This is a genomic window from Novosphingobium sp. 63-713 (assembly GCF_001898925.1).
Taxonomy (GTDB): Bacteria; Pseudomonadota; Alphaproteobacteria; order Sphingomonadales; family Sphingomonadaceae; genus Novosphingobium.
Genome location: NZ_MKVS01000052.1, coordinates 57,672 through 173,014, shown reverse-complemented (window position 1 = coordinate 173,014; position 115,343 = coordinate 57,672). Strand labels below are relative to the sequence as shown.

The 115,343-nt window shown below is 63.8% G+C and carries 95 protein-coding genes (2 of these 95 cut by a window edge); 50 read left to right on the top strand and 45 right to left on the bottom strand.

Annotated elements, in window-relative coordinates; genetic code table 11:
• Positions 1 to 924: the beginning of an indolepyruvate ferredoxin oxidoreductase subunit alpha gene (locus BGP00_RS24315; RefSeq protein WP_292692167.1), read on the bottom strand. The gene continues 1,209 nt to the left of window position 1, outside the view; only the first 924 of its 2,133 coding nucleotides appear in the window; it begins with the start codon at positions 922 to 924; its stop codon lies beyond the left edge, outside the window.
• A gap of 6 nt (positions 925 to 930) precedes the next feature.
• Positions 931 to 1,686 carry a cyclase family protein gene (locus BGP00_RS24310; RefSeq protein ID WP_292925924.1) on the bottom strand — a complete coding sequence of 252 codons (756 nt, stop codon included), beginning with the start codon at positions 1,684 to 1,686 and terminating at the stop codon, positions 931 to 933.
• Positions 1,687 to 1,789: 103 nt separating this feature from the next.
• On the opposite strand from BGP00_RS24310, the gene BGP00_RS24305 reads away from it, so the two are divergent.
• From BGP00_RS24305 to BGP00_RS24290, 4 genes are all read left to right on the top strand, one after another.
• Positions 1,790 to 2,254, top strand: coding sequence for a MarR family transcriptional regulator (locus tag BGP00_RS24305; protein ID WP_292692165.1), 465 nt, complete (start codon positions 1,790 to 1,792; stop codon positions 2,252 to 2,254).
• A 71-nt stretch (positions 2,255 to 2,325) separates the two neighbouring features.
• Entirely contained in the window at positions 2,326 to 4,632 is a 2,307-nt protein-coding gene (locus tag BGP00_RS24300) for a bifunctional salicylyl-CoA 5-hydroxylase/oxidoreductase (protein ID WP_292692164.1), read from the top strand.
• A gap of 11 nt (positions 4,633 to 4,643) precedes the next feature.
• Positions 4,644 to 5,048 carry a thioesterase family protein gene (locus tag BGP00_RS24295; RefSeq protein WP_292692162.1) on the top strand — a complete coding sequence of 135 codons (405 nt, stop codon included), beginning with the start codon at positions 4,644 to 4,646 and terminating at the stop codon, positions 5,046 to 5,048.
• An 88-nt stretch (positions 5,049 to 5,136) separates the two neighbouring features.
• Positions 5,137 to 5,586, top strand: coding sequence for a MarR family transcriptional regulator (locus BGP00_RS24290; protein ID WP_292692160.1), 450 nt, complete (start codon positions 5,137 to 5,139; stop codon positions 5,584 to 5,586).
• A gap of 50 nt (positions 5,587 to 5,636) precedes the next feature.
• Here BGP00_RS24290 and BGP00_RS24285 read toward each other — a convergent pair whose 3' ends face one another.
• Both BGP00_RS24285 and BGP00_RS24280 read right to left on the bottom strand, forming a co-directional pair.
• Positions 5,637 to 6,548 carry a fumarylacetoacetate hydrolase family protein gene (locus BGP00_RS24285; protein WP_292692158.1) on the bottom strand — a complete coding sequence of 304 codons (912 nt, stop codon included), beginning with the start codon at positions 6,546 to 6,548 and terminating at the stop codon, positions 5,637 to 5,639.
• A gap of 31 nt (positions 6,549 to 6,579) precedes the next feature.
• Positions 6,580 to 7,704: a cupin domain-containing protein gene (locus BGP00_RS24280; RefSeq protein ID WP_292692156.1), complete on the bottom strand. Its 1,125-nt coding sequence runs from the start codon at positions 7,702 to 7,704 to the stop codon at positions 6,580 to 6,582.
• Positions 7,705 to 7,843: 139 nt separating this feature from the next.
• On the opposite strand from BGP00_RS24280, the gene BGP00_RS24275 reads away from it, so the two are divergent.
• Complete coding sequence (locus BGP00_RS24275; protein ID WP_292692155.1) at positions 7,844 to 8,785, top strand: carbon-nitrogen hydrolase family protein; 942 nt, start codon at positions 7,844 to 7,846, stop codon at positions 8,783 to 8,785.
• Complete coding sequence (locus BGP00_RS24270; RefSeq protein ID WP_292692154.1) at positions 8,785 to 9,399, top strand: flavin reductase family protein; 615 nt, start codon at positions 8,785 to 8,787, stop codon at positions 9,397 to 9,399. Before BGP00_RS24275 ends, BGP00_RS24270 begins: the two co-directional genes overlap by 1 nt.
• Positions 9,400 to 9,451: 52 nt before the next feature.
• Here BGP00_RS24270 and BGP00_RS24265 read toward each other — a convergent pair whose 3' ends face one another.
• On the bottom strand, positions 9,452 to 10,414 hold the full coding sequence (locus tag BGP00_RS24265; RefSeq protein WP_168605344.1) for an alpha/beta hydrolase: 963 nt from the start codon (positions 10,412 to 10,414) through the stop codon (positions 9,452 to 9,454).
• Between the two features lie 163 nt (positions 10,415 to 10,577).
• A complete protein-coding gene (locus BGP00_RS24260) occupies positions 10,578 to 11,276 on the bottom strand; it encodes a pirin family protein (RefSeq protein WP_292692152.1) in 699 nt (232 codons plus the stop codon).
• A gap of 130 nt (positions 11,277 to 11,406) precedes the next feature.
• Here BGP00_RS24260 and BGP00_RS24255 point away from each other — a divergent pair, with 130 nt between their 5' ends.
• The 13 genes from BGP00_RS24255 (at position 11,407) to BGP00_RS24195 (ending at position 24,085) form a co-directional block, all read left to right on the top strand.
• Entirely contained in the window at positions 11,407 to 12,330 is a 924-nt protein-coding gene (locus BGP00_RS24255) for a LysR family transcriptional regulator (RefSeq protein ID WP_292692150.1), read from the top strand.
• A 103-nt stretch (positions 12,331 to 12,433) separates the two neighbouring features.
• On the top strand, positions 12,434 to 12,976 hold the full coding sequence (locus tag BGP00_RS24250) for an AraC family transcriptional regulator (protein WP_292692148.1): 543 nt from the start codon (positions 12,434 to 12,436) through the stop codon (positions 12,974 to 12,976).
• A gap of 20 nt (positions 12,977 to 12,996) precedes the next feature.
• Positions 12,997 to 13,575, top strand: a complete 579-nt coding sequence (locus tag BGP00_RS24245; RefSeq protein ID WP_168605348.1) for a M17 family peptidase N-terminal domain-containing protein — start codon at positions 12,997 to 12,999, stop codon at positions 13,573 to 13,575.
• A 52-nt stretch (positions 13,576 to 13,627) separates the two neighbouring features.
• Positions 13,628 to 14,293: a response regulator transcription factor gene (locus tag BGP00_RS24240; RefSeq protein WP_292692146.1), complete on the top strand. Its 666-nt coding sequence runs from the start codon at positions 13,628 to 13,630 to the stop codon at positions 14,291 to 14,293.
• Positions 14,294 to 14,521: 228 nt separating this feature from the next.
• The gene (locus tag BGP00_RS24235; protein WP_292692144.1) at positions 14,522 to 15,181 is read left to right on the top strand and encodes a hydrolase; all 660 of its coding nucleotides are present in this window, start codon (positions 14,522 to 14,524) and stop codon (positions 15,179 to 15,181) included.
• A 93-nt stretch (positions 15,182 to 15,274) separates the two neighbouring features.
• Entirely contained in the window at positions 15,275 to 15,520 is a 246-nt protein-coding gene (locus BGP00_RS24230) for a XapX domain-containing protein (protein ID WP_168605351.1), read from the top strand.
• A gap of 29 nt (positions 15,521 to 15,549) precedes the next feature.
• Complete coding sequence (locus BGP00_RS24225) at positions 15,550 to 17,397, top strand: amidohydrolase (protein ID WP_292692141.1); 1,848 nt, start codon at positions 15,550 to 15,552, stop codon at positions 17,395 to 17,397.
• Positions 17,398 to 17,432: 35 nt separating this feature from the next.
• Positions 17,433 to 18,308 carry a glyoxalase gene (locus BGP00_RS24220; protein ID WP_292692139.1) on the top strand — a complete coding sequence of 292 codons (876 nt, stop codon included), beginning with the start codon at positions 17,433 to 17,435 and terminating at the stop codon, positions 18,306 to 18,308.
• 3 nt (positions 18,309 to 18,311) lie between these two features.
• The gene (locus BGP00_RS24215) at positions 18,312 to 18,785 is read left to right on the top strand and encodes a DoxX family protein (RefSeq protein WP_292692137.1); all 474 of its coding nucleotides are present in this window, start codon (positions 18,312 to 18,314) and stop codon (positions 18,783 to 18,785) included.
• Entirely contained in the window at positions 18,778 to 20,127 is a 1,350-nt protein-coding gene (locus BGP00_RS24210) for an alginate export family protein (RefSeq protein WP_292692219.1), read from the top strand. Before BGP00_RS24215 ends, BGP00_RS24210 begins: the two co-directional genes overlap by 8 nt.
• 15 nt (positions 20,128 to 20,142) lie before the next feature.
• Entirely contained in the window at positions 20,143 to 20,814 is a 672-nt protein-coding gene (locus BGP00_RS24205) for a YoaK family protein (protein WP_292692217.1), read from the top strand.
• Positions 20,815 to 20,842: 28 nt separating this feature from the next.
• Positions 20,843 to 21,151, top strand: a complete 309-nt coding sequence (locus tag BGP00_RS24200) for a GNAT family N-acetyltransferase (RefSeq protein ID WP_292692135.1) — start codon at positions 20,843 to 20,845, stop codon at positions 21,149 to 21,151.
• A gap of 6 nt (positions 21,152 to 21,157) precedes the next feature.
• Positions 21,158 to 24,085, top strand: a complete 2,928-nt coding sequence (locus BGP00_RS24195) for a triple tyrosine motif-containing protein (RefSeq protein WP_292692133.1) — start codon at positions 21,158 to 21,160, stop codon at positions 24,083 to 24,085.
• A gap of 6 nt (positions 24,086 to 24,091) precedes the next feature.
• Here BGP00_RS24195 and BGP00_RS24190 read toward each other — a convergent pair whose 3' ends face one another.
• From BGP00_RS24190 to BGP00_RS24135, 12 genes are all read right to left on the bottom strand, one after another.
• Positions 24,092 to 25,261 (bottom strand): dihydrolipoamide acetyltransferase family protein, encoded by a 1,170-nt coding sequence (locus tag BGP00_RS24190; protein WP_292692131.1) that lies wholly within the window; start codon positions 25,259 to 25,261, stop codon positions 24,092 to 24,094.
• Positions 25,262 to 25,264: 3 nt separating this feature from the next.
• Positions 25,265 to 26,269 carry an alpha-ketoacid dehydrogenase subunit beta gene (locus BGP00_RS24185; RefSeq protein ID WP_292692215.1) on the bottom strand — a complete coding sequence of 335 codons (1,005 nt, stop codon included), beginning with the start codon at positions 26,267 to 26,269 and terminating at the stop codon, positions 25,265 to 25,267.
• Positions 26,270 to 26,282: 13 nt separating this feature from the next.
• Complete coding sequence (locus BGP00_RS24180; RefSeq protein ID WP_292692129.1) at positions 26,283 to 27,512, bottom strand: thiamine pyrophosphate-dependent enzyme; 1,230 nt, start codon at positions 27,510 to 27,512, stop codon at positions 26,283 to 26,285.
• Positions 27,513 to 27,712: 200 nt separating this feature from the next.
• Positions 27,713 to 28,561 (bottom strand): CoA ester lyase, encoded by an 849-nt coding sequence (locus BGP00_RS24175; protein WP_292692127.1) that lies wholly within the window; start codon positions 28,559 to 28,561, stop codon positions 27,713 to 27,715.
• The gene (locus tag BGP00_RS24170) at positions 28,558 to 29,010 is read right to left on the bottom strand and encodes a MaoC family dehydratase (RefSeq protein WP_168605362.1); all 453 of its coding nucleotides are present in this window, start codon (positions 29,008 to 29,010) and stop codon (positions 28,558 to 28,560) included. The genes BGP00_RS24175 and BGP00_RS24170 overlap by 4 nt, the downstream gene beginning before the upstream one ends.
• Positions 29,007 to 30,857, bottom strand: a complete 1,851-nt coding sequence (locus BGP00_RS24165; protein WP_292692125.1) for a biotin carboxylase N-terminal domain-containing protein — start codon at positions 30,855 to 30,857, stop codon at positions 29,007 to 29,009. Before BGP00_RS24165 ends, BGP00_RS24170 begins: the two co-directional genes overlap by 4 nt.
• 4 nt (positions 30,858 to 30,861) lie before the next feature.
• The gene (locus BGP00_RS24160; RefSeq protein ID WP_292692123.1) at positions 30,862 to 32,454 is read right to left on the bottom strand and encodes a carboxyl transferase domain-containing protein; all 1,593 of its coding nucleotides are present in this window, start codon (positions 32,452 to 32,454) and stop codon (positions 30,862 to 30,864) included.
• Positions 32,451 to 33,596 (bottom strand): acyl-CoA dehydrogenase family protein, encoded by a 1,146-nt coding sequence (locus tag BGP00_RS24155; protein WP_292692121.1) that lies wholly within the window; start codon positions 33,594 to 33,596, stop codon positions 32,451 to 32,453. Before BGP00_RS24155 ends, BGP00_RS24160 begins: the two co-directional genes overlap by 4 nt.
• A gap of 102 nt (positions 33,597 to 33,698) precedes the next feature.
• A complete protein-coding gene (locus BGP00_RS24150) occupies positions 33,699 to 34,598 on the bottom strand; it encodes an MBL fold metallo-hydrolase (RefSeq protein WP_292692119.1) in 900 nt (299 codons plus the stop codon).
• Complete coding sequence (locus tag BGP00_RS24145) at positions 34,595 to 35,464, bottom strand: sterol desaturase family protein (RefSeq protein ID WP_292692117.1); 870 nt, start codon at positions 35,462 to 35,464, stop codon at positions 34,595 to 34,597. Before BGP00_RS24145 ends, BGP00_RS24150 begins: the two co-directional genes overlap by 4 nt.
• A 66-nt stretch (positions 35,465 to 35,530) precedes the next feature.
• Entirely contained in the window at positions 35,531 to 37,954 is a 2,424-nt protein-coding gene (locus tag BGP00_RS24140; RefSeq protein WP_310015414.1) for a TonB-dependent receptor, read from the bottom strand.
• A gap of 96 nt (positions 37,955 to 38,050) precedes the next feature.
• Complete coding sequence (locus tag BGP00_RS24135; RefSeq protein WP_168605368.1) at positions 38,051 to 38,353, bottom strand: hypothetical protein; 303 nt, start codon at positions 38,351 to 38,353, stop codon at positions 38,051 to 38,053.
• Between the two features lie 163 nt (positions 38,354 to 38,516).
• Between BGP00_RS24135 and BGP00_RS24130 the strand changes: the two genes are divergently transcribed.
• From BGP00_RS24130 to BGP00_RS24090, 9 genes are read left to right on the top strand one after another with little or no spacing between them, the layout of a single operon-like run.
• Positions 38,517 to 39,602 (top strand): putative urea ABC transporter substrate-binding protein, encoded by a 1,086-nt coding sequence (locus tag BGP00_RS24130; RefSeq protein ID WP_168605369.1) that lies wholly within the window; start codon positions 38,517 to 38,519, stop codon positions 39,600 to 39,602.
• A 20-nt stretch (positions 39,603 to 39,622) separates the two neighbouring features.
• Positions 39,623 to 40,438 (top strand): ABC transporter permease, encoded by an 816-nt coding sequence (locus BGP00_RS24125; protein WP_292692114.1) that lies wholly within the window; start codon positions 39,623 to 39,625, stop codon positions 40,436 to 40,438.
• Positions 40,435 to 41,196: an ATP-binding cassette domain-containing protein gene (locus tag BGP00_RS24120; RefSeq protein ID WP_292692112.1), complete on the top strand. Its 762-nt coding sequence runs from the start codon at positions 40,435 to 40,437 to the stop codon at positions 41,194 to 41,196. The genes BGP00_RS24125 and BGP00_RS24120 overlap by 4 nt, the downstream gene beginning before the upstream one ends.
• On the top strand, positions 41,193 to 41,675 hold the full coding sequence (locus BGP00_RS24115) for a CopG family ribbon-helix-helix protein (RefSeq protein WP_246870347.1): 483 nt from the start codon (positions 41,193 to 41,195) through the stop codon (positions 41,673 to 41,675). Before BGP00_RS24120 ends, BGP00_RS24115 begins: the two co-directional genes overlap by 4 nt.
• The gene (locus tag BGP00_RS24110; protein ID WP_292692108.1) at positions 41,672 to 42,508 is read left to right on the top strand and encodes an urea amidolyase associated protein UAAP1; all 837 of its coding nucleotides are present in this window, start codon (positions 41,672 to 41,674) and stop codon (positions 42,506 to 42,508) included. Before BGP00_RS24115 ends, BGP00_RS24110 begins: the two co-directional genes overlap by 4 nt.
• A gap of 16 nt (positions 42,509 to 42,524) precedes the next feature.
• On the top strand, positions 42,525 to 43,160 hold the full coding sequence (locus tag BGP00_RS24105) for an urea amidolyase associated protein UAAP2 (protein WP_168605374.1): 636 nt from the start codon (positions 42,525 to 42,527) through the stop codon (positions 43,158 to 43,160).
• Positions 43,157 to 46,753, top strand: a complete 3,597-nt coding sequence (gene uca / locus BGP00_RS24100; protein WP_292692106.1) for an urea carboxylase — start codon at positions 43,157 to 43,159, stop codon at positions 46,751 to 46,753. Before BGP00_RS24105 ends, uca begins: the two co-directional genes overlap by 4 nt.
• Entirely contained in the window at positions 46,750 to 48,510 is a 1,761-nt protein-coding gene (gene atzF, locus BGP00_RS24095; RefSeq protein WP_292692104.1) for an allophanate hydrolase, read from the top strand. Before uca ends, atzF begins: the two co-directional genes overlap by 4 nt.
• A gap of 12 nt (positions 48,511 to 48,522) precedes the next feature.
• Positions 48,523 to 49,434 carry a YncE family protein gene (locus tag BGP00_RS24090; protein ID WP_292692102.1) on the top strand — a complete coding sequence of 304 codons (912 nt, stop codon included), beginning with the start codon at positions 48,523 to 48,525 and terminating at the stop codon, positions 49,432 to 49,434.
• A gap of 30 nt (positions 49,435 to 49,464) precedes the next feature.
• Here the strand turns inward: BGP00_RS24090 and BGP00_RS24085 are convergent, their stop codons facing one another.
• The 3 genes from BGP00_RS24085 to BGP00_RS24075 form a co-directional block, all read right to left on the bottom strand.
• Positions 49,465 to 49,803, bottom strand: a complete 339-nt coding sequence (locus BGP00_RS24085) for a UrcA family protein (RefSeq protein WP_292692212.1) — start codon at positions 49,801 to 49,803, stop codon at positions 49,465 to 49,467.
• 89 nt (positions 49,804 to 49,892) lie between these two features.
• Positions 49,893 to 50,288: a hypothetical protein gene (locus tag BGP00_RS24080; protein WP_292692100.1), complete on the bottom strand. Its 396-nt coding sequence runs from the start codon at positions 50,286 to 50,288 to the stop codon at positions 49,893 to 49,895.
• A gap of 21 nt (positions 50,289 to 50,309) precedes the next feature.
• Positions 50,310 to 51,875 carry a sulfotransferase family protein gene (locus BGP00_RS24075; RefSeq protein ID WP_292692098.1) on the bottom strand — a complete coding sequence of 522 codons (1,566 nt, stop codon included), beginning with the start codon at positions 51,873 to 51,875 and terminating at the stop codon, positions 50,310 to 50,312.
• A 175-nt stretch (positions 51,876 to 52,050) separates the two neighbouring features.
• Here BGP00_RS24075 and BGP00_RS24070 point away from each other — a divergent pair, with 175 nt between their 5' ends.
• The 4 genes from BGP00_RS24070 to BGP00_RS24055 all read left to right on the top strand — a co-directional run bounded on the left by BGP00_RS24070 (position 52,051) and on the right by BGP00_RS24055 (position 56,288).
• Entirely contained in the window at positions 52,051 to 53,043 is a 993-nt protein-coding gene (locus BGP00_RS24070; protein WP_292692096.1) for a sterol desaturase family protein, read from the top strand.
• Positions 53,040 to 53,732, top strand: coding sequence for a hypothetical protein (locus BGP00_RS24065; protein WP_310015425.1), 693 nt, complete (start codon positions 53,040 to 53,042; stop codon positions 53,730 to 53,732). Before BGP00_RS24070 ends, BGP00_RS24065 begins: the two co-directional genes overlap by 4 nt.
• Before the next feature lie 89 nt (positions 53,733 to 53,821).
• A complete protein-coding gene (locus tag BGP00_RS24060) occupies positions 53,822 to 54,940 on the top strand; it encodes a LuxR family transcriptional regulator (protein WP_292692094.1) in 1,119 nt (372 codons plus the stop codon).
• A 79-nt stretch (positions 54,941 to 55,019) separates the two neighbouring features.
• On the top strand, positions 55,020 to 56,288 hold the full coding sequence (locus tag BGP00_RS24055) for a serine hydrolase (RefSeq protein WP_292692092.1): 1,269 nt from the start codon (positions 55,020 to 55,022) through the stop codon (positions 56,286 to 56,288).
• Positions 56,289 to 56,336: 48 nt separating this feature from the next.
• On the opposite strand, the gene BGP00_RS24050 is transcribed toward BGP00_RS24055, so the two are convergent.
• Positions 56,337 to 58,970 carry a TonB-dependent receptor gene (locus BGP00_RS24050; protein WP_292692090.1) on the bottom strand — a complete coding sequence of 878 codons (2,634 nt, stop codon included), beginning with the start codon at positions 58,968 to 58,970 and terminating at the stop codon, positions 56,337 to 56,339.
• A 195-nt stretch (positions 58,971 to 59,165) separates the two neighbouring features.
• Here BGP00_RS24050 and BGP00_RS24045 point away from each other — a divergent pair, with 195 nt between their 5' ends.
• Positions 59,166 to 60,761 carry a carboxylesterase/lipase family protein gene (locus tag BGP00_RS24045; RefSeq protein ID WP_292692088.1) on the top strand — a complete coding sequence of 532 codons (1,596 nt, stop codon included), beginning with the start codon at positions 59,166 to 59,168 and terminating at the stop codon, positions 60,759 to 60,761.
• Positions 60,762 to 60,835: 74 nt separating this feature from the next.
• Here the strand turns inward: BGP00_RS24045 and BGP00_RS24040 are convergent, their stop codons facing one another.
• From BGP00_RS24040 to BGP00_RS24025, 4 genes are all read right to left on the bottom strand, one after another.
• Complete coding sequence (locus tag BGP00_RS24040; RefSeq protein WP_292692086.1) at positions 60,836 to 62,452, bottom strand: DUF1593 domain-containing protein; 1,617 nt, start codon at positions 62,450 to 62,452, stop codon at positions 60,836 to 60,838.
• A gap of 311 nt (positions 62,453 to 62,763) precedes the next feature.
• The gene (locus tag BGP00_RS24035; protein WP_292692084.1) at positions 62,764 to 64,209 is read right to left on the bottom strand and encodes an FGGY family carbohydrate kinase; all 1,446 of its coding nucleotides are present in this window, start codon (positions 64,207 to 64,209) and stop codon (positions 62,764 to 62,766) included.
• 10 nt (positions 64,210 to 64,219) lie between these two features.
• Positions 64,220 to 65,173, bottom strand: a complete 954-nt coding sequence (locus BGP00_RS24030; RefSeq protein WP_292692082.1) for a transketolase C-terminal domain-containing protein — start codon at positions 65,171 to 65,173, stop codon at positions 64,220 to 64,222.
• On the bottom strand, positions 65,170 to 66,018 hold the full coding sequence (locus tag BGP00_RS24025; protein ID WP_292692080.1) for a transketolase: 849 nt from the start codon (positions 66,016 to 66,018) through the stop codon (positions 65,170 to 65,172). The genes BGP00_RS24030 and BGP00_RS24025 overlap by 4 nt, the downstream gene beginning before the upstream one ends.
• A gap of 176 nt (positions 66,019 to 66,194) precedes the next feature.
• Here BGP00_RS24025 and BGP00_RS24020 point away from each other — a divergent pair, with 176 nt between their 5' ends.
• The 7 genes from BGP00_RS24020 (at position 66,195) to BGP00_RS23990 (ending at position 73,405) form a co-directional block, all read left to right on the top strand.
• Complete coding sequence (locus BGP00_RS24020) at positions 66,195 to 66,794, top strand: DUF2291 family protein (protein ID WP_292692079.1); 600 nt, start codon at positions 66,195 to 66,197, stop codon at positions 66,792 to 66,794.
• Positions 66,755 to 68,296: a sugar ABC transporter ATP-binding protein gene (locus BGP00_RS24015; RefSeq protein WP_292692077.1), complete on the top strand. Its 1,542-nt coding sequence runs from the start codon at positions 66,755 to 66,757 to the stop codon at positions 68,294 to 68,296. The genes BGP00_RS24020 and BGP00_RS24015 overlap by 40 nt, the downstream gene beginning before the upstream one ends.
• Before the next feature lie 20 nt (positions 68,297 to 68,316).
• Entirely contained in the window at positions 68,317 to 69,333 is a 1,017-nt protein-coding gene (locus BGP00_RS24010) for an ABC transporter permease (protein WP_292921843.1), read from the top strand.
• A gap of 5 nt (positions 69,334 to 69,338) precedes the next feature.
• Entirely contained in the window at positions 69,339 to 70,190 is an 852-nt protein-coding gene (locus BGP00_RS24005; protein WP_292692073.1) for a DeoR/GlpR family DNA-binding transcription regulator, read from the top strand.
• Positions 70,187 to 71,137: a D-ribose ABC transporter substrate-binding protein gene (locus tag BGP00_RS24000; RefSeq protein ID WP_292692071.1), complete on the top strand. Its 951-nt coding sequence runs from the start codon at positions 70,187 to 70,189 to the stop codon at positions 71,135 to 71,137. Before BGP00_RS24005 ends, BGP00_RS24000 begins: the two co-directional genes overlap by 4 nt.
• Before the next feature lie 27 nt (positions 71,138 to 71,164).
• The gene (locus BGP00_RS23995; protein ID WP_292692069.1) at positions 71,165 to 72,139 is read left to right on the top strand and encodes a TIM barrel protein; all 975 of its coding nucleotides are present in this window, start codon (positions 71,165 to 71,167) and stop codon (positions 72,137 to 72,139) included.
• 72 nt (positions 72,140 to 72,211) lie between these two features.
• The gene (locus BGP00_RS23990; RefSeq protein WP_292692067.1) at positions 72,212 to 73,405 is read left to right on the top strand and encodes a multidrug effflux MFS transporter; all 1,194 of its coding nucleotides are present in this window, start codon (positions 72,212 to 72,214) and stop codon (positions 73,403 to 73,405) included.
• A 45-nt stretch (positions 73,406 to 73,450) separates the two neighbouring features.
• Here the strand turns inward: BGP00_RS23990 and BGP00_RS23985 are convergent, their stop codons facing one another.
• A complete protein-coding gene (locus BGP00_RS23985) occupies positions 73,451 to 76,369 on the bottom strand; it encodes a TonB-dependent receptor (protein ID WP_292692065.1) in 2,919 nt (972 codons plus the stop codon).
• 177 nt (positions 76,370 to 76,546) lie between these two features.
• Here BGP00_RS23985 and BGP00_RS23980 point away from each other — a divergent pair, with 177 nt between their 5' ends.
• Complete coding sequence (locus BGP00_RS23980; protein WP_292692063.1) at positions 76,547 to 77,680, top strand: hypothetical protein; 1,134 nt, start codon at positions 76,547 to 76,549, stop codon at positions 77,678 to 77,680.
• Positions 77,681 to 77,709: 29 nt separating this feature from the next.
• On the opposite strand, the gene BGP00_RS23975 is transcribed toward BGP00_RS23980, so the two are convergent.
• On the bottom strand, positions 77,710 to 78,420 hold the full coding sequence (locus tag BGP00_RS23975; RefSeq protein ID WP_292692061.1) for a Fe-Mn family superoxide dismutase: 711 nt from the start codon (positions 78,418 to 78,420) through the stop codon (positions 77,710 to 77,712).
• A gap of 13 nt (positions 78,421 to 78,433) precedes the next feature.
• Positions 78,434 to 79,738 carry a chromate efflux transporter gene (gene chrA / locus BGP00_RS23970; protein ID WP_168605397.1) on the bottom strand — a complete coding sequence of 435 codons (1,305 nt, stop codon included), beginning with the start codon at positions 79,736 to 79,738 and terminating at the stop codon, positions 78,434 to 78,436.
• A 161-nt stretch (positions 79,739 to 79,899) separates the two neighbouring features.
• On the opposite strand from chrA, the gene BGP00_RS23965 reads away from it, so the two are divergent.
• Together BGP00_RS23965 and mgtA are read left to right on the top strand one after the other, a co-directional pair.
• The gene (locus BGP00_RS23965) at positions 79,900 to 80,406 is read left to right on the top strand and encodes an SRPBCC family protein (protein WP_168605398.1); all 507 of its coding nucleotides are present in this window, start codon (positions 79,900 to 79,902) and stop codon (positions 80,404 to 80,406) included.
• Positions 80,407 to 80,483: 77 nt separating this feature from the next.
• Positions 80,484 to 83,042, top strand: a complete 2,559-nt coding sequence (gene mgtA / locus BGP00_RS23960; protein WP_292692057.1) for a magnesium-translocating P-type ATPase — start codon at positions 80,484 to 80,486, stop codon at positions 83,040 to 83,042.
• Positions 83,043 to 83,070: 28 nt separating this feature from the next.
• Here mgtA and BGP00_RS23955 read toward each other — a convergent pair whose 3' ends face one another.
• Complete coding sequence (locus BGP00_RS23955) at positions 83,071 to 83,529, bottom strand: Lrp/AsnC ligand binding domain-containing protein (protein ID WP_168605400.1); 459 nt, start codon at positions 83,527 to 83,529, stop codon at positions 83,071 to 83,073.
• Between the two features lie 135 nt (positions 83,530 to 83,664).
• Between BGP00_RS23955 and putA the strand changes: the two genes are divergently transcribed.
• Complete coding sequence (putA, locus tag BGP00_RS23950; RefSeq protein WP_292692055.1) at positions 83,665 to 87,168, top strand: bifunctional proline dehydrogenase/L-glutamate gamma-semialdehyde dehydrogenase PutA; 3,504 nt, start codon at positions 83,665 to 83,667, stop codon at positions 87,166 to 87,168.
• A 67-nt stretch (positions 87,169 to 87,235) separates the two neighbouring features.
• Positions 87,236 to 88,111, top strand: a complete 876-nt coding sequence (locus tag BGP00_RS23945; protein ID WP_168605402.1) for an ADP-polyphosphate phosphotransferase — start codon at positions 87,236 to 87,238, stop codon at positions 88,109 to 88,111.
• 20 nt (positions 88,112 to 88,131) lie between these two features.
• Here the strand turns inward: BGP00_RS23945 and BGP00_RS23940 are convergent, their stop codons facing one another.
• From BGP00_RS23940 to BGP00_RS23910, 7 genes are all read right to left on the bottom strand, one after another.
• The gene (locus tag BGP00_RS23940) at positions 88,132 to 88,536 is read right to left on the bottom strand and encodes a heme-binding protein (RefSeq protein WP_290009717.1); all 405 of its coding nucleotides are present in this window, start codon (positions 88,534 to 88,536) and stop codon (positions 88,132 to 88,134) included.
• Positions 88,537 to 88,645: 109 nt separating this feature from the next.
• On the bottom strand, positions 88,646 to 91,381 hold the full coding sequence (locus BGP00_RS23935) for a TonB-dependent receptor (protein WP_292692052.1): 2,736 nt from the start codon (positions 91,379 to 91,381) through the stop codon (positions 88,646 to 88,648).
• 294 nt (positions 91,382 to 91,675) lie between these two features.
• Positions 91,676 to 93,631, bottom strand: a complete 1,956-nt coding sequence (locus BGP00_RS23930; RefSeq protein ID WP_292692050.1) for an alpha/beta hydrolase domain-containing protein — start codon at positions 93,629 to 93,631, stop codon at positions 91,676 to 91,678.
• A gap of 4 nt (positions 93,632 to 93,635) precedes the next feature.
• Positions 93,636 to 93,950 carry a hypothetical protein gene (locus BGP00_RS23925; RefSeq protein WP_292692048.1) on the bottom strand — a complete coding sequence of 105 codons (315 nt, stop codon included), beginning with the start codon at positions 93,948 to 93,950 and terminating at the stop codon, positions 93,636 to 93,638.
• A gap of 1 nt (position 93,951) precedes the next feature.
• The gene (locus BGP00_RS23920; protein ID WP_292692047.1) at positions 93,952 to 95,289 is read right to left on the bottom strand and encodes an acyclic terpene utilization AtuA family protein; all 1,338 of its coding nucleotides are present in this window, start codon (positions 95,287 to 95,289) and stop codon (positions 93,952 to 93,954) included.
• Positions 95,286 to 96,557 carry a citrate:proton symporter gene (locus tag BGP00_RS23915; protein WP_292692045.1) on the bottom strand — a complete coding sequence of 424 codons (1,272 nt, stop codon included), beginning with the start codon at positions 96,555 to 96,557 and terminating at the stop codon, positions 95,286 to 95,288. The genes BGP00_RS23920 and BGP00_RS23915 overlap by 4 nt, the downstream gene beginning before the upstream one ends.
• A 73-nt stretch (positions 96,558 to 96,630) precedes the next feature.
• The gene (locus tag BGP00_RS23910; RefSeq protein WP_168605409.1) at positions 96,631 to 97,548 is read right to left on the bottom strand and encodes a LysR family transcriptional regulator; all 918 of its coding nucleotides are present in this window, start codon (positions 97,546 to 97,548) and stop codon (positions 96,631 to 96,633) included.
• 193 nt (positions 97,549 to 97,741) lie between these two features.
• Here BGP00_RS23910 and BGP00_RS23905 point away from each other — a divergent pair, with 193 nt between their 5' ends.
• On the top strand, positions 97,742 to 99,976 hold the full coding sequence (locus BGP00_RS23905) for a TonB-dependent receptor (protein ID WP_292692043.1): 2,235 nt from the start codon (positions 97,742 to 97,744) through the stop codon (positions 99,974 to 99,976).
• A 42-nt stretch (positions 99,977 to 100,018) separates the two neighbouring features.
• On the opposite strand, the gene BGP00_RS23900 is transcribed toward BGP00_RS23905, so the two are convergent.
• Positions 100,019 to 100,435 (bottom strand): hypothetical protein, encoded by a 417-nt coding sequence (locus BGP00_RS23900; RefSeq protein ID WP_292692041.1) that lies wholly within the window; start codon positions 100,433 to 100,435, stop codon positions 100,019 to 100,021.
• Between the two features lie 117 nt (positions 100,436 to 100,552).
• Here BGP00_RS23900 and BGP00_RS23895 point away from each other — a divergent pair, with 117 nt between their 5' ends.
• On the top strand, positions 100,553 to 102,298 hold the full coding sequence (locus tag BGP00_RS23895) for a tannase/feruloyl esterase family alpha/beta hydrolase (protein WP_292692039.1): 1,746 nt from the start codon (positions 100,553 to 100,555) through the stop codon (positions 102,296 to 102,298).
• On the opposite strand, the gene BGP00_RS23890 is transcribed toward BGP00_RS23895, so the two are convergent.
• From BGP00_RS23890 to BGP00_RS23860, 7 genes are all read right to left on the bottom strand, one after another.
• A complete protein-coding gene (locus BGP00_RS23890; RefSeq protein WP_292692037.1) occupies positions 102,285 to 103,370 on the bottom strand; it encodes a pectinesterase family protein in 1,086 nt (361 codons plus the stop codon). The two genes, BGP00_RS23895 and BGP00_RS23890, sit on opposite strands and share 14 nt — an antisense overlap.
• Positions 103,371 to 103,381: 11 nt before the next feature.
• Entirely contained in the window at positions 103,382 to 104,320 is a 939-nt protein-coding gene (locus BGP00_RS23885; protein ID WP_292692035.1) for an alpha/beta hydrolase, read from the bottom strand.
• A 115-nt stretch (positions 104,321 to 104,435) separates the two neighbouring features.
• Complete coding sequence (locus BGP00_RS23880) at positions 104,436 to 107,474, bottom strand: TonB-dependent receptor (RefSeq protein ID WP_292692033.1); 3,039 nt, start codon at positions 107,472 to 107,474, stop codon at positions 104,436 to 104,438.
• Positions 107,475 to 107,577: 103 nt separating this feature from the next.
• Positions 107,578 to 108,525 (bottom strand): FecR domain-containing protein, encoded by a 948-nt coding sequence (locus BGP00_RS23875; protein WP_292692032.1) that lies wholly within the window; start codon positions 108,523 to 108,525, stop codon positions 107,578 to 107,580.
• The gene (locus tag BGP00_RS23870) at positions 108,522 to 109,118 is read right to left on the bottom strand and encodes a sigma-70 family RNA polymerase sigma factor (protein ID WP_292692031.1); all 597 of its coding nucleotides are present in this window, start codon (positions 109,116 to 109,118) and stop codon (positions 108,522 to 108,524) included. Before BGP00_RS23870 ends, BGP00_RS23875 begins: the two co-directional genes overlap by 4 nt.
• Positions 109,119 to 109,235: 117 nt before the next feature.
• Entirely contained in the window at positions 109,236 to 110,294 is a 1,059-nt protein-coding gene (locus BGP00_RS23865) for an ATP-binding protein (RefSeq protein WP_292692029.1), read from the bottom strand.
• Positions 110,291 to 110,968 carry a response regulator gene (locus BGP00_RS23860; protein ID WP_274176644.1) on the bottom strand — a complete coding sequence of 226 codons (678 nt, stop codon included), beginning with the start codon at positions 110,966 to 110,968 and terminating at the stop codon, positions 110,291 to 110,293. The genes BGP00_RS23865 and BGP00_RS23860 overlap by 4 nt, the downstream gene beginning before the upstream one ends.
• Positions 110,969 to 111,070: 102 nt before the next feature.
• On the opposite strand from BGP00_RS23860, the gene BGP00_RS23855 reads away from it, so the two are divergent.
• The gene (locus BGP00_RS23855) at positions 111,071 to 112,195 is read left to right on the top strand and encodes an efflux RND transporter periplasmic adaptor subunit (RefSeq protein ID WP_168605419.1); all 1,125 of its coding nucleotides are present in this window, start codon (positions 111,071 to 111,073) and stop codon (positions 112,193 to 112,195) included.
• Positions 112,196 to 112,208: 13 nt separating this feature from the next.
• Positions 112,209 to 115,343, top strand: a complete 3,135-nt coding sequence (locus BGP00_RS23850; protein WP_292692027.1) for a multidrug efflux RND transporter permease subunit — start codon at positions 112,209 to 112,211, stop codon at positions 115,341 to 115,343.
• A protein-coding gene (locus BGP00_RS23845; protein WP_292692026.1) for an efflux transporter outer membrane subunit crosses the window boundary here: on the top strand, positions 115,336 to 115,343 show its start. 1,339 nt of this gene lie beyond the right edge of the window; the window shows 8 of its 1,347 coding nt (coding positions 1–8); it begins with the start codon at positions 115,336 to 115,338; its stop codon lies beyond the right edge, outside the window. The genes BGP00_RS23850 and BGP00_RS23845 overlap by 8 nt, the downstream gene beginning before the upstream one ends.

The window sequence follows — 115,343 nt, the reverse complement described above, 5'->3', positions numbered from 1 at the left end:
CTCGGGGATCAGCGGATAGGCAACGTTGAGGCAATAGACCGCGATCCTGCTGCTGCCATAGGCATCGGCCAGATCCAGCAATTCCATCGCGCGATTGAGGTTATTGTACAGGCCGCCCTGAACGATGATGCCGATTTCCGGCGTGTCGCTGTCCTGCCCAAACCATTCGTTCAGCTTGTTGTCGCGGACATAGGCAATGCCGGCGGGCCAGCGCTGCTCGATCTTTTCAACCTCATGCTGGAAATTGGCCGGGGGCAGCACGATGCGCTGGAGATCGCGAATCGGGGCTGATGCGGCCTCGCCCACGGTCATGGCCGGGCGGACATTATCCTTGGCGATAAAGCTGCCGGTCATATGGCACGAACGCACCCGCAATTGCAGCATGACCGGCGTGTTCGAGGCTTCGGACAGGCGGAAACCCTGCTCCACCGCATCCACCATGCTGGTCAGGTTCGGGCGCGGGTCGATCAGCCACATCTGGCTCTTCATGGCAAAGGCATGGGTGCGCTCCTGCATGATTGAGGAGCCTTCGCCATAATCCTCGCCCACGATGATGAGCGCGCCGCCCTTCACCCCGCCCGAGGCCACATTGGACAAAGCATCGGAGGCGACATTGGTGCCCACCACCGATTTCCAGGTGACGGCCCCGCGCAGGGGATAATTGACGCTGGCCGCCAGCATGGCCGCCGCCGTCGCTTCCGAAGCGCTGGCCTCGAAATGCACGCCAAGGCTGGCGAGCAGATCATTGGCATCGGCAAACACATCCATCAGATGGCTGATGGGCGAGCCCTGATAGCCGCCGACATAGGCGACGCCCGATTGCAGCAGGCCCTTGGTGACGGCCAGAATGCCCTCGCCGGTGAAGACTTCCCCTTCCCCGGCGGTCAGCTTCTTGACTTCGGATTTGAACGAACGCTCGGCCATGTCGGATCAGCCTTCGACCAGCGCCAGCACGCGCAGGGGGCTGCCCGAACCGTCACGGATTTTGAGCGGGGCGGCGATCACGATGGCGCCCGTCGCGGGCAGTTGATCGAGGTTTTCAAGGCATTGCAGCCCATATTTGCCCGCGCCGTGGAACAGAGTATGCGCCGGATAGGCCGGGGTCAGCGCGAAGGCCTGCCCGGCATCGGTGCCGATGGTTTCCACGCCAAAACCGATCACATCCCGCGCGATCAGCGCCTCAACCGCGGCCGTCGACGGCCCCGGCGTATGCGGCCCGTCCGCTGCGCGGTTGGTATAGGCATCGACGTCGCGCTTTGACCAATCGGTGCGCAGCAGCACCCAGGACCCGGCGGGAATCGGGCCATGTTGCGATTCCCAGCGCTCAATGTGCTCCACCGTCAGCAGGAAATCGGCATCGGCGGCGCATTCCGCCGAAAAATCCAGCACCACGGCGGGCGCGATCAGCGGCTGAACCGGCAGACGGTCGACCGTGTTGTCGGCCAGATCCTTGCCCGTCACCCAATGCACCGGCGCGTCGAAATGGGTGCCCGTATGCTCGCCCACGGTAAAATTGTTCCAGTGCCATGCCACGCCGCGATCATCATAGCGCGAAATCTCCTGACGCGAGAAAGCCGCCGTTTGCCCGAAGGGGTCGGGCAGAACCAGCAGCGGCGTATCTTCCGAAAGCGTCTGGGTGAGATCGACAACCCGCACCGCGCCCGAGGCAAGGGATTGAGCAAGCATGTTGAGTGTGGACATAAAGGCTCCCACAGAGGATGTAGCGCGAAGGCTATCGGATAAACTTGCAGATGCAAGTATTAATTGCAGGGTATGAAGGAAAACGCAGATGAGCGAGGATTTACGCAGGCTTGGCGATCCCGGATCCGAGGAATTCCGGGTCGAGGCCTATCCCTTCTATCTGCTGAACCGCGCGGCGAGCCGGTACAATGTGGTCATCGAATCGCAATTGCGGCCGATCGGCATCGACATTCCCACATGGCGCGTGCTGATGATCCTGGGCGAACATGAGCCTTTGCCCATCGCGCAGGTTGCCAAATCGGCGGTCATCAACATTTCAACGATGATGCGCATTGTCGAACGCATGACCAAGGCCGGATTGATCACCACCCAGCCCAGCGAAACCGACGGTCGCGTCACCGAATTGCTGTTGAGCGATCTGGGGCGCGAGAAACTGGTGGCCGCGCGCGAGGCGACCTCGCCGGTCTATCACAAGGTCATTCGGGGAATCAGCGCGAGCGAATTTGCCCAATTGCTCGATTTGCTGGGGCGTCTGCACGACAATCTGGAGTAAGCGCGGGGGCAACCGAATCAACTTGCACATGCAACCAATATGTTTTAAACCTAAAGCATATTTGGAGGTGTATGATGCGTGTTGCCTGTCTGGGCGGCGGTCCCGCCGGTCTTTATTTTGCCATTTCGATGAAATTGCGCGATCCCTCGCACCAGATTGACGTTTTCGAACGCAATCGCGCGGGCGACACATTCGGCTGGGGCGTGGTCTTTTCCGATCAGACGGTCGAGAACCTGACAGCCAATGATCCCGTCAGTGCGGCCATCATCGCGGATAATTTCGCCCATTGGGACGATATCACCGTGGCGATGGGCGATGCCGAGATCACCTCATCGGGGCATGGCTTTATCGGCATCGGGCGCAAACGCCTGCTGCAAATCCTGACGGCGCGGGCGCTGGAGCTGGGCGTCCGGGTGCATTTCGAAAGCGAATTTTCCGCTGATCTGTCGACCTATGGCGATTATGACCTGATCGTGGCGGCCGATGGCATCAACAGCGCGATCCGCACGCAAAACGAGGACAAATTCGGCGTCGATATTCAAACCCGCCGCAACAAGTTCTGCTGGCTGGGCACGACGCGCCTGTTCGACGCCTTCGCCTTCCTGTTCGAAAAGACCGAGCATGGCTGGGTCTGGGCCCATGCCTATAAGTTCGACGCCACCCATTCGACCTTCATCGTCGAATGCTCGCCCGAAACTTGGGAAGGGCTGGGCCTCGACAAGATGGAGCAGAACGAGAGCATCGCCTTTTGTGAAAAGCTGTTTGCCCGCCATCTCGACGGCCATGCGCTCATCACCAATGCGGGCCATTTGCGCGGCTCGGCGGCATGGATCAATTTCCGCCGCATCCTGTGCGAGAAATGGTCCTTCGACAATGTCGTGCTGCTGGGCGATGCGGCCCATACCGCGCATTTCTCGATCGGTTCGGGCACGAAACTGGCGCTGGAGGATGCCATCAAGCTGGCGCAGGTGCTCAGCCGTCCCGGCATGGCCGATCCGGCCAATCTGCGCGAGGCTCTGGCCGAATATGAGGCCGAGCGCCATGTCGAGGTGCTTAAAATCCAGAACAGCGCGCGCAATTCGACCGATTGGTTCGAGACGCTCGACCGCTATCTCGATTTCGACCTGCCGCAATTTGCCTATTCGCTGATGACCCGTTCGCAGCGCGTGGCCCATGAAAACCTGCGCCTGCGCGACAAGGCATGGCTGGAAAGCCTCGAACGCTGGTTCTGGGCGGGCAATGAGGGGCGCAACACCCCGGTCCAGCCGATGTTCACGCCCTTTGCCCTGCGCGATCTGACGCTGGCCAATCGCGTGGTGGTGCCCCCGATGCTGACCTACAGCGCGGAACCGGACGGCCATGCGACCATGTTCCACGAGGTGCATTACGGCGCCCGCGCGCTGGGCGGGGCTGGCCTTGTCATCACCGAAATGCTGGCCGTCTCGCCCGAGGGGCGCGCCACCTCGGCCTGCCCCGGCCTATGGGAGGATGGCCAGATCGACCGCTGGCGCGCGATCAACGCCTTTGCCCATCAGCACACCGCCACCAAGACCTGCGCCCAACTGGGCCATGCGGGCGCGCGGGCCTCGTGCCGTCCGGGGCATGAAGGCTATGACGTGCCGCTCGCCGATCCCTGGCCGATCCTTTCAGCCAGCGCGCAGCCATGGCGCGAGGGCGGCCTGACGCCCGCCGCCCTGAGCGAGGCCGACATGGAGCGCATCCTTGCCGACTTCACCGCCGCCGCGCGCCGCGCCGATGCCGCCGGTTTTGACATGATCGAGCTTCAGGCGGGGCATGGCTTCCTGCTCTCCAGCTTTATCACCCCGGTGATGAACAAGCGCGAAGACGCGTATGGCGGTTCGCTGGAAAACCGCCTGCGCTTCCCGCTGCGCGTGGCCGCCGCCGTCCGCGCAACATGGCCCGCGGGCAAGCCGATGGCGGTGCGCATCTCGGCCAACGACTGGGTGGGCGCGGCGGGCGTGACCCCTGCCGAGGCTGTGGCCATTGCCGAAGCCTTCAAGGCCGTGGGCGTGGACATCATCGACGTATCGGCGGGGGAAACCGCACCGCGCGCCCGCCCCACCTACGGCCGCATGTTCCAGACCCCCTTTGCCGACCAAATCCGCAACGAGGCCCATATGCCTACCATGGCCGTGGGCAACATCACCCAGCCCGATCAGATCAACTCGATCCTGATGGCGGGCCGCGCCGATCTGGTGGCGGTGGGGCGGCCCCATCTGGTCGATCCGTCATGGACCTTGCGCGCGGCGGCGCAGGCGGGCGAGGAAGGGCAATTCGTCCCCGCCCCCTATGCCCTTGGCCAGGCGCAGGCGCGGCAACTAGCCGGGCAGGCCCGCGATACCGCAGCCCGCGCGTAAGGAGACGACGAATGCCTTTCAACCTGACCCTGCCGGTGCGTTTTGCCGATGTCGATCCGGCCGGGATCGTCTTTTACCCGCGCTATTTCGAAATGCTCAACGCGCTGGTCGAGGACTGGTTCGCCTCCTTGGGTTTCCCCTTCAAGCTGATCCATATGGAAGGCAAAATGGGCGTGCCCACGGTCCGGCTGGAGGTGGATTTCATCGCGCCCAGCGAGTTGGGCGAGAGCCTCGACCTGTCGCTGGAGATCACGAAGCTGGGCAAGAGCAGTTGCCAGTTGGCGATCAGTTTTGCCTGCGAAGGACAGGTCCGTTTGAAGGCATTGGTGGTGCTGGTCTGCATGGATCTGGGCGCGCGGCAATCGATGCCCTGGCCCGAAACCTTGCGCGATGGGATGCAGGCCTATCTCGTCTGAACGGACTTGCCGCCCGGCTCCATGCCACCTAAACGCGACAGGACGGCTCGCCCCCACCGGGCGGGCCGTTTGCCATGATGAGGGTTTGATGGACGACGGAGCGGAAAGGCGGCTGGAGCTGCGGGTGTGGATCCGCCTGCTCGATTGCGCCAAGCTGGTGGAAAAACAGCTGCGTCGCAATTTTCAGGAACAGTTCGACACCACCCTGCCCCGGTTTGATGTGCTGGCGGCGCTGGATCGCGCGCCCGACGGGCTGACCATGGGCGAGATTTCGCGCGCGCTGCTGGTGTCCAACGGCAATGTGACCTCGATCGTGCGGCAATTGAGCGAACAGGGCCTGATCGATTCCCGCCCCGACCCCAATGACCGCCGCGCCGCGATTGTCAGCATGACCGGGGCGGGCCGCGCCTATTTCAAGACGCTGGCCGATGCGCACAGCCGCTGGGTGCATGAGGCGCTGTCCTGCTTTCCCGGCGACCATCAGGCGCAACTGCTCGCCCTGCTCGATCAGCTCAAGACATCGATCCGCGCGCAATAAAAAAGGGGGCCGTCTGCACGGCCCTCCAGTCGGGAGAGGAAATCTTTGCCTCAGCCCGCCACGACCGGATGGCGCAGCGTGCCTATGCCTTCGACCGTGGCCACGATGATGTCGCCCGGCCAGACCCATTCCTGCGGGTCCATGCCCGCGCCAACGCCGGCGGGCGTGCCCGTGGCGATGATGTCGCCCGGCTCCAGCGTGATGCCCTGCGAAATGTCGGCCACCAGTTCATCGACCTTGAAAAGCATATAGGCGGTATTGCTGCGCTGCTTTTCCACGCCATTGACGGTCAGCCACAGGTCGAGCGTCTGGGGATCGGGGATTTCATCGGCGGTGACAACGCAAGGGCCCATGGGCGCAAACGTGTCCTGGCCCTTGGAGTAAATCCACTGGCCCGCACGGCGGCAATCGCGCGCGCTCATGTCGATGCAGACGGTATAGCCGAACACATAGTTCAGCGCCTTGTCGCGCGAGACGCCCTTGGCCCGCGTGCCGATGATCGCGGCCAGTTCGACCTCCCAGTCAAGCTGCTGGGTGATGGCGGCATTATGGACGATGGCGTCATCCGGGCCGATCACGGACGTCGGCGGCTTGGAGAAGATCACCGGCTGACGCGGCAATTCGGGCGAGGTGTCGAGCGACTTGGCGCTTTCGGCCACGTGTTCGGTGTAATTCAGGCCAATACCGAAGATGTTCTTGCGCGGGCGCGGGATCGGGGCCAGCAATTTGACATTGGCGACGGGTTGGGCGGTGCCGATGGGAAAAACGCCCTCGGCCTCGTTAATCAGCTTGCTGGTGATCGCCACGGCCTGCGGGCCAAGGTCGATGAATTCCAGCATGGTCGAGGGCAGCGGCACGCCGCATTCCTCGCCGAACATTTCCAGATCGAGGACCAGATCCCCGACCAGAGCGCCAAGGCGCGCTTCGGCCTCGACGTGAGAACGATAGGTAACAAGACGCATCAGCTATTCCTTGAGGTGTCAGGAGAGGAATTCAGGCGAGAACGGGCTGGTGGCCGTGGTTTTCGCCAAAGGCTTCTTCGCGATAGATGCCCAAAGAGCGCATCACCGGCAGATCGTTGAAGGTGAACAGGCAGGCGTCATCCGTGTCGGACAGATTGACATGTTCATGCCAGCACCAGCTTGGCACGACGAAAATGTCGCGCTCCTGCCAATCGAAGCGCTGGCCATTGATGATCGAATAGCCGCGCCCCTTGGCGCATTGATAGACGAAGCTGCCGGTGTGGCGGTGGGCCTTGGTGTGCTGGCCTGCGCGCAGCATCTGCATCGAGGCGCCGATGGTCGGCATCACCGGCCCGCCCGTATGCGGGTTCACATATTCCATCAGCAGCCCGTCATAGGGCGAGCCTTCCGACACGGCGGCATAGCGCAGCAGCGCCTCATAGGTCGGCCCCCATTCATATTTGAGCAGCGGCGAATAGGGCCTGGCCCATTGCACCCCGGCGGCGCGCAGCGCCGAGCCCGCCCACATGCCCAGCGAGTCATTGACCGGGAAGGAAATCGCCTGCTGAAGCTCGGGGTGGACCTCGTAAAAATTGGCGTCCAGCGCGTTCATCAGCGGAATATCCAGCCCGTCCTGCCAAATGCAGACCGTGCCATCCTCCGACACGCCATGCTCATGCCAGGTGCCATTGGGGGTCAGCACAAAGTCATTGGCGCCCAGCGTCATCTTGTGCCCGTCGACATTGGTGAAGGCGCCGCTGCCCTCCATGATGAAGCGCAGCGCCGAGGCCGAATGGCGGTGGCTCGACGCGCATTCGCCCGGCCCCATCACTTGCAGGCCGGAATAGAGCCAGCCCACGGCCGCCACCACATCGGCCCGTCCCGGATTTTCCAGATAGACCACGCGCCGTCCCGCCTGCTCGGGCGTCACCAGTTCGAGCGAGCGCAGCACGTCCTCGCGCAGGTCCTTGTACCGCCACAGATAGGGCACCGAAGTCGAGGCCGGTTCCCACGGCTCGATCTTGTTGGCCACCGTCCACAGCGCTCCTGTACCAAGCGATTGCAATCGCTGATAATAGGCGACAAGCTCGGGCGTATCGGCAACATTGGCGCGACCGATGATCTCTTCGCGGTACTGGTCATATGTGCTGGCCATGGGCAGGCTCCTGAAGGACGTTGGGCTGCGTGATAGTATAGGTTTAAAATATCTTGGCGAAACTGTCAAATGCAAGTAAATTACCTTTCAGCCTCTCTCCGGCTTTCCCCTCTCACTCGTGCAAAAGCTGAGGAAAATCATGACGCAAGCCTTCACCGCCGCTGTCGTTCAGGCCGCATCCCTGCCCACCGACTCGATGGGCGCCGCCGCCAAGGCCGCAGGGCTGATCGCGCAGGCCAGCGCGAAAGGCGCGAAGATCATCGTGTTTCCCGAGGCATTCCTGGGCGGCTATCCCAAGGGCGCGTCCTTCGGCACGCCGGTGGGCATGCGCAAGCCCCAGGGACGCGAGGATTTCCGCGCCTATCATGAGGCCGCCATCGACCTGAACGGCCCCGAAGTGGCCACGATTGCCGAGGCCACCGCCGCCACCGGCGCCTTTGTCGTGATGGGCGTGATCGAGCGCGATGGGGCCACGGTCTATTGCACCGCGCTGTTCTTCGATGGTGAAAAGGGCCTGATTGCCAAGCACCGCAAGCTGATGCCGACCGGCGCGGAGCGGTTGATCTGGGGCTTTGGCGATGGTTCGACCATGCCGGTCATCGACACGCCACTGGGGCGGATCGGGGCTGTGATCTGCTGGGAAAACTATATGCCGATGCTGCGCATGGCGATGTATGACCAAGGCGTCACGCTCTATTGCGCCCCCACCGCCGATGACCGCGACGGCTGGGCCAGCACGATGCGCCATATCGCGCTGGAGGGCCGCTGCTTCGTGCTTTCGGCCTGTCAGCATATCACGCGCGGGGCCTATCCGGCGGACTATGACTGCGCGCTGGGCGACGATCCGGAAACGGTGCTGATGCGCGGCGGGTCGATGATCGTCGATCCGCTGGGCAATGTGCTGGCCGGGCCGGATTATGCGGGCGAAACGATCCTGTATGCGCAGATCGATCCGGCCGAAGTGATCCGTGGCAAATATGATTTCGACGTGGCCGGTCATTACGCCCGCCCGGATGTGTTTCAGTTGAAGGTCGATGTCGCCCCCAAGCGCCCCGTCGCCCGCATCGGAGACGAAGGCTGATGGAGTTCGACTTTTCGCAAGTGGCCGGGCCAGACCGTTATAAGCTGATGGCCGCCTCGATCACCCCGCGCCCCATCGCGTGGATCACATCGCAATCGGCACAGGGCGCGCGCAATGCCGCGCCCTACAGCTTCTTTGCGATGATGAGCGCCGAGCCGCCGCTCCTCGCCATCGGGCTGATGCGCCGCCCGGACGGCACCTATAAGGACAGCGCGGCCAATATATTGGAAACGGGCGAATTTGTCGTCAACCTTGTGGCCGAGCATGATGCGGAGGCCATGAACCTGACCTGCATCGACGCCCCGCCGTGCGAGGATGAAATCGCACTGGCGAGCATCGAAACCGCGCCCTCCACCGCCATCGCCCCGCCCCGCATCGCCACCGCTCCGGTCAGCATGGAATGCCGCCTGTATAACAGTATGGACGCAGGCCAATCGACCATCGTGCTGGGCGAAGTGTTGCGCTTTCACATTCAGGACCGGTTTGTCGATGCGCAGAAATTGCATGTCGATACGCTGGCGATGAATCTCATCGCGCGTATGCATGGCGCAGGCTGGTACACGCGCAGCACCGATCTGTTGCAGATGGCCCGCCCCAGTTGGGCGGATCGCTGAAACGCGAAAGGGCGGCGGCATGAACCCATGCCGCCGCCCGATCAACCCGCCATCAACCCTTGATAAAGGCCAGAATATCGCGGTTCAGCACATCGGCATGGGTGGTCAACATGCCGTGGGGATAGCCGGGATAGATCTTGAGCGTGTTGTTGCGGATCAGCTTGGCCTGCAAATGGGCCGATGCGGCCACCGGCACGATCTGGTCATCATCGCCATGCTGGATCAGCACCGGCACGCTGATCGCCTTCAGATCCTCGGTCTGGTCGGTTTCGGAAAAGGCCTTGATGCTGTCATACTGGGCCTTGGCGCCGCCCATCATGCCCTGGCGCCACCAATTCTGACGGATCGCCTCATTCACGCTCTGGCCCGGGCGGTTGAAGCCGTAAAAGGGCACCGGCACATTCCAGAAGAAATCCGCCCGGTTGTCCACCAGCGCCTTGCGGAAGCCGTCGAACACCGACATCGGCAAGCCACCCGGATAGGCCGCGGTCTTGAGCATGATCGGCGGCACCGCGCCCACCAGCACCGCCTTGGCCACGCGCCCTTCGCCATAGCGGGCCACATAGGCCGCCACCACGCCGCCGCCGGTCGAATGGCCGATATGCACCGCATCATGCAGGTCCAGATGGCGTACCAGAACGGCGGTGTCGCGGGCATAGGTGTCCATGTCATTGCCGTCCATCGTCTGGCTGGAGCGGCCATGGCCGCGCCGGTCAAAAGCGATCACGCGAAAGCCCTGTTCGAGGAAGAACATCATCTGCGCATCCCAATCGTCCGCCGTCAGCGGCCAGCCATGGTGAAAGACGATGGGCTGTCCGGTGCCCCAGTCCTTGTAATAGAGCCGCGCGCCATCGGGCGTGGTCACATAGCCATCGCCAACGCGCGCGCTGTTGGCCGCCTTGGTCGGGACAGCGGCCAGCGTGGGGGTCTGGCTGACCAGCGCGGCGGTGCCGGCCACGGCGCCGACGGTGGTGAGCAGATGACGGCGGGAAAGATCCTGAGCAGCTTGGGTCATGATACACCTCGGGGGAAGGAAGATGGAAAGGGAATGACGGGGAAAGTGACAGGTATGGCTCGCCCTCGCTTGGCGATCCGCATGCGATTTTGGATAATTCGGAGATATTCAGGCCGTGTTTCCGGCCAGTGGGGCGGGGCCGAAACCCCGCCCTGATCCGGCATCAGGCCGCGTCGACCAGAACGATCTCGCTGTCCTCGATGGCCGTGACGCGCAGCACTTCGACATCGCTGATCGCCACGCCGTCGCGGGCCTTGATCGTCTGGTCCTCAATCCGCACCGCGCCAATGGCGGGCACCAGATAGGCCTTGCGGTTTCCGCCCAGCGGATATTCCGCAGTTTCACCGGCCTTCAAAGTGGCGCCCACCACGCGGGCATTGGTGCGGATCGGCAGAGCGTCAGCGTCTTCGGCATAGCCGCTGGCCAGCGTTACGAAATGGCCCGAACGTTCGCCCTTGGGGAAAGGCTTGGCGCCCCATTGCGGCGCATCGCCCTGATGGGTGGGGATGATCCAGATCTGGAAGATCCTGGTCGTGATATCCTCAAGGTTATATTCCGAATGGCGGATGCCGGTGCCTGCGCTCATCACCTGGACGTCGCCGGCCTCGGTGCGGCCCTTGTTGCCCAGATTGTCCTGATGGGTGATCGCGCCTTCGCGGACATAGGTGATGATTTCCATGTCGCGGTGGGGGTGCGGCGGAAAACCGGTGCCGGGCGCAATCGTGTCATCGTTCCACACGCGCAGGTTGCCCCAGTGGACGCGGGCCGGATCGTGATATTCGGCAAAGGAAAAGTGGTGGTGCGCGTCCAGCCAGCCATGGTTGGCCGCGCCAAGGGTTTCAAAGGGACGATGTTCGATCATGGGTTATCTCCTGTGGGGCGTATCGGGGGAGCGCCCTTGCTGAAAACCGATTTAGCCCTTGCGACCTGTTCTGATCAGAGGGATAAAATGATCGGTAACGTTCGAGAAAATGGAAAAGCGAGATTCGCGCATGAACAATCCGGGCACGCCGACCTTTGACCAGTTGCGCATTTTCCTCACCATCGTGGACACCGGCAGCTTTGCCGCCGCCGCGCGCAAGCTCAACCGCGCGGTCTCGGTTATCTCCTATGGCATCGCCAATCTGGAGGCGCAGCTTGGCCTGACCCTGTTCGACCGCGAGGGCACGCGCAAACCGACACTGACCGTGGCCGGGCGGGCGCTGCTCTCCGAGGCGCGCGGGGTGGCGCAGGGCATCGACGCCCTGCGCGCCAAGGTCAAAGGGCTGCTCGACGGGCTGGAGGCCGAGGTCGATCTGGCGGTGGACGTGATGCTGCCCACGGACCGGCTGGGGCGCATCCTGCGGGCCTTTCGCGCGCAATTTCCCACCGTGCAATTGCGCCTGCATGTCGAGGCGCTGGGCGCGATCACGGCGCTGGTGCTGGACGGCAAGGCGGTGATCGGCCTGTCGGGCCCGCTGTTCGCCGGGGTCGAGGGGCTGGAAAGCGTCAATGCCGGATCGGTGCCCATGGTGCCGGTGGCCGCGCCCGATCATCCGCTGGCGCAGATGGACCCGATCCCCCCCGGCGCTGGGCGTGATTATATCCAGCTCGTGCTGACCGACCGTTCGCGCTTTACCGAGGGGCAGGATTTCTCGGTGCTGTCGCCGCGCACATGGCGTCTGGCCGATCTTGGCGCCAAACATGCGCTGCTGCGCGAAGGGATCGGGTGGGGCAACATGCCCCTGCCGATGATCGAGGACGATCTGACCACCGGCACGCTCAGCCGCCTAGTGATGCCCGATCATCCGGGCGGCACCTATCGCTTTGCCGGGATCTGGCGGCGCGACACACCCCCCGGTCCGGCGGCGGCCTGGCTGATCGAACAATTTGTAAATACGGCCGAAAACGGGGCGGACGATTTGCCCGATATCTGACGCAAGCCTCTTTTGGGGGGAATTTCCTCCCCCGGATCGGGCTTGGCGCGCGGGCGCCCTGTGCCATGTTGGGCATCGACAGCAAGCACAGGATCCGGCGAAAATGACCCCGACATTGGCCCGCACACCGCCTCTTGCCGAAATCGCCCGCATCCCCGAACTGATCGAGGGCGCGCGGCGGTTTCTGGACGAAGACGTGCATATGGCCCGCCATTATCTGGAGCGGATTTCGGCGCTTTTCGCGCCTGCCCCTTCCGGCCCGATCTATCTGGCCGAAAGGCCCGCCCCGCCCCCTGCCCCGGTCAAGGGCGGGCTGGCGGCATGGCAGATGCAAAAGGTGCTGGCCTATGTCGAAAGCCATCTGGACAAGACGCTTTCGACCGAGGAACTGGCCGGAGTGACGCGGCTGTCCACCGGCCATTTCTGCCGCGCGTTCAAGGCCAGCATGGGCGAAACGCCCCATGGCTTCATCATGCGCCAGCGGATCCGCCGCGCCCAGATCCTGATGGTGCAAAGCCGCGAAACGCTCTCGCAGATCGCCATTGCCTGCGGTCTGACCGATCAGGCCCATCTGACCCGCCTGTTCCGCCGCACCACCGGCACCACGCCGATGCAATGGCGCCGCCACTGGCAGGGCGAGATCTGAAACCGGAGCGGAGATCCTCGATGCCCCCGATACCGCCGCGCCCGCTGGGCCAATACCGGCATGTGCGCTTTGTCGCCGCCCAGATCGCGATTGAGGCCCCGGTCGATCTGCTGATCGTGGGAATGCAGGAAAAGGATGGAGGGCGCAGCGGGGCCGAACAGGTCGACCGCGCGCTGCACGGCACGCTGGGGCGGCTGCGCGCGGGCGGGATCTTTACCGGCATGGCGGGCGAGGAACTGACGCTCTGGGCGCCGCCCGCGCCGATCGGGGCGCGCTCGCTGATGCTGATCGGGCTGGGCGCTGGTCTGGCGGGCGATCCGTTGCGGATCGGGCGGCTGACCCGCCAGGCGATGCGCAGCACGCTTTGCACCCATGCGCGCAAGGTGGCCTGTCTGCTCGGCTGGAACGGGCTGGATATTGCCGAGGAGGGAATCGAGGAGATTGCGGCGGCGATGATGCGCGGCGCGCTTCTGGCGCTGGACGGGCTGGAAACCCCGCCCCGCCCCATCGAATGGATTTTCGACATTCGCAACGGTCAGGCCCAGCGCACCGCCGCCGCGCTGGAAAATGCTCTGGCAACATGGCATTCCCCGGAATGAGGCGCATCGCGCCATTGTTGCAAGCAGGATCACCAGGGTTAACGGCCAGACCATGCCATTCCATGCTCCAGACGGGCTTTACGCCCCGCGCGCCGCGCGTCCGCCGATCTCGGTGATGCTGGTGGATGATCACCTGCTGCTGCGCGAAGGCGTGCGCGCGGTGATCGGCACCCAGCCCGACATCACCATCGCGGGCGAGGCCGAGGATGGCGCGCAGGCCATCGCGCTCTATGAGCGGCTGCGGCCCGATGTGGTGCTGATGGACCTGCAGATGCCCGACATGTCTGGGGTGGAGGCCATCGAGGCGATTCGCCGCGGCGATCCGGGCGCGCGCATCATCGTGCTGACCACCTTTTCGGGCGACGGGCGCGCGATCAAGGCCCTGCGCGCGGGCGCCATGGGCTATCTGCTCAAGGCCAGCCTGCGCAAGGAACTGCTCGATGCGATTCGTTCGGTGTTCAACGGCGGCAAGCATCTGGACGCGCAGGTGGCGACCGCCATTGCGCTGCATGTGCTGGACGATGATCTGACCGAGCGCGAACTGGCGGTGCTGACACTGGCGGCGGCGGGCAATTCGAACAAGCAGATCGCCGCGCGCATCGGCCTGTCGGAGGAGACCGTCAAAGGCCATATGAAACAGGCCTTTGCCAAGCTGGGCGCGGCCGACCGCACCCATGCGGTGACCATTGCGGCCAAGCGGGGCCTGATCGAAATCTGAGGCCGCGCGGCGTCATCCAGCGCCCAATCACGTCAAGCCTGTGCAAGACGCAAACCGGCGGCTGCCCCTAGTCTGCGCCGCGTTCGACCTTGCATGCCTTTGTGGCGGCAGGGCCGTTCATTCGAAAAAATCGAACAAACCGTCCGATCTTATCTCACTTACCTGAATTCATCGACCGGCATAACTTGCCCTCACAGCAACGATGCTGGCCCAACAAAGGATCCCCCGATGACCATCACCGCCACCCCGACCCCCGGCAAGAGCCTGATTTCGCCCAAGGATCACACGCTGGTCCTGATCGACTTCCAATCGCAGATGGCCTTTGCCACCAAGTCCATCGCCACCGAAGTGCTGCGCAGCAATGCCGCGCTGGTCGCCAATGCCGCCGCCTCGTTTGGCGTCTCCACCATCCTGACCACGGTGGCCGAAAAGAGCTTTTCCGGCCCGATGTTCAACGAAATCACCGATGCCTTTCCCGGCCAGCCGCTGCTCGACCGCACCAGCATGAACACCTGGGAAGACGCCGCCGTGATTGAGGAAGTGAACCGCATCGGCAAGGAGCGCATCATCTTTGCAGGGCTTTGGACCAGCGTCTGCATCGTCGGTCCGGTGGCATCGGCCATCGATCAGGGTTTTGACGTCTATTTCATCGCCGACGCCTGCGGCGACATTTCGGCCGAGGCCCATGAACGCGCCGTCCAGCGCATGATCCAGCTTGGCGCCAAGCCGATGACCTCGCTGCAATATATGCTTGAGCTTCAGCGCGACTGGGCGCGGGCCGAAACCTATGACAGCACCACCGGCATCGCCCGCCAGTGGGGCGGCGCCTATGGCCTGGGCATCACCTATGCCAAGACGATGTTCGGCGCGTCCGAAGGCGGACACTAAGCCGACCGGGACCGGCCTGCGGCGCACTCCGCCCAATCCCCCCAAGACGCAGGCCGGTCCCGACTTTTCCTCCTTGGTTCAGGAGCTCCCCCGATGAAACTTTATCTCCTCTCGCTGGGCGCCGGATTGCTGGTGGGCGTGATCTACAGCCTGCTGGGCGTGCGTTCGCCAGCGCCGCCGATCATCGCGCTGGTGGGCCTGCTGGGCATTCTGGCCGGCGAACAACTGGTGCCGATTGCCCGCCGCGCGATTCAGGGACAGGATGTCGCCTGTTATATCCGCGGCAATTGCGCCGATCATGTGCTGGGCCAATTGCCCGGAAACCCTGACAAAAACTAATCCCTTTCCCCCAACCGGAGCCTTCCCCCATGGCCGACCTGATCATCACCAACGCCAAGGTTTCCACCCTTGACCGCGAAAACCCCGAGGCCGAAGCCATCGCCATCCGCGACGGCAAATTCCTGGCCGTGGGCAGCGAAAAGGATGTGCGCGCCGCCGTCCTGCCCGATGCGCAGGTGATCGATGCGGGCCGCCGCCGCGTGATCCCCGGCCTGATCGACAGCCATATGCACATCATCCGGGGCGGGCTGAATTTCAACATGGAGCTGCGCTGGGACGGCGTGCCCTCGCTCTCGGAAGCGATGGCGATGCTGAAAGCTCAGGTTGACCGCACCCCCGCCCCGCAATGGGTGCGCGTGGTGGGCGGTTTCACCGAGCACCAGTTTGCCGAAAAGCGCCTGCCCACGCTGGCCGAGCTGAACGCCGTGGCGCCCGATACGCCGGTGTTCATCCTGCACCTCTATGACCGCGCGCTGCTCAATGCCGCCGCGCTGCGGGTGGTGGGCTATACCAAGGACACGCCCAACCCTCCAGGCGGCGAGATTGTCCGCGACAGCATGGGCAACCCCACCGGGCTCTTGCTGGCCCAGCCCAATGCGACGATCCTCTATTCGACGCTGGCCAAGGGGCCGAAGCTGCCGCAGGAGTACCAGCTCAACTCCACCCGCCATTTCATGCGTGATGTCAATGCCTTGGGCGTAACGGGCGTGATCGACGCGGGCGGCGGGTCGCAGAATTATCCCGACGATTACGAAATCATCGAAAAGCTGCATCAGGACGACCAACTGACCGTCCGCATCAGCTATAACCTCTTCACGCAAAAGCCGAAAGAGGAACTGGCCGATTTCTCCGGCTGGGTGAAACAGGTGACGCCGGGCCAAGGCGATGACACCTATCGCCATAATGGTGCGGGCGAAATGCTGGTCTATTCCGCCGCCGATTTTGAAGATTTCCGCGCGCCCCGCCCCGACATGCCCCCCAGCATGGAGGGCGACCTTGAACCCGTCATTCGCCTCTTGGCCGAACACCGCTGGCCATGGCGCCTGCACGCCACCTATGACCAGACGATCAGCCGCGCGCTCGATGTCTATGAAAAGGTGAACCGCGATATTCCGCTGACCGGCATCAACTGGTTCTTTGACCATGCCGAAACCATCAGCGACCGCAACATTGACCGCATCGCGGCCCTTGGCGGCGGCATCGCGGTCCAGCACCGCATGGCGTTTCAGGGCGAATATTTCGTCGAGCAATATGGCGCAAAAGCCGCCGAACGCACGCCTCCGATCAACAAGATGATCGCGGCCGGCATCCCGGTGGGCGCCGGCACCGACGCCACCCGCGTCGCCAGCTATAATCCGTGGGTCTCGCTGTCATGGCTGGTCACGGGGCGCACGTTGGGCGGATTGCGGCTCTATCCTTCGGCCAACCGCGTTTCGCGCGACAAGGCTCTGGCCATGTGGACCCATGAAAACACGTGGTTTTCCAATGAAGTGGGCAAGAAGGGCCAGATCAAGGCGGGCCAACTGGCCGATCTTGCCATCCTGTCCGACGATTATTTCACCGTGCCCGAACATGAAATCGTCCATATCCGCTCTGTCCTGACCCTGCTGGGCGGCAAGGTGGTGCATGGCGAGGGTAAATATGAGCCGCTGGCCCCCGCCCTGCCCCGCGCGATGCCCGACTGGTCGCCGGTCGCCACCTTTGGCGGATACCACAAGACCCGCGAGGCCCGCGCGAAACTGGCATCGGCCTGCGCCTGTCATTCCTCCTGCGCGGTCCATGGCCATGACCATGCCGCCGCCCTTGGCGCCAGCGTTCCGGCCGGTGATCCCCAAAGCTTCTGGGGTGCACTGGGCTGCGGCTGCTGGGCCGTCTGATCCTCTTCCCCCTTTTTTCAATGGAGTCCCCCGCCATGAAATCTCTCGCTTTTACCATCGCTCTCGTTCTGGCCGCCCCCGCCGCCGCAAAACCTGTCACCACCCCGGACGTCGGCGTCGCCCCGCAATATGACACCACCCATGTCTATGTGCCCGAAGGCGATTTTGACCGCTTCGTCGCCAGTTTCTCGGCCACTTTCGGCGGCACTACCAGCAAGCAGGGCACCTTTCAGGTCACCCCCACCCCCAGCCTCACCAAATCGCAACTCGTGCTGACGCCTGCGGGCACGGTGTCGGTGTTCGGTTTTAAAACGCCGATCCCCTATCCCTTTGGCGATGAGCGCACCGGCTATCTGGTGACCGATATGGACAAGGCCGTGGTGGCCGCGCGGCGTCATGGCGCGATCCGCCGCCTCAATGATTTTCCCGATCCCATCGGCCGCGATGTCGTCATCCAATGGCCGGGCGGGGTGAACATGCAGCTTTATTGGCACACCGCCACGCCGCATTATGCGCCGCTGTCCACCATCCCGGAAAACCGCATCTATCTGACCGCCGATGCGGCCGATGCTTTCCTCAAAAGCTGGGGCGGCTATGCCCATGCAAGCATCACGGCAGACGACCGCAAGGCCCCCGGCGCCGAAGTGGGCCAGACCGGCAAGACCATCCGCCGCGTTTCCCTCACCAGCAACTATGGCAAGATGGTGGTCTTTGTCTCGGACGGCCAACTCCCCTGGCCCTATGGCCGCGACATGACCGGCTATCAAGTCGCGGATCTCGCCGCCACGCTGGACAAGGCCAAGGCCAATGGCGCCGAACTGCTGGTCGCCCCCTACACCGTCGGCGCGCGCCAGAGCGCGATTGTCCGCTTCCCCGGCGGCTATATCGCCGAAGTGCATCAGGGCGCCTGAGCCATGGATACGCGCCCAGACTTCACCCACCGCGACCCCGCCATGATCGACGCCATTCTGGAATGGCCGATGACATGGACCATCGCCCGCCTCGCGCTGGTGGGGCCTTATCTGCTGGGTGGGATCGTCAAATTGAGCGACCTTCCCGCCGCCGCCGCCGAACAGGCCCATTTCGGGCTGAACCCGCCCGCGCTCTGGGCCGCGATCACGATTGCGGTCGAACTGATCGGGCCGCTGCTGGTGCTTTCGGGGCGGCTGGTGTGGCTGGGGGCGGGGATGCTGGGCGTTTTCACGCTGCTGGCGGCCTGCGTGGCCAATGCCTTCTGGGCGATGCCCGCCGGGCAGGACCGCTTTATGGCCACCAATGCCTTTTTCGAACATATCGGCCTGATCGGCGGCTTCGTGCTGGTCGCGCTGGTTTCGGAAAGAGCGCAGCGCCGTGACGGAACAGGCCAGGATCGGACTGACCGTGCGTAAACTTGCCTGCCTCGCGCTGCCTTGCGCCTTGCTGGGCGCCTGCCCCGCCTCGGCCCAACAGGCGCGTGAGGCATGGCAGGCCCCCACCCTGTCCATCACCCGCTATGACGAGGACTGGTCCGATCTGGCCGATGCCGAAAAGCGCGCCCATCATTGGACCGGACCTTTCAAATACGTTCCGATCACCGATGACGTCTGGCTCTCGACCGGCGCCGAACTGCGCCTGCGCAGCGAAAGCCTGAGCGGCAATCAATGGGGCAGCGCGCCCGACCAGACCTATCTGTGGGCGCGCGCCCTGCCCTATGCCGACCTGCATGCGGGCAAGTTTCGCGCCTTCGTGCAACCCATGGCCACATTCGCCACCGGCGTCGAACCCGCGGCCAGCCCCACCGACCAAAGCCGCCTCGATCTGCTTCAGGCCTTTGCCGAGGCCGATCTTGGCCCCGTCACCCTGCGCGGCGGGCGGCAGATGGTCTCGCTGGGCACGGAACGGTTGATCGGCACGCGCTATGGCCCCAACACGCCGCTGGCCTTTGACGGGGCGCGGGCGGTGGTGCGCATCGGCGCGGCCTCGGTCAGCCTGCTGGCGCTGCATCCGGTGCAGGCGGGCCTGCGCGATTTCGACGACCATACCTCGGCCACCAAGGGCCTGTGGGGCGCCTATGCGGTGCTGCCGGGCTGGGATATCTATTATCTGGCCTATCGCAACCGCACCGCCCGTTTCGGCGGGATCACGGGCCATGAACTGCGCCATTCCATCGGTTTGCGCAGCCATGGCACGCGCGGCCAACTGCACTGGAATGTCGAGGGCGTCGCGCAATTCGGCCAATTCGCGGGCCAGAACATAGGTGCATGGACGCTGGGCACCGAGGTCGGCCTTGCCCTGCCCCATGCCATGGACGCCACCATGCGCGTCAACATCATCAGCGGCGACGGCAAGGCCGGAGACGGCCATCTGGGCACGTTCAACGCGCTGTTTCCCAAGGGCAAATATTTCGGCGAACTGTCCCCCGTCGGCCCGGCCAACATCGTCAACCTAAATCCGCGTTTCAGCGCGCAGATCGCCCCCAAGGTCTCGGCCAGCCTGGCCGCCATGGCCTTCTGGCGCTATTCGCGCGGCGATGGCGTCTATGACATTCCGGGCAATATGATCCGCAGCGCCGGTGCGGGCCACTCCCGCTTCATAGGCGGCGGCGGCGAGGCTGTCGTGGCTTGGCAGGCGACCGCCGAACTGGAATTGTCCTCCTCTTTCTCGGTGTTTGCACCCGGCGCCTTCCTGCGCGAAACGGGATCGACGCGCACCACCACCATGCTGGGCCTTCAGGCCAATTTCCGCTTCTAAGGAACCCCCGCCATGATGCGATCCTCTTCCTCTCCGCTGCCCGGCCTGCTCCTGATGCTTTCGGCCACGACGGGCCTTGTCGATGCCGTCTCGGTGCTGGGGCTGGGCAAGGTGTTTACGGCCAATATGACCGGCAATATCGTCTTTCTGGGCTTTGCCGCCGTGGGCACGCCCGGTTTTGCCATCAAGCCCTATCTGGTGGCGCTGCTCACCTTTCTGATCGGCGCGCTGGTGGCCGGGCGGATCGGCCAGTCTCTGGGCAGGCGCCCGCTGCGCCAATGGCTGCTGGCCGCCGCCGGGATCGAGGGCGCGCTGCTGGCGCTGGCGGCGATCTGCGCGCTGGCATCGGCGCCCTGGATCGACGCGATCATCGCGCTCACCGCGCTGGCCATGGGCTTTCGCAATGCTACGATCCGGATGCTCAAAGTGCCCGATCTGACCACCACGGTGCTCACCCTGACGCTGACCGGAATTGCCGCCGATTCCCCGCTGGCGGGCGGCACCGGCCCCAATCTGCCCCGCCGCATCGCCGCTGTGGCCAGCATCTTTGCAGGCGCTGCCGTCGGCGCGCTGATGGTCACGCACTGGGGGCTTGCCTTGCCTCTCGCGCTGGCTGCGGGCATGGTGGTGCTGGGCACGATGCTGTGCGTGGCCCATCCCGCCGCCGCCCTTGTTCACAATCCCTGACAATCCCCCATTCCCGAAAGGCGAAATCATGCCCGCCTCCACTTCTGCCCCCACTCCCGCTGACGTCCGCCACAATCCCGCGCAGAACCGCTTTGAATTGCCGATCGAGGGCGATGTGCTGGCCATCTGTGTCTATCGCCGCGACGAAGAAGGGCGCTATGTCCTGCTCCACACCGAGGTTCCCGATGAATATGCCGGACAGGGTCTGGCCTCGACGCTGGCCAAGGGCCTGTTCGCCATGGCTCGCGCGCAGGGTTTCTCGCTGGTCCTGCGCTGCCCCTATATGGCGGCATGGTATGCGCGCCACCCTGACTATGCCGATGTCGTCGCGGGCTAAACGCGGGTGAAGGCATGGGTGCTGTTTCTGGCCGCGCTGGCGGCCCCGTCGGCTCCGGCGCTCTCTGTCCCGGCGCAGGCTGAGGCCCGGATTGACCCGGCCCCGCCCGGCTATGCCCTGCGCGCATGGGGGCCGGAAAGCGGCGCCCCCACCGATATACGCACCATCGCGCAAACGCCCGACGGCTTCCTGTGGCTGGGCACGGGCAACGGCCTCTATCGCTTTGACGGGCTGAGCTTTGAAAGGATCGAGCCGGTCGCCTATGAGCGCCGCCGGTCCGCCACGATCCTGACCATGGCGGTGGCGTCCGATGGCGCGCTGTGGATGGGGCGCGATTATGGCGGCGTGTCGGTCTGGCGCAACGGGCGGCTGGAAGATCTGCCGCGCGACCAGCAGGTCAAAGGCGCGGTGCAGGCCATCACCGCCGGGCCGCAGGGCGATGTCTGGATCGCCACGATCGGCGGGCTGGGGCCGCAACTGCATCTCTTCCGCCATGGCCGCTGGTCGCTGATCTCGCCCGAAACCGGGCTGCAGGACGAAAGCATCGACCATCTGATGGTGGCGCGCGACGGCACGCTATGGATCGCGCAGGGCGCATCGGTCTCGCGCATCGCGCCGGGCGGATCGCGGCCCGCCCTGGTGCTGCGCCACCCGGCCTATCCCGCCACGCTGGCGCAGGATGACGAAGGCGCGGTCTGGATGACCAGCGCCAAGGGGATGGAGCGGCTGACCGGGCGGCCGATGATCCGAGCCCTGCCCTCGACCGTTCCGGCGCCCGGATTGTTTCAGCATGGCGGCCTGATCTTTGCCGATGGCGCGGCTTGGCTCTCGGCCTATCGCGACGGGCTGATGCTTGCGCCCCGGTCCCGCCCGGCGCGGCGGACGTCGATGGCCGTGACGGTACTTTTCCGCGATGCCGAGGGCTCGCTGTGGGGCGGCGGCGCGGATGGGCTGCTGCGCCTGCGCCGGTCGGATGTGATCCGCGTGGCGCTGGCGGGCGCGCCCACCACCGGCTTTGCCCAGGGCGGCCCGCCGGGCGCGCCGCTCTATCTGGGCACGGACACGGGCGTGGTGGGGATCGAAGCGGGCGCGCCGCGCCTGATCCATCAGGGCGGCGACATGACGGCCATCTGCGCCGGACAGCAGGGCCAATTGCTCGCCATGGCGCAAACCAAGGGTTTTGTCCGGCAGGGCGGGCGCTGGCGCTATCTGCCCCCGCCGCCCGACGCCGCGCCGACAGGCAGTTGCGCCATCACCAGCGACGGGCGGATCCTCAACATCATGGGCAATGTCAACATCGCCCAACTGGACGGGCAGCGCTGGAAAGGATGGCAACCGGCGCAGAACTGGCAATTCGGCGTTTCGGACGGGCAAAAGGGCCTGTTCACCCTGCGCCCGACCACCAGCCTGACGCACCTCACACCCGACGGGCAGAGCGAGATCTGGAACCGCGAGCAGATCGCCACCGGATTCATGCGGATGCTGCGCCCCTTTGGCCCGGAACTCTATATCGGGGGCGAACAGGGGCTGGCGCGGATGCGGGGCGGGCGGATCGTTACGCTCGATGCGCATCATCATCCCTGGCTGGCGGGGATTACCGGGCTGGCGATGGGGCGTGGGCGGGTCTGGATCATCAGCGGCGCGGGCATCGCCGATGTCGAGCGCGGACGCTGGGACTCAGCCTTTGCCCATCCCGAACAGCCCATCCCCCACCGCCTGCATGGCGATCACGAAGGCATCCATGCAAGGCGCGATGTCTATTGGGCCGCCAATGATGCCGAAATCGATGCAGAGGGGCGGCCGTGGTTCGTGACCAATCGCGGGCTGGTGCGGATCGAGCCCGAGGGCGGCGCGGCCCCCGCCCCCGCCCCGCCGGTGGTGATCCGCTCGCTGGAGGCCGATGGCCGGGTCTATCGCGGCGCTGATCCGGCTCTGCCCGCAGGCACCAGGCGCATTCAGGTCGATGCGGTGGCGCTCAGCCTGATCGATCCGGCGCGCAATCTCTATCGCTATCGGCTGAGCGGGGTGGACCGCGACTGGGTGCAGACCGACGCGCGGTCCATTACCTATACCGGACTGGCGCCGGGCCGTTATGCGCTCGACGTGATGGCCGCCAATGCCGATGGACTGTGGAGCAGGCAGGTGGCGCGGGTGACTTTCACCATCGCCCCCTATTTCTGGCAGACATGGTGGTTTGCCGCGCTGGCCGGGCTGGCCCTTGGGGTGGCGGTCTGGGCGGGGCTGCGTTGGCGCATCCGCGCGGCCACGCAGGCGGTCCGGCAAAGAATCGAGGACCGTCTGGCCGTGCACGAACAGATCGCCCGCGAATTGCATGACACTTTGCTGCAGGGTTTTCAGGGCCTGATGCTGCGTTTCCAATCGACGCTCGAACGGCTGCCCCATGGGCATCCGGCGCGGCTCGAACTGGAGGATACACTGGAGCGGGCCGATGATGTGCTGATCGAAGGGCGCGACAAGGTGCGCGAATTGCGCGCAGCGGGCGAGCCGGTTGATCTGGCGGCGCTGCTGCGCGCGCTGGCGACGGCGCGGCTGGAGGATGGGCCGGTCTGGGACTTGCGGATCACGGGTAAGCCGCGAAGGGTCTGCGCGCCGGTAGCCGACGAGATCGAGGCCATTGCGGGCGAGGCCCTGTTCAACGCGCGCCGCCATGCGCAGGCGGGCCGGATCATCATCGCCGTCAGTTTTGCCCGCGACAGCCTGCATCTGAGCGTGAGCGACGATGGCGTGGGGCTGGACCGCGCGGTGATGGCGCAAGGGCAAAGGCCGGGCCATTTCGGCCTGATCCACATGCGCGAACGCGCCGCCGCGCTGGGGGCGAAATTCGACATGGGCGATGCGCATCCGCATGGCACGGTCATGTCGCTGACCATCCCGGCGCGCATCGCCTTTCGCGAGGTCCGATGGGGCTTCTAGCGCAGGCTAGTCCATAAACAGCAGCGCGGGATGTTCGAGCAGGCGCCGGATATGCTGGATGAACCGCGCCGCATCATGGCCATCGACGATGCGGTGGTCAAACGAGCTCGACAGGTTCATCACCTTGCGCAGCGCCACGAAAGGCCCCTGCACCACAGGGCGTTCGATGATCCTGTTCGGGCCGATGATCGCCACTTCGGGATGGTTGATGATCGGCGTGGTGGCGATGCCGCCCAGCGGCCCGAGAGAGGTTATCGTGATCGTCGAGCCGCTCAATTCCTCGCGCCGGATCGTGCCGTCGCGCGCCGCCTCGCTCAGCCGCGCCAGCTCCCTGGCGCAGGCGTGGATATCAAGCGTTTCGGCATGGCGGATGACCGGCACCATCAGACCGCCGGGCGTCTGGACCGCGACGCCCACATGCACCCCGGCATATTGCCGCAGCACGCCCTTTTCATCGTCATAATGCGCGTTGATCCGGGGGAAATCAGGCAAGGCGCGGACCAGCGCGCGGATGAAGAAGGGCAGCAGGGTCAGCCTGTCTCGCCCCTCCTTGTTGATTTCGCCGCGCAGCGCCTCCAGCTCGGTCAGGTCGCATTCCTCAACATAGGTGATCTGGGGAATGCGCTGATGGGCCTGCTCCATCCTCTCGGCGATCTTGCGGCGCAGGCCGGTGATGGGGATGTCGGTTGCCCCCTCACGCGGGGCGGGGCGCGGCTGTTCAGCCCTGTGGGCATGAGGCTCCAGATCCTCAAGCGTGATACGCCCGCCCGGCCCGGTCCCCACGACCGATTCCAGCGCGATGCCCAATTCACGCGCGCGATGGCGCGTGGCGGGAGCGGCCAGAGGGGCGGCGATGTCAGGCTCGGAGGTCGGCGGGGGTGTCGGTTCGGGTTCGGGCGCCGGTTCAGGCTCTGCCGCCGCCGCTTCGGCCTCGCCCGCCACCTCAATCTCGACCAGAACGGCGCCCACCGGCCGCATCTCGCCCGCCGCACCGTGGATGGCCAGAACCTTGCCCTCGACCGGCGAGGTCATATCCACCGTCGCCTTGTCGGTCATCACATCGACCAGACATTGGTCCTCAGCCACATGATCGCCCGGTTTGACATGCCAGACCGCGATTTCGGCCTCGGCAATGCCCTCGCCAATATCGGGCAGGCGGAATTGATAAAGGCTCATGGATCAATACTCCATCGCGCGGCGCAGCGCGGCCACAAGGCGCGCGGGGCCGGGAAAATAATCCCATTCAAAAGCGTGCGGATAGGGCGTGTCCCAACCGGCCACGCGCTCGATGGGGGCTTTCAGATGGTCAAAGCAGCGCTCTTGGACCAGCGCCGACAATTCGCCGCCGAAACCGCCAAAGCGCGAAGCCTCATGCAGGATTACGCAGCGCCCGGTCTTGCGCACCGAGGCCACGATGGCCTCAATATCGAGCGGCACCAGCGAACGAAGATCGAGCAGTTCGGCATCCACCCCGGCCTCCTCAATGCCCGCCAGCGCGACATGGACCATCGTGCCATAGGCCAGCACGGTAATGTCGCGCCCCTCGCGCACCACCGCCGCCTTGCCCAGCGGCACGCGGTAGAGCCCCTCGGGAACCTCCGCCTTGGGATGTCCCGCCCATGTCTTGAGCGGCCGGTCGTGATGCCCGTCAAAGGGACCGTTATAGATCCGCTTGGGTTCGAGAATGATGACCGGATCATCATCCTCGATCGCCGCGATCAGCAGGCCCTTGGCGTCATAGGGATTGGAGGGCACCACCGTTTTTAGCCCCACCACATGGGTAAAGATCGCCTCCGGGCTCTGGCTATGCGTCTGGCCGCCGAAAATGCCGCCGCCATAGGGTGTGCGCACCGTCAGCGGCGCCCAGAACTCGCCATTCGAACGATAGCGCAGCCGCGCCGCCTCGCTGACCAACTGGTCAAAGGCGGGCAGGATGTAATCGGCAAACTGGATTTCCACCACCGGGCGCAAGCCATAGGCCCCCATGCCGATGGCCGTGGCGATAATGCCCCCTTCGGCAATCGGCGTGTCGAAACAGCGCGTCAGCCCATGTTTGGCCTGAAGCCCGTCGGTCACACGGAATACCCCGCCGAAATAGCCGACATCCTCGCCAAAGATCAGCACATCGCGATCATCGGCCAGTTTCTCGTCCAGCGCATTGTTGAGCGCCTGAACCATGTTCATCACCGGCATGGCGTCAGACCCCCATTTCGCGGCGCTGTTCGATCACGCGCCAGTCCGGCTGCTTGAACACATCCTCGAACATCGAGGCCAATTCGGGCTTGGATTTGCCCAGCGTGCCGATGGCTTCGCCCGCGCGAACGGCGGCGCGCACTTCATCCTCCAGCGCGGATTGCAGGGCCGCATGGCGCTCCTCGTCCCACTCGCCCAAGGCGATCAGATGGTCTTTCAGCCGCTCTATCGGATCGCCCAACGGCCATTGCAGCGCCTCATCGGCGGGGCGATATTTGGCCGGATCATCAGCGGTGGAATGGCCCGCCGCGCGATAGGTGAACAATTCGATCAGGGTCGCCCCGAGGTTAAGCCTCGCCCTTTCCGCCGCCCATTGCGTCGCCGCCCAGACGGCTAGAAAATCATTGCCATCCACCCGCAGCCCCGGAATGCCATAGGCCAGCGCCTTGGCCGCAAAGGTGGTTTCATTGGCCCCCGCAATGCCGGAAAAGCTGGAGATCGCCCATTGGTTGTTGGTCACGCACAGGATCACCGGCGCGCGATAGACGCTGGCAAAGGTGATCGCCTCGTGGAAACCGCCCTCCGCCGTGGTGCCTTCGCCCACATAGGCCAGTGCGATCCGGTCATCGCCCTTATAGGCCGAGGCCATCGCCCAGCCCACCGCATGGCCAAACCGGCTGCCCAGATTGCCCGAGATCGAATAGAAGCCGTAATCGCGGGCCGAATAAAGGATCGGCAATTGCCGCCCGCGCAAGGGATCGCCCGCATTGGAAAAGATCTGGTTGACCAGATCGAGCAGCGGATAGTTCCGCGCCATCAGCCAGCCGACCACGCGATAGGTGGGAAAGCACATGTCGCGCGCGCCCAGCATCAGCGACTGCGCCACGGCAATCGCCTCCTCACCGGTGGATTTCATGTAAAAGCTGGTCTTGCCCTGACGATGGGCGCGAAACAGGCGGTCGTCAAAGGCGCGTGTCAGCATCATCGCACGCAGGCCCCGATGCAGGATATCGACATCGAGATGCGGGTCCCACGGACCGACCGCATGATGGCCATCATCCAGCACGCGGATCATGCCAAAGGGCATGTCGCGCATGGTCGGCTCGGCGGCATCGACATCGGGCCGCGCGGTTTCGCCGGCCTTGGGCAGCTTCATTCCGCCAAAATCGGGGTGGTCGCCGGGGCGGGCCGGGGGCTCGGGAATATGCAGGGTGAGCCGGGGTTGATTATCCATGTCCTCTCCTTGGCCTTTTGTCCCGTGGCGCGCTTTTCCTGCGGCCTTTCGGGAATTTCAGCTTCTTTCCGGAAACGTTTCGCCGGTCTGTAGCGACGGCGAGATCGAGGCAAATTCCTCCTTTTTCAGGGCTTGGAGAAGGATCAGATGCCTATTCCAAACGCCTGTCAACGGGGTGTCCGAAACAGGCAAAACGGGCCTCAATCGCGCCCTCTCGGCAAAGCGGCCCCTTCCGCTCGCGCAATAATATTACGCGCCTGCGCCAGATGTGGTGCGTCGATCATTTTGCCGTCGAGAATCAGTACCCCCGCGCCGGGCGCCTGCGCAAAGGCGGCGACGATCGCGCGGGCCTGCTCGACCTGCTGCGCGCTGGGGGTAAAGGCGGCATTGATGATCGGCACCTGATCGGGGTGCAGCGCCATCATCCCGGTAAACCCATCAAAGGCCCCCCGCGCCGCATAGGCCGCCAGCCCATCAAGGTCACGGATCGCGGGATAGACCGTCTCGATGGCGGCCACCCCGGCGGCATGGGCGCCAAACAAAGCCATCGACCTCACCATTTCAAAGGGGGCCGTATAGGAGCTGTCGGGCCGCCTGCTGCCCATCGCGCCGATGGCGGCGGGCAGATCCTCCGCCCCCCATGTCAGGCCGCACAGATGCTCGGCCACCTCGCCATAGGTGCCGAGGCCAAAGACGGCCTGCGGGGTCTCGGTGGCGATGGGCAGGATCGGCACCCCCGGCGCGAGAGCCGCCAACGAGCGGACAGTCGCGGCCCCAACTGCCTTGGGCAGGACAAGCCCATCCGCCCCATGGGCCGCGGCCAGATCAGCCTCCAGATAAGGGCTGTCCATGGCGTTGATCCGCACAAAACGGGCAACATCGGCTGGAGCGTTCAAATACTCCGCCACCGCCTCGCGCGCCTTGGGTTTGGCGGCGGGTGCAACGGAATCCTCCAGATCAAGGATGATCGCATCGGCCCCGCTCTGCGCCGCTTTGGCGAAACGTTCGGGCCGGTCCCCCGGCACAAAGAGCAGCGAGCGCAGCCTCATGCCGGTCTTTTATGCAACAGCGCGGCGCGCAAACATTGGCAGACCATCTCGTCGCGCTGGTTCCACAATTCATGGCGGAATGTCACCAGCCCGGCATGGGGCCGCGACCGGCTCTCGCGCCATTCCACCACCTCGGTGCAGGCCCGCATCGTATCGCCCAGAAAGACCGGTTTGGGCATCACCACCCGGTCATAGCCCAGATTGGCCACCAGCGTGCCCAGCGTCGTCTCTCCCACCGTCAGGCCGATCATCAGCGCAAAGGTGAAAGTGCCGTTGACGAGGATTTGCCCAAATTCGCTGGCCCGCGCGGCCTCGGCGTCGATGTGCAATGGCTGGGGATTATGCGTCAGGGCCGAAAACAGCAGATTGTCGGTCTCGGTCACGGTGCGGCGGATCGGATGGTCGATGCGGTCGCCCACCTCCCATTCCTCGAAATAGCGGCCGCTCATGCTGCCTCTCCTGCGGTTATACGCACCAACAGCATTCCCTCACGCACCTGCGCACCTTGCGCAAAGGGCATCTCCTCGACCACCCCGTCAAAGGGCGCGGTCAGGCCATGCTCCATCTTCATCGCCTCCAGCGTCACCAGCTTCTGCCCCTTGCTCACCTTCTGGCCGGGGGTGACATGGATAGCGCTGATCGTGCCCGGCATGGGGGCCAAAACCGCCCCGTCACCCGCCGCCGCCGCCCCGGTCGCGGCGGCGCGATAGGGCCTGACCTCCCAGCTCTGCCCATGTTCGCTCAGCACAACGCGCCCGAGCGGGGCGCGAAAGATCGCTCCCTCGCGCGGGGCCACATCAACCTCGACCGCCTGCCCATCGACCATCACCCGCCCACGTCCCTGCCGCGCGCCATTCAGCCGGAAACCCGCCAAGGCCCCCGCCCCGCCCAGATCCGCCGCCGCCCTGTTCAAGGCCGCCGCACCGGGCAAAGGATCAGGCATCAGCGCATCGCCCGCCCGAGCGATCAGGCCGGTATCCATATGCCCTCCGGCGAAATCAGGATGGTTCAGCGCTTTGACCAGAAAGCCCGCATTGGTCCGCAAGGGCCAGACCACCGCGCGGTCCAATGCGCGTGCCAGCTTGCGCCGCGCCTCGTCCCGCGTGGCGCCATGGGCGATCAGCTTGGCGATCATGGGATCGTAATAGGGCGTGATCTGCCCCCCTTGCGCCACGCCCGTATCGACCCGGACCCCATCGCCCGGATCAAAGGCATCCAGCCGCCCGATCGAGGGCAAAAACCCCCGCGCCGGATCCTCGGCATAGAGCCGCGCTTCCATCGCCGATCCGTTGATCGACAGATCCTCCTGCCGCTTGGGCAGAGGTTCGCCCGAAGCCACGCGCAATTGCCATTCGACCAGATCGACCCCGGTGATCGCCTCGGTCACGGGATGTTCGACCTGAAGCCGCGTGTTCATTTCCATGAACCAGATACGGTCGGCGCGCAGGCCATCGCCGGCGTCGGCAATGAATTCGACTGTCCCTGCGCCGACATAATCGACCGCGCGGGCCGCATCGACGGCCGCGCGGCACACCGCCGTCCGCGTGGCTTCATCCATTCCCGGCGCCGGGGCTTCCTCAATCACCTTCTGATGGCGGCGTTGCAGCGAGCAGTCGCGCTGGAACAGGTGGACGATGTTGCCATGGCGGTCGCCAAACACCTGCACCTCGATATGGCGCGGGCGGGTGATGAATTTCTCGATCAGCACGCGGTCATTGCCGAAAGCAGCCATCGCCTCACGCCTGCATGAGGCCAGCGCATGGGCAAATTCGGCAGGACCGGCCACCAGCCGCATCCCCTTGCCGCCGCCGCCCGCCACGGCCTTGATAAGCACCGGATAGGTGATCTTCGCGGCCTCGCGCGCCAGATGACCGTCATCCTGATCCTGCCCCAGATAGCCCGGCGTGACCGGCACGCCAGCCGCCGCCATGCGCGCCTTGGCAGCGTCTTTCAGGCCCATGGCGGTGATGCTGGCCGGGTCCGGCCCGACCCAGATCAGGCCAGCATCCATGACAGCCTGCGCAAATTCGGCATTTTCCGACAGGAAGCCATAGCCGGGATGGATCGCCTCCGCCCCGGTTTCCAGCGCGGCGGCGATGATCCTTTCGCCGCGCAAATAGCTTTCGCGGGCAGGCGCCGGGCCGATGGCCACCGCCCGGTCGGCCATGGCGACATGCAGCGCGCCCGCATCGGCATCGGAATTGACGGCAATGGTGCGGATACCCATCCGCCGCGCGGTGCGGATGATGCGGCAGGCGATTTCGCCGCGATTGGCGATCAAGAGCGAGGCGATCATACCCTCACATCCGAAACAGGCCGAATTGCGCGCGATCCGGGATCGGCGCATTCAGCGCGGCGGCCAGAGCCAGCCCCAGCACATCGCGGGTCTGAGCCGGATCGATCATGCCATCGTCCCACAATCGCGCGGTGGCATACCATGGGCTGCCCTCCTCCTCGTATTTGGCGCGGATAGGAGCCTTGAAATCTTCCGCCTCTTCCGCCGTCCATGTCGCCGCGTCGCGGTGGACGGTGGCCAGCACGCTGGCGGCCTGTTCGCCACCCATCACCGAGATGCGCGCATTGGGCCAGGTGAACAGAAAACGCGGCCCATAGGCGCGCCCGCACATGCCGTAATTGCCCGCCCCGAAACTGCCCCCGATCAGCACGGTGATCTTGGGCACGCTGGCCGTGGCCACAGCCGTGACGAGTTTGGCGCCGTGGCGGGCGATGCCCTCGGCCTCATATTTGCCGCCGACCATAAAACCGCTGATATTTTGCAGGAAGAGCAAGGGGATGCGCCGCTGGCACGCCAGTTCGATGAAATGCGCGCCCTTGATCGCGCTCTCGCTGAAAAGCACGCCATTGTTGGCCAGAACCGCCACCGGCATACCGTGAATATGGGCAAAGCCGCAGACCAAGGTTGTGCCGTAAAGCGGTTTGAATTCGTGCAACGCGCTGTCATCGACTAGCCGTGCGATCACCTCACGCACATCATAGGGCGCGCGGACATCCTGCGGGATGATGCCATAGAGTTCGGCCGGATCGTAACGCGGCGGCATCGACGGCTGGAGATTGACCGGCGCCTGATGCTGAGGCGCGAGTGTGCCGACAATATCGCGCAGGATGGTGATCGCGTGATCGTCATTGTCCGCCACATGATCGACCACGCCCGACCTGCGCCCATGCAGATCGCCCCCGCCCAGTTCTTCCGCGCTGATGATCTCGCCCGTCGCGGCCTGCACCAGCGGCGGCCCGGCAAGGAAGATCGTCCCCTGCCCGCGCACGATCACGCTTTCATCCGACATGGCCGGAACATAGGCACCGCCCGCCGTGCAACTGCCCATCACACAGGCGATCTGGGGAATGCCGCGCGCCGACATCTGGGCCTGATTGTAGAAGATGCGGCCGAAATGATCGCGGTCGGGAAAGACCTCGGCCTGATGCGGCAAATTGGCCCCGCCGCTGTCGACCAGATAGATGCAGGGCAGGTGGTTTTCGGCGGCGATCTCCTGCGCCCGGAGATGCTTTTTCACCGTCATCGGAAAATAGGTGCCGCCCTTGACCGTGGCGTCATTGGCCGCGATCATCACCTGTCGCCCGGCCACGCGCCCGATCCCGGCCACGATCCCCGCCCCCGCCACATCGCCGCCATACAGACCATGCGCGGCCAGTTGCCCGATTTCCAGAAACGGACTGCCCGGATCAAGCAGGCGGTCGATCCTTTCGCGCGGGAGCAATTTGCCGCGTCCGACATGGCGTTGTCGCGCCGTCTCTCCCCCGCCCAAAGCCGCCGCAGCCACATCGGCGCGCAATTTTTCGGCCAGAGCGCGATTATGCGCCTCATTGGCACGGAAAGTCTCGCTCTCGCTTGTGATCCCGCTTTCCAGAATCATCGGCCGCGTCCGATCAACTCGCGCCCGATCAGCATCCGCCGGATCTCATTGGTCCCGGCGCCAATATCGAGCAATTTGGCATCGCGCAGAAACCGTTCGACCGGCCAATCCTTGGTATAGCCTGCCCCGCCCAGCGCCTGTACCGCATCCAAGGCCACACGCACCGCATTCTCGCTGGCCAGCAGGATCGCGCCCGCCGCATCATGCCGCGTGGTGCGCCCCGCATCACACGCCCGCGCCACGGCATAGACATAGGCCCGCGCGGAATTGAGCGCGACAAACATGTCCGCCACCTTGGCCTGCATCAGTTGAAAGGCGCCGATGGGCTGGCCGAATTGCTGGCGCGTCCGCACATAGGGCAGGACCACATCAAGGCAGGCCTGCATGATGCCAAGCTGGATCCCGGCCAGCACCGCGCGCTCATAATCCAGCCCGCTCATCAGCACCTTGACCCCGCCATGCAGCGGCCCCAGCACATTCTCGCGCGGGACTTCGCAGCCGTCGAAAACCAGCTCTGCGGTAGGCGATCCGCGCATCCCCATCTTGTCGATCTTTTGCCCGATGGAAAAACCCGGCATGGTCTTTTCGATCAGGAAGGCGGTGATCGCCTCTCCCGTCTTGGCATAAACCACCAGCGTGTCGGCATAAGCGGCATTGGTGATCCAGAATTTCGTGCCGTCCAGCACGAAACCGCGATCCGTTTCGCGCGCGCGCAGCTTCATCGAGACGACATCCGACCCCGCCCCGGCCTCCGACATGGCCAGAGCGCCGACATGCTCGCCCGAGATCAGGCGGGGCAGAAAGCGTGCCTTCTGATCCTCATTGCCCCATCGCGCGATCTGGTTGACGCACAGGTTCGAATGCGCGCCATAGCTCAGCCCGATCGAGGCCGAGGCGCGGCTGACCTCTTCGCAGGCCAGCACATGTTCGAGATAGCCCAGCCCCAGCCCGCCCCATTCCGGCGCCACCGTGATGCCATGCAGGCCCAGTTCGCCCATCGCGGGCCATAATTCCTCGCGCGGGAACCAGTCCTGTGCATCAATCCGCGTCGCCAGCGGGGCGATGCGGGCGGCGGCAAAACGCGCCGTCGTATCCCGGATCATCTGGGCATTCTCGCCCAGTGCGAAATCGAAATCGGCCATCACGGGCCTCTCCTGCGTTTATATCTTTACGCGGAGTCTATCACCGTTCCGGTTGTTTGCGATTTCTATTTCAGGGGCAAAAGCGATGGATTATTGCGGGAATCATTGATCTCTTGATGGAACCGGCACGATGATGAAATGGTCATGCACCGCGCGTGTGTCCGGCACATCCAGCTTGGCCTTGAAACCGGCCTGCAGTTCACGCAATTGCGACACCGGCATTTCCAGCACATGCTCCTCGGGATGGGTCGGGGCCTCATGGCCATAATCGCGGCCCGGCGTTTGCGTCATCTCGATATGCGCGCCCAGCAAGGCGCGGACCCGATGCGTGGCGGCAAATTTCACCACCCGGTCCACGCTGGCCCGCGCCTCGTCCATGAAATTGACGGGCACATAGAGCCGCCCCGGATAAAGCGAATCCCCCGAGAGCAGGATCGCAAGGCGCGGATCGTAATACATGGCCGCCGCCTTTTGATGGCCCGGCGTCGGGATCACGCTGATGATGCGCCCGCCCAGATCGAGGCGGCCGATGCCATCGGGCCATTTGGCAATCCCAAAGAAGGCGGCAACATCGGCAGGCGCCGTGCCCACCACCACGGTATCGGGCCGATCGCGAAAGGCGGCGTCACCGGCGATATGGTCGCCGTGGCTATGGCTGTGGGCCACAACAAGGGGAATCGCCCGGCGGTGATGCGCGGCCAGCCAGCCCTGGATCACACGGTCCACCACCGGGCGGATCACGCCCCCCTGCGCGCCGGTATCGACCAGCAGGGCGCGATCATGTCCAAAAATCAGATAGAGAAACGGCGCTTCGAAATTGGTCTTGACCGATTGCCGGATGACATAGGTGTCGCCATCCAGCGCCTGCACCTGCGCCACCGGTTCAGCGTCCAGCGTGCCGTCGATCCAGCGCTCCTTGAACAGATGCGGCGCGGGATGGGCCGCCAGCGCCGGTGTGACGATCAATCCGGCCAGCGCCAGCGCCCAGCCCAGCGCTCTCAAGACGCCTGCCCCTTGCGCGCTTTATAGGCCTGGATCAGCGGCACGAAGGGGAACACCGTCTGCTCCCAGATCGACAGGCGCTTGCGGTCATCCTGCCCGACCACGCTGGCCTCGCCCTCGCGGAAAGTGCCGAACACGCGATCCCAGATGATCAGCGAATTGCCGTAGTTGCAGCGCGTGTCCTCATAGGGCACCGAATGATGCAGGCTATGGTTGCGGATCGTGGTGAAGAAGAAGGCATAGAAGAAGGGCGGATTGGCGGCCACATTGGCATGAGCATAGATGGCAATCGCCGCATTGACCGAAATCGCGCAGAATTTGGCCGTGGGCGAGAAGTCGAAAAAGGCCAGCACGCTCAGGCTGATAAGGAACAGTTCGATGGGGTTGCCCACCGATCCCTTCATCGCGTTCAATTGGGTAATATGATGATGCGGCGCATGGGTCAGCCAGAAGGGCGTCGAATTATGCATCAGCCGATGCATCCAGTACTGGCCGAATTCGATGATAGCCATGACCGAGACGACCTGCACCAGAAAGGGCAGGCGCCCGGCCCAAGGCGTGGCGATGCCCAGCGCCTTCTTGGCCGCCATCAGCGGTTCTTCGGCCGCCACATTGGTCACCCATGTGATGACCGTTGCCCCCAGGATGACATAGAACAGATCGGTGGCAAATTCGCGCCAATCCATCCGCCAGCCCGGATGCCGCTCGAACAGGAATTCCAGCCCCAGCACGAAAGCGGTGGTGATCGAAGTCACCCAGACCAGCGTATATTCATTGGCCAGCCACGCGGCCGGACCAAACATCCAGAAGCAGACAATGGCAACCAGCGTGGCGGGCGGCAGAAGATTGACGAGATGCTGTTTCATGACAGGCAAACCCTGATCCAATGGTCCAGAGATGCCGGGCCAAGACGATGACCCGGCAAGGCAAATTCAGTAATGGAAGCGCAGGTCCACGCCCACCTTGCGCGGGGTCAGCACGCCTTGCGCGTAATAACGCTCCACCACCCCGGTGCGGGTCTGGTTGTACGAACTTACATCATTGCTGATCGAGGTGATCGCATATTTGTCGAAGATATTGTCGGCAAACAGCGCCACATCGAAGGCGGGCGCATGATAGGTGACCGCCGCGCGATGCGTGACATAGCTGGGGATCACCTCGCCATTGCCGCGCAGGCCGATGCGGGAATAGACATTGCCCTTGAACACGGCGGCCCAATTGGCCTCGATGCTGCGCCCCTCGCCCAGAGGATAGGTATAGGTAAGCTGCGCGCTGCCCGAATGTTTGGTCGATCCGGGCAGGCGGTCGCCCGCAAAGACCGGGTAGGCCACGCCTTGGCTGACCACCACATTGTCGGCGTCCTGCGTCAGATGGGCGTCGGTATAGGAATAGGTGCCGTTGAACACCAGACGCGGGGTGATGCGGAATTGGCCGGAAAGATCAAAGCCCTGCGAAACCGCATCCTTGGCATTGACCGTCACGCCCACCGCGCCGTTAACCGTCTGCGTATCGACCTGAATATTCTTCCAGTCGATATGATAGGCCGACAGCGTGAATTGCAGGCGCCGATCCAGCATCGAGGCGCGGATGCCGATTTCGGCATTGTTGGTCTTGTCGGGTTTATACAGCAATTCATTGGGATAGGCGCAGACATTCTGACCGGGCGGCACATTGCCCGGCGAGAAGGTGCAGGGCGCCACGCGGTTCACATTGCCCGTGCGATAGCCGGTGCTGTAGGTGGCATAGACCAGCAGGTCCTTGCTGAATTTATAGGATGTGTTGGCCTTCCACACCACGCCATCGGCGCTGGTGTTGCCCGAACGGATGCGGCTGGGGTCGAACTGGATCAGCGGATAGGGTGTGCGCGTCAGGCCCCCGCCGAACAGCGGCGTATCGGTGCCGCCGGTGGCAAAGGCGTCATATTTGAAATAGCGCAAGCCCCCCGTCACCTGCCATGCGTCCGTCAGATGCGCGGTGGCCTCGCCGTAAACCGCCTTTTCCTTGGTCCGCGTGTTGACGAAGGAGATATATTCCAGATCGTCCGGGCGATAGACCCCGGCGAAATTGGCGAAACCGGGCGTATGCTCCTGATAGTTCCGATAATTGCGCAAATTGTTGTAAAACCCGCCGATCACCCAGCTGATCGGCCCGCCATGGGATGAAACCAGCCGCAATTCGCCGTTGAACTGGCGATAATCCTCGTTGGTGTCATTATAGGAGGAAAAGGAAGGGAACGCCTCATACCCGTAATTCAGGTCGAGCAGCAGGTCGGTGTTGTCGGCATGGGTTTTCAGGTTCTGGTTGGTATAGGCGCCCGTCGCCACCACCTGGGCAAAGCCAAGGTTGAAATTGAATTCGGCGGCATAGAGATCGGCCTTGCGCGTGGTCGGCTCCAGATAGCGCCACGGGCCTTCATACTTGTCCGTGCCCAGAACGCCCGCGCCGGTCGCCTGCCGCCCCAGCGTCTTGGTGATCTGATGCGCATAGGTCAGATAGAGCTTGGCCGCCGGGCTGGCCTCCAGCAGCAACTGGTTGCGGGTGGTAAAGGTGCGCTCGTAATTCACCCCTTTGCGGAAGGTGAAATTGTTCACGTAATCGGTGGAATTGCCAAAGCCGCCCTGCGCCGCCGTGGTCCCGCGCACGGGCTGGGGGTCGGAAACGCCGGGGTTTTTCAGCAGATGGTTGTAGTTGATGAAGCCGGGATTGTCATAATAGCCCACCGTCGAGCGCAACGCGATATGATCGGCCAGAATGGGGATATTGACCGTGCCGTCGACATTGGCGCCGAAATCGGAACTGTGCGACTGGGCAAAGCCGCGCGCGTGGAGGTCCACGGTGAATTTGTCCGTCGTGGGCCGGTTGGGCATATAGCGCACCGCGCCCGCCAGCGTGCCAAGCCCATAGAGCGTGCCCTGCGGCCCCTGCAGCACTTCGACGCGGGAAATGTCGATCAGTTTGAAATCGAGATAGAGCGGGACCTCGCCCAGATAGACACCCACGGCCGTTTCGTAATTCGACCCCGTGGCGCTGGAATCAGAGGATGAAATGCCGCGCATCACGATGTTGCCGGTCGATTTGGGGCCGGTGTCATTGACCGTGATGCCCGGCGTGAAGGAGGCCAGCGCCTTCACATCGTCGATCCGCGCCTTGGCCAGCTGATCAGAGCCCAGCGCGCTGATGTTGATCGGCGCGTCCTGCAAGGTAGTCTGGCGACGCGTGGCCGTGACCACGATATCGCCGCCATTGCCCGGCGCATCAGCATCCTCGGCAAAGGCCGGAGAGGCCAAGACCGGAGCCATGGCGCCCATCAGAATGGTGGCGCCGAGCAATGTTCTGCGGGTCGATTTCCTGGTCACTTTGCCTCCTGTTGTGTCAAATGCCGATCAATCGGACGCATTTCTCCCTCGCCGCCCGACAAGGCGACGACAACGCGACCACCTTGTGGCCTGCCCTCAAGTATTCGATGCAAACTTGGCCTGTCGGTGATGCGCTTTTCCGCGTTGCAACATCATTGCCGACATTCTCATAACGCTATGGATATTACTTAAGCCGTCAAGCGTAATATTTCTGCGGTGTTTCAGTATGAAATCGCTTCTTGCCGCACTGCGGAAATCCGCGATTTCCCAACCCGACGCCGCTTTTTGAACCCCGGCGCCGCCTGCTGTTTTCCAGATGGTCCGCCGCGCCACTATGGCCGAATCGCAACACCTGTTATCCCTGTCCGCCGTCGGTCCGAATCGCGCCAAATCCAGCATTTCTGCCCGCTTTGGCCCTTTTCGCCCCGCCTTGAGACCCGCAGGGTTTACCCTCTTTTCGCCCTGCACCCTCTGCGCATTATTACGAACATGGGGTTTGGTAATAATGCGCTAGCCTCCCTCTCGACTGCGAAATTGCTGCAACGCAAAGGGGAAGCAAGCCATGTTCAGGAAGACCGGAAAAGCCGCCGCCATGGCAGGCGCCCTGCTTGCGGGCACCATGCTGCTCTCCTCCTGCTCACCTGCGGCCAAGGCGCCCGAGGCGCGCAAAGAATTCAACATCGGCTGGTCGATCTATGCCGGATGGATGCCATGGCCCTATGCCCAGCAGGCCGGGATCGTGAAGAAATGGGCAGACAAATACGGCATCAAGATCAATATCACGCAGGTCAATGACTATGTCGAATCGGTCAACCAGTACACGGCGGGCAAATTCGACGGCGTGACCGTGGCCAATATGGACGCGCTGACCATTCCGGCCGCGGGCGGCAAGGATACCAGCGCGATCATCGTGGGCGATTATTCGAACGGCAATGACGGCGTTCTTTTGAAAGGCGCGGACAATATTGCCGCGATCAAGGGCCGTTCGGTCTATCTGGTCGAACTGTCCGTCTCGCATTACCTGCTGGCGCGCGCGCTGGGCGAACATGGCATGGCGATGAGCGATGTTAAAACCATCAACACGTCCGATGCCGATATCGTGGGCACTTTCGGCAGCCCGCAGGCCACCGCCGCCGTGACATGGAACCCGCAATTGGCGGTGATGAAGGCCCAGCCCGGCGTGAAGGCGGTGTTCACCTCGGCCGATATTCCGGGCGAAATCCTTGACCTGCTGGTGGTGGACACGGCCACGCTGAAAGCCAACCCCAATCTGGGCAAGGCGCTGACCGGGATCTGGTATGAAACCGTCGCGCTGATGAAGCGTCAGGATGCGCAAGGGAAAGCGGCGCGCGCGGCCATGGCCAAGCTGGCCGGTTCGACGCCTGAGGTCTTCGACAACCAGCTCACCACGACCTATCTCTACGACCAGCCCAAGGCGGCGGTGGCAGCCACGACCGATCCCGCGCTGATCACCACCATGACCCGCGTGCGCGATTTCAGCTTCTCCAAGGGCCTGTTCAAGGGCGCGGCCAGCGCCGACGCTGTGGGCATGTCCTTCCCGGGCGGCAAGGTGCTGGGCGATCCGGCCCATGTCACGTTGCGCTTCGACCCCAGCTATATGGCGATGGCCGCCGACGGCAAACTCTAAGCCCTGCGGGAGATCGCGCGATGCGCTGGGTAAACCGTCAGATTTCGCGCAGCGACAGGCTGTTATGGGGCGCCGCTCCCATCCTGCTGCTGGTGCTGCTCTATATCTTCGCCGCCGCCGGGCGCCACGCGGAGAATCCTTCGGACAAGATCCTGCCGCTGCCCTCCGGGATGGCACAGGCAATGTCTTCGCTGATCTTTGAGCGCGACATGCTTTCGGGCCAGTATCTCTTCTGGGCCGATACGCTGGCCAGCCTGCAACGGTTGGGGCTGGGGCTGGGTATTGCCACGCTGGTGGCGCTGGTGCTGGGGCTGCTGCTGGGGGCTTTGCCGCCGGTGCGCGCGGTGCTGGGGCCTTTGGTCACGGCGATTGCGGTGATCCCGCCGATTGCCCTCTTGCCGATCCTGTTCATCGCGCTGGGCCTTGGCGAAACGGCCAAGGTGGCGCTGATCGCCATCGGCATCGCGCCGGTCATGCTGCGCGATATTGCCGGGCACGTTGCCGCCCTGCCGCGCGAACAGATCATCAAGGCCCAGACCTTGGGCGCGGGAAGCTGGCAGATCCTGATCCGCGTCGCCCTGCCCCAGGCCCTGCCGCGCCTGTTTCAGGCGGTGCGTCTGGCGCTGGGTCCGGCATGGGTGTTCCTGATCTCGTCGGAAGCCATCGCCTCGGATGTCGGCCTTGGCTACCGCATCTTCCTCGTGCGGCGCTATCTCTCGATGGACGTCATCATCCCCTATGTGGCGTGGATCGCGCTGCTGGCCATTGCGATGGATGTCGCGCTGGCATGGGCCTCGCGCCGCTGCTTTCCCTGGGCACAAGGAGCCAACCATTGAGCACGCTCCTCTCCTTGCGCGACCTGTGGGTCGAATATGGCGACAAGATCGTTCTGGAAAAGGTCGATCTGAATATTGCCGCAGGCTCCTTCGTTTCGATCATCGGCCCCTCGGGCGCGGGCAAGAGCAGCCTGCTGCGCGTGATCCTGGGGCAGGAAAGCCCGACGCGGGGTACGATCATGCTGGACGGCGCGCCGCTGGCGCCTGAATGCGGGCCGGATCGCGGCGTGGTGTTTCAGCGCTATTCGGTCTTTCCGCATCTCACGGTCCTGCAAAACACGATGTTCGGACTGGAATGCGCAGGCTCGCCGCTGCTGGCCCGCCTGTTCGGCGCGGCCCGCGCCAAGGCCCGCGCAGAGGCCACTGCTATGCTGGAGGCCGTGGGCCTTGGCGACAATCTGCACATTTACCCTGCGCAAATGTCGGGCGGGATGCAGCAGCGTCTGGCCATCGCGCAGGCTCTCATCAAGCGCCCGCGCATCCTGTTGCTCGATGAACCCTTCGGCGCGCTCGACCCCGGCATTCGGGCCGACATGCATAGCCTCATCACGCAATTGTGGCGCGAATTTGGCCTGACCATCATCATGGTCACGCATGACATCCGCGAGGCCTTTTCGCTCGGCACCCGCGTTCTGGCGTTGGATAAACGCCGACACGATCCCCACGCCCCCCACCGCTTTGGCGCCACGGCGGTCTATGACCTGCCGCTCCGCCCGCGCGAAGAAGGAACGGGCCACCGCGAGGAGATGGATGCATGAACCCTCCCTCAACCCTTGCCAGACTCAGCATGAGCCTGCCCGCCGAACTTTCGCGCAAGCTCGACATGATGGTCGAGGAGCGCGAATTGCCCTCACGCTCGCAACTGATCGCCGAACTGATCCGCCACGCTCTGGCCAAGCATGAGAGCCTGACTCGCCCCGACGAGATGCTGGCAGGGACCATCACGCTGGTCTATCGCGGCGACCGGGGCCGGGTGCGCCACCAACTGGCCCAGACTCAGGCCGATTACCTGACCGAGGTCATCTCCTCGCAACACGTCTTTCTCGAACAGGACCAGTCGCTCGAAGTCCTGCTGGTGCAAGGCCCTGCCGTGCGCCTCAAGGATCTGTGCGATGCGCTGCGCCGGGTGCGCGGCGTGCATCAGCTCGAACTGGTCACCACCACCGCCCTGCTGCCCCCGCTTCATGCCGATGGCGCAGCATCCGACCAAGCCCAACGCAAGGGAGCGGCAGCATGACAGACATTCCCGCAAACACTCTGGCCAATCCTCTGGCCGCCCGCGACCATGCCCGCGCCATGGCGGGCACCGTGGTCGAATCCATGCCGATCCTGCCCCCGCATGCCGATGACCTGCCCGGAGGCGTCGCGCCGCAGGATCACCTGTGGGAGGAAACCATCGCGCCGGGCGGCTATGCCACGCGCCATTTGCCGCGCGGCGCCCGCCTGCGCCTGATCGACACGCAGGGCGATGCCTGCGCCAGCCTGATGATCTTTAACGCGCAAATGCCCAGCGAACGGATGAACGTGGCCGATACGGTCAAGGTCCAGTGGAACGCCTATCTTGGCGAGGGCAAGTTGCTGCTCTCCGACATGGGCCGGGTACTGATGAGCATCGAGGGTGATGAGGCGGGCACGCATGACTGCTTTGCCGGGACATCGAACGCGGCCACCAATGCCGCCAAATACGGCAACGGGGCGAACAGCGGCCCCCACCCCAATGGGCGCGACCGCTTCCTGCTGGGGGCGGCCAAGCATGGTCTGTCGCGCCGCGATGTCCACCCCTGCGTCAACCTGTTCAAGGGCACGCATATCGAAGAGGACGGCACGATCACCCCTATCATCGGCCCCTTTGCGCCGGGCCGCAGTGTGGTGCTGCGCGCGGAAATGGAGGTGATTGTGGTCATCGCCAACTGCCCCCATGTCCTCGACCCGCGCCCGGAATATTCGGTCACGCCCCTGCGCGCCAGCGCATGGCGCGGGCCGATCACCCCGCCCGAGGACCCCATCCGCAATGCGACGCCCGAAGGCCTGCGCGCCTTTGAAAACGTCGAAGATTATTGCCGTCGCTGAGCGAGGAACAGGCACCATGACGCAAGATCCCCACACCGCTGGCCTTACCGGCGCCATCCTCCATGACGCCATCGTCCCGGCCCGCGCGCCTTGGCTCCACACAATCCGCGCGGGCCAGACCCTGCGCATTGTCGATCTGGAAGGCAATCAGGCGGTTGATTTCCTGCTCTACAGCGCCGAGGACGACGCCGAGCGCTACAGCATGCAGGATACCGTCAGTGCACAGGGCAATCTGTTCCTGCATCAGGGCACGGTGCTGCGTTCCAACGAAGGCCGCGCGATGATGACGATTGCTGCCACCTCGGTCGAATATCACGACACGATCGGCGGAGCATGCTCGTGCGAATCCAATACTTTGCGCTATGGCCACCACACCAAATCGCAACATGCCTGCGTCGAAAATTTCCTTGAGGCCAATCTGACCCAAGGGCGCGGCAAGCGCGATATCGTCTCGAACATCAATTTCTTCATGAACGTTCCGGTCGAAGCCGATGGCTCGCTGGGGATTGTCGACGGCATTTCCGCGCCCGGCCTGACGGTCGATCTGCGCGCGGAGATGGATGTGATCGTGGTCGTTTCAAACTGCCCCCAGATCAACAATCCCTGCAACGCCTTCAACCCCACCCCCGTTCGGATGATTGTATCGGCATGAGCTTTGACACCGTCCTGATCGCCAATCGCGGGGCGATCGCCACCCGTATCATCCGCACTTTGCGCAAAATGGGCCTGCGCTCGGTCGCGGTCTATTCGCAGGCTGACGAGGCCTCACTCCATGTGGCGCAGGCCGATGAGGCGATCTGCATCGGGGAAGGCCGAGCATCCGAAAGCTATCTCAACATTCCCGCGATCATCGCAGCGGCGCAGAAATCCGGCGCGGGGGCGATCCATCCCGGCTATGGGTTCCTGGCCGAAAGCACCGAATTTGCGCAGGCTTGCGCAGAGGCGGGCATCGTCTTTATCGGCCCCACGCCCGACAATATCCGCAGCTTCGGCCTCAAACATAGCGCCCGCGCGCTGGCCGCCGCGCATGACGTGCCGCTGGCCCCCGGCTCGGACCTGCTGACCGATGAAGCGCAGGCTCTGACAGCCGCAGCGCAGATCGGCTATCCGGTGATGCTGAAAGCCACGGCGGGCGGCGGCGGCATCGGCATGCGCATTTGCGAGAATGACGAGGACGTGCGCGAGGGCTTTGCCGCCGTGGCCCGCCTCGGCATGAGTAATTTCGGCGACGCCGGGGTGTTCCTCGAAAGCTATATTCGCCGCGCCCGCCATATCGAGGTCCAGATCTTCGGCGATGGGCAGGGGCGCATCATGGCGCTGGGTGAGCGCGACTGCTCCTTGCAACGCCGCAACCAAAAAGTGCTGGAGGAAGCCCCCGCGCCCCTGCTGCCCGCCCATGTCCGCGCCGACCTCATCGCCTCGGCCATCCGCCTTGGTCAGGCGGCGAATTACCGCTCGGCGGGCACGGTCGAATTCCTCTATGATGCCGACCGCCAAAGCTTCTTCTTCCTAGAAATGAACACCCGCCTTCAGGTCGAACATGGCGTCACCGAGGAGGTGATGGGCATCGATCTGGTCGAATGGATGATCCGGGGCGCAAGCGGCGATTACAGCTTCCTCGACGCGCCCACGCCCGAACCCAAGGGCCATTCCATTCAGGTCCGCCTCTATGCCGAAGACCCCGGCCTCGATTATCGCCCCACCTCGGGCACGCTGACCGCCGTCACCTTCCCCGACAATATCCGTGCCGAAACATGGGTCATGGCGGGCACCGAGGTCAGCGTCTGGTATGACCCGATGCTGGCGAAACTGATCGTCCATGCGCCCACGCGCGCGGAGGCCGTGGCCGCGATGCAGACCGCGCTGGCCGCCACCCGCGTCGATGGGATCGAAACGAACCTGCGCTGGCTGCGCGATGTGGTGCGCCTGCCCGCCTTCACCAGCGGCGAGGTATCCACCCGCGCGCTCGATCAGGTCGATTTCCGCCCCCGCGCGATCCGCGTGATCTCCGGCGGCACGGCTACTACCGTGCAGGACTGGCCGGGACGGCAAAAGCTGTGGGCGGTGGGCGTGCCCCCCTCCGGCCCGATGGATGATCAAAGCTTCCGTCTGGGCAATCGCCTGATCGGCAATGCCGAGGGCACGGCGGGGCTGGAAGTCACCAACACCGGCCCGACGCTCAGCTTTACCGCACCCGCCACGATCTGCCTGATGGGCGCGGATTTCGGCGCCGCGCTGGATGGCGCCCCCATCGAGCGCGGCCAACCCATCGCGGTCGCCGCAGGCCAGACCCTCGCCATGGGCCGGGCGCGCGGCGGCGGGATGCGCGGCTATATCCTGTTTGCGGGCGGCTTTGACCTCGCCCCCTATCTGGGCAGCCGCAGCACTTTTGAACTGGGCCAATTTGGCGGCCATGCCGCGCGCCGATTGATGGCGGGCGATACGATCCACCTTGGCGATGAACCCATGTCAGCACCCCTGCCCTCCGCCGCGCCGCCCGAATTGCCGGGCGAATGGGCGATCCGCGTCCTTTATGGCCCGCATGGCGCGCCCGATTTCTTCACGCCCTCCGACATTGACACCATCATCGCCGCCTCATGGCAGGTCCATTACAACAGCAACCGCACCGGCGTGCGCCTTGTCGGCCCCAAACCGCAATGGGCGCGCAAGGACGGCGGCGAGGCGGGGCTGCATCCCTCAAACATCCACGATAATCCCTATGCCATCGGCGCGGTGGATTTCACCGGCGACATGCCGATCATCCTTGGCCCGGACGGGCCTTCGCTGGGCGGTTTCGTCTGTCCCTTCGTGGTGATCGCGGCGGACAGGTGGAAGATCGGCCAACTGGCGGCGGGCGACACTTTGCGCTTCGTGCCGGTCAGCATTGAGGACGCCGCCAAGGCCGACGCCGCGCAGCAGGCCTTGCTTTCCACCGGCACGGCCATGGCCAATACCCCCGCCCGCGCCATCGAGGCGCTCTCACCTCTTCTGGCCGAGACACCGGCAGTATCAGGCCGCCCCCGGACCACCTATCGCCAGCAGGGCGACCGCAACATCCTCGTCGAATATGGCCCGATCACGCTGGACATCGAATTGCGCATCCGTGTCCATGCTCTGATGACCGAACTAGAGCGGATGAACGCCCCCGGCATCATCGACATTGTGCCCGGCATCCGCTCGCTGCAACTGCATTTCGACGGCGCGGTGATCGACCAGAAATCGGCTCTGGCCCTACTGATCGAGGCGGAGGAGAGGCTGGGCGATCTGGCCGATTTTACCATCCCCTCGCGCATCGTCCACCTGCCGCTCAGTTGGCGCGATCCGGCGACCATCGAGACCATCGAGAAATACATGGGCGCGGTGCGTGACGATGCGCCATGGTGTCCGGACAACATCGAATTCATCCGCCGCGTCAACGGCCTGCCCGATGCGGCTGCTGTCGAGAACCTGATCTTCGAGGCCAATTATCTGGTGATGGGCCTTGGCGATGTCTATCTTGGCGCGCCGGTGGCAACGCCGGTTGATCCGCGCCACCGCCTTGTCACCACAAAATATAACCCTGCGCGCACATGGACGCCGCCCAATGTCGTGGGCATCGGCGGGGCCTATATGTGCATCTATGGCATGGAGGGGCCGGGCGGATATCAGCTTTTTGGCCGCACCATTCAGGTGTGGAACACCTATCGCCAGACGCAGGATTTCATCGAGAACAAGCCCTGGCTGCTGCGCTTTTTCGACCAGATCCGCTTCTATCCGGTCAGCGCCGAAGAACTGGCCGAATGGCGGCGCGATTTTCCATCGGGGCGGCGCGCGATACGGGTCGAGCCTTCGCAATTCCGCCTCGCCGATTACCGCGCTTTCCTTGCCGACAATGCGCAAGGCATCGCCGAATTTGAGGCAAGGCGCGAGGCCGCCTTTGCCGAAGAGCGCGAGGACTGGCAGCGCAAGGGCGAGTTCGACCGCGTTTCCAGCCTGAACGAGGAGGACGCCCCCCAGACCGCCGACATCACCCTGCCCGAAGGCAGCGAATTGATCGAGGCGCCCTTTGGCGGCAGCGTATGGAAACTGCTGGTGGCAGCAGGCGATGAGGTCAGCGCGGGCGAAACCATCGCGGTCCTCGAAACCATGAAGATGGAATGCCCGATCGAAAGTCCGGGCAGCGGCACCATCGCCGCGCTTTACATGGCCGAAAAGCAATCCCTGCAACCGGGCGCGCCGATGCTGGCGCTGCGGAGGCACGCATGAACCGACAGGCCGCCACCAAGATCGCCGCCGCCATCCGCAGCGGGCAAACCAGCGCGGTGGAGGTGGCGCGCGAGGTGCTCGCCCGCCTCGCCGCCTATGACGCCATCCAGCCGCAGATCTGGATCAGCCGGGCATCGCCCGAAACGCTTTTGGCCGCCGCCGCCGCCATCGACGCGCGCGTAGCGGCGGGCGAGGATCTGCCCCTTGCCGGCGTCCCCTTTGCGGTAAAGGACAATATCGATGTGGCGGGGTTTGAAACCACCGCCGCCTGCCCGGCCTTTGCCTACCGACCCGCCGCTTCGGCCCCGGTGGTCGAACGCCTGCTGGCGGCGGGCGCGATCTGTGTCGGCAAGACCAACCTCGACCAATTCGCCACCGGCCTTGTCGGCACGCGCAGCCCCTATGGCATCCCGCGCAACGCCTATAATCTGGCCTATGTCAGCGGGGGATCGAGTTCCGGCTCCTCGGTAGCGGTGGCGGCCGGATTAGTGGGTTTTGCGCTGGGGACGGATACGGCAGGGTCGGGGCGCGTACCCGCCGCCTTCAACCATCTGATCGGCTTTAAGCCCACCAAGGGGCGGTGGAGCACTTCGGGCCTTGTCCCGGCCTGCCGCACCTTGGATTGCATCACGGTCTTTACCGATGATACGGCGGATGCCCGGCTGGTGGACGGGGTGGTCGCCGGTTTCGATGCCGCCGATCCCTATTCCAAACCCTTGGCCGACCGCCCCCGCGCGGCGCGGACCATCGGGGTTCCGCGCCGCGACCAACGACTGTTCTTTGGCGATGCGGAGAGCGAATATCTCTATGACCGCGCGCTCGAAACACTTTCCGCACAGGGCCGGATCGTCGAGATCGACATGGCCCCGCTGCAGGAGGCCGCGCAATTGCTCTATGGCGGCCCATGGGTGGCCGAGCGCAGCGCCGCCATCGCGGGCCTGCTGGCCGACAATCCTGATGCCATCGACCCCACCGTGCGCGCCGTGGTCGAACCGGGCCTCAACATCGGCGCGGTGGACCTGTGGCAGGGGATCTATCGCCTCGCCGCCCTGAAACGCCATGCCGATCAGATGTGGGACGAGATCGACATTCTCGCCTTTCCCACCACCGGCACCACCTATCGCGTGGTCGAATTGGCCGCCGCGCCCATCGCGCTCAACAGCAACCTTGGCGCCTATACCAATTTCGTAAACCTGCTGGATATGGCCGCCCTGGCGATTCCGGCGGGCGCGCGCCACAATGGCACAGGCTTTGGCATCACGCTGATCGGGCCTGCCGATTGCGATCGGGCGCTGCTGGATATGGCAGATGCCTATCTCGACGCCGCTGACCTTCCCCCTCTCCCACCGCTTGATCTGGAGGCGAAAATGCAGACCGTGAAACTGGCCGTTGTCGGCGCCCATCTCAAGGATATGCCGCTCCACTGGCAATTGACCAGCCGCGATGCCACCTTCGTCGGGGCCTTTGAAACCGCGCCCCATTACCGGCTCTATGCGATGGCCGACAGCGTGCCGCCCAAGCCTGCTCTGATCCATGCCGAGGATGGCGCGGCGGTCAAGGTTGAGGTCTATGAACTGGGCGTGGCCGAGTTTGGCAGTTTCGTGGTCGAGGTGCCCGCGCCGCTGGCCATCGGGACCGTCACGCTGGCCGACGGCAGCAGCGTCAAGGGTTTCGTGGCCGAACCGCGCGCGATTGTGGGCGCCGCCGACATCACCGATCTGGGTGGCTGGCGCGCCTATATCGCCTCGCGCGCCTGAGGGGAGACGCTCATGAAAGCTCTGCTGCTTGCCGCCCTGATCGCCACGCCCGCTCTGGCCGAGCCGGTGGAGAAGGTCATCCCCGTCCCCGGTTTTGCGGATTTCATTGCGGTCGATGGCGCGACCGTGTGGACCACCAACCGGGGCCGTGTCGAACATTGGTCCGCCGACAAGAAGCTGGCCGAAGTGCCCAGTCCGCGCCCCTGCGGCGGCATGAGCATCGCCCATGGCTCGCTGTGGTTTGCCGATTGCAAGGAAGGCGTGGTCAAGCGCGTCAGCCTGCACAAGGCCAAGGTGATTGCCAGCATCCCCACCGGGCTTGCCAATGGCAAGGAGGGCGAGTTGAACGTGGCGGCGGGCGCCGGCTCGATCTGGGTGGCCAGCGACGCCAGGGGCGAGATCAAGCGGATTGATGCGCGGACCAACAAGGTCATCGCCACCATCCCCACCGAGCCGGGCGCCTATTACCTTGCCTTCGGCTTCAACGCGCTTTGGGCGGTCAGCGCCAAGGGCAATCTGATCCAGCGCATTGATCCGGCCACCAACAGCGTGACGAAAACCACGCCGCTGGGCAAACAGCCCGGTTTCCTTGCCGCGGGCGAAGGCGGGGTCTGGGTGCAGGAACAGGGCGATGGCACGGTGGCGCGCATCGATCCCGCCACCGGCGAGGTTTCGGGCCGGGTCAAGGTGGGCGAAGTGCTGAAATATGGCGACATCGACACCGGCGGCGGCAAGGTCTGGCTGCGCAGTACCGAGGATCAGACCTTTGTGGTGATCGACCCCAAAACGCTGGCCATCCGCGCCCGCGTCGGGCCGCTGGCGGGCAGCGGGGGCCTGCGTTATGCGCCGATGGGCGTGTGGACCACCGCGCATGACAAGCACACACTGTCTTTCTGGGCCGATCCGGCCAAGATCGGCGAATGAGCGGGTGGAGCACAGGCTCCACCCCACCCCTTATCGGGCCGAGGCCAACTTGACCGAGCTGGCAGCGGCGGTCTGGCGGCGCTCGATCTGGGCGCGGACATCGGCCACAACCCCGGCGCGGCAGGCGCGCGACTGTTCCTCAAGCGCCAGATGCACACCGGCAAGCCGGTCGCCGCAAACGGCCGCTGCCGCCTGATCCAGCCGGATCGCTAGGCGTTGTTGCCCGGCCACAGTGGCAAGGTCCAGACCGTTGAGGTGCAGCACCGCGCTGTCTCTGGCCAAGGGGTTTTCGCCGGGGGTTCCAGCCTGCACCGCCGAAGCCCCGGCGGCAAGCGAGACGGCGGCCAGAGCCGCGAATACAATCTTCATCATCCACTCCTGCGCAATCTTTTGGGGCCGCTCTTTTGGCGACCGTCCTAAATTCATAGGCGCATTGGCAGGGTTTGACAACAAAGCGATTAACGGACGCGCACCTCCAGTGCGGCCAGATCGGTATGGCCCAACAGGCCGATGGGCAGGCTGATCTCGCGCTCGGCGCTCTCGCCCGTGGCGATGGCAAGACTGCGGGCATAGGGCGCAGACCATGCGCGCAAGGTCGCCATGGGCAAGCGCAGCCGCCAGTTCCGCCCGCCTTCGACCGCCACGCGATGCCCGTTGATCGCCACGGCATCCTCGCGCTGTTGGCGATATCCGTTGACCATCAGGCAGGTCTGATCCCCGCATGTCACCAGATGCGTGGTGGCGGCAGGCGCGGCCATGGCCCCCGAACCGAAACCGGCGGCCAGCACCATCACACCAAGGCGAAACGCAAGATCCATCGTGCCATAATGCGCCCCATCGCCTGCCCCAAACATGCGCGATATGGCGTAGGCCGATCAGTCCACCGCGATCCCCACGCTTTCAAAATAGGCGCGCACCGGGGCCAGCGCCTCTTCATGCCGCCGCCAGCGCGCCACCGAGTCGCGATACATGGGCCTGCGCACCTGCGCCGCGCTGGGCGTGGCAACCGGGGCGGCATTGTCCTGAAAAGACAGGCATCGCGCATCCCATTCCAGCCCGCAATGGGCCAGCAGGGCGCGCGTCTGCCCCTCCTGATCGCTCACCAGATCCTCATAGGCCAGTTCCATCACGCGCCCCGGCAGCACATGACGCCAGAAAGCCATCAGCCGATCAAAGCCCGCATAATAGGCGGCGATGTCCAGCAGGTCATAGCTGTAGTCATAGTAACGCGAGGAAATGGCGAACAAATTGCGGAAATTGGCCAGCACCGTATCCATCGGATGGCGCCGCAGACAGACGATGCGCGCCTTGGGCAAGGCCCGCGCGATGAAACCCGCGTAATGGAAATTGCCGGGAAATTTGTCGATGAAACGAGGCGCATCGCCGCGCAGATGATGCCCCGCCCGCCGCAGATAATCGCGCCCCAGCGCCGCCATATCCCCCCGCGCCGCCGCCAGCGCCGTTTCCGGGTCCAGCACATTGCGCCCGCCCGTGCCCGCCATGGCCTTCACCGCCAGCGGCATCGCCTGCAATTCGCCCGCGCTTTCCAGATCGGGATGCGAGGACAGGATGCGGTCCACCAGAGTCGTGCCCGTGCGCGGCATGCCGATGATGAAAACGGGCGCATCGGCCGGCGCATCCCTCGGCTCGGCCATGGCTGGCCATCCGTCCTGCATGGCCTGGAAATTGGCGGCGTCCTGCGCGGGATCATAGGGCAGATCGCGCCTGTGCGCGGCATTGACCGCGCAAAGCGTCGCAAAGCCGCGCGCCTCCTCGCCGATATCCTCCAGTTCCTTGGCCAGCGCATAGCCGGTCAGCAGCCGGTCACGCCCCGGTTTCGCCCCGGCATAGGCGGTTTCCAATCGCGGGATATGGTTGCGCCCCACGCTTTGCTTGCGCAGCGAGGCCAGCAGGTGATGTGCGCGGGCATCATCGGGAGCCAGCGCGATCAAAGCCTCCAGCGCCGCCTCCGCCTCATCCACCCGGCCCAGGAAATTGAGCGTCACGGCCTGATTATAGCGATATTCGCGATTGTCCGGCTCACGCGCAACGGCGGCCAGAAAATGGGGCAAGGCCGCCTCATGCCGCCCCAGTCGCGCATAGACGCAGCCCAGCGTATCGAGGCTGAGCGCATCCTGCGGCAGGTTCTGCTCGGCCTCCTGCAACACCTGCGCGGCCTCGCCATCGCGGCGCAACAGGCTGAGCATACGGGCGAGCTGGGCGCGATATTCGCCGCCCCGTGATGCCTCTGGGGGTTCGCCCATCACGGCCTGCTGGAAATAGGCCAGTGCCTCAACCGCCCGCCCTGTCGAGGCCGCCGCCACGCCCAGCACGAACTGACCCTCGGCGGGCGAGCGCACCATCAACCCCGCCGCCAGCCGCTGCGCCATTGCCCAGTCGCCCCGCCGCAAAGCCTGTCGCGCCGCCGCGCCCTGATCCATTCGCCCGTCCCTTGCCGCGATCCCTGTGACGACAAGCCTAGGCCCGGGCCGCAAGAAACTCCAGCGCGCGCGTGCGCGATTCTTTATCATGGCTTATACGCCCGATGACGTATGACACCCGTCCAGAATTTCAGGCACTTTACCCTCCTGCAGGCTGGACTCGGGTAGAGACAAGATGAACGGCGTTCTCGTAGGCAAGCGGATCATTGGGGCCGAAGCGCCCGTCACCATCGGCTGGGAAAACATTCCCCGCGTCGAGGGCGGTCCGATCAAACAATTCATCTTCACCTGGTTTCAGCCGACCATGCTCTTTGCGATGCTGGCCTTCTGGTTCTATGCGCCCAATTCCATCGCCAAGGCCTCTACCGCGATCTATATCGGCATTGGTTTCAAGGTGTTGCTGCTGGCGCTCGAATGGGTCAATCCGCGTTTCGCCAGTTGGCGTCTGACGTGGAAAGAGCTGGCCACCGACCTGTTCTATGTCGGGCTGGGCTATACGCTGATCCGCATCATGAACAGTTTCATCGGCAGCGGCGTGATGATCAAGGCGATCCAGCACGCGATGCATTGGGACAAGGCTACCTGGTTCACCGGCCTGCCGCTGCTGGTACAGGCCTTCCTGATCTCGTTCATCTTCGATTTCGGGCAATATTGGATGCACCGGGGGATGCACAATTGGTATCCGCTCTGGCTGCCCCATTCGGTGCATCATTACATCACCCAGCTCAATATCAACAAAGGCGCGGTCGGCAATCCGGTGGAACTGTTCCTGATCGGGCTGGGCGTGGGCGGCTTTTTCGATTTCCTGCCGCGCGCGGCGCTGATGGCGGGGGCCTTTGGACTGGCTATCGGCACGTATCAGCACATCAATGTCCGCTTCAATTCGCCCCGCTGGTGGCGCTTCCTGTTCAACACGACCGAGCATCACAGCCTGCACCATTCGCAGGATTTCGAGGCCACGCGCAGCAATTACGCCGGTTCCTATATTTTCATCGACCGCATGTTCGGCACCTGCGTCGATGGCGAGGCCGAATTGCTGGGGCTGGAAGGCGGGCGCCGCATGTCGATCCGCGAACAGATGACCTATCCCTTCACAGAGGGCTGGAAGACGATGAAGGAAAAATACGGCCGCAGCGTTCCGGCGCCCATGACGGAGCCTGCCGAATGAGTGGAACTGTCGCTGCGCCCCGTCATGATTACGCCGGATCGGCGCAGAAAAAAGCCTCCATGCTGCGTTACGTCGACTGGATCTGGCATATTCGCGGCGAAGTCGCCCTGCCCGCGGAGCAATCGGGCGAGGAGGCCTTTGACCTTCTGGCCCCGCTTTTCCGCCAGACCGGCACCAGCTATGACCGCTATCAGGACACGCTGACCTTCCGCAAAAAGGATGCGGCGGCGCAGGACAAGATGTCGGTGTTCGACAGCGGCGTGCTGAGGGTGGAAAATTCGGTGCTGCGCTATGATCTGATCAGCCGCGCTTTGCTCTACTGCTTCCTCGCGCCGCTGCTGTTTCTCGGCTTTGCGCAGACGATCATCACCATCAACGACTTTCAGAAACCCGCCGCTCACGGCCCCGCCCACACCGCCGGCCTGCCTGCAAAGGCCAAGCCCAAGCCCAAGCCCGCCGCAAAAGAGGCCGTCCCGCCGATGAACCCCATCGACAAGGCGCTGGGCGCGCCTGTCCCGGACAAGCCCGACGGCGATGACGGCGACGAGGAAGGCCCCAAGAGCAAGAAGCCCTCGCCCACCCCGGCCTATGTCTTTGCCGGGATCTTCGTGGCGCTCTATCTGATCGGGCGGGTGCTGGAGGATCGGCTGGTCCGATCCCTGTTCCGCAAGGCTGTGGCGGGGACTTAGACCGGCGACGCCGCAAAGGCCCCGCTTGCCGTTCGGGCGCGATAGGATATCCTGCGCTCCAGATGGGTTAAAGGCGGGGGAGCGCAATCATGGCGGCAATTAGCGATCAATGGATCGGCGCGCTCTATGGCGCGATCGAGGAACCGGGGCGCTGGGTCGCGCTGATGGATCTGTTGCGCCGCGATTTTCAGGTTGAATGCGTGGCCGCGCAATTGCTGGTCGCCGCGCGGGGCGGCCGGGCCTTGCCGGTCTGGGGCACGCGCGACAGCCATTCCGAGCGCCATGGCCGCCTGCATGATTCCTGGGCCAACACCCCCGCCAACCCGCGCTTCAGCCGTCCCATCGCCCCGATGCTCGAAACGGAGATCCTGAGCGACGCGCGCAGCCTTACCTATTCCTCGCAGGACCGCCGCCAATTGTCCGACGGGCTGGCGCGCTGCGGACTGGGGCCGGCCTTCTGGATGAGCCACAGGCTGGACAAGGACCATCGCTTCACGCTGATCTTTCACCGCAATGCCGATGACCGGCGCGATATGGACCCGCGCGAAGAGGCCATGCTGACGCGGATGGCGCCCCATATGCAGCAGGCCGCAAGGCTGTGGATGCGGATGAGCGCGGCCGAGGCCAAGGCCGAATGGCTGGCGCAGGCCCATGATGCGACCGGCACGGCGATGCTGGCCTGCGACCGCGATCTGCGTCTGCATTGGTGCAATGCGCCCGCGCGGACAATGCTGGCGCAGGGGGACAGGCTGCTTCTGCGCCATGGGCATCTGGCTGCGGTGGATCGCGCCGATCACGAAGGCCTGACCGCGCTGATCGAGGGGCGCGCGGACCGCGGCGTCATGGCGATGGGCGGCATAGACCAACCCGCGCTGCACCTGCGCGCCAGTCCCTTTGCGCCCATGCCGGGGCGCTCCGGCCCGCCGCGCGATCTGCTGCTGCTGACCATCGCCCGCCCCGAAGACGCGGTGCATTATGCACCCGAAGATCTCGCGCTGCTCTTTGGCATCACCCTCACCGAGGCTGCGCTGGCCTCCTGCCTTGCCGCCGGGGGCAGCGTCAGCGAATTTGCCTCCGCGCGCGGCATTACCGAAGGCACCGCGCGGCTGCATCTCAAACGCGTGCTGGCCAAGACGGGCGCGGGGCGCCAATCCGAATTGGTGCGCCGCATTGCCGGGTCCGTGGCAGGCGCAAGGGGCGCTTTATGATATAGGATATACCAAACGGGGGATGCACCGGTCGGGCGAATGCCCCATCCAGCAGCATCACTTTTGCAAAGGTCGACCCATGGTTTCTCCGATCCGCCTGTCTCTTGCGCTCATGCTGGCCATGGCCGCGCCATCGCTTTGGGCGCAAACCGCCCCGCCCCATGTGTTGCCCGATGGATCGGTGCCGCCTGCGTTGGCCGCCGCGCGGATGCATATGCTCGAAGCGCCTGAGAATATGCTGACCTTCCATAATATGGATCAGCTGTTCCAGACCCGCGTGGTGGCGCGATCCGGCCCGGTCGCCCCGCTCGCCCGCACCGATACCGCCCTGCCGCCCGCCACCATTCGCGGCAAGGCGATGAGCGAGGATGCGTGGGAGGATCTGACCTATACTTCGGCCCTGCTGGTGATGCGCGACGGCAAGGTGCTGCATGAAAGCTATCGCAACAACACCGATGCGGACACGCATTTCATCTCCTTTTCCATGGCCAAGACCTTCACCTCGATGCTGGTGGGCATTGCGGTGGGCCAAGGCGCGATCCGCTCGATCGACGATCCGGCGGTCGCCTATGTCCCTGAACTGAAAGGCTCGGGCTATGACGGCGTGACGATCCGGCAATTGCTCCAGATGCGTTCAGGCGTGGATTATGAGGAGCGCTATGATTTCGGCGCGACGCCCAGTGTCGCTGCGCAGATCTTTCTGAACGCCATCGTGGCCAACAAGGAGCGCTTTGCCGACATGGCCCCGCGCCTGAAGCGCAAATTCGCGCCCGGCAGCCGTTTCAACTATTCCACGCTCGACACGTCGGTGCTGGGCTGGGTGCTGGAGCGCGCGACCAAGCGGCCGCTGGCCGATTTCATGGCGCAATATCTGTGGCAACCGATGGGAGCGCAGGCGCATGGCTTCTGGATTGCCGATGGCGGACCGGGCGTGGGGCGCGAACTCAACGGCATGGGCTATAATGCCACGTTGCGCGATTTTGCCCGCTTTGGCGCGATGATGCTGGACAAGGGGCGGTTCAACGGGCGCCAGATCGTGCCCGCCGCATGGGTCGAACAGGCCACCACCATGACCAACAATGCCGATCCCGCCGCGCCGCCTCCACCGCCCTCGGTGACCAATCCGATGGCGCGGGCGGGCTATGGTTTTCAGATCTGGCGGCTGGATGACACCGGGGCCTATACCGCGCTGGGGCTGCAGGGCCAGTTCATCTATGCTCACCCGGCCACGCGCACGGTCATTGTGAAGCTCAGCTTCTTTCCCGAAATGGGGTCGGCCAAAGGGAATGACGCGCTGGAGGATACGCTGGCCTATTTCCGCACTTTGACGCAGTGGAACGGCCAATAAAGAGCGATGCCGCAACCGCGCGATGGCGGTTGCGGCATTCCCTTTTCATCAGAACTTGGTGCGGATCCCCAGCGTGATCGTGCGGCCCAGCGTCGAGCCATTGGCATAGCCGCTGCCCGAGGTGCGATAGGGCGGGTTCTGATCGAACAGATTGTCGACGTTGAGCGTCAGCATCGCCGATTGCTTCAGCCCTATCTTGTTCAGGTCCAGCCCCCAATACATGTTCACCGTGTCGAAAGACTTGACCATGGTCTGCGTGGCGTCGAACATGATCGGATAGCCGCCGCTATGCGTCAACTGGACCCGGCCCGTGACCGGCCCGACGGTGGCGCCCGCCGCCGCGGTAAAGTTGAAGCGGCCCACGCCATTGTCCAGCAATTCGGTATAGACGCCATTGCTCGACGGACTGGACCGGCGATGCAGCGTATAGGTGCCGCCAAAGCTGAGCGAGATCGAGCCGAAGCTGGTCGGGCGCTGATACTGGGCGTTAAAGTCGATGCCGTCCTGCTTCAGGCGCCCACGGTTATAGCGGCGCAGGTCTAGGATCGCATAGGGCGTGCCGTAATTGGCATAGAGGAAGCCCAGCGAGGGGAAGTTGTCCGGCTTGACCCCGCCCGAAAAGCTGGTGACCTGAGCCTGGGTGGGATTGGTGATGAAGAAGGGCGCGTTGAGCGGATCATTATACCAGGCCGCGCTGCCGAAACCGCCCGAGTTCACGCTGATGATGTCGGAGAAGTCAATGTTGTAATAGGTCCCGCTCAGGGTCAGGCCCGGCAGCACCGGCGGCTTGATATCCGCGCCCAGCGACCATGTGCGCGCCTTTTCCGGCTTCAGATTGGGATTGCCGCCCGAAATCCAGATGATCGGCCGCCCGCCCGCATAACCGATGGCCGTAGTGAACGAAATGCGCGAGTCCACCGAACCCACCGTATCGGCAAGGCTGGGCGCGTGGAACGAGGTGCCGTAATTACCGCGCACCGTGATCCAGCCGACCGGCTTGTAGTTGAAGCCGATCTTGGGGTTGGTCGTGCCGCCCACATCGTCATAGCTGTCATAACGCACCGAGCCCGTCAGATCGAGCGCGGCAATGCCCGGCACCGCATTGGCGCTGCCCACGATAGGAACGAAGACTTCGCCAAAGACCGAGGCAACCTGACGCGCGGCAGCCGAGGCATTGCGGAAAGGCGCCGCCGAAGAACCAAAGCGGATATTGGCCGCGATCTTTTCGTAATGAAATTCCCCGCCCACGGCCAAGCGCACATCGCCGCCCGGCAGGTTGAACAGGCTGCCATCGGCCACAAGGCGCGTTTCGGCCAGATCCTGTTTGGCCACCGAATTGTTGCTGTAATCGCGGATCGAGGCCAGCACGCCGGCATCGGTCGCGCTCAGATTATAGGGGTTGAGCGCGGTGGCCGTAGTCGTCCCGGCCAGAGCGGCGACGATATTGCCCGCATTGGCGGCGTTCTGGATCGTGTTGTTATAGCTGTGGCCGTAATTGGCCATTCCGCGCAAATGCCAGCCATGGCCAAGATCAGCCTCGAACGTGGGGGTGATGCCCCATGAATCAAAGCGCGAGGGGCTGGCCACGCCCTTGCCGAAAACAGGTTCGAAATTGAAGAAGACCGTCTGGCTGGTTTCGGTGCCGATCTGGCGGAAATAGGGATTGGCGTTGGTGATCGTGCCGCTGCCCGAGAGGGTGGCTTCCATGTTCACCGTATCGCGGCGCGAATAATAGGCGGTGATATTGGCCTTCAAGTGGTCGGTCAGTTGCTGGTCCAGCACGGCATAGACCGAGTGGCGCGTTTCGCGCGGATAGATGTCGGCGTAATCGGTGGTGCTGCACTTGTTGGGGGTGCCCGCCGTGGTGCCGGGCATCGGGTAATAGGTGCTGCCGATGCGGACATTGCCCGGCGTGCAGGCCATGCTGCGATTGTCCGCGCCGCCAAAGCCGGTGAAATTCTGGGTGACGTAGCTGCGCTCGTAACCCTGAATATTGTTGTGCCAGGCATAGGCATAGGACAGCATCAGCGATCCGCTGCCCCAGTCCTTGCCCGCCGTTACATTAGCGTCGGCCGTGTTATAGCCATCGGCAAAGCCGTAGCGTGCGGTCGCCTCAACCCCGTTCATACGCTTTCGCGTGATAAAGTTGATGACGCCGCCGATCGCATCGGAACCATAGATCGACGAGCCGCCGTCGGGGATGACTTCGACACGCTCAATGAGGCCGGGGGGGATGATCTGGGGATCGACATAGGTCTGCAGGATGCCCTGACCCACCACGCGGTGGCCGTTGATGAGCGTCAGCGTCGTCGTGCCGCCCGAGGCGCCAAGGCCGCGCAGGTTGGTCTGCACGATGGGCTGGCCGAAACCGGCGGTGCCGGTGGGGATGGCGTTGAAATTGCTGATCTGGGGAATATTGGCCAGCAGGTCGTTCGAGGTTTTGGCCCCGATCGCCACCACATCGGCCTGACCCACGCTGAGCACATTGGTGCCCACCGGCGCGATGCCGCGCAGCAGCGTGCCCGTCACGATGATTTCGGCGTTCTTGCTGGTTTCGCTATCGGCCTGCTGATCCGCCGCTTGCGCACCCGTTTGTGCCAGAGCCGCCTCCGAACCGGCCAGAATCAGGGTCAGCGCGCTAACCGAGCCCATGATTTTACGCTTGGCTTCGATTTTTTTCATCAGAAATCCCCTCTATTTTCAACCCATCCGCTCTGTTTTTATGCTCAATGGCGGCGGAACATTATGTGCGCTCTATCGGACGCATGCGCAGTCCCTAACAGACGACCCTGCGTTTGACAATTGACGACTTTCGATAATTTTCGTATTTACGGCGTAAAGCGAAATAATGATAATTTTGAACAGCGGAGAGCATGTATGAAAGTCAATTCCGGGATGACGCGGCGCGCCTTGCTTGGATCGGTGGCCGCCACCGGCGCTTTGGTGGCCACGCGCGCTTATGCGGGCAATGTGGGGGCCGCCACCGACATCGTGCAGACCAGCAACGGCCCCGTGCGCGGGCGTTTCGAATGGGGCGGGGTTCAGGCGTTCAAGGGCATGCGCTATGCCGCGCCGCCGGTCGGAGCGCTGCGCTTTCGCCCGCCCCAGCCGGTGCAGAAATGGACGCAAGTGGCCGATGCCGCGCAATTCGGCACCGCCGCGATCCAGAGCGATGGGCAAAATGACATGCCTTTTGACGAACAACACAGCGAGGACTGCCTGTTCCTCAATGTCTGGACCCCCGCGCTGACCGGCAGGAAGCCGGTGATGGTCTGGCTGCATGGCGGCGGATTTTCGAGCGGGGCGGCGGGGCGGCCGACCTATTGGGGCGACCATTTCGCGCGCGACGGCATCGTGCTGGTCTCGCTCAACCATCGCCTCAACGTCTTTGGCTATACGCAGCTTCCCGAAAGCTGGGGGCCGGATTACGCCTCCTCAGGGTTGGCCGGGATGCTCGATATTGTCGCGGCGCTGCAATGGGTGCGCGCCAATATCGCGCTGTTTGGCGGCGATCCGGATAATGTCACGATCTTTGGCGAAAGCGGCGGCGGAATGAAAGTCTCGCTTTTGCTGGGCATGCCATCAGCCAAGGGCCTTTATCACAAGGCGATTATCCAGAGCGGCGCCGGATTGGACGCAACGCCCCGCAAATATGCGCAAGGCTTGGGCGGGGCGCTGACCGATGTGCTGGGGGTCAAGGCGGGCGATGTGGCCGCGCTGGCGGCGGTCGATACGCAGAAGATCTTTCAGGCCCAGCAAGCCGCAATCGATGCTGTGGCCAAGAGCGACGCGGGTGGCTTCCTGATGGGCGGCTTCAACCCCAGCGTCGATGGCAAGGAATTGCCGCGCGGCCCCTTTGCGCCCGAAGCGACGGCGATGGCGGCCAATATCCCTTTGATTATCGGCACAAACAAGGATGAGGGCACGATGTTCGCGCTGGGCGACAAGACGCTGGCCACCGCAACCGATGCCGATTTCGAGGCCGCTGTGCGCAAGGACTATCCCAAGAATGCCGCCGGGCTTGCTTCAGCGCTGCGCGCGGCCCATCCGGGATATTCGCCGGGCGATCTGATCGTCGCGCTCAATGGCGCGCGGATGTTCTGGATCAACTCGGTCACGCTGGCCGAGCGCAAATCGCGTCAGGGCGCGCCGGTCTGGATGTATCGGATGGACCGCGAATTGCCGACGCTAGGCGGGCGGTTGAAGGCGGGCCATGCGACGGAATTGTCCTATGTTTTCGGCACCTATGACAATATCCGCGATTTCGTCGGCAATGGTCCGGAACCGGCGCGCATGTCGGCGCAGATGCATCCGGCATGGGTCGCCTTTGCCAAGACCGGCAATCCGCAGACCGCCGCGATCCCCGCATGGCCGCCCTATGATCCGGCCCGACGCCAGACGATGATCTTCAATCTGGAAAGCCGGGTCGAAAGCGATCCCCACGGCGACATTCGCAAATTCATGTCGGCGTAAAGTCTCCTCTCCTGACAAGGCGCCCCCATGATGAGATGCCAGGCCCTGATCGGCCTGGCATCTTCTTTTGCGGCTTATTTGGCGATGGAAATCAAAATCTTGTCATAATGAGAGAGCGGCTCGGGTCGGACATCGCTGGCCTCGACGATGATCTGGAACGTGTCGCCCGGCCTTACATCGGCAGGAATGATCAGGCGGGCGGGCCCGTCCGCCTCGGCGGTCACGGCCAGATCACCTTTATAGGTTCCCGCCTCTTTCCAGTTCCACCATTTGAAGGCGATTTTGTCGCCATCGGGATCGCTGGATTTTGTCGAGAATTTCAGCACTTGGCCCGGTTTCGCCACAATCTGATGCGCTCCCACCACGGTGACGCTGGGGTTATGATTGGCCCCGGCATAGGTCGGCGTCACCGCCCATTTGAAGCGTGCGGCCCAATCGCGCTGGGCCGCAGCAAGGAAGGGATGGGTCGGCGCCCGCTTGCGCTCTGCGCGTTGCGCGCTGGCCATCATCGCGGCAAAATCGGCCGAGCCAAAGCCGCCATGGGTGGGATCGGCCTTCGCATAACCACCCCAACCGCCGAAACTGTTGCCGCGATAGCCGCGCAGACCATTATTCACCAGATTGAGGAAAGTATCGGTGTCCCCCTCACCCAGAAATTCGCCCTTGCCGCGCAGCGGGGTCCAGACAATATAGCCTTCCTTGCGCAGCTCGTCGGCCGTCTTGCCGGAGAAGCCAAAGAAATCAAAAATATCACCCTTCACCATCTGCTTCCCATCGCCCCAGACGCGCTCGCGCGCGCCCAGCGGGCCACGGCTGGTGATGTTCTTTTCCATCCATTCGGCGGTGAAATAGGCCGCATCATCCAGGCTGACCGACGTCTGCGCATTATAGCCCAGCATCAGCCCGCCGCCCAGTTGGCGATAGCGTAAATCGGGCCAATTAGGCTTGATATATTTGACATAGGTGTCGTCCTGATCGCCCGAAAAATGCAGGATCGCCTTGCGGACCACCTTGGCGCGGATTGCCGCCCATTGTTTGGTGCCCTTATACTGATCCTCGATCGATTTGAGCGCGCGCGCAATCGTGCTGCCCCCGCCCCAAGCGTGCAAATAGATCGGTGCTTCTTCATCATCGATCAGCAATTTCTTGATGAGATCTGAGCCGGGCGTATCCTTGTCCATCTCGCCATCGAATTGAACATTGCCCCAGCGGATCTTTGACTTGAGCAATTCGGGCGCCGGATAGTCCTTGTTGTGAACCTTCAGATTGGGATAGGCCTTGGCATAGGCGGCCACCGCATCGTCGATAAACCTCTCATCGGGCGACCAGCGCCACGAGGTGCAGGGGCACGGATTATTGGGAATGCGCGTATATTCGCGCCCCGGCACCGACAGTTTCGTGCCCTTGCCATCGCCAGTCCAGTGGAACTGGCTGCTGGCATAGACCAGCCCTTCGGTGCGATAATCGGTGCTGTAGAGCAAATAGCGTATCAGCGAATTGTTGTCGTCCAGCTCGGGATCGGCGGTGATGACCACGCGCGGTTTTTGCCCCTCGGGCGTTTCCAGATAGAGCGGCGGCGCCTTTTTGCCCGCTGCCTGTGCCATATGGGGCGTCAGGATCACCGTCGCACCCATCAGCCATACGCTCGTGAATCGGGCGATGGTCGCCGCCCTGCCTTTACCGATGCTCACACTCCGCCTCTCTTTCGTTTTTTTCGTTTTTCGGATGCAAGCAGCTTACTTCAAGGCACAGAAAAGTCAATTTTTCTGAATAATTGGCGCATATTTTGGGTTTGTGCTTCATTCATCGATCTATGATATCGAAATTTATTGAAATGAAACATAGTGAGCTATCCTAACTCCGTCCAAACAGGCTGCAAAGCTGAAGCCAGGTCAAAAATTTCTGAAATGAAAGGAAGGGCAATTTGCAAATAACCGGACACTCATGACGGAGAATCCCTCGTGACATCTCTATGGCAGGAGATTTGGACCCGCCCTGACCGTCAGAGACAGGCCCGCGCCACTGCCTTACGCCAGCCCTCGCGCGACGCAACCCTCGCATCCCCGGCCATGGCGGGGGCAAAATGGTGCTCCTTGGCGATCAGCGTGTCGGACAAGGGCAGCCCCGCACCCGCCGCTGCCATCATCGCCGCGCCCAGCGCGCTCAGGTCGGTTTGCGAGGGCCGCTCGACCGCGCGCCCCGACAGGTCGGCCAGCATCTGCAACAGATGATCGTTGCGCGCAGCCGTGCCATCGACGCAGATCGCCTGCAAATCCTCGCCCAGATCGGCCTCGATGGCGGCCACCAGATCGCAGATCTGATGCGCGATGCCCTCCAGCACGGCATAGGCGACATGAGCCGGGCGCGAGCCGAGCGAGAGGCCGCAGATGATCCCGCGCGCGTCCTCCTGCCAATGCGGCGCGCCGAGGCCCGCCAGCGCGGGGACGACATAGACCCCATCGCTATCCCGAACCGTCGCGGCCAGATCGGCCAGTTCCTGCGCCCCGCCAAGGCCCAGCAATTGCGCGCCAAAGGCCGCCGAATGGCCCGAAACCGTGATATTGCCTTCCAGCGCATAGACCGTTTCGCCGCCGCGCCGCCAGGCAATCGTGCCCGACAGGCCATGGGCCGAACGCGCCCGCGCCCCGGTGGGACACGTCAGCGAGGAACCCGTGCCCAGCGTCACCTTGACCCGCCCGCGCGCGGCGATCGCATGGCCGAACAGAGCGGCATGGGAATCGCCCATCATCGCATGGATCGCCACGCCCTCGGGCAAGCCGCCAAACCCGCCCGCCGTATGGCCAAACAGCGCATCGGACGCCATCACGCGGGGAAGGATCGCACGCGGCACGCCAAACAGGCCCAGCAACTCCTCATCCCAATCGCCATCGTCCAGATCGAGCAATTGCGTGCGCGAGGCATTGCTGGCGTCGGTCGCATGGACGGCCCCGCCGGTCATATGCCACAAGAGCCAGCTATCGACCGTCCCGCCGCGCAGATCTGCGCCGCCATCGACATGGTCGATCAGCCATCGCCATTTGCTGGCCGAAAACAGCGGGTCGAGGCCAAGGCCGCTCAGTTGCTCAACTCTTTCGCCATGCCCCGCATCACGCAGGGCGGCGCAGAAGGGCGCGGTGCGGCGGCATTGCCACAGGATGCAGGGGCCAAGCGCCGCTCCCGTCTGCGCATCCCAGACCAGGGCGGATTCACGCTGGTTCGAAATGCCGATGGCGCGGATATCGACATCGGGCGCCCTCGCGATGGCATGACGAATGGCCGCATCGGCGCTGGCAAGGATGCCCTCGCCCGATTGCTCGGCCCAGCCCGGTTGCGGGTGGGAAACGGCATTGGCCACCGACCCGCTCGACAGGATTTCCCCGTCGAGCGCGATCAGCATGGCCTTGGTGTTGGTCGTCCCGGAATCGAGAGCGAGGATCGCCGGTCGCATCACGAGCCGCTTACCGCCCCAGCAAGCCGCGCAGGCTGGCCGCGATATTGGTGGCGGTCAGGCCGGAATGCTCCATCAGGAATTCGGCAGACCCTGTCGGCTGGAAACCCGCAAAACCAAGGATTTTCATCCGGCAGGGCGCGTTCTGCGACACGATCTCGGCCACCGCGCTGCCCAGACCGCCGCGTACACTATGCTCCTCGACGGTGACAATCGCGCCGGTCTGCGCGGCAGCCAGAATGGCGGTCTCGTCAATCGGCGACATCGAGCACATATTGACCACCCGCGCGGAAATGCCCTGCGCAGCCAGAGTTTCGGCCGCCTCCAGCGCGCGGCACACCATTGTGCCATTGGCCAGAATGGCGCCATCGCGGCCATCGCGCAAGGTCTCGGCCTTGCCGATGGTGAAGCTGGCGTCCGCGGCACGCGGCAGAGCGGGCACGCCCATGCGGCTGATGCGGATGAACACCGGGCCGTCCATTTCGGCGGCGGCGCGGATGCATTGCTCGGTTTCCCAAGGGTCGGCGGGGACGAGGACGGTAATGTCGCCCATCGTGCGCAGCCATGCCACATCCTCGATCGAGTGATGCGTCGGGCCAAGTTCACCATAGGCCACGCCGCTGGAAATGCCGCAAAGTTTCACATTGGCTTGCGAATAAGCCACATCCGCCTTCACCTGTTCAAGCGAACGCCCGGTCAGGAAGCACGAAGCCCCGCTGACAAAGGCCACTTTGCCGCCATTGGCGAGGCCTGCGCCCACGCCGACCATATTCTGTTCGGCGATGCCAACATTGATCAGACGCTCGGGGAATTTGTCGCGGAAACCGCCCAGCTTGCTCGACCCCACACTGTCATTGACCACGGCGACGATGCGCTCATCCGCCGCGCCCAGCGCTTCGAGCGTTTTGACATAGGCATCGCGGCAATCGAACAGCCCGGATTTCTGGGTTGCGGGGCTGCTCATGCGTCCAGTTCCTTCATCGCCTGTTCGTATTGTTCGGCATTGGGCACGCCATGGTGCCAGTTCGCCTTGTTTTCCATGAATGAAATGCCTTTGCCCTTCACCGTATTGGCGATGATGCAGAGCGGCCTGTCATGCGGCGTCGATCCGTCGAGCAGCGGCAAAAGCGCCTCGATATCATGCCCGTCCACCTCGACCACATCCCAGCCAAAGGCGCGGAATTTGTCGTCCAGCGGGTCGAGGCCCACCGTGTCCTCGGTCCCGGCGCCCTGTTGCAGACGGTTGCGGTCAACGATCAGCGTCAGGCTCGACAATTTGCGGTGGCCTACGGTCATCGCGGCTTCCCAATTGCTGCCTTCCTGCAATTCGCCATCGCCGGTGATGATGAAGGTGCGATAATCCGCCTTGTCGATCTGCGCCGCAATGGCGATGCCCACCGCCACCGGCATGCCGTGGCCCAACGGGCCGGTGTTGGTCTCAACACCCGGAATCTTGTTGCGATTGGGATGCCCGTTCAGCCGCGAGAGGGGCTGCATATAGGTGGTCAGTTCTTCCTGCGGAAAGAAGCCCGCCAGCGCCAGCGTGCTGTAAAGCGCGCCCGTGGCATGGCCCTTGGAGAGGATGAAACGGTCGCGTGCCGCCCAGCGCGGATCGACCGGATCATAGCGCATCGCATCGAAATAAAGCGCAGCCAGCACATCCGTGGCCGAAAGGTCGCCGCCGGGGTGCCCCTGACGCGCCTCAAACACCATGCGAAGCGCGCGTTTGCGTATCCAGCGGGCCTGTTCACGGACAAAAGCGGCACGTTCGGCAAGAGTTTGGCCGCGACGGGGGCGAGATTCGGGCATTCGCAAAATTCTCCTTGTCGCTGGTCCGACTATATCAAGCGAAGGCAAAGGGCAATCCCACAACTTTTGACTTCTTTCTTTTTCTTTCTTTTCTTCCGCAACCCTCTTGAAGGCGAAGCGCAATCCGGTTAGGCAAGGGGCAAGACATTTGCGATCAGCGCAAGGAGAGGATTTTCGTGGCCTTCAATAAGTTTGCGCCCCGGCGCGGCAGGCGGCTTGCGTTAGTCGCGCTGATTGCCCTGCCCGGCTGCCTTGCGCTTTCGGGCTGCAAAGTGCTGAGCCTTGAAGAGGCGCGCCAGATCCACATGCGCGAGAGCGGCGCCTTTGATGCCGACGCGGCGGTGAAGGAGGCATGGAATGCGCGCGTGATGCCGGGAATGGAAAAATCGGCCGTCCTTCTGGTGCAGGCGCCGCATGACAATGCCGCCCATGCCGTTCGCGGTGAAGGCATCATCGCCGCCATCAACCGCGCCTCGCGTCAGGGATCGGTGCTGGTCAATGTCGCGGGCGTGGGCGAGGTCCAGTTGATGCTGGGGCCGGTGATCGTTTCCACCGCTCTGCGCGACAGTCAGCCGTTTTTTGCCTTTAACGATATGCCCGATCAACTGGCCTATGCCGCCGTATCGCGGGGCCTGAATGCGCGGGCCATGGCGCAGGTCCACCCGGTGGCCGAGCAATTGAAGCCGGGGATGAAAGTGGAATTTCTCGGCGCGGGTCAGCGGTCCGAAGATGGCGTGTGGCAGGTGATGCCGGTGCGCATCGTGGCGGGCGCGTGATGGTCGAGCTGATGCGGGCCTCCGGCGTGAAAAAGCGCTACGGCGGGGTCACCGCGCTGCATGGCGTGGATTTTGCCGTTGAGGTTGGCCGCGTCAGCGTGCTGATCGGCGAGAATGGCGCGGGCAAATCGACGCTGATGCGCATTCTGGCAGGCATTGAAACGCCCAGCGAGGGCGAAGTCCATGTCGATGGCCATCCGGTGCGGCTGAACGGCGCGCGCGATGCGGCGGCGCGCGGCATCGGCATGGTGCATCAGGAATTGAACCTCTGCCCCAACCTCAGCGTGGCGGAAAACATCTTTCTGCTCGGCTCGCGAAAGGGCCTGCTCGACCGTTCCGGCGAAAGGGAAAAGGCGCGCGCCTTGCTGGCCCGTTTGCGCCAAAATATCGACCCTGACCGCCGCGTGGCCACGCTCAGCATCGGCGAGCAGCAGATCGTCGAGATCGCCAAGGCGCTGGCCGAGGAATGCCGGGTGCTGATCCTTGACGAACCCACCTCCGCGCTCAGCGAGGCCGAGGTCGAGGTGCTCTTCGAGGTCATCGGTGATTTGAAACGGTCGGGCGTGGGCATTGTCTATATCTCGCACCGGCTGGAGGAATTGCTGCGCGTGGGCGACAGTATCACGGTGATGCGCGATGGACGGATCGTGGCGCGCAGCGAGGCGGCCGATGCCTCGGTCGGCTGGATCATCGAGCAGATGCTGGGCGAGAAAGGGCGGCTGAAGCGCGCCAATGACCTCGCGCCGGAGGAAGGCGAGACGGTTCTGGCGATTTCGGGCGTTTCGCGCCCGCGCGACCGGACTTCGGCGGCGCTGCACGACATTTCGATGGAGGCGCGCGCGGGCGACATTGTCGCACTTTACGGGCTGCTGGGCTCGGGGCGCACTGAATTGATGGAGGTCGCCTTTGGCGCCCGCGCGGCAAGCGATGGCACGATCACGCTGAAAGGCGAGGACATCACCCGGCTTTCGATTGCGCAAAGGGTCGAGCGCGGCTTGCTTTTCGTTTCCGAGGATCGCAAGGCGCAGGGCCTGTTCGCCAATCTGGACGTGGGCCGCAATATGGCGGTCAGCGATCTGGCCAGCTTTGCGCAAAAGGGCGTGATCCGGGCCGCCAGCGAGCAGGGCGCGGTGGGGCGGATGATCGCCCGGCTGGGGGTAAAAACCGCCTCGGCCCGCACGGCGATCACCGCGCTGTCGGGCGGCAATCAGCAAAAGGCGCTGATCGGGCGGGCGCTGATGCCCGGCCCTGCGGCGCTGCTGCTGGACGAACCCACGCGCGGCATTGACGTGGGCGCACGCAGCGAGGTTTTCGCCACGATCCGCCAACTGGCCGCCGATGGGCTGGCCGTGGTCTTTTCCACCTCCGATGTGCTCGAAGCGCTGGCCGTGGCCGAAAGGATCATCGTCATCGCCAAGGGGCGCATCACCCTCGACATTCCGGTGGCGCAGGCGACCGAGGCGCGTCTGATCCGCGCCGCCAATGCGGCAGCAGCAGCATGACAGAAGGTAAGATATTGACAATGAACGGCGCAGGTCAGGCAGTTAGCTCGGATTATGCGATGACCCTGCTGCTGAAATTCCGCACGGTGCTGGCGCTGGTGCTAGTGGTGGCGATCTTCGCGGTGCTGGCGCCCAATTTCCTGACCGTGGCCAATGCGCTGATCATGCTCAAACATATTGCCATCGTGGCCATTCTGGCGATCGGCATGTCCTTCGTGATCCTGACCGGGGGCATCGACCTTTCGGTGGGGTCGATTGCGGGGCTGGCCGGGATGGTGGCGGGGGCGTTGATTATCAACGGCCTGCCGCTGACGGCGCTGGGCGTGGTGGTCTATCCCTCGGTCCCGGTGGTGGTGGGGCTGGTCCTGCTGGTGGGCATAGGGATCGGGCTGTTCAACGGGTTGCTCATCAACCGATTTCAGGTCGCGCCTTTTATCGCCACGCTGGGCACGCTCTATATGGCACGCGGCGCGGCCATGCTGATGTCGAATGGCGAGACCTTTCCCAATCTGATCGGCAATCCGGCGCTGGGCAATGAGGGCTTTTCGCGGATCGGCGCGGGGCTGTTGCTGGGTATTCCGGCGCCGGTTTGGCTGCTGGCGGTGATTGCGGCGGGGGCGGCCTTTGTGGCGGGCTCCACCACCTTTGGCCGCCGCGTCTATGCCGTGGGCGGCAGCGAGCGCGCCGCCCTGCTCTCGGGCGTGCGGGTCGATCGGGTAAAATATGCGGTCTATGCGATTTCGGGAGCCATGGCGGCGCTGGTGGGCGTGCTGATCGCCTCGGATCTGGTTGCCGCCCATCCGGCCTCGGGCGAGAGTTTCGAACTCAACGGCATTGCCGCCGTGGTGCTCGGCGGGGCCTCGCTGACAGGCGGGCGCGGCACGATTGTCGGCACGCTGATCGGCGCCTGTGTCATCGGCGTGCTGGGCGACGGAATGGTCATGGTGGGGATCAGCGAATTCTGGCAGATGGTTATCAAAGGCGGCGTCATTGTGACGGCGGTGGTTCTTGACCGTCTGCAGGAAAGGCTGGGTTGACGATTATGGCGAACGAAAAAGGCGCGGCGAAGAAGGCAGGCGGCCATCAGGACGAACCGCGCGGGGCGCTGCGCCGGTCCGAAGGCGGCACGGCCCGCTTTGCCGAAGGCCGCCGCGCCGAAATCATGGAATGGATCCGCGAAGAAGGCAGCGCCCGCGTGCGCGAATTGTCCAAAGCCTTTGGCGTGTCGGAAGTGACCATTCGGCAGGATCTCGAACGGCTTGAGGCCGACGGTCATGTCGAGCGCGTCCATGGCGGCGCTTTCCTGAAATCCGTGCAACAGCAGGTCCGATCCATGGCTTTGCAGCATCACGAGAATATGGACGCGAAAAGCCGCATCGGCGCGGCGGCGGCGGCGCTGGTCGAGGATGGCGAGACGATCACGCTCGATTCCGGCTCGACCACGACGCAGGTGGCCGCCCATCTGCTGGAGCGGCGCGATCTGACCGTCATCACCAATGGGTTGAACATCGCGCTGATGCTGGGCGCACAGCCCTCGATCACCGTGCATATGCCCGGCGGCCAGTTCAAGGCCCCCACCCTCTCGGTCAGCGGCGAGGGATCGGCGGAGTTCTTTGCCGGACTGTTCGTGCGCCGCCTGTTTCTGGCCGCCGCCGCCGTTTCGGTCGAGGAAGGCATCTCGATCCCCTCGCTGGGCGATCTGCCGATCAAGCGGGCGATGATCGCCAGCGCGGAAAAGGTCTATCTGCTGGTCGATTCCACGAAAATCGGGCGGCGTTCGTTTTCATCGGTCGGGCCGGTCACGATGATCCACGCCCTGATCACCGACAGCGGCATTTCGGACAACGACAAGGCCCGCTTTGAACGCATGGGTATAGAGGTCATTATTGCATGAAACGGTTGCGCGCGGGTGGGTTACGGATTGGGCTGATGGCGCTGGCGCTTGCCGCTCTGGGCGCATGTGGGCATGACGCCAAACAAGCCCGGCTGATGGTCATCATCACCCCCTCGCTCGACAATCCCTTCTTTGGCCAGGAGGCCGCAGGGGCCGAGGCCAAGGCGCGCGAACTGGGTTATCAGACGCTGAAATTTTCCCATGGCGATGACGCGTTCAAGCAGAGCGAATTGATCGACACCGCCATTGCCCGCAACGCCTCGGCCATCATTCTGGACAATGCGGGCGCGCAATCCAGTGTGGCAGCGGTGCAGAAGGCGCGCAATGTCGGCATCCCGGTGTTCCTGATCGACCGCGAGATTGCCGCGCGCGGCATCGCCACGGCGCAGATCGTTTCGAACAATTATCAGGGCGCGATGCTGGGCGCGCAGGCTTTTGCGCAGGCGATGGGCGAGAAAGGCCCCTATGTCGAACTGGTCGGCAAGGAATCGGACACCAATGCCGCGATCCGCTCCAAGGGCCTTCACGAGGTGCTGGACCAATATCCCGACCTGCGCATGACCGCGCGGCAAAGCGCCAACTGGAGCCAGTCCGAGGCCTTTACCAAGGTCCAGTCGATCCTTCAGGCGCACCCGGAAATCAAGGGCGTGATCGCGGGCAATGACACGATGGCCATGGGCGCGATCGCCGCCTTGCAGGGCGCGGGGCGCGGCGATGTCGCGGTGGTGGGCTTTGATGGCTCGAACGATGTGCGTGATGCGATTTCCGGCGGCAAGGCGGCAGCCACGGTGCTGCAACCGGCATGGCGTCAGGCGCAATTTGCGGTCGAACTGGCCGACAAATATCTGCGCGAGGGCAAGACCGGACAGGCTGAAAAGCTGATTATGGACTGCCTGCTGATCACGCGCGCCAATGCCGCGCGGCTCAGCAATTTCGCGCTGAAATAACCCATTCCATCCAAACGGGGAATCCTGATGAGCAAGCTGACCTTCGGTGCCGGTATCTGGCACTTTGCCACCTATGTCGACCGCTATGCCACCGATGGCTACGGCCCGGCCAAGTCGCTGATCGAGATGATCGATCTGGCAGGACAAGTGCGCGATCTCTCGGTGGTGGACATCAATGCGCCGTGGAGCGCGGATGTCTCGGTCGATGAAGTCGAAGTGGCGCTGAAGCGCAACAACCTTTCGGTGATCGGCATCACGCCGGAAATCTATAACCGCGAATTTTCCAAGGGCGCCTTTACGAACCCCGACGCAGGCATCCGCCGCCGCGCCAATGAAGTGTGCAATGATGCGGCCAATCTGGTGCGTCGCTTTGGCGCCTCCTATGTCAAGCTCTGGCCGGGTCAGGACGGCTGGGATTATCCGTTTCAGGTCGATCACAAGCAATTGTGGCGCCATTCCATCGAGGGCATCGGCGAACTGGCCAGCCAGAACCCGGATCTCAAATTCGTCATCGAATATAAGCCGCGCGAGCCGCGCGTGCATATGAGCTATGGCTCGATGGCGCGTACGCTGCTGGGCATCGAGGCGATGGGCGTGCCCAATGTGGGCGTGCTGCTCGATTTCGGCCATGCACTGTTTGGCGGGGAAAGCCCGGCGGATTCGGCGCAACTGGCCATCGACCATGGCCGCCTGTTCGGCATGGACGTGAATGACAATCTGCGCGCCTGGGACGACGATATGGTGGCGGGCACCGTCCACCCCATCGAATTGTTCGAATTCTTCTACACTTTGCGCAAGAACAACTGGGAAGGCGTATGGCAGCTCGACCAGTTCCCCTTCCGTGAGGATTGCGTCGAGGCGGCCGATATGGCGATTGATTTCCTCAAACATATCGACGCCTCGCTCGACCGCCTCGATTGGGACGCGCTTGCCGCCGCGCAAAGCCGGCAGAATGCGATGGGTGCGCAGAAGATTGCCCGACAGGCGCTGTTCGGCTTCTAAAGCCCTCGGCCCTGTGGCAAGGATGCAGGCGGGGTGATGGCCCCGCCTGCATTGCTTTTACGAAAGAACGCCATGACCGCGGCCAAACCTGTGCATATTCCCTTTGGCCTGCTGCTGGTGCTGGCCGGGCTCAGCGCCTTTGCCCCGCTTTCCATCGACATGTATCTGCCCGCGTTGCCGGTGATGGCGCGTGATCTGGGAGGCAATGCGGCGCAGGCCTCGCTGACGGTGGCCTCTTTCTTTGCGGGCCTGTGTTTCGGGCAATTGGTGCATGGCCCGCTGTCCGACCGGATCGGGCGGCGGATGCCCTTGCTGGGCGGGCTGGTGCTTTATGTCGGCGCGGGGGCCTGCGCGGCACTGGCGCCCACTATCCCGGTGCTGATCGCCGCGCGCTTTGTTCAGGCCTTTGGCGGCTGCGCCGGGCTGGTCGTTTCGCGCGCCTCGGTGCGTGATCGCTTCACCCCGCAGGAAAGCGCGCAGGTCTTCTCGCTTCTCCTGCTGGTGATGAGCATCGCCCCGATCATCGCCCCGCTGATCGGCAGTTGGCTGCTGCTGCTTGGCACATGGCGGTTGATCTTCTGGCTGCTGACGCTGTTTGGCGCGAGCGTGGCGGTGGCCACTTTCTTCGGCCTGCCCGAAACGCGCTCGGAACAGACCGCCGCGCAGGCGCGCAGCGAATCCCCGTTTGGCGCCTATCGCGCCATTCTGGGCGAGGCGCAGGTGATGGCCTATGCGCTGACCGCCGGTTTTTCGCACATGGGCCTGCTGACCTATCTGGCGATTTCGCCCGATGTGCTGGTCACCGGCTTTCACCTCTCGCCGCAGACCTATGGCTGGGTGATCGCCACCAACGGACTGGGGCTGGTGACCACCAACTGGATCAACCGCCGCCTGCTGGCGCGGATCAGCTATGACACGATCCTGCGCTGGGCCAATCTGGGCAGCATGATGGCCTCGGCCGTGCTGCTGGCCGATGCGGTTACCGGGTTTGGCGGGCTGCTGGGGATCACCATCCCGCTGTTTTTCATGGTGGCGATGATCGGTTTTACCCAGGCCAATGCGATTGCCGGCGCGCTGGCCCGCGATCCGCAAAGGGCCGGGTCGATCTCGGCGCTGGTGGGCTTCATGCAATTTGGCGGCGGCGCGCTGGGCGCGGCGATTGCCGGGGCGTTTCATGACGGCACGGCACGGCCGATGGCCATGGTGATCTTTGCCGCCTATATCTGCGCCGGGGTCGCGCTGCGCGCGCTGGCCCGGCGGCGATAGGATCAGATAACAGGGCCGGGGCGCATCACGCCCCGGCCCCCATCATCACATGGCCAGTTTCAGGCCGATGTAGAACGAACGCCCGATGGCATCATAAAGCGCCGTATCCGTGCCGTTCTGCGAGCTGGCGACATAGGGCAGGCTCTTGTCGAAAAGGTTGTTCACGCCCGCGCGCAGTTCAAAGTTCCTGTTGACCTTGACCGAGCCGAACAGGTCCCACAACTGGTAAACACCCACGCCCACCTGCGTGTTGGCAGGGGTCAGCACCGCGCTCGTGTCCTTCATCCCGCTCTGATAGCGCCAGCGCAGACCCGCGCCGAACACGTCATTCTTGATGCCAAAGGTGGTCAGGGCGCGCCATTCCGGCGTGGCGCGCGGCGGCACCGATCCGGGGTTCGACCCGCCGACGCTGACGCCGGTGTAATCGAGGAAAGCAGCGCCCGGCAGCAATTGCACCTTATAGGCATGGAGCCAGCCGATCGCGGTGTCGATATAGACCTTGCCGCCCGCGCCCAGCTTAGAGGCGCGCATGCCCCAGTGGATCTGGGCCTCGATGCCATCGGTCTTGACCGCGCCCAGATTGAGATAGGGCGTCGAAACAGTCAGCAATTGACCGGTCGAACTGTCACGCGAAATCAACTGGCAATAGGGGTTATTGGTCGCATAGCCGGGGTTCGAGCCGTCCAGATTGTAGCATTTCGACAGCACGGTCAGGCCCGGAACCGAGGAAATCACGTTCTTGATGTTGATGTTGTAATAATCGACCGACAGCGACAGTTCCGAGAGCGGCCCGCTCTGGAACGGCGAGTTGAGCACGATGCCGATATTATAGGTATCGGCGGTTTCGGGTGTCACACCCGAATTGCCCGCCACGGTCTGGCCGGTCGCGGTGGTGGGGAACTGATAGCTCGAGAGCAGCGCCGAAGGCACGCCCTGCGCGGCGCAGAGCGTGGCGACCTGCGCGCCATTGGCCCCGGTGCGCGCCGTCGAACGCACATCGCAAGGATCGCCGAGCGAAGAGGGCGGCGTGCCGATGACCAACTGCGAGCCCGAGGGCGGCGAGAACAGTTCGCCGATGTTGGGCGCACGCACCGCACGCTGATACGAACCGCGCACCAGCAGGTTGCGCAGCGGGCGCCAGCGCGCATCGGCCTCATAGGATTTGACCGAGCCGGTGACCGAATAATCGGAAATACGCCCGGCCGCGCCCACCGCCAGTTCCTGCGCCCAAGGCTTGTCGGCCAGCAGGGGGATGTCGATCTGGGCGGCAAATTCCTTCACCGAAATCGCCTTTTTCGGCACGCCGATGGTGGCGGTAAAGCCTTCGACATTGGCCCCCGGCGCCCATCCGCTCAGCGCCGTCATGTCGGTGTCGGGGGTGAAGGAATAGGTGTTGCGGCGATAATCGGCCACCAGCGCGATCTGCGCCGGGCCCGCACCCAGATCAAACAGCGAGCCGTTGACCTGGCCCTGAACCTGCGTCTGGCTCAGGCGTTCCTGGCTGAACGTATCCTTGGTGATATAGGTGCGGCAGGCCGCCGAGAGCGAGCGCGCATTGGCATCGCCAAATGGATTGAAACCGCCCGCGCAAATCGAATTGCCGCCATCGGCCGCGTTCAGCAAGGTCTGCACCCGGCTTTTCAGCACGGCATTGTGCATGATCTGATTGTGGATCGACTGATCATAGGATGCGTAAACATCAAAGCTCCAGCCGCCGCCGATCTGCCCCTTCAACCCGGCCAGATATTGCTGGACCTGATAGTTTTCGTCCCAGTTCTTCCATGGAACGCCCACATAACGCGCGTTCCAGTTGAAATTGGCCGTCGGATTGGCGCGCGAGGCAAGGATCGTGCGCAGATCGCCCGGGATGAAGGGGTTGGAAACCGGAATGGTGGTCAGCGTGGGGAACTGGGTCAGGCTGCCGCCGCTGTTGGTGTTGACCGACAGATCGACAAACATGAACTGTCCATAGGCGGTCAGGCTGGGAGTCAGCTCGAAATCGCCCTTGATAAAGGCAGTCTTGCGGTCCAGCGCGTTGAGCAGATTGCCCTGCTGGCCCACCGGCATACGCACATTGTTGCCCACCAGCGCATAGCCGTTGGTGCCGTTGGCGCCCTTGTAGTTCTGCGCTCCGTTCTGGACGAACAGCGTGCCGTCATTGTTGAAGCCAAGATTGGCCAGCTGATAATTCGCCGGCAGGCTGGTCACGCCATAGCCGGCAAAGATGCCCTGAACCACGGCCGGATTGGGTTGGTTGCTGGCGCTGGGCACATAGGTGCCGGTGCCGATATAGGACGAGGGCACCTTGTCCATGAAGAAGGAGCGCGAATTGTTCGCAACCGGGTCCTGCTTGGCATAGCTGAAGGCGGCGATCAGATGGCCGCGATCATCGGCGAACTTGGTGCCCAGCGCCAGCGAAGCATTGAACTTGAACGCGTCGCCCTGCTGGCTGATCGAGTTCATGATGTCGGCCTTGATGCCTTCGAAATTGCGGATAGTCTTGAAATTGACCACGCCCGACATGGCATCCGAACCATAGACCGCCGAGGCGCCCCCGGTGATCGCATCGACGCTGGAAATGATCGCATCGGGCAGGATGTTGACATCGACATTGCCGTTGATGTCCGACACCGGCAGGCGATGGCCGTCGAGCAACACGAGGTTGCGGTTGGTGCCAAGCCCGTGCAGGTTGATCGAGGCGCGGCCGCCTCCGCCCTGACCGCCGGTGGCCGCATTGCCGCCCACGGTAAAGCTGGGCACCTGATTGAGCGCGTCCTGCAGCGTGGCGGCGCCCGATTCCTTGATCGTTGCCTCGCCCACCGAAACGATGGGGCTGACGGCGGTGTTGTTGGGCCGCTTGATGAGCGATCCGGTAACGACGATTTCCTGCGCCTTGGCGGCATCGTCGGCCGCCATCGCGGGCGTGCAGAAGCCCGCCGAAAGGCCGATCAGGCTGGCGGACACAATGAGACTCTTTCTGGCGTATGACATCTGGCACCCCTCCCGTTCGCGCTCTTTGAAGCGTTGAGGGCCGGATAGAAAAGGCTCTGGCCAAGGTCAATGAAATATGAAACTAACCGTTTCGTTACCTAAAAGATGTGATCGCAAAGACACACGAGCGCCGCGCTGGAGAACGGTTAGATGCCCACAAAATTAAGACGCCCCAATGCCGCGCTCGCCATGGTCACCGCGCTGTTATGCGTCGTCTTTTTCACCGGCGCTCCCCTGCCCGCCCGCGCCGCGCAGGCCGCCCCGAACGCCTGCCCCCCGGATGAGGAACTGGCCTATGTCTGCGGCGCCGAAAGGCCTGAGGACATACTCGCCCTGCCCGGCACACGCTGGCTGATCGCCAGCGGCTTTGCCAAAGGGGCCGGGCTGAAACTGATCGATTCGGCGGCGCGCAGCATGGAATTCTGGTATAAGGGTTCGCCCGATCAGATCGCCCCCGATACCGCCGCCTATCCCCACTGCCCCGGCCCGCCCGATGCCGCGCTGCTCAATGATCGCGGGCTTAACCTGCGCGCCATCGGGCGCGATCGCTGGCGCCTGCTGGTGGTCAATCATGGCGGACGGGAATCGGTCGAGGTCTTTGAGATCAACGCCGCCGCAGACCGCCCTAGACTTCTATGGCGCGGCTGCATCCCCATGCCTACAGGACAGGTCGGCAACAGCGTCACCAGCTTTGCCGACGGGCAGATTTTGGCCACTGTACTGACCCGGCCGGGCACCACCATCGCCGATTTCGTGCTGGGCCGCGACACCGGCGCGGTATGGTCATGGCGCCCGGGCGAACCGGCCTTCCACGAGATGCCCGGCACCGCCCTGCCGGGCAACAATGGCATCGAAAGCGACCCCGACGAACGCCATTTCTACACCATCGCCTTTGGCCGACACGCCGTAGAGGTGTTTGACCGGAACGATCCGCACGGGCCGGTGCGGCGCATCGTCGCCCCTGATTTCATGCCCGACAATATCCATTGGATCGCCGGACGCCTGCTGCTGGCCGGGATGCGTTATGACGAACCGGCCTGCGGGGGCCTGCGCAAAGTGGTGGATGGCGTGGCCGACCCGATGCTCTGTCCGCGCGGCTGGATTGTGGGCGAGGTCGATCTGGCGCAGGGGCGGATCGCCACCATCGCCTATGGCACCCCGCGCAAGGATTTCAACGGCCTGTCCGCCGCCGCAATCATGGGGCGCGAATTGTGGCTCGGCTCGTTTCAGGCGGGGCGGATCGCCATCGCCACCCTGCCCGTGCCCAAACCTGTTTCTCCTTAGCCGCCTCGATAAATGTACTATTTAGTACATCAATTTCCGACCGCCTTGCGATAGCGCGCATCAACCACGCCCCAGTCGATATTATGCATGAAGGCATCGACATATTTAGCCGCCGCCGCGCCATAATCGATGGCAAAGGCGTGCTCATACATGTCCAGCACCAGAAGCGGCGTCCCCGTCACCGGCCCGTTGGTGTGGTCCCATGCCCAGTAATTATGAAGAGATTTCGTATATTGGTTCCAGGCCAGAATGCACCAGCCCGACCCTCCGGCAAGCGCCATGGCGGTGCGGCGGAATTCGGCTTCCCAAGCCTCGAAACTGCCGTGGCTTTTGGCCAGAGCCTCGCGGATCGCGCCCTTGGCCTGTCCATCGCCGCCCAATTGTTCGAAATAGAGTTCATGTAGGATGACCGAGCCGGTGCGGTGCAATTCCTCGCGTTTTAGATCGCCATAGATGACCGGGGGCAGATCCTTGTCGGCCATCGCGGCGGCAAGGCGGCCCTCAACCATGTTGAGCGCTTTAACCGAGCCCTGATAATTGTTTTCCCAATGCGAACGGATCAGCTTTTCCGACAGGCCGGTCAGTTTGGTCGCATCAAAGCCCAGCGGCTTGGGCTGATGTCCACCGGCAAAGGCGGGCGCGAGGGTCGCGCTCTGCGCGCTGGCCTCAATGGGCGCGGCGGCGGCGGCCATGCCCAGCGCAATGCTGCCCAGCGCGTTACGGCGGGAGATGTCAGTCATGGTCAAACTCCTTTCACGAGATATGCGAGAGCAACCAGCCGCCAGCGGCGGCAGCGGCCAGAACGGGGATAACATTCCATTTACGCCCAATCACCGCCCATGCCGATAGCGCAGCGATCAGACCCGCCCGCCAATCGAAACTGGCCGGAACGGGCAGGCTGAAACCGGGCCATACCGGGCGCAGGTCATGAAACAGCACCTGAAGCGCAAACCATGCCGAGAGATTGGCGATCACGCCCACAATTGCGGACGTCACCAGCGCCAGCGCGCCTTTTAGCAATTGGGCGCGCTCCAGCCGCTCGATCCACGGGGCCAGCGCAAAGACCCAGAGGAAGCAGGGCGCAAACGTCACCCATGTCGTCAACCCCGCCCCCAGCAATCCGGCCACCAGCGGCGTGAAGGGAGCAGGCGTGCGGAACGCAGCCAGATAGCCGACAAATTGCGTGACCATAATCAGCGGCCCCGGCGTCGTTTCGGCCAGCCCCAGCCCATCGGCCATTTCAGCGGCGGTCAGCCAGTGCTGCGCCGAAACCGCCTGCTGCGCCATATAGGCCAGCACCGCATAGGCCCCGCCAAAGGTGACGACCGCCAGCTTGGAGAAAAACACCCCCACCCGCCACAGCACATGATCGCGGCCTAACAGCGCGAAAACCGCCACCATCGGCGCGGCCCATGCCAGCGCGCCGATCAGCACCGCGCGAACACTGTAACCCCAGGGGCGCGGCGTATCGGGGGGCGATCCCGCCTCGCCCTTCAGCCCCAACAGCGCCGGGCGCCAGCGCGCCGCGATCCAGCCGATCGCCCCCGCCCCGATCACCACCAGCGGAAAGGGCGCATTGAACAGGAACAATGCAACGAAGGATAAGACCGCCGCAAGTTTACGAAACGGCGTCCCCAAAGCGCGGCCAGCAAGGCGCAGCACGGCCTGCACCACAATCGCCAGCACCGCCGCCTTGATCCCCAGAAACAGCGCGGCAAACCACGCCAGATGCGCCGCCGCGCCATAGAGCATCGAGAGCGCCAGAATGACCAGCGCGCCGGGAATGACAAACAGCAGCCCCGCCGCCAGCCCTCCGCGAATGCCGTGCAATTTCCATCCGATCCAGATCGCCAGTTGCTGCGCCTCCGGCCCCGGCAACAGGTGGCAGAAGTTGAGGGCGTGGAGATATTGGTCCTCGGTGATCCAGCCGCGTTCCTCGACCAGTTCGCGGTGCATCAGCGCAATTTGCCCCGCAGGCCCGCCGAAACTGAGGCAGCCGATGCGCGCCGATACGCGCAGCAATTCGGAGAAATCGGGATGTTGAGATGAGGCCGTCATCTTGCGTCCAATACCTTTCCGCCCGCAAAGGCAGGCCGGAGAAGGCAACACTTGGGCTGACGCCTGACCGGGAGGTTGCTTTATCCCGATAAGCCCAGCATTAATCCCGCCGTGCGCGCATCGCAACAGCTTTGACGCGGAAAAACAAACAGGAGAGATCGATGATGAAGGCATATGCTTTGGCGATGGCGGCTGGTCTGGCGGCGTGGGGCAGCCCGGCAATGGCGCAGGCTCCCGCCTATCAGACCATCCATCTCGAACAGGATGTCGCCCGTCCGGCCGCGCAGGTCTGGGCGCGTATCGGCAAGTTTTGCGATATTGGCGAATGGCTGCATACGCCCTGCCGCTTGGTTGCGGGCAAGGATGGCGAGGTGGGCGCGGTGCGCGATCTCAACAATGGCCGGATCATCGAGGTCATCGTCGGGCGGACCGACCTGTCCTATACTTATGCGATGCCCGACGGCATGGTCGAGGGGCAAGGCTTCTATCACGGCAATCTGGCGGTGGTGCCGGTGTCGAAAACGACCTCGCGCCTCGTCTATTCGATCCTTTATCTGGACAAGGGCGCAGGCGATGAGGCGGGCATCAAGGAGCGCCGTGAAAAGCGGGTGCAGCGCTTTGGCGAGGCGCTCAAGACCATGAAGACATTGAGCGAGGCCAGTCGCTAGTTCACCGCGATAAGTGATTGCGGCCAAACGGATGCTGGCGTAGCGCTGCACGCGCAACATGCGAAAAGGCCGAGCGTATGACCGATGGGCTGCTTGATCTGGCAAGAATGGACGAAGCGGCGCTCTATCGCCATTTCGACAGTTCGTCGGGCGGGCTGACAGAGCAGGCGGCGCAGGAGAAGCTGGACATCATCGGCCCCAACCGGATTGCCGATGATGTCCGCCTCTCGGTCCTGCGCGAGATCCTGCGCCGGTTGATGACCCCGCTCAACGGGTTGCTGCTGGGGCTGGCGGTGACGTCATGGGCGCTTTCGGATTATCGCTCGGCCATTGTCATTGCCATCATGGTGCTGCTCAGCGTGGGGCTGGGCTATGTTCAGGAGCATCGTTCGAGCATGGCCGCCGCGCGGCTGAAGCGCATGGTGCAGGTCCATGCCAGCGTGAAGCGCGCCACGCCCGATTTTGCCGAAATGCCGCTCGAAGTGCTGGTGCCGGGCGATATCGTGCGTCTGGCGGCGGGCGATCTGATCCCGGCGGATCTGCGTTTGCTCAGCGCGCATGACCTGCATGTCAACGAAAGCTCGCTGACCGGCGAGGCGATGCCGGTCGAAAAGCGCAGTTCGCCCGATGCCGATGCCGCCGCCCCCTTCGATGCGCCCAACCTGTGCTTCATGGGATCGAGCGTGGTCAGCGGTTTTGCCGAGGGGATCATCCTGAAAACCGGCCGCGCCACCTATTTCGGCGAAGTGGCCAAACAGATCACCGGCGCCGACACCACCAGCAGCTTTGATCGCGGGCTTAACCAGTTTGTCGCGCTGATGCTGCGCTTCATGGCGGTGTTGGTGCCTTTGGTGTTCATCATCAATGGCGTGACCAAGCATAACTGGCTGGAGGCCTTGTTCTTTGCCGTGGCGGTGGCGGTGGGGCTGGCGCCCGAAATGCTGCCGATGGTGGTGACCATGAATCTGGCGCGCGGGGCGATTGCCATGTCGCGCAAGCGGGCCATCGTCAAGCGGTTGAACGCGATCCAGAATTTCGGCGCGATGGATGTGCTGTGCACCGACAAGACCGGCACGCTGACGCAGGACCGGGTGGTGCTGAAGCTCCATCTGGATGTTGAAGGTCGCGATAATCGCGATGTGCTGGCCTATGCCTGGCTCAACAGCCGGTTTGAAAGCGGGCTGCGCAATCTGATGGACGAGGCGATCCTCGAACATGGGGGGCAGGAAGAGCATCCGATCTCGGCGGGCGATTATGCCAAGCTGGACGAATTGCCGTTCGATTTCGTGCGCCGCCGCGTTTCCGTGGTGGTGCGCCGCCCTGAGGGCGAGGCGCTGCTGGTCTGCAAGGGGGCGGTCGAGGAGGTGCTGGGCATCTGCACCCAATTCCGCAAGGGCGAGGAGGTGATGCCCTTTGCCGGGCCGCAGGCCGAAGCGATCCATGCCGTGGCCGAAGGGCTGAACCGCGACGGCTTCCGCGTGCTGGCCATTGCCTGCCGCACCATGCCAGCGCTGGCCGAGGGGCAGTATTCGGTGGAGGATGAGCGCGATCTGACACTGATCGGCTTTACCGCCTTCCTCGATCCGCCCAAGGAAACCGCAGGCCCGGCGATTGCCGATCTGCAAAAGGCGGGCATCACGGTCAAGGTGCTGACCGGCGACAATGATCTGGTCACGGCCAAGATCTGCCGGGACGTCGGGCTGGACGTCGACCAATTGCTGCTGGGCCGCCAGATCGAGGCGATGAGCGATGCGGAACTCGCCGCGCAAGCCGAGGTCACGCAGGTCTTTGCCAAGGTTTCGCCCACGCAAAAGGCCCGCATCATTGCCGCACTTCAAGCCAATGGCCATGTCGTGGGCTTTCTGGGCGACGGGATCAACGATGGGCCCGCGCTCAAGGTGGCCGATGTGGGCATCTCGGTCGATACGGCGGTCGATATTGCCAAGGAATCGGCCGACATCATCCTGCTGGAAAAGAGCCTTGCCGTACTGGGTGATGGCGTGACCGAGGGGCGGCGGGTCTTTGCCAATATCATCAAATATATCCGCATGGGCGCCAGCTCGAATTTCGGCAATATGTTCAGCGTGCTGGGCGCCTCGATCATCCTGCCCTTCCTGCCGATGGCGCCCCTGCAGGTGCTGACCAACAATCTGCTCTATGACTTTTCCCAGACCACCATTCCCACCGACAATGTCGATCCGGAATATCTGGCCACGCCGCGCCGCTGGGAAATCGGCAATATCGCGCGCTTCATGCTCTTCATCGGGCCGATGAGTTCGATCTTCGATTACGCCACCTATTTCACCATGCTTTTCATCTTTAACGCTTGGGCCGATCCGGCGCTGTTCCAGACCGGCTGGTTCGTGGAATCGCTGCTCACGCAAACGCTGATCATCCACATCATCCGCACCGCGCGCATCCCCTTCCTGCAAAGCCGGGCCAGCAATGCGCTGATCGCCACCACGCTGATCATCTGCGCGATCGGCGTGGCGCTGCCTTTCTCGCCGCTGGGGGCAACGCTGGGGTTCAAGCCGCTGCCTGCACTCTACTGGCCGATACTGGCGGGTTTCCTGCTGGCTTACGGCGTGCTCACCCATATGGTGAAGGTCTGGTTCTTCCGCCGCTGGGGCGGATGAACCCCTGACCGGCCCAAGAATCGCCTTGTCAGCCGATCTGATCGACGATGGTTTCCATCACGACAAAGGTCGATGTGCTGGCCACATGAGGCAGGCTGGAGATCTTTTCGCCCAGCACTGCCCGATAGGCGGTGATGTCGGAGGTGCGGACCTTAAGCAGATAGTCAAAATGGCTGGCCAACATATGGCATTCCTCGACCTCCTCCACCTGCAACACCGCGCGGCGGAAGGCTTCAAGCGCCTTTTCGCGCGTGTCCGACAATTTGACCTCGGCAAAGGCGATATGGCCCATGCCCAGCCGAACCGGGTCGATCACCGCACGAAAGCCGCGTATATAGCCGTCATCGACCAATCGCTTCAGCCGGATCTGGCAAGGCGTCTTGGACAGGCCCACCCGCCGCGACAATTCGGCCACCGTCATGCGCGCATCAATGCGCAGTTCCTCAATCATTTTGCGGTCGATCTGGTCGATCGGGCTATTGTCCATCGCGGATCTCCATTATCGGCCTAAATTACGGCCCATCTTTATCCGATTGGCATGGCATGATAGGCTCCTTTGGTCGAAACGCCGAGACGCGATGCGATAGGCTTGCCCCGTCCACCCCATGACGGAAATGCGCCGATGACCGATGCTCCTTTTGCCCATTTCGCCCCCGCACTGGCCGCGCCCTCCCCTCTGCGCCGCGCAATCACGGATGCCACGCGCCGGGCCGAAGCCGATTGCATCGCCAAGCTGATCGAGGCGGCGACCGCGCCCGAGGCGATGCAACCAGCGATTGCGCAGACCGCCTGCGCGCTGGTGTCCGCCCTGCGCGCCAAGGGGCAGCGTGGGGGCGTTGAAAGCCTAGTCAAGGAATATGCGCTTTCCAGCCAGGAGGGCGTGGCGCTGATGTGTCTGGCCGAGGCGCTGCTGCGCATTCCCGACAATGCCACGCGCGACGCGCTGATCCGCGACAAGATCGCGCGGGGGCAATGGCAGGCCCACCTGGGCGCGGGGCGCAAATTGTTCGTCAATGCGGCCACATGGGGCCTCATCGTCACCGGGCGGCTGGTGGGGGCCAACAGCGACGGTTCGCTGGGCGCGGCGCTGACGCGGCTGATCGCGCGGGCGGGCGAGCCGCTGATCCGGCGCGGGGTCGATCTGGCGATGGAACTGATGGGCGAGCAATTCGTCACCGGCGAAACCATCGAGGAGGCTTTGAAACGCGCCCGCAGGCTGGAGGCGCAGGGCTTTGCCTATAGCTATGACATGCTGGGCGAGGCGGCGACCACGGCGGCGGATGCGGAGCGCTATTGGCGCGATTATGAAAACGCCCTGCACGCCATCGGCAAGGCGGCGGCGGCGCGCGGCCCCTATGCCGGGCCGGGCATTTCCATCAAGCTCTCCGCGCTCCACCCCCGCTATGCCCGCGCGCAGCAGGACCGGGTGATGGGCGAACTCCTGCCCCGCGTGCGGGCGTTGGCCATTCTGGCGCGCGATTATGACATCGGCCTCAATATCGACGCCGAGGAGGCTGAGAGGCTGGAAATCAGCCTCGACATTCTCGAAGCCCTCGCGCTCGATCCCGATCTGGCGGGATGGAACGGGCTGGGCTTTGTGGTACAGGCCTATGGCAAGCGCTGCCCGCATGTCATCGACTGGATCATTGATCTGGCGCGCCGCACTCAACAAACGGCCAACAGGCGGATCATGGTGCGGTTGGTCAAGGGCGCCTATTGGGACAGCGAGATCAAGAAGGCGCAGGTCGATGGGCAGGCCGATTTCCCGGTCTTTACCCGCAAGGTTCATACCGATGTGTCCTATATCGCCTGCGCGCGGCGTTTGCTGGAGGCGTGCGATGCGGTGTTCCCCCAATTCGCCACCCATAATGCCCAGACTTTGGCGACCATCTACCATCTGGCCGGACCGGATTTCACGCCCGGCGATTGGGAATTCCAATGCCTGCACGGCATGGGCGAGCCGCTGTATGAAGAGGTCGTGGGCGCGGGCAAATTGAACCGCCCCTGCCGGATCTATGCGCCGGTGGGCACGCATGAAACCTTGCTGGCCTATCTGGTGCGGCGCCTGCTGGAAAATGGCGCCAATTCCTCCTTCGTCCACCGCATCTGGGAAGAGAGCCTGAGCCCGGAGGATCTGGCGCAGGCTCCGGCGCAGGAAGCGCTGGCCATCGAACCTTTTGGCTCCCCCCATCCGGTGGTCGCCCTGCCCGCGCATCTCTATGGGCAAAGGCGCAATTCCGCCGGGCTCGATCTGGCCAGCGAGAGCGCATTGGTAGCGCTTTCGCGCGATTTACAGGCCAGCGCGGGCCGGGAATGGCGGGCCGATCCGATGATCCCCGGCCTGTCCGTCATCCGGCCGCCGCAGGATCTGCGCAATCCGGCCGACCGGCGCGACCTGGTGGGACGGGTCAGCCTGACGCTGGAGCGCGATGTACCGCTGGCTTTTGCCAATGCGCGGCGGGCGGCGCAGGGCTGGCGCGAAATGCCCCCTGCGCAAAGAGCCGCGATGCTGGAGCGCGCCGCCGATCTGCTGGAGGAGCAGGCCGGGCTTTTGCTGGGCCTCATCATCCGCGAGGCAGGGAAATCGGCGGGTAATGCTGTGGCCGAAATCCGCGAGGCGGTCGATTTCCTGCGCTATTATGCCGATCAGGCGCGCGCGACGCTGAACGAAGCCCATACGCCCATCGGCCCGGTAGTCTGCATTTCGCCATGGAATTTCCCGCTGGCGATCTTTGTCGGGCAAATCGCCGCCGCACTGGCTGCGGGCAACCCGGTGCTGGCCAAACCGGCCGAGGAAACCCCGCTGATCGCCGCGCAGGTGGCGCAGATCCTGCATCAGGCGGGCGTGCCGATGGGGGTGCTGCAATTGCTGACCGGGGCGGGCGAAATCGGCGCGGCGCTGGTGGCCCACCCTGATGTGGCGGGCGTGCTGTTCACCGGATCGACGCAGGTGGCCAAGCTTATCCAGCGCGAATTGGCGCGCCATGACGGGCCGCCCATCCCCCTCGTCGCGGAAACGGGCGGGCTCAATGCGATGATCGTCGATTCCTCGGCGCTGGCCGAACAGGTGACCGGCGATGTTCTGTCCTCCGCCTTCGACAGCGCGGGGCAGCGCTGCTCGGCGCTGCGCATCCTGTGCCTTCAGGAGGATATTGCCGAGCGGCAGTTGACGATGCTGAAAGGCGCCTTGGGCGAATTGCGGATCGGCAATCCCGATCGCCTCTCCACCGACATCGGCCCGGTCATCACCGAGGAAGCGCGCGAGGCCATCGCCGCCCATATCGAGCGCCTGCGGGCATCGGGATGCCCCGTCTGGCAGGCCCCGCTGGGCGAGGAAACCGGCCATGGCAGCTTCATCGCACCCACCATCATCGAGATCGAAAGCATCGACCAGATCGGCGGCGAGGTCTTTGGCCCGGTGCTCCATGTCCTGCGCTATGCCCGCGAGGATCTGGGCGCGGTGGTCGAGGCGATCAATGCCACCGGCTATGGCCTGACCTTCGGGCTGCATACACGGCTGGACGAGACCATCGCCGAGGTGACGGGCCGGATCGCGGCGGGCAACATTTATGTCAACCGCAACACGATCGGCGCGGTGGTGGGGGTGCAGCCCTTTGGCGGGCGCGGCCTTTCAGGCACCGGACCCAAGGCGGGCGGGCCGCTCTATCTGGGGCGGCTGGTACGGGAAAGGCCCGCGCTGGATCTGCCCCCTGATGGGACCGCAGAACTGCCAGGCCCGGTGGGCGAACGCAACCTTTACCGCCTGCATCCGCGCGGGCGCGTGCTGGCGGCGGCGCATAGCCAGGAGGGCATGGCGGCGCAGATGGCGGCGGCGCACGCGGCGGGCAATCAGGTTGACCTGCTCTGGCTGGGCGAAGGCCCGGCTCCGGTTGGTGCGATAGCGGCGCTGCCCCGGATCAATCCCTATGGCGCGGTGCTGATCAAGCCGGGGCCAAACACCAATGCCCTGATGCAGCAGATCGCGGCGATGGAGGGGCCGATCCCGCTGATCCAGCAGGGCGATGATCAAGGGCATTATCGCCCCGACTGGCTGGTCGAGGAGCAGACTGTCTCGATCAACACCACGGCAGCCGGGGGCAATGCGGCCCTGATGGCGCAGGTGTGACGATCACCCTTTCGCCGCGCCTTTTGCAGGCGCATAAAGGCCGCCTGTAGCCCGGAGAGCCAAGCCCATGGAAATCGCCCTGAAAACCTATCGCATTCCCGAGGGTAAAAGCGTCGACCTCAAAAAGCGCAAGACCCATGTCAGCCCGGTTTATGAATCCAAGGCCGATTACGAGGCGATTCTTGCCGACCATGTCGCCCGTCTGGCTGACCTGCAACAGCGCCATTATGCCGCCAATGCCCATGGGCTGCTGATCATCTTTCAGGCGATGGATGCGGCGGGCAAGGATGGCGTGATCCGCCATGTCATGTCGGGCGTAGGGCCGCAGGGCTGCGGGGTATTCGCCTTCAAACGGCCCAGCGATACCGAACTGGAGCATGATTTCCTGTGGCGCGCAGTCGGCAAATTGCCCGCGCGCGGCGAAATCGCGATCTTCAACCGGTCCTATTACGAAAGCGTTCTGGTGGTGAAGGTCCACCGCAACAGCCTGAGGGACGAAATCGGCCCCGATGGCGCGCCGGGCGCCCAGCTCTGGCAGGACCGCTATCGCTCGATCCGCGATTTCGAACGCCATCTGCATGTCAACGGCACGCGGATCGTCAAGATCTTCCTGCATGTTTCAAAGGAGGAGCAGCGCCAGCGCTTTCTGGCCCGCATCGATGAGGCGCACAAGAACTGGAAAATGACCCCGGCCGATATTGAGGAGCGCCAGTTCTGGAAGGACTATCGCCGCGCCTATGAGGCCTGCATCGAGGCGACCAGCACCAAGGAGGCGCCGTGGTATGTCGTGCCCGCCGATGACAAGGAAAATGCCCGGCTGATCGTCTCGCAGATCGTGCTGGATGCGCTGGAAGGGCTACGGCCGGAATACCCTGAAATCTCGCTGGAACAGCGCGGACAATTGCAGGCAATCCGCGCACAATTGCTGGCCGAGGGGGAATAGCCCCCCGGCCGGAGCCATCATCACAGGATCGCGGCAATCCCGGCGCGCGCGATCTGAACATCCTGTTCCGATTTCACGCCCGACACGCCCACCGCGCCGACGAAATCACCATCGACCACAATCGGCACGCCGCCTTCGAGCATCGCCTGCAGGGCTGGCGCCGTCAGCATCGAAACGCGGCCGTTGAGGATCAGATCCTCGTAAACCTTGCTCTCGCGGCGGCCCAAAATCGAGGTGACGGCCTTGGCAGGCGCCATATGCGCGGTGCTGGCCGAGGCGCCGTCGAGGCGCAGTTGGCCCAGCAGATGCCCGCCATCGTCCACCACCGCAATCGACACCGCCCAGCCGTTGGCAAGAGCTTCGGCCTCGGCGGCGGCCAGGATCGCCTTCACATCGGCGGTTTCAAGAGTGTGCTTGGTTTTCATGGGGGGAGGTATCCGTTTCTGGTGTTGCGGCGGCGCGCTTAGCACAGCGCGCCCGATGCGCCAGAAATGAAAACGGGCGCGGGATATTCTCCCCGCGCCCGCCATCCGATTAGAACTTTGCACCGACCCTTGCATAGATCTGGCGCCCGAAGGGGTCCGAGATCGAGGGCAGATAGCCGTTGAACTTGGCAAAACCGGGGGCCGTGTCAAAGGCGTTGATCATGCCCGCGGTAAAGCTGAAGCGGTCATCGGCGCCAAAGCTCTTGGTATATTGCACGTCGAACACCGAGAAGGCCTTGATCCGGTCGGTGGGCGCCGCGCCAAGGTTCAGCCCGTAATCGTCGAGCACGCCCGACGTATAGCGCCATGTGATCGAGAGATCATGCGTGCCATAGGCGAAATCCGCGCCCGCCACGCTGCGCCAGCGGGGCGCGGCCGAGGCCGAACCGGGCGACTGGTTGAAGGCGTTGCGATAGCCGATGCCGTCATAGACCACGCTGCCCGTGTCGATGTCATATTTGAGCAGATAGGTCACCGCATCGCGCAGCGTCACCTGCACTTTGCCTACATTGAACCCATATTGCGCGGCAACGTCGATGCCCGACGTCTTGGTGCCGCTGGTGGCGTTAAAGCTGGTGACGTTGATGGTCTGGGCCGAACCGGTCGTCGTGTCGCGGATCACCGCGCTCGAGTTCGGATTGGCGCTGATGACGGCCTGCGCGCCCTGCGTCTGGATCTGGTTGTTATATTTGAATTGCCAGAAATCGACCGACAGGCGCATTTTGGGCACGGGCAGGAAGGTCGCACCAAAGTTGAACACATCCGCCGTCTGGGGCTTCAGGTTCGGGTTGCCATAGGTGGCGATGGTGCGGAACGTGGTGGTGCCGTCCTTGGGGTCGGTGATATTGCCCACGCCCGTGCTGATCAAAGCGTTCGAGCTGTTGGCAATCGCGGGGGCCTGAAACGCCCGGCTGAGCGAACCGCGCAGCGAGATCTGGGGCAGCACGCGCCAGTTGACCGCCAGTTTCGGCGCGGTGGAGTTGAAGCCGCCGTAATCTTCATAACGCGCCGCCGCATTGACGTTCAGCCCGTCGATCACCTCGTAATTGGCCTCGACAAAGGCGCTTTTGACATTGCGCGTATAGGAATAGTTGCGGGCCGGGCCGATAAAGCCGCCAAAGCCCGACAGCAGCAGATCCGAATAGATCCCGCGCGACTTTTCCTTACGGGCCTGAACGCCCACGGCCACGTCAAGGCTATGCCCGTTGATCGTCACCAGCGAGCCATTGGCCACCGCCTCGCCCACGAAATATTCGTTCTTGTAATCGGAAAACTCGTCGGTCTGCAGATTATAGAGCAGCGAGGGATCCTGCTTGGCATTGTCCGACTGGAACGGGCTGTAATAGAGGCAATTGCCCGCACCGGCCACCGCGCCAGAGCCTGCACCGTTAAAGCGGATGTTGCAATTCGGCCCGCCATAACCGTTCAGCGCGGCCTGAAACAGGTTCATGTCGGTGTCTTTGTCGCGGGCGATCGTGTGGCTGCCCGAATAGGTGGCCGAGACCGCATATTTCCAGTCGTTGAACAGCTTGCCCCGCGCGCCCAGCACGTAATGCTGCTGGTCCACGGTGTCGCGCATCACGCGATATTGATAGGTGCCGGCAAAGCCCTGTGCGCCGATGGCGCGGCCAAGAAAGCCGATGGTCACGCCAAAGGGATTGTACGGATTGCTCGCGGGCATCAGCGGCGGGGTCGCGCCATTATGCGTCTGGGCATAGGAGGGCACGCCGTAACGGCTGGAATCCTGATGGTAATAGCTCAGCTCGGCATAGATAGTATGGCCGGGTGCGACCTCGAAGGTCGTGTCATTGTGAATGTTCAGGCTCTTCGACTGGGGCCGGATCGGGTTTTGCGCCTGATAGGAATAGGCGCAATTGCCAAGGCCAAACGTCGCGCCCGCCGTGGGCAGATAGAGGCTCGACGTGCCCGACAGGCCGCAATTGGGGTCCACCACGGTCAGCGTGCCATTGGCGGCCTTATTGGCGTCATACAGCGCGGTGTAATTGTTGCCGTTGATGATGACATTGCCACCGGTGCTGGTCTGCGGGCGGCCATAAAGGACGAAGCGGCCCGGATAGCCGGTCGTCGAGGCGTTGAAGAAATTGGTGACCGCGCGGTCGCCGTTCTGCAGATTGTCCTGAAAACGATAGCTGGCCGAAAACACGCTGTGAATGCGGTCATTGCCAAGGCCCACCATCGCCTGCACATTCCAGGCGGGCGACTTGTCCATGCTGATGAATTGGGCCGACATTTTGACGCCGGTGAATTTGGTGTTGGTGATCAGGTTGAACACGCCCGCCACCGCATCCGCGCCATAGGTGGACGAGGCGCCATCCAGCACCGTTTCCACCCGGTTGACCGCAATATCAGGCGTCAGCGAGTTCAAGTTGACATAGCCGTCGCCCGCCTGCGGCGTCACGCGTCGGCCGTTGAGCAGCACCAATGTTGCGCCCGAGCCCAGCCCGCGCAGGTTGGCCGAGCGCGTGTCGCGCGTGTCCGCCCCGCCCTTTTGCAGATCCTGCATACCGCCCGTCGAGCCGACATTCTGCGGGATAAAGCGCGTCAGGTCGCCAATCGAGGCCACGCCGGTCTTTTCCAGCGCCTTGCTGTCCACCGACACGATGGGCGAAGCGCGGTCTTCCTGACGCACATTGCCCAGATACGACCCGGTAACGATGATTTCCTGCGGCTTGGTTTCAGGCGCGGTCTGCGCCATCGCGGGCGCACCCGCCAAGGCCAGGCCGGACAGCCCGCCCATCAATAGCGCCCTTGTCGAAGAATTCATGATTTCGCCCTCCCTGCACACCGCGCCGAGAGGGGCGAGAATGCAATCGGGCACAGGCAAACGCGCCGAAAACAGCGCGGTCCCGTTCCTTTTTGACAGCCTCTTGGTCCCTGATCCCCGTCGGCGGGGTTGTCCAATTTCTGGGTTTGAACATGGCGAAATTGGTTCAAGAACGGAAATATAATATTCTGATTGATTGATGCGTCTGGGTTATCAAATCCGGCAAAACCCCAAGAAAAAGGCCACCGCGCAAGGTCTGCGCGATGGCCTCATCTATCCCATCCGGCAAAAGGCTCAGTCGGTCAGCACCTTGCTTGCCTCCGCCTGCGCGATCAGCTTTTGCGCATCGGCCTCCAGCAACCATCCCGCCGCTTTCTGCCGTGCCACAGCCTTGCGCACGGCCTCCACGAAACCGGCGTGATCGTGATAGCGCTCCTCCAGCGAAAGGCGCGGATCATGCCTGGCCAGCCTTTCCGCCTTGGTCCGGGCAAAGGGAATGAAGCCCCCGGCAAAGCCGCAGCCGCCGCCCGCCTCATAACCGTCCGCCTTCACATTCCAGCCCAGATGGCTGCCCAGCGGCACCTGCAAGGCCACCGCCGGAACGCCCGAGGTTTCATTGCCATCCGCGTTCACCCGCGGCACCCGCTGGGGCAAAGCACCGAGCACGCGCGGAGGCTGCTTGCCGATCACGCCGCTGGTATCATGGGTTTTGTACCCCGGCCCGAAATCATAGTTGAGCAGCGAGTTGAGCTTGCCATCGGGCACCGGCGCGCCAGCAATAGCAGGCCAGCCCATAGCCTTGGCCGTTGCCGCCACCAGATCGCCGCCCTTCAGCGTGGGATAGCGGCTCGGCAAAGGCGCCTTGCCTTCCCGCACCCAGGCCACCAGCATCATCTGCGCCGCGCGCAGGCTCTCCATCGAGGAAACCGCATTGCCCGGCAGCGCGCATCCCGCCGGGGTCGGATCACCTGCCGTCGGAAAGCCGCCGCTCCACGATCCGCCATGGGTCGTGCTGGGGAAATAATAGCGGCGCACTTCGGGCGGTAAGGGCAGATCGGCGCGCCCATCCGTGCCGATCAGGCCGGGCGACATGCGCAGGCCCCAGAATTCGGCCGAACCGAAAGTCTCCACCACCTTGGGGCAGGTATCGCTGGCATGGCAACGGTCGAGGAGGCTCGACACGCCGCGCCCGCGCGCCTTGTCATTATAACGCGTCCACCACAGCGTCCCCTCGCTGCCCGGCTCGAACAGGCCCGCCGCGCCGCCCGGCACGCCAAAGCGCAGGTTGAGCGGCACCTGACGCGCGGCAATATTGGGGTTCACCCCGTCGAACACGCGGCGCCCCGCCTCATCCTCGTTAAAGCCCAAATGGACGAAAGTGCGGACATAATTGCCCGACTGCGATGTGCCGCTGGCGATGGCATAGGCGATCTTGCCCGCCGGATTGGGGTGGCCCGCATCATCCTTGTCGGCGTGGCGCAGAAAGGCCACCAGATCGCGTGTCGCGGCAAAGCCGAGGCCCAGCACCAGCGGGTCTTTGCCCTCATAGGCCAGCGTATAGGCGAATTTCGGATCGAACCCGCCACGCAGGCAGATCCGCGCCGGATCGGGCGTGCCGGGGAAAGGCACCGTCCGGCAATCGGCAAAGGCCCAGTCGGAGGGCTTGATCGTTTCCAGCGGCGCGCTGTCGCCCTTCAGCCGCATCAGCCGCGCCTTGGTCGTATCCAGCGACACCGGCAGCGGGCGCGGCGTGGGGCGGCCGATGCTGCCGGTGATGGGCAGGCTCGTTACCCCGGCGGGCATATCGACAAAGCGCGCCAACACCGGCCCGGTCAGCCCCTTGGCCACCGGCACGCGGGCGGTCTGCAATCCGGCATCCTCGGGCAAATCACCCTGCCATCCCGAGACGACACGAACGAAACCCATCGGATCGGGATCACGCAGGATGTTGCCGCGATTGGGCACATCATAAAACAACGTATCGCTGCCCCCCAACGGCCGTGTGATGGCGAAAGTGGCCGAATATTCGACCATGCCGCGCGCATTGCGCGGGGCGGCGGCAATATCGGTGATGATGGTATTATGCGGATCGGTTGGCGAAACCTCGCCATAGAAACGCCCGCTGATCGTTTCATAGCCCGGTTTGTCCGGTGCGGTCTTTTCCACCTCGATCCGGGTCAGGCGCGCATCGGCACCATGGGACATAAACATCGTCGCGCCCAAGAGGGCGTAGCGCACAGGCTTCATCATCGGATCACTCCGGCAAAAGAGGAAGATCGAGCAATTGCGCGCCCAGCGTCTTGCCATGCGCGTCGAGCGAAAGGGAACGGGTGACGCCGCCTTGCAGCGCCCCTTCCAGCACCAGATTGACCGCCGCCAGCGCGGGCAATTCATAGCGCCGGATCAGCCGGGGGCGCAGGCCCGGCAAATGCGCCGCCACGCGATCGGGCGTAACGGCGGCCAGCAAGCGGGGATAATCCGCATCGCGCAGGGCAAAGACGGCGATTTGCGAAATGTCACCTTTGTCGCCCGTGCGCACATGGGCAATGTCGCGCAGAATTCCGGCCATATCAGGCAATCTCCAGATGGACGCGCGGCGCAACCAGCTCGCGCGCGATCAGCGTCGAGGCCACCGCCAGAACCTGACGCACCGAGCGCGTCACGCCGCCCCCGCCCATCGGGCCATTGGTGTAAAGCGCCTCGACCTCGGCCCCGATGGCGGTGGCGGCCTGCACACAGGATGCGCGCCCGGCGATGCGGACGCGCACCTCGGCCGGATCGCCGCCCGCCCCGCGCCGGTCCACCGCATCCATGCCGATCAGGTCGCAGCGCAGTTCCTCGACTTGCGCCCCGATGATCCGCAAGCGTTCGCGGATGATCTCAATGGCCAGACGCCCCCGCGCCGCCGCGCCGGGTCCGGCATAGGAAATCTGCCCCTCGCCGACATAGCCGTCGTGATAAGCGATCGAGACTTTGAGCTTATCAGGCGCGGGCGCGCCCGTGCCGCCTGATACGCGCACCCGGTCCGGGCCGGTCTGCTCGATCCGCACATGGCGGAAATCGGCGCTGACATCGGCCTGCAGATAGGCGGCGGGGTCGAGGATTTCATAGAGCAATTGCTCCTTGACCGTGGCCGTGTCGATCCGCCCGCCGCTGCCCGCCAGCTTGCCCAGAACGGCCACACCATCGCGGGCCACATCGGCATAAGGAAAGCCAAGGCGGGCCAGGTCGGGCACATCCTTGACCCCCGGATCGGCGAAATAGCCGCCGCACACCTGCCCAGCGCATTCGAGCAGATGGCCGATCACCGTGCCCTGCCCCATCATCGCGTGATCGTCGAAGGACCAGCCCAGTTCATGCGCCAGCGGCCCCAGAAACAGCGCCGGATCGCAGACCCGCCCGGTGATCACCGTATCGGCACCTTGGCTCAACGCCATGACGATGCCCTGCGCGCCAAGATAGGCATTGGCCGAAACGATGGCATCGCCCAGATCGCGGCTGGTGCCGGGCCGGTCGATCAGCGGATAATCGCCCGCCAGCACCAGATCGAGCACATCGTCACCCGTCACCGCCGCCGTGCGATAGCCCGACAGGCCCAGTTCGCGGGCGATTTCCGTCACCTTGCGCGCCGCGCCCAGCGTATTGGCCGCGCCCATATTCGTCACGATCCGCACCCCGCGCGGCGCGGCCAGCGGCAGGGCGCGACGCATCCTTGTTTCCAGCAGGGGATCGAAACCGGCCTGCGGATCTGCGGCGCGGGCGGCCTGCGCCAGACCGATGGTGCGTTCGGCAAGGCATTCAAAGGCAAGGTAATCAAGATCCCCATGCTCGATCAGATCGAGCGCGGGCTCGATGCGGTCGCCCGAAAATCCGGCGCCGGCGCCAATGCGCAAGGTCGAACGGGTCACAGGCTGAAAACTCCCAGAACAAGCGCGGCGGCCGTCATCACCAGCGAGGCGGCGAACAGCCATGGAATGGCAAAGCGTTGATGCGCGGCCAGTTCGACCCCCGACAGACCTGCAACAAGGAAAGTGGCGGGCGTGAGGGGGCTGACCGGGAAACCGGTGGTCATCTGGCCCAGCAGCGCGGCCTGCGCGACCTGCACCGGGGGCAGGCCGAAATGCGCCGCGACCTCGGCCAGCACGGGCAGGACGCCGAAATAGAAACTGTCAGGGTCGAAAATCAGGCTGAGCGGCATGGACAGCACCGCCACCACCGGGGGCAGATGCGGCCCCAGCGCGGCGGGCATATGGGCGGCTGCAGCGCCGGCGATGGCCTTGATCATCCCGCTCTCATTCATGATGCCGGTGAACACGCCCGCCGCCATCAGCACGCCCACCATCTGCAGCGCGGCGCCCGCGTGGGACTCGATCCGCTCACGCTGGAGCGCGGGGGCGGGAAAGTTGAGCAGCAGCACCAGCGCCGTGCCGATCATAAAGACCACCACCGGCTCGACCTTGCCCGAGACCATGACGCCCACCACGATGAGCGCCAGCAAACAGTTGATCCAGAAAAAGCGAGGCAATGGCGCGCGATCAAGCGGGGCAGCCGCGCGCGCGGGCGTCAGGCCAAGACGGCGCTGTTCCCGCAGGCCCAGCCACCATGCGACGGCAAAGACGAAGGCCAGGCCCACCACCTGCACCCCGATCATCGGCGTGAAAATCGTACTCACCGGCAATTTCAGCGCCGATCCCGCCCGGATCGTTGGCCCGGTCCACGGCAGGAAATTGACCCCCGCCGCCATCGAGGCTGTGCAGGCCAGCACGCGCCGGTCCATGCCCAATTCGTCATACAGAGGCCGCAACGCGGGGATCGTAATCAGGAAACACACCGCCCCCGAACCGTCGAGATGGATAATCAGCGCCAGCAGGGCGGTACCCACAGTGATGCGCTTAGGGTCCTTGCCCACCGCGCGCAGCACGCCCGAAACCAGCGGCTTCAAAACGCCCGCATCGCCCAGCAGGCCGAAAAACAGGATGGCAAACACGAACATGCCCGCCACCGGCGCGATCCGCGTGATGCCCGCGATCATATAGGCAGGCATATGCGCCCCTGCGCCGATGACCAGAGCGCCTAGCACCGGCGCCAGAATCAGCGCAACCAGCGGCGAGACGCGTTGCGACAGGATCGCGACCAACAGGCCCAGAATGGTGGCCGCAGCCACGGTTTCAAGCATGATCCTCTCGCCCCTGAATAATTATGCCGCGCCACCATGCCGCAATTATATTGATGCAACAATTCGACTTATTCTATCTTTCTATAACGTCTCCGCATTGATCGCAGGAAACCATCGCATCAAGGAAGGCCTGCGCCGCCGGAGACAGAGTGCGCCCGGCCATGCGCGACACGCCGATCCGGCGCGAGGCCAGCGGCGGCTGCATCGCGCGCCAGGCAATATCGGGATTGTTGGCCAGCAAGGGCAGCGTCGATTGCGGCAGAAGCGAAATGCCCAGCCCGGCCGCGATCAGCCCGCCGACCGTTGCCAGTTGCGAACATTCGAACAAGGCGGGCGTGACAATATCGGCGCGGGCAAAGGCGGCGTCAGTCAACATGCGCACGCTGCTGCGCGGCTCCATGCCGATGAAGGGCATGTCGCGGAAGACCGACCATGGCGCGGGATCGGGAATCGCGCCTGCATCGCGCGCATGGCACACCAGCACGCAGGCATCCTCCAGCATCGGCATAAAGTCGATCTCGGCCTGGGCGTTGGGCTCGATCGAGATGGCAAAGTCGATCATCCGGTCCTGTAGGCTTTGATACAGGCCCGAGGTGAGATTCTCGCGCAGAATGATCTCGACATGGGGATGGCTCTGGCGAAAACGCGCGATGACGCGCGGCAGGAGATTGGCCGCCACCGAGGGCAAGGCGCCCACCACCACGCGCCCCCTCTGCCCTTCAAAGGTCTGTTTCAATTCGCGGAACGCCTGATCGAAATCCCCGGTCAGGCGCTCGACGGTGGGAAGGAGGGCGGCCCCGGCGCTGGAGAGGCGGACATTGCGCGAATTGCGGTCGAACAGGCGCACGCCCAGATCCTCCTCCAGCAGCTTGATCGTCCGGCTGAGCGCGGGCTGCGAGAGGTTGGCCATGCGCGCGGTCTCGCTGAAGCTGAGCGAGCGGGCGACCTGGAGGAAGAGGCGGAGGCTGGAAAGGCTGGGGGTGCGTGACATTGGTATGGATTAATCCGATCATGTCGCTTTGCCAATCAATCAGCCTTTCCCGCCAAAATGAACTGTGGCGCAAAAGGCACATCCGCACACCTATCATAGCGAGTGATACCATCGGGCAGTTGCGGGAAAACTGTAATGTTATACAACATAATTCATGAGGCGCCAAAGCGCGCCGGGATTCTGGAGAGGACATATGAAAATCAACCGCGTCGCCCCGTGGCTCGCCTCCGCTCTGCTGGCCACCACCTCGCTGGCCGCAACGCCCGCCTTTGCCGCAGACGCCCCTGCCCCCACAACTTCAGGCGCCGAGAACCCCGACAAGGACATCGTCGTCACCGCGCAGCGCCGCCGTGAAAATGTCCAGAACGTCAATATCGCCGTGACCGCGCTGTCGGGCGATGCGCTGGTGGACAAGAAGATCACCCGCGCGATCGACCTTCAGACCGCCGCACCCGGCCTGACGATCTCGCGTTCGGGCGTGACCGATTCGTTCAACATTCGCGGCATCGGCCTGGCCTCGGGTTCGCCCCAGGTGACCAATGGCGTGGCGACCTATATCGACGGTGTGTTCCAGCCGCCCATCGTGTCGAACGGCCAGTTCTATGACATGGCCGGCGCCGAAGTGCTGCGCGGCCCGCAGGGCACGCTCTCGGGCGCCAACTCGACCGGCGGCGCGATCTATCTGACCACGCAGCGCCCCAAGCTGGGCGAAACCAGCGGCTATATTTCGGGCAATTACGGCAATTACAACAATGTCGGCGTGAACGGCGCGTTCAACCTGCCCTTCGGCGAGAAGCTGGCCGTGCGCGCATCCGGCCTGTTCAACCAGCATGACGCATGGTTCAAGGACGTCGGCCCGGCCAACAACCAGCCCGAACGTCTGGCCGAAATCGACGGTCGCATCCAGGCGCTCTACAAGTCGGGCGGTTTCCAGGCCAATGTGAAGGTCGAGGCCACGCAGCGCAAGACCGGCGGTTTTGCCCTGCAGCCGATCAACACCTCCACGACCACCAACCCCTATGTCACGGGCCGCACCAACACGCCCTTCACCGTCAGCTTCGACACGCCGGTGTCGAACTTCGAGCGTTCCTTCGCCACGGTGCTGGAGCTGAAGTATGAATTTGCCGGTGGCCTGACCCTGCGCTCGCTCACCGCCTATCAGAACAAGCGTCTGGCCGCTGTCAGCGACACGGACGCCACCTCGCTGACGACGCGCGCCGCGCTGGCGGGCGGCAACAATGTGCGCGAGCGCGTTTACAGCCAGGAAATCAACATCATCTCGCCCGATACGGGCAAGTTCAAATATGTCATCGGCGGCTATGCCCAGCGCAACAAGGTCGACCTGCGCAACTGGAACAGCAGCGCCGGCAATTTCACAACCCTGCCCCATCCCAACACCAGCAAGCTGCTGCTGGGCGCCTTTGGTCAGGCGACCTATCAGTTGACGGACAAGCTCTCGGTGGATGCGGGCCTGCGCTATTCGCGCTTTGAAGTGACCGGCTCGAACGCGGTGTACAGCGCGGCGCCGGGCAGCACGATGGCCATGATCATCGGCGATCCGCCGGTGGGCGCCACCATCCTTGCCCCCCAGACCGGCCATGAAAGCGACGGCCGCGCAACGGGCAAGATCGCGCTGAACTACAAGCCCGATGCCGACAATCTGATCTATGCCTTTGTTGCGCGCGGCTACAAGAACGGCGGCATCAATCCGCCCACCGGCACCTTTGCCCCCGAAACCGTGATGGATTACGAAGCGGGCTGGAAATCGACGCTGTTCAACCGTCACCTGCGCACGCAGATCGGCGCGTTCTATATGAAGTACAATAACTTCCAGATGGACGTGACCAATCCGGTGTCGGGCCAGAACGGCGTGGTCAATCTGGCCAATTCGGAAATCAAGGGCTTCGAGGCCAGCTTCCAGGCCAAGATCAATGCCCTCTCGATCGACGGCGGCCTGTCCTATGTCGACAGCAGCCTTTCGGGCTTTACGCTGATCAACAAATGGCTGGTTCCCGCCGCCTCCAACGGCTTCCCCCAGTGCAACGGCAGCAATTCGGCGCGCTGCTTCGACTATACCGGGACCAGCGTCACCACCAGCGGCGGTTCGAATCTGTACAGCCCGAAGTGGACGTGGAACCTTGCCGCCTCGTACCGCATCGAATTGCCCGAGGGCGTCTCGATCACCCCGCGCGTCGGCTATGCCTATATCGGCTCGCAGTGGGCCTATCCCACCTATCAGACCGGCACGGACCTCATCAACGCGCGCGGCCTGTGGCAGGGCAGCATCACGCTGGACAAGGGCACCTGGAAGGGTGAAATCTACGGCACCAATCTGGCCAACAAATTCTATGTGGCTGGTCAGAGCGGTCGTAACGAACTCTATGGCGCGCCGCGCGAGTATGGCGTGCGCGTGACCAAGAAGTTCTGATCCAGGCCTATCCCCGGCGGGTCATGCGGCCTGTCGGGGATGTTATTCCGACCACCAGAGGGCGCGCAGCAGAGGCACCAGTTCATCGCGCAGATGTTCGGGCACCGCCTCATGGATGCGCGCCTCCTGCGCTTCAAATTCCGCCATGATTCGCTTGGCAAGCGCCTTGCCGCTCTCGCTCAGGTTCAGGCATTGGATGCGCCCCTGACCCTTGGTGCTGATGATCAGGTCGCGGTCGATGAAGCGGCGGATGATCGGGTTGAGGTTGGGCCGCTTGATCGAGAGCATCCGCCCGCATTCGGCCTGCGAGATCCCCGGATTGCGGCCGACCAGCACGAGGATCGATCCCTCCGATACGCCCACGCCCAGAGGTTCGAGATGTTGCAAGAGTTGGGCCATCCGGCTTTTGGAGGCTCGGCGCAGCAGATAGCCGGGAAAATTGCTTAAAGGATTGTCCATCAGGCTCCCCATGGCGCCTCTCGGACGCCTTTGTACCATTCGATACAAAACCGCGCTGGCATGCGCTATGTTATTCTGCATAATTCACGCTACCCACCGCATAAGAGAGGATCGGCCATGAATTTGCCCACCACCCATCACGCTCTTGCCATGGCCATTCTGTTCGCCGCCACCAGCGGCACGGCCCAGGCGGCCGCCGATTGCGCGGCGCTGGCCAAGGCGGCCATGCCGGACCGCTCTAGCGTGATCACCCTGGCCGCCCTGCGCGAGGCAAGCCCGGCCGAGGCACGCGGCAATGGGCCAATCCCGCCCGCGCCCGCCATGCCCGCCCATTGCGAAATCATCGGCAAGATGCAGGAGCGGCAGGGCGCCAATGGCCAGACCTATGCGATCAAGTTCCACCTGCGCCTGCCCACCGAATGGAACGGGCGTTTTGTGTTTCAGGGCGGCGGCGGATCGGATGGCTTTCTGGGCGATGCCAATGGCGGATTTTCCAGCCAGCCCGGCGTGACCGCGCTCGCCAAGGGCTATGCGGTGGTGTCTTCGGATTCGGGCCATGACAATGCGGTGAACAATGATCCCGCTCGGCAAGGCGTGGTGACTTTCGGCCATGACGCCATCGCCCGCCACAATTACGGCTTTGGCTATATCGGCCCGGTGGCGCGCGCGGGCAAGGCGCTGATCCGCGCCTATTATGGCCGGGCGGCGGCCTTCACCTATTTCGTCGGCGGGTCCAAGGGCGGACAGGAAGCGATGATGGCGGTCCAGCGCTTTCCGGGCGAATTTGACGCCGCGCTGATCGGCTATCCCGGCTTCCATCTGGCCCATGCCTCGATCGCGCAATTGTGGGATGGGCAGGCGTTCGGCGCTGTCGCCAAGGCCATGGGCCAGATCGGCGCGGACGGATTGCCGCTGGTCAACAAGGCGATGAGCGATGAGGATATCCTGTTGGCGCAGGGCGCGATCCTGAATGCCTGCGATGCGCTGGACGGCACGAAGGATGGCATGATCGAGCATTTCATCGCCTGCACCACGGCGCGCGTCATGCCCGAAATGATGAAAATCGCCTGTAAGAGCGACAATATGGCCGACAAGACCAATGCCTGCCTCCTGCCGATGCAGATTGCCGCGATGCGCCGCGTGATGGGCGGCCCGCTGACCAAGGATGGCAAGGCCATTTATTCCGACTGGGCATGGGACGCCGGGATCGGAGCCAAAACCGCGCAGGGCGTGACGCAGGGCTGGCGGATCTGGAAGATGGGCGGCTATGCCTCGGCCATCAACAATGGCGCGCTGCTGCGCCTGGGCGCGCCGTCCAATTCGGCGGTTTTCCGCTCGCCGCCGCTCGATGTGGCCGATGATGTCACCTCGCTCACCCGCTATGCCTTGAACGCGAATATCGACGAAGCCTATGCCGCGGCCCATGTAAAATGGGGCGAATTGAAGGAAGCGCCGGTCGATTTCATGCATGCCGATGCCACCGACCTTTCGCCTTTCACCCGGCGCGGGGGCAAGATCATCCTGTTCCACGGAGTCAGCGATCCGGTGTTCTCGGTGCTGGACACGATCCGCTGGCTCGATACGGTGAACAAGCGCGAGAAGGGCAAGGCGGGGCGCTTCGTGCAATTCTATGCCGTGCCGGGCATGAACCATGGGCGCGGCGGCCCGGCGACGGATCGCTTCGACATTTTCTCCCAACTGGTGGCATGGCGCGAAAAGGGCGTGAAGCCCGGCGCGATCACCGCCACCGCGGGCGCCGACACGCCTTGGCCGGGCCGCGAACGCCTGCTCTGCCCCTTCCCCGCGCGGCCCCACCGCCAGGATGGGGACAGCGAGAAGGCCAGTTCCTTCACCTGTCAGTAAGCGCCCAGCCGGACAGGAATTGCGAGCGGATCTGGGCATAGGTCCGCTCCTCTTTCCATGCGATGGCCACGCCCTTGCCTTGCGCGCCGGGGCCGGACGAACCGACCTCGCCAAAGCGTGAATCCTGCGGGCGGAACACCGTGGCCACGGTGCCATCGCGCGAGGTGCCGTTCATCGTGGTCCAGCGATCGGCATGGATATGTCGGTCCATCACGCAGTCAATGTAAAGCGCCATGCCCACCGCCGCAGGATCGGCATAGCGCCCATCGGCAAAGCGCGTGGTGGGATGCCATGGCCGCCCCAATGCCACCGCGCCATCGGGCACGCCCTTTTCGCGCGTCAGATGAGACGCATAGAACACAATCCCGGTCGGCTGCGACAAAGGCGTCGAGGGCGCGGCGACAAAGGACTGGAACCCATCGGGACCGGGCGGCTGGGCGCGGGGGCGGCTGCGGATCTCGCTGTGCTCGATCAGCAATTGGCCATTGCCGAAGATGAAGTCGATATTGCCCGCGATCAGACTGTCCTGCACCAGCGCCCGCCCGCCGTTGGTAAAGACCGTATCCTGATAGCCCAGCATGGCCACACCGCGCATCAGCACCCGGTCGGCGTGAATGTCGAACAGCACGGCTGCGGCCTGCGGATTGCCGATGCGGGCCGGATCGCCATAGGGAATGCGATCATTGGCCAGATAATCATAGGTGTTTTCGATGGTGATACCGCGCACCTCGACCTCGTCGGCATCGATGGTCAGCGTGGCCGAACCGGGCGTGCCCCAGCCATTGCGGTGATATTCCTTGGCCGTCTGCGCCACTGCGCCGAAATGGATGCGGGTCCTGGCCCGGTCCGCCCCGATCAGGCGCAGGCGGGGCCGGGCGATCACCGGCTTTTCGTGATAATCGCCCGGCGCCACGCGGATGGTGATCCAGCGCTCTGTTTTATCCCGCACGGCGGCGTCCAAGGCGGATTGGATGCGTGTATAGCAAGGCGCAGGGGTCGCGCCGCAGGCGGGACGCACGTCATAGTGCGTCGGGGCGGCAAGAGCAGCGGCGAGCAAAAGCGGAGCAAGCATCGGCAGGTCTTTCAGCGTTGGGGCAGCGATTGCAGGAAAGCGGCGATTCTGTCGGCCGTGGTGGTCAGAAAGGGATCGAAGAACCAGATATCATGCGGCGCCTTGGCGAAGGCGTACCATTGAGCGGGGATCTTATACTGCGCCAGTTCGGCCAGCACCTTATCCTTGCCTGCGGTAAAGCGCGGGTTGCCGCTGCTGATGATGAGCGTGGGCGGGGATTGCGGGCCGACATGGGATGCCGCGCTCGCCTCGCGCCAGCGGTCGGGGGCCTGTTCATAGGATCCGCCGAGCCATTTGGCCGCCGATGATCCGGACCCGGCGGCATTTTCATATTTCAGCGCCTCGGGCGTGGTGAAATCCAGCACGCCGTCCATGTCGATCAGCGCGTAAGGATGGCCGCCCGCGCCAAACATCCCATCGCCATAAGCCACCAGCGAGGCCAGTTGCCCGCCCGACGAGGCCCCGCCCAGCGCGATACGGTCGGGCCTGACGCCATAGTCGCGCGCATGATCCTGCGCCCACACCATCGCATCGTGAATATCCTGCGCGCCCGCCGGATAGGGTGCCTCGGGCGAGAGGCGGTATTGCGGGATGAACACGGTAAACCCGCGCTGGGCCAGCAGATTGGCGATGGGATAAAAATGGCTGCGCGCGCCCGAACGCCATGCGCCGCCATGGACCAGCACGATGCCCACCCCGCGCGAGCGCGCCTTGACCGGGCGGAAAATGTCGATCAGGAGATCGCGCTCGCCCATGGTTTTATACACGCGGTCGGGCAGAATCTGTTGCCCGGTCTGCGGCCGGATCGCGGGCCAAGCGATGCCGGGATATTGCGCGCCATATTGGGCAAAGCGGCGGGCGATGCTGTAGCTTTCATCCACCTCATGGGCCTGAACGGGCAAGCTGAAGGCCAAGCTGGCAATCACTAGGAAACCGGTGTCAAAACGCAACAGACTTCTCCTGATGCCGCGCATGAAAGCGGGGGCCGCCGACGCAACGCGCGCCGGCGGCCCCCTTTCTTGCCCGGATATGGGAGTATTTGGGAGTCATATCCGGACAAAAAGTTCAGAACTGATAGCGCGCCCCGACAAACCATTGCGCGCCGGTCTTGGTAAATTCCCGCGGCAGATATTGTGTCCCATCGCCGGTATCATAGATACGCTCTTTTTCATTGGTGATGTTGATGCCCTGAACGTTCAGGCTCAGCCGCTTGGTGAGGTTGTAATAGGCCGAGAAATCCACCTGCGTCGGGCCATATTTACGCTCCTGCACATTGCCATTGCCGCCGGGCTGGCTGAGCAGATAATCGTCACGCTTGTTGATCGAGACGCGGACACCAAGTTTACCGGTGTCATAATAGCCGGTGAAATTGTACGAATTGGGCGAAAGGCCGGTCGAATCCCGCGCCGAAACATAGGTATAGTTCGAGGCAATGCCAAAATTCGACCACCAGCCCTTGAGGAAGGTGAAAGGCACGTTGAGCGTGACTTCCAGCCCCTTCACGCTGTTGCCGCCCGGCGCGTTGACCGCTGTGGCGAACGTATAGGGCACCTTGGCCGGATCAGCCTGATAGGAGGGGCTGTAGCGCGGATCGGCATAGATCGCGGCCCAGAATTCCTGCGGCACCATCTTGGTCACCACCGAATTGGTCAGCGAGGTGACAATATCCTTCTTGAACGCGCCCACCGCGATCAGGCCGCCTTTGCCGAAATACCATTCGAAATTGACGTCGAAATCATTGGATTGATAGGGCTTCAATTCCGGATTGCCCAGATTGCCCACGGTGCGCGTGGTATATTCAAAGGTCGGGCTGGCGATATTGAGCGAGGAAAGGCCCGGCCGCGTCATCGAACGGGCATAGGAAAAGCGCGCCAGAAAATCGGGCGTGATGTTCAGCACCAGATTGGCCGCCGGCAGGAAATTGCCATAGGAACGCTCGACCTGAACCGGCGACCCGGCAAGGACCGCGCGCGAAGTAAGATCGGTGCGCACATAACGCGCACCCGCATTGGCGCGCAGCGTCATGCCACCGATGTCAAATTCGCCGTTGACTTCGCCATAGCCGCCCATGGTCTTTTCGATCACGGTCCAGTCAGCGCTGGTATTATCGACATAATTGGAGGAAATCAGGCCCGAGCGCGCAATGGCGTCGAAATTCATAACCGCAAAGGTGGGCAGGCCGCCCGAAACCACGCCATCGCCGAAATGGGCAATCGGGAACGCCTGCATATAGGAGGAAGGCGCAAAGCTGGGCAGATCGCCCTGCGCCTCGCTGTAGCGCACCATGCGGCGGTTGAAGGCCACGCCGATCTTGGCGTTGAACTTGTTGTCGGTATAGGTCAGGTTGGCCTTGGTGGTGAAGTTGTCCTTCACCACATTGTTGAGCCGGTTCGCCGCCGTCAGGGCATTGATATAATTGGCGGTGTTGTTGGGATCATAGCTGCCGTAGCCGACCTTGGCCACGTCCGGGTTGCCGGTGTAGTCATAGGAATAGAAATGGGGCGACGAGCGCGCATAGAAGCGCAATTCGGTGCGATCGGCCGCATCGCGCGCAGTCCCCGCCATCGCGTCAAACTTCAGTTTGTCGGAGAAGCGATAGTCGCCCGAGAGCACATATTGCTGGAACTTCGACAGCGAGGTCTGGTGGCGGCTTTCATACCATGAAGTCACATCGTTGAAGGATGCAGCCACCAATTGCTTGCCATCGGGCGCGACCGTGAAGGACAAAGGCGTCTGGCCCACGAAATTGCCGGGCGCGCCATGGGTCAGCAGCCATTCCATCGAATTATAGCTGTAGCGATCATTGTCGAGCTGTGAATAGAGCACGTCAAAGCTGATCAGCATCCGGTCGGTCGGCTTGAACTGCAACGATCCGGTGACGCCTAGGCGCTTTTGGTCATTGCCAAAGAAATCCGAACGCGGCAGGCGCGGCGCCCAGAGGCAATCGGTGGCCTTGGCCGCGCCGCATGGGGCGGGCTTGCCGGTCACGGTGGGGTTGCTGTTGGCCCAACTGTCGCCATTGATATAGGGCGTCGTCCAGAGCACGCTGGAAAAGCCCTCCTGATATACGGTGCGGCGCGAATAGGCCGCCGAGACCAGCACCCCGATCCGGTCATCGGCAAAAGTGTTCGAGAGCATCACCGTCACGCGCGGATCGACCTTGCGGGTCATCGCATTATAGCCGCCCTGCCCGCTGGCGACAAAGTGAAAGCCTTTGAAGTCAAAAGGCTTGGCCGAATAGAGATCGACCGTACCGGCAATCCCGCCCTCCTCGATGGAGGCGCGCTGGGTCTTGTTGACATCAATGCGGTTGAACAGTTCCGAGGCAAAGACATGGAAGTCAAAGGCACGGCCCGCGTTCAGCGTAAAGCCGCCCGAGTCCAGCCCGTCCGAGCTGGCCGGAACCTCCATGCCGTTCAGGGTCGTGCGGGTAAAATCGGGCGAAAAGCCGCGCAGGGTGATGTTGCGCCCCTCGCCGCCCTCGCGGGTGATGGCCACGCCCGGCAGGCGCTGGATCGATTCCGACAGGTTGAGATCGGGCATCTTGGCCATATCCTCGGCCACGATGCTTTCCGTCAGGTTCACCGCCGAGCGCTTGATATCCTGCGCCTTCATCAGCGTGCGGCGAAAGCCCTTGACGATAATGTCGGCGGCGGGCGCCTCATCTGGCCCGGAGAGAGCCTCGGCCGCCATCGGCGCGGCCTCGGTCATGGCGGCGCGCTCGCCGGTCATCAGTGCGGGCCCCGGATGGACCGACACTGCGCGCACTGGCTGCAGCGCGGGCGCGGCCGAGCGCATGGTGATGGCGTAGGAATGCGGCCCGATCTGCTGCGCCACCAGCCCGGTGCCCGCCAGCATGCGGCCCAGCGCCTCGTCCACCGTCATGTCGCCGCGCACGGCATTGGTGCGCACGCTTTGCGTGAATTTGCGCGGGGCGATGATCTGGACATCCCCCTGATGGCCCAGCGCGCCGATGGCCGTGGTGGCCGATTGCGCCTCGATGGCAAATTGGCGCGTCTGGCCCGCAGCATGGGCCGGCATCGCGGCCAGCACAACCATCGCGCTCGACGCAAGAAAAACTCCACGCATAGTGGAATGCATCATCAATCCCTCCCGAATATCCCGCCTTCATGGCTCGCTTTTGTCAGCAGCCTTAAAGAGACATGACGAATAAAAATCCTTCGCCAAAAAATTCATCCTCCATTCATTATTTCGATTTCACCAAACGGATCACGCGCGGATCGCTCTCATCAATCCCCACATTCAAACTGGCCTTGACTGCCTCGGCAAAACCTTGCGGATCATTGATACGAAACAGGCCATCAAATTGTTCATCGGCCACCACCGGGTCCGCGATGATGATCTGGCGCTGGTTATAGCGGTTGAACTCATCGGCCGCCTCGCTCAGACTGGTGCCGTTGAGGTCGATCATACCGCTGCGCCATGCCAAAGAGCGGTCCACCGCCGAGGCTCGGTCGCTCTCATGATGAACCACGGCCGTATCGCTCAGCAAAGCACGCTCGCCAGCAACAAGGCGCAGGCGCAGGCTCTCATCCTCCTCGGACCAGCTTTCCACCACACCCTCGGTCACCAGCACCTCGACGCCCGTCTCGCGCCGCCGCACCGAAAAGGCCGTGCCGACCGCACGCGCACGCACTTTGCCCGCCGCCACGGTGAAGGGCCGCGCGGCATCCTTGGCCACATCGAACCATGCCTCGCCCTGGGCGATCTCGATCTCGCGGCTGCCCTTGGCCATGCGCACGGTCAGTTCGGAGCCGGAATTGATCGTCATCACACTGCCATCGGCCAGAGGCACGCGGCGGATCTCGCCCACGCGGGTGGCAAAGCTGCTGCGCGCATCGAGCCAGCGCCCGGCCCCCACCACCGCCGCGACCGAGGCCGCCATCGCCCCCAGAAACCCGCGCCGCCGCCAGAAAGCCGGAGCCGCCGGGGCCTCCTCGACAATTTCCTCCTGCGCCACCGGCGTTGCCGCCACCCATGCCGCATGGACCTGAAGCAGCAGCCCTTCGCGCCCCGCGCCGCCGTCAAGCCAGAGCTGCAACTCGGCCTCATCGGCCTCGCCCCAGTTCTCGCCATCCATCCGCGCGACAAAGCGGGCGGCCATATCGCGGTCATGTTCGGTGGCCGGTGTCATCGCCCAGCCCCCATGCCGCGCTCGGCCTGATCCATGCGCTGGGCGCTCTGCGCCTCGGCGCTGGCCCATGCGGCGCGGATAGCGCGCACACCGACCCAGACCTGCTTTTCCACCGCCTTCTCGCTCATGCCCAGATGGGCCGCGATGTCCTTTTGCGACCACCCTTCGATCTTGCGCAATTCCACCACGCGGCGGCACCGTTCGGGCAGGGCGGCGATGATCGCCATCACCCGCTGACATGTGATCCGGCTGCCCGCCTCATCCTCGGGCGAGACCATGCTTTCATCGCGCCAGTTCTCGATCTCACCGATCGCGTCGAGCGCGACCACCTGCGCCCGCTTGATCCGGCGCAGCATCATGTGGCGCAAACTGGCCATGAAATAGGCGCGCGGCGCGGTGATATGGTCCACCGACGGCAGGGAAACGATCTGGCAATAGGCTTCCTGCATAAGCTCATCAATATCCTCTGCCGACACCCGCGCACGGGCCAGCCATGCCCGCATACCGGCCTCATGCGGCACGATCTCGCGCGCCATCCATGCGGCCAGCATGCGCCTGCGCGCCAATGCGTTGATCACCTCGCCCTGCGTCACACCCTCCCCCTGTCGCCGGGGTTTTCCCCCTTTGGCCGCATAAGAGACATGGGCGCGCAAAATCCTTCGCGCCAGAGGGAAATTATTTTGCCTGCCTGTATCGGTATGCGCGTTTTTTCAGGCGCCCAGCGTGACGATGAAATGCGAATGCCCGTCCTGCCAGCGGTATTGGGCCGCCCCGCCATGCGCCTGGGCAATCGCCTGCACCACGGCCAGCCCAAGGCCCGATCCGGTGCGATGGGTCTCACGCGCCGCCGTGCCGCGGGTAAAGACGCTGAACAGATCGGCCCGCTGGTCCGGCGGCACGCCCGGCCCCTTGTCGATCAGATGGATCGCCACGCCCCCGCCCTGATGCCGGACCACCAGCCGCAAGGCGCAGGGATCGGCATAATGGAGCGCGTTGTCGACCAGCGCCAGCAGCGCCTGACGCAGCCGCGCCATATCCACCCTTGCCCGGATCGCCGCGCTTTCAACGCTCAGGCTGAAGCCCGCCCGCTCGACCGTGGGGGCCATCATCGAGGCCCATTCCTCCAACCCGACGCGCAGATCCACCTCGGCCACCTGCAATTCCAGCCGCCCGATGTCGGCCAGACTGACGCAGCGCAGATCCTCGACCAGCCGCGCCAGCCCGTCCACCTGCGTCAGCAGTCCGCGCAACAGCATGTCATCCATCACGAACACGCCGTCCGACACGCCCTGCAGCCGCCCTTTGAGGATGGTGAGCGGGGTGCGCAATTCATGGGCGATCTGGGCGTTCCAACTGATCGCATCATGGGCCGCCTTTTCCAGCCGCCCGGCCATCGCGTTGAAATCCTCAACCAGCTTGGCCGTCTCGCCCGGCGCCTCGATGTCGGACGCGGCGCGGGCCGAAAGATCGCCATCGGCAATCGCCCGCGCGGCGCGGCCCACCGCATGCATCGGCCCGACGATATGGCGCGCCATGCCCGCCGCGATCCACGCGCCCAACCCGATGCCCATGCAGGTCACCACCCCCATGATGACCAGATCCCACCCATTGGGCACCGCCGAAAAATCGGGAGGAAACAGTTTGGGCGCGCACCAGATGGCAATCGTATAAACGAGATAAAAGACGATAAAGGCGAACAGCACCGTGGCAATCGCCACCGTCGCCATGGCCAGCGTCAGATGGCGCGAGATGTCGAATTTCACCTTCATGCCCCGCTGCCCAACCGATAGCCGACCCCGCGCACGCCCGCAGGCATGCCTGAAACACCGGCCTCCTCCAGCTTGCGGCGCAGTTTGCTGATATGACTGTCCACCGTGCGATCCAAAGCTTCCGATCCGGGCAGGCAGGCATCGACCAGATCACCGCGCGAAAACACCCGGTGCGGGCTGCGCGCCATATGCACCAACAGGCGAAATTCGGTCAGCGTCAGGGGAATTTCTCGCCCCTCGACGCGGGCGATATGGCTCTCGGTGTCGATTTCCACCGGCCCCACCCGCAGCACCGCCCCGCCGCCCGCGCCGCCCGTCCGCCGCAGGATCGCGCGCAGCCGCGCCACCACCTCGACCGGGTTGAAGGGTTTGACCACATAATCATCCGCGCCGATGCGCAGGGCCTGCAATTTGTCGATATCCTGGTCCAGCGCGGTGATCATGATCACCGGCGTTTCGGCCTCGCGCCGGATCTGGGCCAACACTTCCCAGCCGTCGATATGCGGCATCCCCACATCGAGCAGCACGATATCAGGCCGCAATGCCCGGTGGAGATCAAGCGCCACGCGGCCGTCTCCGGCATGCACCGTGCGAAACCCTTCACGCTCCAGATAGGCGCGCAGAATGTCGGCAATATCGCCATCGTCTTCGGCAATCAGGGCAAGCGCTGTCATGGCCTCCGTGTATCATTGCCCATTGGTATGCGGCCAGATGCCTCCACACAATCTCCACAAAACCTCCACACAAGGGCAATGCTAAGGGTGCATGGGGGCATCATGCGATACGATCACTTCCGATTTGCCCTTCCCCTTTCCACCCTCCTGCTGGCCGCATGTGGCGGCGATGGTGCGCCCACCGCGCCCCCGCCCGCCGAAGTGCTGATTACGCCTGCGCAGGATCGCCCCATCGCGCTGGCCGATGAATTGCCGGGCCGCGTGGTGGCCTTCCGCACCGCCGAGATCCGGCCGCAGGTGGGCGGCATCGTCCAGCGCCGCCTGTTCACCGAAGGCGCGATGGTGGCCCAAGGCCAGCCGCTGTTCCAGATCAACCCGGCCCCCTTCCGCGCCGATGCGGCCAGCGCCTCGGCCACCCTCGCCCGCGCGCAGGCCACCTATGCCCGCGCGAAAACGCAGGCGGATCGGTTGAAACCGCTGGTGGGCGTGGATGCGATCAGCCGCCAGACCTTTGACGATGCCACCGTGGCGCGTGATCAGGCCGCCGCCGATGTGGCGCAGGCGCGCGCCGCGCTCGACCGGCGTCGTCTCGATCTGGGCTTTGCCCGCGTCACCTCGCCCATCGCGGGCCAGATCGGCGCGGCCACCGTGACCGAGGGCGCGCTGGTGGCCACCACCGACACCAATCCGATGGCCACGGTGCAGCAGATCGACAAGGTTTACGTCGACGTGCGCCAGCCTGCGGCCCGGCTCGACGCGCTGCGCGCGGCGGTGGCCGAAGGCGCGGGCGCGGGCGCGGCCCCGGTGGAGATCATCACCGCCTCGGGCCAGCCGCATCCGGTCAAGGGCCGGTTGCTGTTCTCCGATGTCACGGTTGATCCGGGCACCGGCAATGCGGTGGTGCGCGTGCTGGTCGAAAATCCGGGCAACCGGCTCTTGCCGGGCATGTTCGTGCGGGCGCGCCTGCCGCGTCTGCGGATGCCCCATGCGATCATCGTGCCGCAACAGGCGGTGGGCCATGATGCGGCGGGCCGCGCGGTCATCCATGTCTGGAACGGCCGCGCCATCGAGGAGCGCCAGATCGAAGCGGGCGATGTGGTCGATGGCACGACCATCATCCTCAAGGGCCTGAAGGCGGGCGAAAAGGTGGTCGTGGTCGGCATGGACCGCGTGCTGCCCGGCGCGCCGGTCAAGGCGCTGCCCTGGCGCCAGCCGGCAACACGCTGAGGGAGCGCCAATCATGATCCCTCAATTTTTCATTCAGAGACCGGTCTTTGCCTGGGTGGTGGCGATTGCCATCGCGCTGGCGGGGCTGATCGCCCTGCCCTCGGTTCCGGTGGCGCGTTTTCCCTCGGTGGCGCCGCCATCGGTGACGATCACGGCCACCTATCCCGGCGCCACGCCGCAAACGATGAATGACGGCGTGGTCGAACTGATCGAGCGCGAATTGTCGGGCGCCAAACGCCTGCTCTATTTCGAGTCCAGCACCGATACTTCGGGTTCGGCCACGATCACCGCCACGTTCCAGCCCGGCACGAACCCCGAACTGGCGCTGGTGGATGTGCAGAACCGGTTGAAGCTGATCGAGCCGCGCCTGCCCCAGACCGTGCGGCAATATGGTCTGGCGGTCGAGGTGGCCAACAGCGGGTTCCTGCTGCTGGTGGGCCTCAATTCGCCCGATGGGCGTTATGATGGGGCCTCACTGGGCGATTATCTGGCGCGCAATGTTGTCAATGAATTGAAGCGCATTCCCGGCGTTGGCCGCGTCCAGAGCTTTTCGGCGGAAAAGGCGATGCGGGTCTGGGTCGATCCGGCGAAACTGATCGCCTATGATCTGGCCATGGCCGATGTGACGGGGGCCATTGCCGCCCAGAATATCCAGATCGCGCCCGGCACGCTGGGTGCTGAGCCGGCCGTGGCGGGCCAGCGCGTGCTGGTGCCGCTGACGGCCAGCGGGCAGTTGACCAGCCCGCAGGAGTTCGAGCAGATCGTGCTGAAAGCCAACACCAATGGCGGCACGGTGACGCTGGGCGATGTGGCGCGGGTCGAGATCGGCCAGCAGAATTACATGATGTCCACCCGCGAGAATGGCCGCGCGGGGGCCTCGGCGGCGGTGCAACTGGCGCCGGGGGCCAATGCGGTGCAGGTGTCGGACGCGGTGCGCGCGCGCATGGCCGAGATTGGCCGCGCGATGCCGGGCGGCATGGAATGGACGGTGCCCTTCGACACCGCGCCTTTCGTGCGCGTCTCCATCGAGAAGGTGCTGCACACGCTGCTTGAGGCGATGGTGCTGGTCTTCCTCGTCATGTATCTGTTTTTGCAGAACATGCGCTATACGCTGGTGCCCGCCGTGGTGGCGCCCATCGCGCTGCTGGGCACGATCGCGGTCATGTCGCTTTCGGGCTATTCGCTCAATGTGCTGACCATGTTTGGCATGGTGCTGGCCATCGGCATCATCGTGGACGATGCCATCGTCGTGGTTGAAAATGTCGAACGCATCATGGCCGAGGAAGAGCTCTCCCCGTTCGAGGCCACCAAAAAGGCGATGAGCGAAATCACCGGGGCCGTCATCGGCATCACGCTGGTGCTGGTTTCGGTGTTCATTCCGATGGCCTTCGCCAGCGGCTCTGTCGGCGTGATCTATCGCCAGTTTGCCATGTCAATGGCGATCAGCATTCTGATCTCGGCCATTCTGGCGCTTTCGCTCACGCCTGCGCTTTGCGCAACGGTGTTGAAGCCCATTTCGGGCCATGCCCAAAAACCGCGTTTCTTTGCCGCGTTCGACCGCCTGTTTGAGCGCATGACCCACGGCTATGGCGGATGGGTTGCGCGCATTATCCGGCGCGGCGGGCGGGCGATGGTGGCGCTGGGCATGGTGGTGGCGCTGCTGGGCTTTGCCTTCTGGCGCCTACCCACGGCCTTTATGCCCGAGGAGGATCAGGGCTATTATATGACCGCCTTCCAATTGCCCGCCGACGCCACCGCCGAGCGCACCCGCGAAGCCGTGCAGGTGCTGGAGCGCCACACCGCCACGCGCCCTTCGACCAAGGGCAATGAGGCGATCCTGGGCTTTGGTTTCTCGGGCGCGGGGCCAAATGCGGCGATTGTGTTCACCGTCCTCAAGGACTGGGGCGAGCGTGGCGGGGCCACCGTCAAGGATGAGGTTGCCCGCACGATGGCCGCGATGAGCGTCATCAAGGAAGGTATCATCATGAGCCTTGTGCCCCCCGCGATTGACGAGCTGGGCAATTCTTCGGGCTTTGCCATGCGGCTGGAGGATCGCGCCGGGCGCGGGCATGAGGCGCTGGTGGCCGCGCAATACCAATTGCTGGGCCTCGCGGGGCAGAGCAAGAAGGTGGTCGGCGTCTATCCCGACGGTCTGCCCGCGGGCACCAGCATCCACCTGTCCATCGACCGGCAAAAGGCCGAGGCGCTGGGCGTGCCCTTCAACCGGATCAGCGATACGCTTTCGGCCGCGATGGGTTCGGCCTATGTCGGCGATTACCCCAATGCCGGGCGTATGCAGCAGGTAATCGTGCAGGCCGATGCGGCCTATCGCATGAACCTGCCCGACATGATGCGTTTGAACCTGCGCAATAATGCCGGCTCGATGGTGCCCCTGTCCGAAGTGGTCAAGGCGGACTGGGAGCAGACCCCGCTGCAATTGGTGCGTTACAATGGCTATCCGGCGCTGCGCCTGTCGGGCATGGCCGCGCCGGGTGTATCAAGCGGCGACGCCATGGCCGAGATGGAGCAACTGGCCAAGCAATTGCCGCCCGGTTTCGCCATCGAATGGACCGGCCTTTCCTATCAGGAACAGCAATCGGGCGCGCAGGCCCCGATGCTGCTGGCCTTGTCGATGCTGGCGGTGTTTCTGGTGCTGGCGGCGATGTATGACAGTTTCGCCGTGCCGCTGGCGGTGATGCTGGTGGTGCCGCTGGGGCTGATCGGCGCGGTGACGGCGGTCTCCTTGCGCGGCATGGCCAATGACGTGTTCTTCAAGGTGGGCCTGATCACCATCATCGGGCTGTCGGCGAAAAATGCGATCCTGATCGTCGAATTTGCCCGCCATTACCGCGCCTCCGGCATGGGCCTGGTGGAAAGCGCGATGGCGGCGGCCAAGGTCCGCCTGCGCCCCATCGTGATGACCTCGCTGGCCTTTACGCTGGGCGTGGTGCCGCTGATGCTTTCCACCGGGGCCAGCGCCGAAACGCAGGCGGCCATCGGCACGGGCGTGTTTGGCGGCATGATTTCGGGCACGGTACTGGCGGTGTTCTTTGTGCCGGTGTTCTTTGTGGTGGCTATGGGAATAAGTGAGCGTCTGGGCTTTGGCGGCTTGCGCAAGAAGAAGAAGCAGGAGCAGGCCGATGCGTAA

Excerpts from the sequence above, each read along its gene's own strand:
- BGP00_RS24025 (WP_292692080.1), bottom strand. The coding sequence starts at position 66,018 with ATGCCCGAATCTCGCCCCCGTCGCGGCCAAACTCTTGCCGAACGTGCC.
- BGP00_RS23875 (WP_292692032.1), bottom strand. The coding sequence starts at position 108,525 with ATGACACCGGCCACCGAACATGACCGCGATATGGCCGCCCGCTTTGTC.
- BGP00_RS23915 (WP_292692045.1), bottom strand. The coding sequence starts at position 96,557 with ATGCTTGAAACCGTGGCTGCGGCCACCATTCTGGGCCTGTTGGTCGCG.
- BGP00_RS24245 (WP_168605348.1), top strand. The coding sequence starts at position 12,997 with ATGCCCCCGATACCGCCGCGCCCGCTGGGCCAATACCGGCATGTGCGC.
- BGP00_RS23965 (WP_168605398.1), top strand. The coding sequence starts at position 79,900 with ATGATGAAGGCATATGCTTTGGCGATGGCGGCTGGTCTGGCGGCGTGG.
- BGP00_RS24105 (WP_168605374.1), top strand. The coding sequence starts at position 42,525 with ATGACGCAAGATCCCCACACCGCTGGCCTTACCGGCGCCATCCTCCAT.
- BGP00_RS24160 (WP_292692123.1), bottom strand. The coding sequence starts at position 32,454 with ATGATTCTGGAAAGCGGGATCACAAGCGAGAGCGAGACTTTCCGTGCC.
- BGP00_RS23860 (WP_274176644.1), bottom strand. The coding sequence starts at position 110,968 with ATGACAGCGCTTGCCCTGATTGCCGAAGACGATGGCGATATTGCCGAC.
- mgtA (WP_292692057.1), top strand. The coding sequence starts at position 80,484 with ATGACCGATGGGCTGCTTGATCTGGCAAGAATGGACGAAGCGGCGCTC.
- BGP00_RS24055 (WP_292692092.1), top strand. The coding sequence starts at position 55,020 with ATGGTTTCTCCGATCCGCCTGTCTCTTGCGCTCATGCTGGCCATGGCC.
- BGP00_RS24050 (WP_292692090.1), bottom strand. The coding sequence starts at position 58,970 with ATGAAAAAAATCGAAGCCAAGCGTAAAATCATGGGCTCGGTTAGCGCG.
- BGP00_RS23850 (WP_292692027.1), top strand. The coding sequence starts at position 112,209 with ATGATCCCTCAATTTTTCATTCAGAGACCGGTCTTTGCCTGGGTGGTG.
- BGP00_RS24300 (WP_292692164.1), top strand. The coding sequence starts at position 2,326 with ATGATGCGTGTTGCCTGTCTGGGCGGCGGTCCCGCCGGTCTTTATTTT.
- BGP00_RS24065 (WP_310015425.1), top strand. The coding sequence starts at position 53,040 with ATGAGTGGAACTGTCGCTGCGCCCCGTCATGATTACGCCGGATCGGCG.
- putA (WP_292692055.1), top strand. The coding sequence starts at position 83,665 with ATGACCGATGCTCCTTTTGCCCATTTCGCCCCCGCACTGGCCGCGCCC.
- BGP00_RS24305 (WP_292692165.1), top strand. The coding sequence starts at position 1,790 with ATGAGCGAGGATTTACGCAGGCTTGGCGATCCCGGATCCGAGGAATTC.
- BGP00_RS23880 (WP_292692033.1), bottom strand. The coding sequence starts at position 107,474 with ATGATGCATTCCACTATGCGTGGAGTTTTTCTTGCGTCGAGCGCGATG.
- BGP00_RS23980 (WP_292692063.1), top strand. The coding sequence starts at position 76,547 with ATGCCCACAAAATTAAGACGCCCCAATGCCGCGCTCGCCATGGTCACC.
- BGP00_RS24070 (WP_292692096.1), top strand. The coding sequence starts at position 52,051 with ATGAACGGCGTTCTCGTAGGCAAGCGGATCATTGGGGCCGAAGCGCCC.
- chrA (WP_168605397.1), bottom strand. The coding sequence starts at position 79,738 with ATGACGGCCTCATCTCAACATCCCGATTTCTCCGAATTGCTGCGCGTA.
- BGP00_RS23910 (WP_168605409.1), bottom strand. The coding sequence starts at position 97,548 with ATGTCACGCACCCCCAGCCTTTCCAGCCTCCGCCTCTTCCTCCAGGTC.
- BGP00_RS23940 (WP_290009717.1), bottom strand. The coding sequence starts at position 88,536 with ATGAAAACCAAGCACACTCTTGAAACCGCCGATGTGAAGGCGATCCTG.
- BGP00_RS24225 (WP_292692141.1), top strand. The coding sequence starts at position 15,550 with ATGGCCGACCTGATCATCACCAACGCCAAGGTTTCCACCCTTGACCGC.
- BGP00_RS23975 (WP_292692061.1), bottom strand. The coding sequence starts at position 78,420 with ATGACTGACATCTCCCGCCGTAACGCGCTGGGCAGCATTGCGCTGGGC.
- BGP00_RS24005 (WP_292692073.1), top strand. The coding sequence starts at position 69,339 with ATGGCGAACGAAAAAGGCGCGGCGAAGAAGGCAGGCGGCCATCAGGAC.
- BGP00_RS24265 (WP_168605344.1), bottom strand. The coding sequence starts at position 10,414 with ATGACCCAAGCTGCTCAGGATCTTTCCCGCCGTCATCTGCTCACCACC.
- BGP00_RS24080 (WP_292692100.1), bottom strand. The coding sequence starts at position 50,288 with ATGTTTGGGGCAGGCGATGGGGCGCATTATGGCACGATGGATCTTGCG.
- BGP00_RS24205 (WP_292692217.1), top strand. The coding sequence starts at position 20,143 with ATGCGATCCTCTTCCTCTCCGCTGCCCGGCCTGCTCCTGATGCTTTCG.
- BGP00_RS24045 (WP_292692088.1), top strand. The coding sequence starts at position 59,166 with ATGAAAGTCAATTCCGGGATGACGCGGCGCGCCTTGCTTGGATCGGTG.
- BGP00_RS24075 (WP_292692098.1), bottom strand. The coding sequence starts at position 51,875 with ATGGATCAGGGCGCGGCGGCGCGACAGGCTTTGCGGCGGGGCGACTGG.
- BGP00_RS24155 (WP_292692121.1), bottom strand. The coding sequence starts at position 33,596 with ATGGCCGATTTCGATTTCGCACTGGGCGAGAATGCCCAGATGATCCGG.
- BGP00_RS23955 (WP_168605400.1), bottom strand. The coding sequence starts at position 83,529 with ATGGACAATAGCCCGATCGACCAGATCGACCGCAAAATGATTGAGGAA.
- BGP00_RS23905 (WP_292692043.1), top strand. The coding sequence starts at position 97,742 with ATGAAAATCAACCGCGTCGCCCCGTGGCTCGCCTCCGCTCTGCTGGCC.
- BGP00_RS24235 (WP_292692144.1), top strand. The coding sequence starts at position 14,522 with ATGACCATCACCGCCACCCCGACCCCCGGCAAGAGCCTGATTTCGCCC.
- BGP00_RS24215 (WP_292692137.1), top strand. The coding sequence starts at position 18,312 with ATGGATACGCGCCCAGACTTCACCCACCGCGACCCCGCCATGATCGAC.
- BGP00_RS23925 (WP_292692048.1), bottom strand. The coding sequence starts at position 93,950 with ATGGCCGGAATTCTGCGCGACATTGCCCATGTGCGCACGGGCGACAAA.
- BGP00_RS24110 (WP_292692108.1), top strand. The coding sequence starts at position 41,672 with ATGACAGACATTCCCGCAAACACTCTGGCCAATCCTCTGGCCGCCCGC.
- BGP00_RS23895 (WP_292692039.1), top strand. The coding sequence starts at position 100,553 with ATGAATTTGCCCACCACCCATCACGCTCTTGCCATGGCCATTCTGTTC.
- BGP00_RS23935 (WP_292692052.1), bottom strand. The coding sequence starts at position 91,381 with ATGAATTCTTCGACAAGGGCGCTATTGATGGGCGGGCTGTCCGGCCTG.
- BGP00_RS24220 (WP_292692139.1), top strand. The coding sequence starts at position 17,433 with ATGAAATCTCTCGCTTTTACCATCGCTCTCGTTCTGGCCGCCCCCGCC.
- BGP00_RS24125 (WP_292692114.1), top strand. The coding sequence starts at position 39,623 with ATGCGCTGGGTAAACCGTCAGATTTCGCGCAGCGACAGGCTGTTATGG.
- BGP00_RS24230 (WP_168605351.1), top strand. The coding sequence starts at position 15,275 with ATGAAACTTTATCTCCTCTCGCTGGGCGCCGGATTGCTGGTGGGCGTG.
- BGP00_RS24295 (WP_292692162.1), top strand. The coding sequence starts at position 4,644 with ATGCCTTTCAACCTGACCCTGCCGGTGCGTTTTGCCGATGTCGATCCG.
- BGP00_RS24030 (WP_292692082.1), bottom strand. The coding sequence starts at position 65,173 with ATGAGCAGCCCCGCAACCCAGAAATCCGGGCTGTTCGATTGCCGCGAT.
- BGP00_RS24200 (WP_292692135.1), top strand. The coding sequence starts at position 20,843 with ATGCCCGCCTCCACTTCTGCCCCCACTCCCGCTGACGTCCGCCACAAT.
- BGP00_RS24010 (WP_292921843.1), top strand. The coding sequence starts at position 68,317 with ATGAACGGCGCAGGTCAGGCAGTTAGCTCGGATTATGCGATGACCCTG.
- BGP00_RS24165 (WP_292692125.1), bottom strand. The coding sequence starts at position 30,857 with ATGATCGCCTCGCTCTTGATCGCCAATCGCGGCGAAATCGCCTGCCGC.
- BGP00_RS24280 (WP_292692156.1), bottom strand. The coding sequence starts at position 7,704 with ATGGCCAGCACATATGACCAGTACCGCGAAGAGATCATCGGTCGCGCC.
- BGP00_RS23890 (WP_292692037.1), bottom strand. The coding sequence starts at position 103,370 with ATGCTTGCTCCGCTTTTGCTCGCCGCTGCTCTTGCCGCCCCGACGCAC.
- BGP00_RS24180 (WP_292692129.1), bottom strand. The coding sequence starts at position 27,512 with ATGGATAATCAACCCCGGCTCACCCTGCATATTCCCGAGCCCCCGGCC.
- BGP00_RS24035 (WP_292692084.1), bottom strand. The coding sequence starts at position 64,209 with ATGCGACCGGCGATCCTCGCTCTCGATTCCGGGACGACCAACACCAAG.
- BGP00_RS23990 (WP_292692067.1), top strand. The coding sequence starts at position 72,212 with ATGACCGCGGCCAAACCTGTGCATATTCCCTTTGGCCTGCTGCTGGTG.
- BGP00_RS23855 (WP_168605419.1), top strand. The coding sequence starts at position 111,071 with ATGCGATACGATCACTTCCGATTTGCCCTTCCCCTTTCCACCCTCCTG.
- atzF (WP_292692104.1), top strand. The coding sequence starts at position 46,750 with ATGAACCGACAGGCCGCCACCAAGATCGCCGCCGCCATCCGCAGCGGG.
- BGP00_RS24085 (WP_292692212.1), bottom strand. The coding sequence starts at position 49,803 with ATGAAGATTGTATTCGCGGCTCTGGCCGCCGTCTCGCTTGCCGCCGGG.
- BGP00_RS24090 (WP_292692102.1), top strand. The coding sequence starts at position 48,523 with ATGAAAGCTCTGCTGCTTGCCGCCCTGATCGCCACGCCCGCTCTGGCC.
- BGP00_RS23930 (WP_292692050.1), bottom strand. The coding sequence starts at position 93,631 with ATGATGAAGCCTGTGCGCTACGCCCTCTTGGGCGCGACGATGTTTATG.
- BGP00_RS24060 (WP_292692094.1), top strand. The coding sequence starts at position 53,822 with ATGGCGGCAATTAGCGATCAATGGATCGGCGCGCTCTATGGCGCGATC.
- BGP00_RS23900 (WP_292692041.1), bottom strand. The coding sequence starts at position 100,435 with ATGGACAATCCTTTAAGCAATTTTCCCGGCTATCTGCTGCGCCGAGCC.
- BGP00_RS24170 (WP_168605362.1), bottom strand. The coding sequence starts at position 29,010 with ATGAGCGGCCGCTATTTCGAGGAATGGGAGGTGGGCGACCGCATCGAC.
- BGP00_RS24185 (WP_292692215.1), bottom strand. The coding sequence starts at position 26,269 with ATGAACATGGTTCAGGCGCTCAACAATGCGCTGGACGAGAAACTGGCC.
- BGP00_RS24145 (WP_292692117.1), bottom strand. The coding sequence starts at position 35,464 with ATGAAACAGCATCTCGTCAATCTTCTGCCGCCCGCCACGCTGGTTGCC.
- BGP00_RS24190 (WP_292692131.1), bottom strand. The coding sequence starts at position 25,261 with ATGAGCCTTTATCAATTCCGCCTGCCCGATATTGGCGAGGGCATTGCC.
- BGP00_RS24000 (WP_292692071.1), top strand. The coding sequence starts at position 70,187 with ATGAAACGGTTGCGCGCGGGTGGGTTACGGATTGGGCTGATGGCGCTG.
- BGP00_RS24290 (WP_292692160.1), top strand. The coding sequence starts at position 5,137 with ATGGACGACGGAGCGGAAAGGCGGCTGGAGCTGCGGGTGTGGATCCGC.
- BGP00_RS24270 (WP_292692154.1), top strand. The coding sequence starts at position 8,785 with ATGGAGTTCGACTTTTCGCAAGTGGCCGGGCCAGACCGTTATAAGCTG.
- BGP00_RS23945 (WP_168605402.1), top strand. The coding sequence starts at position 87,236 with ATGGAAATCGCCCTGAAAACCTATCGCATTCCCGAGGGTAAAAGCGTC.
- BGP00_RS24175 (WP_292692127.1), bottom strand. The coding sequence starts at position 28,561 with ATGAGGCTGCGCTCGCTGCTCTTTGTGCCGGGGGACCGGCCCGAACGT.
- BGP00_RS24135 (WP_168605368.1), bottom strand. The coding sequence starts at position 38,353 with ATGCTGGATTTGGCGCGATTCGGACCGACGGCGGACAGGGATAACAGG.
- BGP00_RS24260 (WP_292692152.1), bottom strand. The coding sequence starts at position 11,276 with ATGATCGAACATCGTCCCTTTGAAACCCTTGGCGCGGCCAACCATGGC.
- BGP00_RS24255 (WP_292692150.1), top strand. The coding sequence starts at position 11,407 with ATGAACAATCCGGGCACGCCGACCTTTGACCAGTTGCGCATTTTCCTC.
- BGP00_RS24115 (WP_246870347.1), top strand. The coding sequence starts at position 41,193 with ATGAACCCTCCCTCAACCCTTGCCAGACTCAGCATGAGCCTGCCCGCC.
- BGP00_RS23995 (WP_292692069.1), top strand. The coding sequence starts at position 71,165 with ATGAGCAAGCTGACCTTCGGTGCCGGTATCTGGCACTTTGCCACCTAT.
- BGP00_RS24250 (WP_292692148.1), top strand. The coding sequence starts at position 12,434 with ATGACCCCGACATTGGCCCGCACACCGCCTCTTGCCGAAATCGCCCGC.
- BGP00_RS24240 (WP_292692146.1), top strand. The coding sequence starts at position 13,628 with ATGCCATTCCATGCTCCAGACGGGCTTTACGCCCCGCGCGCCGCGCGT.
- BGP00_RS24310 (WP_292925924.1), bottom strand. The coding sequence starts at position 1,686 with ATGCTTGCTCAATCCCTTGCCTCGGGCGCGGTGCGGGTTGTCGATCTC.
- BGP00_RS24285 (WP_292692158.1), bottom strand. The coding sequence starts at position 6,548 with ATGCGTCTTGTTACCTATCGTTCTCACGTCGAGGCCGAAGCGCGCCTT.
- uca (WP_292692106.1), top strand. The coding sequence starts at position 43,157 with ATGAGCTTTGACACCGTCCTGATCGCCAATCGCGGGGCGATCGCCACC.
- BGP00_RS24130 (WP_168605369.1), top strand. The coding sequence starts at position 38,517 with ATGTTCAGGAAGACCGGAAAAGCCGCCGCCATGGCAGGCGCCCTGCTT.
- BGP00_RS23865 (WP_292692029.1), bottom strand. The coding sequence starts at position 110,294 with ATGAAGGTGAAATTCGACATCTCGCGCCATCTGACGCTGGCCATGGCG.
- BGP00_RS24275 (WP_292692155.1), top strand. The coding sequence starts at position 7,844 with ATGACGCAAGCCTTCACCGCCGCTGTCGTTCAGGCCGCATCCCTGCCC.